The sequence below is a fragment of the Arenimonas maotaiensis genome (assembly GCF_014638745.1).
Classification (GTDB): domain Bacteria; phylum Pseudomonadota; class Gammaproteobacteria; order Xanthomonadales; family Xanthomonadaceae; genus Arenimonas; species Arenimonas maotaiensis.
The window spans coordinates 1-113,086 of record NZ_BMFO01000003.1 but is presented as its reverse complement, the minus strand read 5'-3'; the positions used below and the strand labels follow the sequence as shown (position 1 = coordinate 113,086).

The 113,086-nt window shown below is 66.1% G+C and carries 103 protein-coding genes and 1 tRNA gene (1 of these 104 cut by a window edge); 46 read left to right on the top strand and 58 right to left on the bottom strand.

Annotation, left to right across the window (positions count from 1 at the left end; all coding sequences use genetic code 11):
• The 7 genes from IEV56_RS07880 to dnaA form a co-directional block, all read right to left on the bottom strand.
• Positions 1-516 carry the 5' portion of a MotA/TolQ/ExbB proton channel family protein gene (locus tag IEV56_RS07880; protein WP_188449597.1) on the bottom strand. 237 nt of this gene lie to the left of the window's left edge, so 516 of the gene's 753 nt are visible here — the first part of the coding sequence; its start codon is at positions 514-516; its stop codon lies off the left edge, out of view.
• Between the two features lie 60 nt (positions 517-576).
• Positions 577-1,233 (bottom strand): energy transducer TonB, encoded by a 657-nt coding sequence (locus IEV56_RS07875; RefSeq protein ID WP_188449596.1) that lies wholly within the window; start codon positions 1,231-1,233, stop codon positions 577-579.
• Positions 1,234-1,337: 104 nt separating this feature from the next.
• Positions 1,338-2,690 (bottom strand): tetratricopeptide repeat protein, encoded by a 1,353-nt coding sequence (locus IEV56_RS07870; RefSeq protein ID WP_188449594.1) that lies wholly within the window; start codon positions 2,688-2,690, stop codon positions 1,338-1,340.
• Positions 2,691-2,793: 103 nt separating this feature from the next.
• On the bottom strand, positions 2,794-5,232 hold the full coding sequence (gene gyrB, locus IEV56_RS07865) for a DNA topoisomerase (ATP-hydrolyzing) subunit B (RefSeq protein ID WP_188449592.1): 2,439 nt from the start codon (positions 5,230-5,232) through the stop codon (positions 2,794-2,796).
• A gap of 102 nt (positions 5,233-5,334) precedes the next feature.
• A complete protein-coding gene (recF, locus tag IEV56_RS07860; RefSeq protein WP_188449590.1) occupies positions 5,335-6,426 on the bottom strand; it encodes a DNA replication/repair protein RecF in 1,092 nt (363 codons plus the stop codon).
• Positions 6,426-7,526, bottom strand: a complete 1,101-nt coding sequence (gene dnaN / locus IEV56_RS07855; protein WP_188449589.1) for a DNA polymerase III subunit beta — start codon at positions 7,524-7,526, stop codon at positions 6,426-6,428. The genes recF and dnaN overlap by 1 nt, the downstream gene beginning before the upstream one ends.
• A 211-nt stretch (positions 7,527-7,737) precedes the next feature.
• A complete protein-coding gene (gene dnaA, locus IEV56_RS07850; protein WP_188449587.1) occupies positions 7,738-9,054 on the bottom strand; it encodes a chromosomal replication initiator protein DnaA in 1,317 nt (438 codons plus the stop codon).
• A gap of 150 nt (positions 9,055-9,204) precedes the next feature.
• On the opposite strand from dnaA, the gene rpmH reads away from it, so the two are divergent.
• The 4 genes from rpmH (at position 9,205) to mnmE (ending at position 12,878) form a co-directional block, all read left to right on the top strand.
• The gene (gene rpmH / locus IEV56_RS07845; RefSeq protein WP_188449585.1) at positions 9,205-9,345 is read left to right on the top strand and encodes a 50S ribosomal protein L34; all 141 of its coding nucleotides are present in this window, start codon (positions 9,205-9,207) and stop codon (positions 9,343-9,345) included.
• A gap of 28 nt (positions 9,346-9,373) precedes the next feature.
• Complete coding sequence (rnpA, locus tag IEV56_RS07840; RefSeq protein WP_268235758.1) at positions 9,374-9,733, top strand: ribonuclease P protein component; 360 nt, start codon at positions 9,374-9,376, stop codon at positions 9,731-9,733.
• A 72-nt stretch (positions 9,734-9,805) separates the two neighbouring features.
• The gene (yidC, locus tag IEV56_RS07835) at positions 9,806-11,524 is read left to right on the top strand and encodes a membrane protein insertase YidC (protein WP_188449581.1); all 1,719 of its coding nucleotides are present in this window, start codon (positions 9,806-9,808) and stop codon (positions 11,522-11,524) included.
• A 13-nt stretch (positions 11,525-11,537) separates the two neighbouring features.
• Positions 11,538-12,878 carry a tRNA uridine-5-carboxymethylaminomethyl(34) synthesis GTPase MnmE gene (mnmE, locus tag IEV56_RS07830; protein WP_188449579.1) on the top strand — a complete coding sequence of 447 codons (1,341 nt, stop codon included), beginning with the start codon at positions 11,538-11,540 and terminating at the stop codon, positions 12,876-12,878.
• Between the two features lie 12 nt (positions 12,879-12,890).
• On the opposite strand, the gene IEV56_RS07825 is transcribed toward mnmE, so the two are convergent.
• Positions 12,891-13,439 (bottom strand): galactosyltransferase-related protein, encoded by a 549-nt coding sequence (locus IEV56_RS07825; RefSeq protein WP_188449577.1) that lies wholly within the window; start codon positions 13,437-13,439, stop codon positions 12,891-12,893.
• A 307-nt stretch (positions 13,440-13,746) separates the two neighbouring features.
• Here IEV56_RS07825 and IEV56_RS07820 point away from each other — a divergent pair, with 307 nt between their 5' ends.
• Both IEV56_RS07820 and IEV56_RS07815 read left to right on the top strand, forming a co-directional pair.
• The gene (locus IEV56_RS07820; protein ID WP_188449575.1) at positions 13,747-15,972 is read left to right on the top strand and encodes an NADP-dependent isocitrate dehydrogenase; all 2,226 of its coding nucleotides are present in this window, start codon (positions 13,747-13,749) and stop codon (positions 15,970-15,972) included.
• Between the two features lie 119 nt (positions 15,973-16,091).
• Positions 16,092-17,030: a class I SAM-dependent methyltransferase gene (locus tag IEV56_RS07815; RefSeq protein ID WP_188449573.1), complete on the top strand. Its 939-nt coding sequence runs from the start codon at positions 16,092-16,094 to the stop codon at positions 17,028-17,030.
• Here IEV56_RS07815 and IEV56_RS07810 read toward each other — a convergent pair.
• The gene (locus tag IEV56_RS07810; protein WP_188449571.1) at positions 17,027-18,784 is read right to left on the bottom strand and encodes an ABC transporter ATP-binding protein; all 1,758 of its coding nucleotides are present in this window, start codon (positions 18,782-18,784) and stop codon (positions 17,027-17,029) included. The genes IEV56_RS07815 and IEV56_RS07810 overlap by 4 nt on opposite strands.
• A gap of 31 nt (positions 18,785-18,815) precedes the next feature.
• Between IEV56_RS07810 and IEV56_RS07805 the strand changes: the two genes are divergently transcribed.
• Complete coding sequence (locus IEV56_RS07805) at positions 18,816-19,361, top strand: pseudouridine synthase (protein WP_188449570.1); 546 nt, start codon at positions 18,816-18,818, stop codon at positions 19,359-19,361.
• Between the two features lie 36 nt (positions 19,362-19,397).
• On the opposite strand, the gene IEV56_RS07800 is transcribed toward IEV56_RS07805, so the two are convergent.
• On the bottom strand, positions 19,398-20,963 hold the full coding sequence (locus IEV56_RS07800; protein ID WP_188449568.1) for a serine hydrolase: 1,566 nt from the start codon (positions 20,961-20,963) through the stop codon (positions 19,398-19,400).
• A gap of 42 nt (positions 20,964-21,005) precedes the next feature.
• Positions 21,006-23,495 carry an ATP-dependent helicase HrpB gene (gene hrpB, locus IEV56_RS07795; RefSeq protein WP_188450000.1) on the bottom strand — a complete coding sequence of 830 codons (2,490 nt, stop codon included), beginning with the start codon at positions 23,493-23,495 and terminating at the stop codon, positions 21,006-21,008.
• A gap of 105 nt (positions 23,496-23,600) precedes the next feature.
• Here hrpB and IEV56_RS07790 point away from each other — a divergent pair, with 105 nt between their 5' ends.
• From IEV56_RS07790 to IEV56_RS07775, 4 genes are read left to right on the top strand one after another with little or no spacing between them, the layout of a single operon-like run.
• A complete protein-coding gene (locus IEV56_RS07790; RefSeq protein WP_188449566.1) occupies positions 23,601-24,398 on the top strand; it encodes a TatD family hydrolase in 798 nt (265 codons plus the stop codon).
• Positions 24,395-24,820 carry an alternative ribosome rescue aminoacyl-tRNA hydrolase ArfB gene (gene arfB / locus IEV56_RS07785; protein WP_188449564.1) on the top strand — a complete coding sequence of 142 codons (426 nt, stop codon included), beginning with the start codon at positions 24,395-24,397 and terminating at the stop codon, positions 24,818-24,820. Before IEV56_RS07790 ends, arfB begins: the two co-directional genes overlap by 4 nt.
• Positions 24,820-25,407, top strand: a complete 588-nt coding sequence (locus IEV56_RS07780; protein WP_188449562.1) for a 1-acyl-sn-glycerol-3-phosphate acyltransferase — start codon at positions 24,820-24,822, stop codon at positions 25,405-25,407. Before arfB ends, IEV56_RS07780 begins: the two co-directional genes overlap by 1 nt.
• A 28-nt stretch (positions 25,408-25,435) precedes the next feature.
• A complete protein-coding gene (locus IEV56_RS07775) occupies positions 25,436-25,594 on the top strand; it encodes a DUF4189 domain-containing protein (RefSeq protein ID WP_229730219.1) in 159 nt (52 codons plus the stop codon).
• A 488-nt stretch (positions 25,595-26,082) separates the two neighbouring features.
• Here the strand turns inward: IEV56_RS07775 and IEV56_RS07770 are convergent, their stop codons facing one another.
• The gene (locus tag IEV56_RS07770) at positions 26,083-26,586 is read right to left on the bottom strand and encodes a transposase (RefSeq protein WP_188449560.1); all 504 of its coding nucleotides are present in this window, start codon (positions 26,584-26,586) and stop codon (positions 26,083-26,085) included.
• 192 nt (positions 26,587-26,778) lie between these two features.
• Positions 26,779-27,015, bottom strand: a complete 237-nt coding sequence (locus IEV56_RS07765) for a DUF3297 family protein (RefSeq protein WP_188449559.1) — start codon at positions 27,013-27,015, stop codon at positions 26,779-26,781.
• Positions 27,016-27,100: 85 nt separating this feature from the next.
• Here IEV56_RS07765 and IEV56_RS07760 point away from each other — a divergent pair, with 85 nt between their 5' ends.
• A complete protein-coding gene (locus IEV56_RS07760; protein ID WP_188449557.1) occupies positions 27,101-28,117 on the top strand; it encodes a patatin-like phospholipase family protein in 1,017 nt (338 codons plus the stop codon).
• A gap of 1 nt (position 28,118) precedes the next feature.
• Here the strand turns inward: IEV56_RS07760 and IEV56_RS07755 are convergent, their stop codons facing one another.
• Positions 28,119-29,105, bottom strand: a complete 987-nt coding sequence (locus tag IEV56_RS07755) for a LysR family transcriptional regulator (RefSeq protein ID WP_188449555.1) — start codon at positions 29,103-29,105, stop codon at positions 28,119-28,121.
• Between the two features lie 112 nt (positions 29,106-29,217).
• On the opposite strand from IEV56_RS07755, the gene aceB reads away from it, so the two are divergent.
• Together aceB and aceA are read left to right on the top strand one after the other, a co-directional pair.
• Positions 29,218-30,807: a malate synthase A gene (aceB, locus tag IEV56_RS07750; RefSeq protein ID WP_188449553.1), complete on the top strand. Its 1,590-nt coding sequence runs from the start codon at positions 29,218-29,220 to the stop codon at positions 30,805-30,807.
• Between the two features lie 16 nt (positions 30,808-30,823).
• On the top strand, positions 30,824-32,113 hold the full coding sequence (aceA, locus tag IEV56_RS07745; protein WP_188449551.1) for an isocitrate lyase: 1,290 nt from the start codon (positions 30,824-30,826) through the stop codon (positions 32,111-32,113).
• A gap of 57 nt (positions 32,114-32,170) precedes the next feature.
• Here aceA and IEV56_RS07740 read toward each other — a convergent pair whose 3' ends face one another.
• The 4 genes from IEV56_RS07740 to IEV56_RS07725 all read right to left on the bottom strand — a co-directional run bounded on the left by IEV56_RS07740 (position 32,171) and on the right by IEV56_RS07725 (position 35,669).
• The gene (locus IEV56_RS07740; protein ID WP_188449549.1) at positions 32,171-34,450 is read right to left on the bottom strand and encodes a TonB-dependent receptor plug domain-containing protein; all 2,280 of its coding nucleotides are present in this window, start codon (positions 34,448-34,450) and stop codon (positions 32,171-32,173) included.
• 61 nt (positions 34,451-34,511) lie between these two features.
• Positions 34,512-34,856, bottom strand: a complete 345-nt coding sequence (locus IEV56_RS07735) for a DUF2946 domain-containing protein (protein WP_188449547.1) — start codon at positions 34,854-34,856, stop codon at positions 34,512-34,514.
• Positions 34,857-34,968: 112 nt separating this feature from the next.
• Positions 34,969-35,283 (bottom strand): rhodanese-like domain-containing protein, encoded by a 315-nt coding sequence (locus IEV56_RS07730; RefSeq protein ID WP_188449545.1) that lies wholly within the window; start codon positions 35,281-35,283, stop codon positions 34,969-34,971.
• A gap of 32 nt (positions 35,284-35,315) precedes the next feature.
• Entirely contained in the window at positions 35,316-35,669 is a 354-nt protein-coding gene (locus IEV56_RS07725) for an ArsR/SmtB family transcription factor (RefSeq protein ID WP_188449543.1), read from the bottom strand.
• A 94-nt stretch (positions 35,670-35,763) separates the two neighbouring features.
• Between IEV56_RS07725 and IEV56_RS07720 the strand changes: the two genes are divergently transcribed.
• Genes IEV56_RS07720 through IEV56_RS07705 form a run of 4 tightly spaced genes read left to right on the top strand, consistent with a single transcriptional unit; the run spans position 35,764 to position 41,593 of the window.
• The gene (locus IEV56_RS07720) at positions 35,764-37,035 is read left to right on the top strand and encodes an NAD(P)/FAD-dependent oxidoreductase (protein WP_188449541.1); all 1,272 of its coding nucleotides are present in this window, start codon (positions 35,764-35,766) and stop codon (positions 37,033-37,035) included.
• A gap of 53 nt (positions 37,036-37,088) precedes the next feature.
• The gene (locus IEV56_RS07715; protein ID WP_188449539.1) at positions 37,089-37,292 is read left to right on the top strand and encodes a YgaP family membrane protein; all 204 of its coding nucleotides are present in this window, start codon (positions 37,089-37,091) and stop codon (positions 37,290-37,292) included.
• Positions 37,293-37,323: 31 nt separating this feature from the next.
• Positions 37,324-38,388 carry an efflux RND transporter periplasmic adaptor subunit gene (locus IEV56_RS07710; RefSeq protein WP_188449537.1) on the top strand — a complete coding sequence of 355 codons (1,065 nt, stop codon included), beginning with the start codon at positions 37,324-37,326 and terminating at the stop codon, positions 38,386-38,388.
• A 1-nt stretch (position 38,389) separates the two neighbouring features.
• Entirely contained in the window at positions 38,390-41,593 is a 3,204-nt protein-coding gene (locus IEV56_RS07705; protein WP_188449535.1) for an efflux RND transporter permease subunit, read from the top strand.
• Between the two features lie 91 nt (positions 41,594-41,684).
• Here the strand turns inward: IEV56_RS07705 and IEV56_RS07700 are convergent, their stop codons facing one another.
• Positions 41,685-43,208 carry a YifB family Mg chelatase-like AAA ATPase gene (locus IEV56_RS07700; RefSeq protein WP_188449533.1) on the bottom strand — a complete coding sequence of 508 codons (1,524 nt, stop codon included), beginning with the start codon at positions 43,206-43,208 and terminating at the stop codon, positions 41,685-41,687.
• A gap of 18 nt (positions 43,209-43,226) precedes the next feature.
• On the bottom strand, positions 43,227-43,490 hold the full coding sequence (gene ubiK / locus IEV56_RS07695; protein WP_188449531.1) for a ubiquinone biosynthesis accessory factor UbiK: 264 nt from the start codon (positions 43,488-43,490) through the stop codon (positions 43,227-43,229).
• Positions 43,491-43,649: 159 nt separating this feature from the next.
• Here ubiK and glnK point away from each other — a divergent pair, with 159 nt between their 5' ends.
• Entirely contained in the window at positions 43,650-43,988 is a 339-nt protein-coding gene (gene glnK / locus IEV56_RS07690) for a P-II family nitrogen regulator (RefSeq protein ID WP_188449529.1), read from the top strand.
• Between the two features lie 108 nt (positions 43,989-44,096).
• Here the strand turns inward: glnK and hemF are convergent, their stop codons facing one another.
• Entirely contained in the window at positions 44,097-44,996 is a 900-nt protein-coding gene (gene hemF / locus IEV56_RS07685) for an oxygen-dependent coproporphyrinogen oxidase (RefSeq protein WP_188449527.1), read from the bottom strand.
• Between hemF and IEV56_RS07680 the strand changes: the two genes are divergently transcribed.
• Entirely contained in the window at positions 44,995-45,948 is a 954-nt protein-coding gene (locus IEV56_RS07680) for a chorismate transformation FkbO/Hyg5 family protein (protein ID WP_188449525.1), read from the top strand. The two genes, hemF and IEV56_RS07680, sit on opposite strands and share 2 nt — an antisense overlap.
• A 24-nt stretch (positions 45,949-45,972) precedes the next feature.
• On the opposite strand, the gene IEV56_RS07675 is transcribed toward IEV56_RS07680, so the two are convergent.
• On the bottom strand, positions 45,973-47,913 hold the full coding sequence (locus tag IEV56_RS07675) for a putative bifunctional diguanylate cyclase/phosphodiesterase (protein ID WP_188449522.1): 1,941 nt from the start codon (positions 47,911-47,913) through the stop codon (positions 45,973-45,975).
• Between the two features lie 166 nt (positions 47,914-48,079).
• Entirely contained in the window at positions 48,080-50,425 is a 2,346-nt protein-coding gene (locus IEV56_RS07670; protein WP_188449520.1) for a S9 family peptidase, read from the bottom strand.
• 100 nt (positions 50,426-50,525) lie between these two features.
• Between IEV56_RS07670 and IEV56_RS07665 the strand changes: the two genes are divergently transcribed.
• Both IEV56_RS07665 and IEV56_RS07660 read left to right on the top strand, forming a co-directional pair.
• On the top strand, positions 50,526-50,795 hold the full coding sequence (locus IEV56_RS07665; RefSeq protein ID WP_188449518.1) for a YcgL domain-containing protein: 270 nt from the start codon (positions 50,526-50,528) through the stop codon (positions 50,793-50,795).
• A complete protein-coding gene (locus IEV56_RS07660; protein ID WP_188449516.1) occupies positions 50,788-53,877 on the top strand; it encodes an ankyrin repeat domain-containing protein in 3,090 nt (1,029 codons plus the stop codon). The genes IEV56_RS07665 and IEV56_RS07660 overlap by 8 nt, the downstream gene beginning before the upstream one ends.
• Here IEV56_RS07660 and IEV56_RS07655 read toward each other — a convergent pair.
• Complete coding sequence (locus IEV56_RS07655) at positions 53,868-55,661, bottom strand: monovalent cation:proton antiporter-2 (CPA2) family protein (RefSeq protein ID WP_188449514.1); 1,794 nt, start codon at positions 55,659-55,661, stop codon at positions 53,868-53,870. The two genes, IEV56_RS07660 and IEV56_RS07655, sit on opposite strands and share 10 nt — an antisense overlap.
• A 131-nt stretch (positions 55,662-55,792) precedes the next feature.
• Between IEV56_RS07655 and IEV56_RS07650 the strand changes: the two genes are divergently transcribed.
• Positions 55,793-56,590: a hypothetical protein gene (locus IEV56_RS07650; RefSeq protein ID WP_188449512.1), complete on the top strand. Its 798-nt coding sequence runs from the start codon at positions 55,793-55,795 to the stop codon at positions 56,588-56,590.
• Between the two features lie 61 nt (positions 56,591-56,651).
• On the opposite strand, the gene IEV56_RS07645 is transcribed toward IEV56_RS07650, so the two are convergent.
• The 4 genes from IEV56_RS07645 to trxA all read right to left on the bottom strand — a co-directional run bounded on the left by IEV56_RS07645 (position 56,652) and on the right by trxA (position 61,379).
• A complete protein-coding gene (locus tag IEV56_RS07645) occupies positions 56,652-58,517 on the bottom strand; it encodes a beta-propeller domain-containing protein (protein WP_188449510.1) in 1,866 nt (621 codons plus the stop codon).
• A 131-nt stretch (positions 58,518-58,648) separates the two neighbouring features.
• Positions 58,649-59,197, bottom strand: coding sequence for a TIGR00645 family protein (locus IEV56_RS07640; protein ID WP_188449508.1), 549 nt, complete (start codon positions 59,195-59,197; stop codon positions 58,649-58,651).
• A gap of 25 nt (positions 59,198-59,222) precedes the next feature.
• Positions 59,223-60,905: a transcription termination factor Rho gene (rho, locus tag IEV56_RS07635; protein WP_229730218.1), complete on the bottom strand. Its 1,683-nt coding sequence runs from the start codon at positions 60,903-60,905 to the stop codon at positions 59,223-59,225.
• A 147-nt stretch (positions 60,906-61,052) separates the two neighbouring features.
• Entirely contained in the window at positions 61,053-61,379 is a 327-nt protein-coding gene (gene trxA, locus IEV56_RS07630; RefSeq protein WP_188449504.1) for a thioredoxin TrxA, read from the bottom strand.
• A 163-nt stretch (positions 61,380-61,542) separates the two neighbouring features.
• Between trxA and rhlB the strand changes: the two genes are divergently transcribed.
• The 6 genes from rhlB to rpoH all read left to right on the top strand — a co-directional run bounded on the left by rhlB (position 61,543) and on the right by rpoH (position 67,298).
• Positions 61,543-63,165: an ATP-dependent RNA helicase RhlB gene (gene rhlB, locus IEV56_RS07625; RefSeq protein ID WP_188449502.1), complete on the top strand. Its 1,623-nt coding sequence runs from the start codon at positions 61,543-61,545 to the stop codon at positions 63,163-63,165.
• A 39-nt stretch (positions 63,166-63,204) separates the two neighbouring features.
• Positions 63,205-63,894: a cell division ATP-binding protein FtsE gene (locus IEV56_RS07620; protein WP_188449500.1), complete on the top strand. Its 690-nt coding sequence runs from the start codon at positions 63,205-63,207 to the stop codon at positions 63,892-63,894.
• Positions 63,887-64,813 (top strand): cell division protein FtsX, encoded by a 927-nt coding sequence (locus IEV56_RS10625; RefSeq protein ID WP_229730217.1) that lies wholly within the window; start codon positions 63,887-63,889, stop codon positions 64,811-64,813. Before IEV56_RS07620 ends, IEV56_RS10625 begins: the two co-directional genes overlap by 8 nt.
• Entirely contained in the window at positions 64,810-65,634 is an 825-nt protein-coding gene (locus tag IEV56_RS10620; RefSeq protein WP_268235757.1) for a response regulator, read from the top strand. The genes IEV56_RS10625 and IEV56_RS10620 overlap by 4 nt, the downstream gene beginning before the upstream one ends.
• A complete protein-coding gene (gene ung / locus IEV56_RS07610; protein WP_188449495.1) occupies positions 65,631-66,311 on the top strand; it encodes a uracil-DNA glycosylase in 681 nt (226 codons plus the stop codon). The genes IEV56_RS10620 and ung overlap by 4 nt, the downstream gene beginning before the upstream one ends.
• 108 nt (positions 66,312-66,419) lie before the next feature.
• Positions 66,420-67,298 (top strand): RNA polymerase sigma factor RpoH, encoded by an 879-nt coding sequence (gene rpoH / locus IEV56_RS07605; protein WP_188449493.1) that lies wholly within the window; start codon positions 66,420-66,422, stop codon positions 67,296-67,298.
• A gap of 13 nt (positions 67,299-67,311) precedes the next feature.
• Here rpoH and IEV56_RS07600 read toward each other — a convergent pair whose 3' ends face one another.
• Positions 67,312-67,902, bottom strand: coding sequence for a hypothetical protein (locus IEV56_RS07600; protein ID WP_188449491.1), 591 nt, complete (start codon positions 67,900-67,902; stop codon positions 67,312-67,314).
• 207 nt (positions 67,903-68,109) lie between these two features.
• The gene (locus IEV56_RS07595; protein WP_188449489.1) at positions 68,110-68,706 is read right to left on the bottom strand and encodes a response regulator transcription factor; all 597 of its coding nucleotides are present in this window, start codon (positions 68,704-68,706) and stop codon (positions 68,110-68,112) included.
• A 103-nt stretch (positions 68,707-68,809) separates the two neighbouring features.
• On the opposite strand from IEV56_RS07595, the gene IEV56_RS07590 reads away from it, so the two are divergent.
• Together IEV56_RS07590 and IEV56_RS07585 are read left to right on the top strand one after the other, a co-directional pair.
• The gene (locus IEV56_RS07590; RefSeq protein WP_188449487.1) at positions 68,810-70,375 is read left to right on the top strand and encodes a sensor histidine kinase; all 1,566 of its coding nucleotides are present in this window, start codon (positions 68,810-68,812) and stop codon (positions 70,373-70,375) included.
• Entirely contained in the window at positions 70,372-71,589 is a 1,218-nt protein-coding gene (locus tag IEV56_RS07585) for an RCC1 domain-containing protein (protein ID WP_188449485.1), read from the top strand. Before IEV56_RS07590 ends, IEV56_RS07585 begins: the two co-directional genes overlap by 4 nt.
• Here the strand turns inward: IEV56_RS07585 and IEV56_RS07580 are convergent.
• Positions 71,586-71,828 carry a hypothetical protein gene (locus IEV56_RS07580; protein WP_188449482.1) on the bottom strand — a complete coding sequence of 81 codons (243 nt, stop codon included), beginning with the start codon at positions 71,826-71,828 and terminating at the stop codon, positions 71,586-71,588. The two genes, IEV56_RS07585 and IEV56_RS07580, sit on opposite strands and share 4 nt — an antisense overlap.
• A gap of 111 nt (positions 71,829-71,939) precedes the next feature.
• The gene (locus tag IEV56_RS07575) at positions 71,940-72,545 is read right to left on the bottom strand and encodes a response regulator transcription factor (protein WP_188449480.1); all 606 of its coding nucleotides are present in this window, start codon (positions 72,543-72,545) and stop codon (positions 71,940-71,942) included.
• A gap of 111 nt (positions 72,546-72,656) precedes the next feature.
• Between IEV56_RS07575 and IEV56_RS07570 the strand changes: the two genes are divergently transcribed.
• The 3 genes from IEV56_RS07570 (at position 72,657) to IEV56_RS07560 (ending at position 75,151) form a co-directional block, all read left to right on the top strand.
• On the top strand, positions 72,657-74,228 hold the full coding sequence (locus tag IEV56_RS07570) for a histidine kinase (protein WP_188449478.1): 1,572 nt from the start codon (positions 72,657-72,659) through the stop codon (positions 74,226-74,228).
• A 33-nt stretch (positions 74,229-74,261) separates the two neighbouring features.
• Positions 74,262-74,338, top strand: a tRNA-Arg gene (locus IEV56_RS07565).
• Between the two features lie 9 nt (positions 74,339-74,347).
• Positions 74,348-75,151, top strand: coding sequence for a D-hexose-6-phosphate mutarotase (locus tag IEV56_RS07560; protein ID WP_188449476.1), 804 nt, complete (start codon positions 74,348-74,350; stop codon positions 75,149-75,151).
• 12 nt (positions 75,152-75,163) lie between these two features.
• Here the strand turns inward: IEV56_RS07560 and IEV56_RS07555 are convergent, their stop codons facing one another.
• The 6 genes from IEV56_RS07555 to IEV56_RS07530 all read right to left on the bottom strand — a co-directional run bounded on the left by IEV56_RS07555 (position 75,164) and on the right by IEV56_RS07530 (position 79,845).
• A complete protein-coding gene (locus IEV56_RS07555; RefSeq protein WP_188449474.1) occupies positions 75,164-75,598 on the bottom strand; it encodes a hypothetical protein in 435 nt (144 codons plus the stop codon).
• A gap of 64 nt (positions 75,599-75,662) precedes the next feature.
• Complete coding sequence (locus tag IEV56_RS07550; protein WP_188449472.1) at positions 75,663-76,415, bottom strand: pyridoxine 5'-phosphate synthase; 753 nt, start codon at positions 76,413-76,415, stop codon at positions 75,663-75,665.
• The gene (locus IEV56_RS07545; RefSeq protein ID WP_188449470.1) at positions 76,412-76,678 is read right to left on the bottom strand and encodes a hypothetical protein; all 267 of its coding nucleotides are present in this window, start codon (positions 76,676-76,678) and stop codon (positions 76,412-76,414) included. The genes IEV56_RS07550 and IEV56_RS07545 overlap by 4 nt, the downstream gene beginning before the upstream one ends.
• A gap of 26 nt (positions 76,679-76,704) precedes the next feature.
• A complete protein-coding gene (gene cls, locus IEV56_RS07540; RefSeq protein WP_188449468.1) occupies positions 76,705-78,138 on the bottom strand; it encodes a cardiolipin synthase in 1,434 nt (477 codons plus the stop codon).
• A gap of 1 nt (position 78,139) precedes the next feature.
• The gene (locus tag IEV56_RS07535) at positions 78,140-78,835 is read right to left on the bottom strand and encodes a 2OG-Fe(II) oxygenase (protein ID WP_188449466.1); all 696 of its coding nucleotides are present in this window, start codon (positions 78,833-78,835) and stop codon (positions 78,140-78,142) included.
• Positions 78,832-79,845, bottom strand: a complete 1,014-nt coding sequence (locus tag IEV56_RS07530) for a class 1 fructose-bisphosphatase (RefSeq protein WP_188449464.1) — start codon at positions 79,843-79,845, stop codon at positions 78,832-78,834. The genes IEV56_RS07535 and IEV56_RS07530 overlap by 4 nt, the downstream gene beginning before the upstream one ends.
• A 61-nt stretch (positions 79,846-79,906) precedes the next feature.
• Between IEV56_RS07530 and IEV56_RS07525 the strand changes: the two genes are divergently transcribed.
• Positions 79,907-81,142 carry an MgtC/SapB family protein gene (locus IEV56_RS07525; protein WP_188449461.1) on the top strand — a complete coding sequence of 412 codons (1,236 nt, stop codon included), beginning with the start codon at positions 79,907-79,909 and terminating at the stop codon, positions 81,140-81,142.
• A gap of 127 nt (positions 81,143-81,269) precedes the next feature.
• Positions 81,270-82,841, top strand: a complete 1,572-nt coding sequence (locus IEV56_RS07520; RefSeq protein WP_188449459.1) for a GGDEF domain-containing protein — start codon at positions 81,270-81,272, stop codon at positions 82,839-82,841.
• A gap of 24 nt (positions 82,842-82,865) precedes the next feature.
• On the opposite strand, the gene phhA is transcribed toward IEV56_RS07520, so the two are convergent.
• The 3 genes from phhA to IEV56_RS07505 all read right to left on the bottom strand — a co-directional run bounded on the left by phhA (position 82,866) and on the right by IEV56_RS07505 (position 85,639).
• Entirely contained in the window at positions 82,866-83,753 is an 888-nt protein-coding gene (phhA, locus tag IEV56_RS07515) for a phenylalanine 4-monooxygenase (protein WP_188449457.1), read from the bottom strand.
• Positions 83,754-83,817: 64 nt separating this feature from the next.
• A complete protein-coding gene (locus IEV56_RS07510) occupies positions 83,818-84,585 on the bottom strand; it encodes a rhomboid family intramembrane serine protease (protein WP_188449455.1) in 768 nt (255 codons plus the stop codon).
• Between the two features lie 70 nt (positions 84,586-84,655).
• Positions 84,656-85,639: a TerC family protein gene (locus IEV56_RS07505; RefSeq protein WP_188449448.1), complete on the bottom strand. Its 984-nt coding sequence runs from the start codon at positions 85,637-85,639 to the stop codon at positions 84,656-84,658.
• A gap of 194 nt (positions 85,640-85,833) precedes the next feature.
• Here IEV56_RS07505 and IEV56_RS07500 point away from each other — a divergent pair, with 194 nt between their 5' ends.
• The 6 genes from IEV56_RS07500 to folE all read left to right on the top strand — a co-directional run bounded on the left by IEV56_RS07500 (position 85,834) and on the right by folE (position 91,278).
• Entirely contained in the window at positions 85,834-86,187 is a 354-nt protein-coding gene (locus IEV56_RS07500; protein WP_188449446.1) for a hypothetical protein, read from the top strand.
• A 16-nt stretch (positions 86,188-86,203) separates the two neighbouring features.
• The gene (locus tag IEV56_RS07495; protein ID WP_229730216.1) at positions 86,204-86,908 is read left to right on the top strand and encodes a response regulator; all 705 of its coding nucleotides are present in this window, start codon (positions 86,204-86,206) and stop codon (positions 86,906-86,908) included.
• Positions 86,909-87,155: 247 nt separating this feature from the next.
• Positions 87,156-88,328, top strand: a complete 1,173-nt coding sequence (locus IEV56_RS07490; protein WP_188449442.1) for a class I SAM-dependent rRNA methyltransferase — start codon at positions 87,156-87,158, stop codon at positions 88,326-88,328.
• A gap of 5 nt (positions 88,329-88,333) precedes the next feature.
• Complete coding sequence (locus tag IEV56_RS07485) at positions 88,334-89,389, top strand: L,D-transpeptidase (RefSeq protein WP_188449440.1); 1,056 nt, start codon at positions 88,334-88,336, stop codon at positions 89,387-89,389.
• 9 nt (positions 89,390-89,398) lie between these two features.
• The gene (locus IEV56_RS07480) at positions 89,399-90,664 is read left to right on the top strand and encodes an MFS transporter (protein WP_188449438.1); all 1,266 of its coding nucleotides are present in this window, start codon (positions 89,399-89,401) and stop codon (positions 90,662-90,664) included.
• Between the two features lie 14 nt (positions 90,665-90,678).
• Positions 90,679-91,278: a GTP cyclohydrolase I FolE gene (folE, locus tag IEV56_RS07475; RefSeq protein WP_188449436.1), complete on the top strand. Its 600-nt coding sequence runs from the start codon at positions 90,679-90,681 to the stop codon at positions 91,276-91,278.
• Positions 91,279-91,808: 530 nt separating this feature from the next.
• Here the strand turns inward: folE and IEV56_RS07470 are convergent.
• The 3 genes from IEV56_RS07470 to cueR form a co-directional block, all read right to left on the bottom strand.
• A complete protein-coding gene (locus IEV56_RS07470) occupies positions 91,809-94,733 on the bottom strand; it encodes a bifunctional diguanylate cyclase/phosphodiesterase (RefSeq protein WP_188449434.1) in 2,925 nt (974 codons plus the stop codon).
• A 113-nt stretch (positions 94,734-94,846) separates the two neighbouring features.
• Positions 94,847-98,359: an indolepyruvate ferredoxin oxidoreductase family protein gene (locus IEV56_RS07465; RefSeq protein ID WP_188449433.1), complete on the bottom strand. Its 3,513-nt coding sequence runs from the start codon at positions 98,357-98,359 to the stop codon at positions 94,847-94,849.
• A 139-nt stretch (positions 98,360-98,498) separates the two neighbouring features.
• Positions 98,499-98,909 carry a Cu(I)-responsive transcriptional regulator gene (gene cueR, locus IEV56_RS07460; protein WP_188449431.1) on the bottom strand — a complete coding sequence of 137 codons (411 nt, stop codon included), beginning with the start codon at positions 98,907-98,909 and terminating at the stop codon, positions 98,499-98,501.
• A 187-nt stretch (positions 98,910-99,096) separates the two neighbouring features.
• Between cueR and IEV56_RS07455 the strand changes: the two genes are divergently transcribed.
• Positions 99,097-99,321 (top strand): heavy-metal-associated domain-containing protein, encoded by a 225-nt coding sequence (locus tag IEV56_RS07455; protein WP_188449429.1) that lies wholly within the window; start codon positions 99,097-99,099, stop codon positions 99,319-99,321.
• Positions 99,318-101,501, top strand: a complete 2,184-nt coding sequence (locus IEV56_RS07450) for a heavy metal translocating P-type ATPase (RefSeq protein ID WP_308419395.1) — start codon at positions 99,318-99,320, stop codon at positions 101,499-101,501. Before IEV56_RS07455 ends, IEV56_RS07450 begins: the two co-directional genes overlap by 4 nt.
• A gap of 6 nt (positions 101,502-101,507) precedes the next feature.
• On the opposite strand, the gene IEV56_RS07445 is transcribed toward IEV56_RS07450, so the two are convergent.
• The 4 genes from IEV56_RS07445 to IEV56_RS07430 are packed head-to-tail and all read right to left on the bottom strand — an operon-like array spanning position 101,508 to position 103,653.
• Positions 101,508-102,131: a DUF2238 domain-containing protein gene (locus IEV56_RS07445; protein ID WP_188449427.1), complete on the bottom strand. Its 624-nt coding sequence runs from the start codon at positions 102,129-102,131 to the stop codon at positions 101,508-101,510.
• Positions 102,124-102,678 carry a DUF7010 family protein gene (locus IEV56_RS07440; protein ID WP_188449425.1) on the bottom strand — a complete coding sequence of 185 codons (555 nt, stop codon included), beginning with the start codon at positions 102,676-102,678 and terminating at the stop codon, positions 102,124-102,126. The genes IEV56_RS07445 and IEV56_RS07440 overlap by 8 nt, the downstream gene beginning before the upstream one ends.
• Before the next feature lie 51 nt (positions 102,679-102,729).
• A complete protein-coding gene (locus tag IEV56_RS07435) occupies positions 102,730-103,005 on the bottom strand; it encodes a GIY-YIG nuclease family protein (RefSeq protein WP_188449423.1) in 276 nt (91 codons plus the stop codon).
• A 3-nt stretch (positions 103,006-103,008) separates the two neighbouring features.
• On the bottom strand, positions 103,009-103,653 hold the full coding sequence (locus tag IEV56_RS07430) for a TIGR02466 family protein (protein WP_188449421.1): 645 nt from the start codon (positions 103,651-103,653) through the stop codon (positions 103,009-103,011).
• A gap of 112 nt (positions 103,654-103,765) precedes the next feature.
• Here IEV56_RS07430 and ggt point away from each other — a divergent pair, with 112 nt between their 5' ends.
• Both ggt and IEV56_RS07420 read left to right on the top strand, forming a co-directional pair.
• Positions 103,766-105,472 carry a gamma-glutamyltransferase gene (gene ggt, locus IEV56_RS07425; RefSeq protein ID WP_188449419.1) on the top strand — a complete coding sequence of 569 codons (1,707 nt, stop codon included), beginning with the start codon at positions 103,766-103,768 and terminating at the stop codon, positions 105,470-105,472.
• Positions 105,473-105,485: 13 nt separating this feature from the next.
• Complete coding sequence (locus IEV56_RS07420; protein ID WP_188449417.1) at positions 105,486-106,187, top strand: 2OG-Fe(II) oxygenase; 702 nt, start codon at positions 105,486-105,488, stop codon at positions 106,185-106,187.
• Positions 106,188-106,190: 3 nt separating this feature from the next.
• Here IEV56_RS07420 and IEV56_RS07415 read toward each other — a convergent pair whose 3' ends face one another.
• From IEV56_RS07415 to IEV56_RS07370, 10 genes are all read right to left on the bottom strand, one after another.
• A complete protein-coding gene (locus tag IEV56_RS07415) occupies positions 106,191-106,667 on the bottom strand; it encodes a GNAT family N-acetyltransferase (RefSeq protein WP_188449415.1) in 477 nt (158 codons plus the stop codon).
• A 53-nt stretch (positions 106,668-106,720) separates the two neighbouring features.
• Complete coding sequence (locus IEV56_RS07410) at positions 106,721-108,238, bottom strand: FAD-binding domain-containing protein (RefSeq protein WP_188449413.1); 1,518 nt, start codon at positions 108,236-108,238, stop codon at positions 106,721-106,723.
• 49 nt (positions 108,239-108,287) lie between these two features.
• Positions 108,288-108,710, bottom strand: coding sequence for a hypothetical protein (locus IEV56_RS07405; RefSeq protein WP_188449411.1), 423 nt, complete (start codon positions 108,708-108,710; stop codon positions 108,288-108,290).
• Between the two features lie 73 nt (positions 108,711-108,783).
• Entirely contained in the window at positions 108,784-109,245 is a 462-nt protein-coding gene (locus IEV56_RS07400) for a hypothetical protein (protein ID WP_188449409.1), read from the bottom strand.
• A 101-nt stretch (positions 109,246-109,346) separates the two neighbouring features.
• Positions 109,347-109,748, bottom strand: a complete 402-nt coding sequence (locus IEV56_RS07395) for a GFA family protein (protein WP_188449407.1) — start codon at positions 109,746-109,748, stop codon at positions 109,347-109,349.
• A gap of 62 nt (positions 109,749-109,810) precedes the next feature.
• Complete coding sequence (locus IEV56_RS07390) at positions 109,811-110,218, bottom strand: GFA family protein (protein WP_188449405.1); 408 nt, start codon at positions 110,216-110,218, stop codon at positions 109,811-109,813.
• A gap of 30 nt (positions 110,219-110,248) precedes the next feature.
• Positions 110,249-110,650, bottom strand: coding sequence for a hypothetical protein (locus IEV56_RS07385; RefSeq protein ID WP_188449403.1), 402 nt, complete (start codon positions 110,648-110,650; stop codon positions 110,249-110,251).
• 70 nt (positions 110,651-110,720) lie between these two features.
• Entirely contained in the window at positions 110,721-111,983 is a 1,263-nt protein-coding gene (locus tag IEV56_RS07380) for a serine hydrolase domain-containing protein (RefSeq protein WP_229730215.1), read from the bottom strand.
• 84 nt (positions 111,984-112,067) lie between these two features.
• Positions 112,068-112,430, bottom strand: a complete 363-nt coding sequence (locus IEV56_RS07375) for a hypothetical protein (protein ID WP_188449401.1) — start codon at positions 112,428-112,430, stop codon at positions 112,068-112,070.
• 90 nt (positions 112,431-112,520) lie between these two features.
• Positions 112,521-112,943, bottom strand: a complete 423-nt coding sequence (locus tag IEV56_RS07370) for a hypothetical protein (RefSeq protein ID WP_188449399.1) — start codon at positions 112,941-112,943, stop codon at positions 112,521-112,523.
• Positions 112,944-113,086: the final 143 nt, after the last annotated feature.

Genomic DNA, 113,086 nt, shown 5'->3' with positions numbered 1-113,086 from the left:
GCCCCACACGGTGCCGAGCAGGCCGACGAACGGCGCGGTGGCGCCGACGGTGGCGAGCCAGGTCAGGCCGTTTTCGAGGTTGGCGCTTTCACGGGTCACGGCCTGGCGCAGGGCGCGGTCGACGAACTCGGATTTGCTCAGGCTCTGGGCCAGGGCGTTGCCTTCCTGGTGCGAAGCGGCTTCGATCGAATCCAGGGCGATTTTCGAGAACGGCTCGCTGGCTTTCTGCTCTTCCAGGAACTGGCGGGCTTCCTTGGCGTTCTTGATCGACCAGAAGGTGTCGACGACACGGTCGGCGTTGGAGCTGATGCGGTTGTTGTTGATGGCGTTGACCACGGTGTACCACCAGGAACCGATCGACATGACGATCAGGGTGACGAACACCACCCAGCCGACCACGTCGAAGTTCTGCACCATGTGGCTGAAACCCATCTGCTGCAGGGCTTCAGCGTTGTTGGACGAGCCGCCCGCAGCGGGAGCGGCGGCAGTAGCGGTTAAGATGAGGTCCTGCAACATAAGGAATACCTTTTAAGTTAGTTAAAGAAGAAGTGAAACGTTACGACAGCCAAATTGCGGTTACAGCGTGAAATCCACGGTGACCAGCGCGGAACCGCCCACGTTCTGGCCGTTTTTCTTGCCCGGATTGATCTTCCATTTGCGCACGCCGGCGACGGCGGCGCGGTCCAGGTCACGGTTGCGGCTGGATTTGTACACCGACGCGTCGGTCACGGTGCCGTTGGCGTCGTAGGTGACCTGCACGATGACGGTACCGGTGACGCCGGCGCGCAGGGCGGCAGGCGGGTACTTGACCGGGAACTGGGCGCGGGTCGAAGCGTCGACGTCACCGCCGCCGAAATCGGCCGGCGGCGAAGCGGGCGGAGCCGGCGGCGAAGGCGGCGGAGCCGGGGTGTCCATCGGACCCGGGGTATCGTAGGTGACGGTCTCTTCCGGCGGCGGCGGCACATTTTTCTGCGGCGTGGTCTGGATGATCTGCTTCTTGAGCTCCTTCGGCGGTTCCGGCGGCGGCGGCGGCGGCGGCGGCGGCGGCGGCGGCGGTTCCGAGAAGGACACCATGGTCACCGTCTCCTCGCCTTTTTTGGAGTCGGGAGCGGAAACGGGGGCCATCAGCATCATGAAGATCAACACGTGCACGGCGATGGCGGCGGAGTTCGCCGTCACCCGGGGCCAGCTGATCTTGTTCTGCTGCTCGTATTTTGATTTCAAATCCGTCATGTGGCGGCGGCTCTGCTAATAGTGTGTTCAATGGCGCTGTTGCGCCGCGACCCGCATTCGCGGGAACCTAGGAGTTTACAACAGGAATCCGGTGGTGCAAAGTGCTAGTTAGCACCCGCCTGCTTCAGGCGTTTCTTCGCTTCCGCCTGGCTTTCCGGGTATTTCGCGGCCTCGCGCAACGCGGAAATCATCGCAGCGCGGTCATCCAGGCCGAATTCGGATTCGGCCTCGGCGATGATGAGGTAGGCGTCGCCCTTGTTTTCGACGCCTTTGCTTAACGCCAGCTGAGCGGCCGATTTCGACTTCGCGTATTCGCTCTCCTCGCCCAGGACGCGGGCCAGCAGAAGATCCTGCTCGCCGTTCTTGGACAGGGCCGCGCCCTTGCCCCAGGCGCCGATGGCGCCGTTGGCGTCGCCGCTGTAATAATAGGACTGGCCGAGGATGTTGTAGACCGCGGCATCGGGCTTGATCACGCCTTTGGCGATGCCCTCATTGATGATTTTGATCGCCTGCGCCTCCTTGCCTTCCAGGTAGGAGTAGGACACGTAGCCCGCTTCGTATTCCGCGAGGGTCGAAATCTGGCCCTTGGCATACAGCGCGTCGAACGCGGCGGCGGCCTTTTCGTACTGCTTGGCATTGGCGTACACCAGCAGCTGCTTCGATGCGGCGCCCGGGTCGCCGGAAGCGGCTGCGGATTTCGCCACTTCATCCGCGAGACGGTCGGCATCCGCCTTCCGGCCGGATTTGTTGTACGCGTCCATCAGCATGACCGCGATGTTGGCGTCGGCGCCCTTGTCGATGGCATACGCTTTTTCCAGCTGCCCGATGGCTTCCGGATATTTGGCCAGACGGTAATAGGCGTTGCCCTTGTTCTTCAGCAGATTCAGGTCGTCGGCGACCCCGGTTTCGGTGCTGAAGCGCTCGAGATAGGTGACGGCCTCTTCGTAGCGCTTCTCGGCGACCAGCATCTGGCCGAGTATCAGCATCAATGCGTAATGGGTGTTGTTGTTGAGACCGCCGAGATCGACCGCCTGCTTGGCGTACTGGATCGGCTTCAGGTAATTGTCCTGGCGCTGGCGCAGATAGGCCTGCGCAATCTGGTTAGCGGCTTCGGACTTTTCGTTGACGCTGGCATCGGGGTGGTTCAACACCGCTTCACCGGCGGCAATCAGCACGGCGGCATCGGTACCGTTGGAAGCCTTGACCAGGACATCCCATTCCTTCTTGATTTTGGTCTTGGGCATTTCGGGTGTGACGCGCGTGGCATTGGGATACTTCTCCACCACGGCCGCCGCCGCATTAGCCTGCTGTTCGCAATCAATCGGCTTGCCGTCGGTGGTATAGCACTTTTCGGCTCTCAGACGGTCGCGGGCGCCGCCGGATTGGGCGGATGCCTGGGCGGACAACAGCAAAGCCGTACCGAACAGCGCGGCGCCGAGTATTTTTTGCGTCTTCATGAGGGAGTCCTAAAGCGATAAACCGGAGGGATAGAGTAATTCCTCCACGGTTTTCGCTCAAGCCCCGCTTTACCGGGCGGGGCTTGGGCCATTCAGCAACCCGTCACACGTCGAGATTGCCGACCTTCAACGCGTTTTCCTCGATGAAATCGCGGCGCGGTTCGACCAGCTCGCCCATCAGGGTCGAGAAGATCTGGTCGGCGGCCACGGCGTCTTCGATCTTGACCCGTAGCAGGCGCCGGGTTTCCGGATTGACCGTGGTTTCCCACAGCTGTTCGGGATTCATTTCACCCAAGCCCTTGAAGCGTTGGATGGTGCGGCCGCGCTTGGCCTCTTCCAGCAACCAGGCCTGCGCTTCGATGAACCGCGACACCGCCGTGTTCTTGCCGCCGCGTTGGACCAGTGCGCCGTCCTGGATCAGGCCGTGCAGCACCTGGGCCACTTCGGTGACCTGGCGCAGTTCGCCGTGCACCAGTTGGCCGGCGGCCACCGTCTGGATGACCTGCAGGCCGTTGTGCTGCTTTTCGATGACCAGCGCACCCTGCTGTTCGTCGCCGGCGGCCTGCACGCTGACCGCATAGCGCGGCTTGCCGGCGCCGCGGCCGTTGAGCTTGCCCTCGAGGTCGGCCAACCAAGGTGCCAAGGCTTGGGGTTGCCGGAAATCCTCGAGCGTCAGCGGGCGGCTGTCCATCATCGCCTCGAGCACATCGGTGTCGATGCGGTAGGCGAAGCGGGCCATCACGTCCTGCGCGGCGACCACCTGCAGCATCAGCTTTTCCAGGGCTTCGCCGCGGATGGCGGGCGCGCCGGCGGCCGGCACCAGTTCGGCGTTGTCGACCGCATTGCTGATCAGGTAGGCGTTCAGCGCCGGCACGTCCTTCAGGTACAGCTCGTTCTTGCCCTGCTTGATCTTGAACAGCGGCGGCAGGCCGATGTAGACGTGGCCGCGCTCCAGCAGCTCCGGCATCTGCCGGTAGAAGAAGGTCAGCAGCAGGGTGCGGATGTGCGAGCCGTCGACGTCGGCGTCGGTCATGATGATGATGCGGTGGTAACGCAGCTTGTCGGGGTTGTACTCTTCCTTGCCGATGCCGGTGCCGAGCGCGGTGATCAGCGTGCCGACTTCGGCGCTGGACAGCATGCGGTCGAAGCGGGCGCGCTCGACATTGAGGATCTTGCCGCGGAGCGGCAACACCGCCTGGTTCTTGCGGTTGCGGCCCTGCTTGGCGGAACCGCCGGCCGAGTCGCCCTCGACGATGAACAGTTCCGACAGCGCCGGATCCTTCTCCTGGCAATCGGCCAGTTTGCCGGGCAGGCCGGCGATGTCCAGCGCGCCTTTACGGCGGGTCAGGTCGCGCGCTTTGCGCGCCGCTTCACGGGCGCGGGCGGCATCGACGATCTTGCCGGCGATGACTTTCGCCTCGTTCGGGTTCTCCTGCAGGAACTCTTCGAGCTTCTGGCCGATGACGGCTTCCACCGCCGGACGCACTTCCGAGCTGACCAGTTTTTCCTTGGTCTGCGAGGAGAAGCTCGGATCGGGCACCTTCACCGACAGCACGGCGATCATGCCTTCGCGCATGTCGTCGCCGGTCAGTGCGATCTTGGCTTGCTTTGCGATGCCGTTCTGTTCAATGTAGTTGCCGATGGTGCGCGTGAGCGCGGCGCGGAAGCCGATCAGATGCGTGCCGCCGTCCTTCTGCGGGATATTGTTGGTGAAGCAGAACATGGTTTCCTGATAGGAATCGGTCCACTGCAGGGCGACGTCGACCACGATGCCGTCCTTCTCGCCGATGGCGGCGATGACCTTGCCGTGCAAGGGCGTCTTCAGTTGCGCCAGGTGCTGCACGAAGCTGGCGATGCCGCCTTCGTACTGGAACAGGTCGCGCTTGCCTTCACCGCGCTCGTCGACCAGCTCGATGCGCACGCCGGAGTTCAGGAAGCTGAGCTCGCGCAGGCGCTTGGCCAGGATGTCGTAGTGGAATTCGATGTCGGTGAAGATTTCCGGACTCGGCAGGAAGCGCAGCGTGGTGCCGCGCTTGCCGGAATCGGCGACTTTCTTCAGCGGATACTTGGGTTCGCCCAACGCGTATTCCTGCTGGAAATGGCCGCCGTCACGCCAGATGTCGAGCCACAGCGAGGACGACAGCGCATTGACCACCGACACGCCCACGCCGTGCAAGCCGCCGGAGACCTTGTAGCTGTTGTCGTCGAACTTGCCGCCGGCGTGCAGCACGGTCAGGATGACCTCGGCTGCGGACACGCCTTCTTCCTTATGGATATCGACCGGAATGCCACGGCCGTTGTCGGAGACCGAACAGGAACCGTCGTTGTGCAAGGTAACGGTGACGGTGTCGCAATGACCGGCCAGAGCCTCGTCGATGGCGTTGTCGACCACTTCGAACACCATGTGGTGCAAACCGGTGCCGTCATGGACGTCGCCGATGTACATGCCCGGCCGTTTGCGCACGGCTTCCAGGCCACGGAGGACGGTAATCCGGCTGGAATCGTAGGTCGATTCCGGCGCTGCGCGTTCTTGTTCGGTCATACGCTGTCTGGGTTCCCGGTTGTTTCAATAAATCATTGATTTATTGAGAATATTTTGGGTAAATAAAGCACTCTTCATTATACACCAAGTGGCCAGCAAGTCCTATTCACCCGCGGGCGTCTGGATTTGCCCATGTTCCACGTGGAACAGTTTCGCGCGCGGAAACCGCTCCTGATAAACGGGCAGCGATTCCGTACCGCTGATCCAGATTTGCGCCTGGCTTTCCGCCAACCACGTGAGCACCTGGCTGAAGTGAGCTTGATCCAGCTCCGACGCCAAATCATCGAAACACAGAATCGGCCAAAAGCCCTTTTTAGCGACGAAATCTTCGGTCTGCGCCAACAAGGCCGCCAAGGCCAAGAGCTTGGCTTGGCCCCGGGAGAAATGGCCTTGGTGTAGGCGGCCATCCAAGCTGGGTTGCCAGTCGGCACGGTGTGGGCCGACGCCACAGAAGCCACTTTGGATGTCGCGGTCCCGATTCAGGCGCAAGGCATCCAACAGGCTCATCTGTTGCTCCCGCCAACCGGCACTGTAGCTCAGGCTCAAATCGCCGCATTCGGGGAGAAACCGGCTCAGGATGCGCTGCATCACAGGTTCCAGGGTTTTCAGATAGAGTTTACGTAAGTGGTGCAGGGAATCTCCGGCTTCGGCGAACTCCTGATCCCAGGACGCCAGTTCCTGCGTGCCGGGCTGAGTTTTGAGCAGGGCATTGCGCTGTTTCAGCGCCCGATTGAACCGACGCCAAACGGGATGGAATTCTGGTTCCACGTGGAACAACGCCCAATCCACGAAACGCCGCCGTACCTCAGAGGCCCCAATAATCAGTTCATGGCTACCCGGGTCGAAACTCAGCACCGGGAATTGCTCGCAGAAGCGGCCGAGATTATCGACATCCGCGCCATTCATCCGGGCCTGCCAATCGGAACCGGTATGCTGGATGCCGGCCTGTTGCGCCATGCCGGTATCGGTCAGCCACCGGGTCTGAATCCGAAGTTGTCCCGCACCTTGCCGAATCAGACCATCACGGATCCGGCCGCGGAAGCTGCGGCCATAACCCAGGATATGGATGGCCTCGAGGATGGAGGTCTTGCCTGCACCATTGGCACCCAGTAAAAGATTAACGCCCGAAACGGGCGTTAAATCAAACTCCTGAAAACACCGCAGGTCGAACGCCTGCAACCGGATCAGCTGCATCAGAGGCGCAACGGCATGACCACATGGCGGCTACGCTCGTGACTGGCCTCACGCACGAGGGCCGATGAATTGCCGTCGCGCAGCTTGATCAGCACGCTCTCTTCGCGCAACGCCGACAGGGCCTCGAGCAGGTAATTGACGTTGAAGCCGATGCTGATGCCGTCAATCACGGATTCGATTTCGATCTCTTCCTGGGCTTCTTCCTGTTCCGGGTTGTGCGCCACGATATTGAGCACGCCCGGATGGATGTCGAGTTTCACACCTTTGAATTTTTCGTTGGACAGGATGGCGGCGCGTTGCAAGGCGTTGCGGAACAGGTCGCGGTTGACCTTCACTTCCTTGTCGGCACCGATCGGAATCACCGCCTCGTAGTCCGGGAACTTGCCTTCGATCAGCTTGGTGCTGAAGGTGACATCGCTGCGGCTGATGCGCAGGTGGTTGTTGCCCACTTCCAGCTCGATGTCGCCTTCGCCGTCTTCCAGCAGACGCTGCAGTTCCAGCACGCCTTTGCGCGGCATGATGATCTGCTTGCGACCGTCGATGCCTTCATTCAGTTCGGTTTCGCACAGCGCCAAGCGATGGCCGTCGGTGGAAACGCAACGCAGGGTTTTGCCTTTCAAATCGAACAGCAGGCCGTTCAGGTAATAACGCACGTCCTGTTGCGCCATGGCGAACGCCGTACGTTCGATCAATTCCTTCAACGCCGCTTCCGGCACGCGGATGCGCTCGATGATGGCGAGCTGGTCGTTCTCCGGGAAATCCCGCGCCGGCAAGGTCGCCAGGGTGTAACGGCTTTTGCCGGCCTGGATGGTGGCTTTGTCGCCGCTATGGCTGAGCGTGATCTTGCTGCCGTCGGGCAGGGCACGCACGATGTCGAACAGTTTGCGGGCGGGAATGGTGACTTCACCGTCCTGGCCGTCATCGACCGAATTGCGGGCGGTCAGCTCCACTTCCAGGTCCGTGCCTTTCAGCGACAGTTGGCCGTTTTCGACATGAACCAACAGGTTGCTCAGCACCGGCAGCGTTTGCCTGCGCTCGACGACGTTGACGACTTGTTGCAGGGGCTTCAGAAACGCTTCGCGGGAGAGGCTAAAACGCATAGGAGGATTTCCAATAACTAAAGTTAATTATTAAAACGTGGTGGTGGTAGTGTCGCACAAACCGTGGGATAACCCTATTAACCATTTGATTTTATTTGATTTATTTCGTCTTCAAAGCGGCCGGAAAGTCGCTGCGAGGGTTGTGCGGCAATTGTGGATAACTTCGGCCGCTCGGTTTCAACCACACATTATCCACAATTTACCCCACGCGTCATTCGGTCAACTTACGTACTAATTTATCCCAATCTTCGCGGATTTTCCCATCCGATTCGCGCAAGCCCTGGATGACCCGGCAACCGTGCAACACGGTCGTGTGGTCCCGTCCGCCGAACGCCTCGCCGATTTCCGGCAGGCTGTGTTCGGTCAACTCCTTGGCCAGCGCCATCGCCACCTGCCGCGGCCGCGCCAATGAACGCGTACGGCGTTGCGACAGCAAATCGGTCAACTTCAGCTGGTAGTAGTCTGCCACGGTTTTCTGGATGTTGCTCAAGGAGATCACCGAAGCCTGCGCGCGCATCAGGTCGCGCAGGGTTTCCTGGGCGAAATCCAGGGTGATGGCGTTGCCGGTGAAGTTGGCGCGGGCCGCCAGAGTGTTGAGCGCGCCTTCCAGATCGCGCACGCTGGAATGCAGGCGTTTGGCGATCTGCCAGGCCACATCGGTCGGCAACGCGATGCCGCGCCGTTGCGCCTTGTCCATCAGGATGGTGGCGCGGGTCTCGTCGTCCGGCGGTTCCAGCACCACCGACAGGCCCCAGCCCAGGCGCGACTTCAGCCGCGGCTCCAGGTTCTCGACCTCGCGCGGGTAGCGGTCGCAGGTCAGGATGATCTGCTGCTTGCCGTCCACCAGGGTATTGAAGGTGTGGAAGAACTCCTCTTGGGTGGTGTTCTTGCCGGCGAAGAACTGGATGTCGTCGATCAGCAGCGCGTCGACCTGCTGGAACTGCTTCTTGAACTGCGCCATGTTCTTGTCGGTCAGCGCCTTGATCATGGCGTTGAAGAACTGCTCGGAACGCATGTACAGCACGCGCATGCCGGGGTTGTGGGCGCGCATGTAGTTGCCGGCGGCGTACATCAGATGGGTCTTGCCCAGGCCGGTGCTGCCGTACAGCAGCAGCGGGTTGTAGGCCTTGCCGGGATTCTTGGCGACCTGCAAGGCCATGGCGTGGCCCATCTGGTTGCATTTGCCGACCACGAAGTTGTCGAAGGTGTAGTGCGGATCGACGTTGCCCTGGAATTCGGCGGCCGCGGCCGCCGCTTTTTTGGCCGCGGGCTTGGCCGCCGGCGCGGATTTCTGGTGCGAACCGACGGCAATCTTCACCGCCAGCGGGCCGCCGGCGAAGTGCCGCGCCAGCTCCTCGATCCGGGGCAGATACTGGCTCTGGACCTGTTCGACCACGAATGCGTTCGGCGCGTACAGATGCAGTTCGTCGCTGTTCCGGCTGGCGTGCAGGGGCTTCAACCAAGTGTGTACGTCCTCGGCGGGAAATTCCTGCTCCAGACGCGCCAGACATTGCGGCCAAACGTTCATTCGGGTGGGGTTCTTCTGTGGATAACTCAAGCGGCTGACCAGTCTAGCCTGTTGCCACGCGTTCTGCCAAGCGCCAATCGACTTGACGGCAGACGATTGAACCCGTTATACTTTCGGGTTCACTACACCCCATTTTATCGAGGTGCCGCCATGGCTACCAAACGTACCTACCAACCCAGCAACCTGAAACGCAAGCGTGACCACGGCTTCCGTGCCCGCATGAAGACCGCCGACGGCCGCAAGGTCCTGGCCCGTCGCCGCGCCAAAGGCCGCGCCCGCCTCTGCGTCTGACCCCGGGCGGCTCCGTGCCGCCTCGGCTATGATCGGTCCTTCGACGCATAGCTATCCGAAATCCGCACGCTTGCGTGCCGCGCCCGAGTTCCAAGCCGTCTTCCAAGGCGGTTTGAAGCACTCGGGCGTATTTTTTCGCCTGCATTTCCTGCCGAATCCCGCCGGCCGTCCGCGTCTGGGCATGGCCGTGCCGAAAAAAGCGGTGCCGCTGTCGGTGGCGCGCAACCGCATCAAGCGCGTCTGCCGCGAACGCTTCCGCCTTGCCGCCGTCCTGCCGTCCGGCGACTACGTGCTGGTGGCGCAACGCCGTGCCGCCACCGCCGACAACAGCCAATTGCGCGCCGAGCTGACCCGCCTGCTCGCCGCCACCGCGCCTTCCGGCGTTTGAAAACGGCGCAAGCGCCCCAAACACAGTAAAATTGCCGTCTTGCCTTTTGGGCCCGTTGCGAAAAATCCTCCAATGAACCAAACCCGCACCTTCCTGTTCATCGCTTGGCTGGCCGTGGCCTTCCTGCTGTTCCAACAATGGCAAAGCCCGGCTCCGGCGCAAGCGCCGCAAGCCGCGGCGCCGGCTGCCCCAATCGCTCCGGGTGTCACCGGCGATGCCGGCTCATCGCTGCCGAGCCTCCCGGCCGCCGCGACCGGCGCCTTGCCGGCGTTGCCCGGCGCCGCCACTGCCATCTCGCCGGCGCAGACCGTGGAAATCGTCACCGATACCTACCGGCTGACCGTGGACCTGAAGGGCGTCACCCTGCTGCGTTCGGAACTGCTGACCTATCCGAAGGAAAAGAAAGCCGGTAGCCCGAACGTGCTGCTGCTGAACGACGATCCGGCCGCGTATTTCGTGGCGCAATCGGGCTGGCTGACCAAAACCGGCCAGGCGCCGACGCATGACGCCGTGTTCCGCACCGCCGACGGCAAGTCGCGTTATGTGCTCGCCGCCGGCCAAGACGAACTGTCGGTGCCGTTCGTCTGGCAGGACGGCAACGGCCTGACCCTGACCAAGACCTTGGTGCTGCGTCGCGGCGAGTTCGCCATCCGCCAACGCCAGGAAATCCGCAACGCCGGCAGCGCGCCGTGGTCGGGTTACGCCTACGAGCAACTCAAGCGCTTGGCGCCGCCGCCGCCGCCGAAGCACGCCGGCCTGACCAATCCGGACTCCTTCAGCTTCGTCGGTTCGGCCTGGTACAGCGCCGCCGACAAATTCGAGAAAGTGAAGTTCGCCGATTACCTCGATGACGGCGTGCTGCAAAGCCCGAACAAGGCGGTCGCCGACGGCTGGTTCGGCATGCTGCAGCACCATTTCGTCTCGGTCTGGGTGCCGGCCAAAGGCGACACGCAGACCTTCAGCACCGCCACCGAAGGCAACCCAGCCAATCCGTATTACCTGATCCGCGGCGTGTCCGGCGAAAGCACGGTGGCGCCGGGCGCGGCGCTCAGCCGCGAGGACGTGCTGTGGGCCGGCCCGAAGGCGCAGAAGACCATGGCCGCCGTGCATCCGACGCTCGACCTGAGCGTGGACTACGGCATCCTGAGCTTCCTGGCGCAGCCGCTGTTCTGGCTGTTGTCCGTGCTGCACGGCCTGCTCGGCAACTGGGGCTGGGCCATCATCGCCATCGTCATCGTGCTCAAGCTGCTGCTGTTCCCGCTGTCGGCCAAGCAGTACCAGAGCATGGCGCGCATGCGCGCCATCCAGCCGCGCATCGAGGCGCTGAAGGAACGCTACGGCGACGACCGTCAGAAGTTCGCCATGGCGCAGATGGACCTGTACAAGAAAGAGAAGATCAATCCGGCCGCCGGCTGCCTGCCGATGCTCATTCCGATTCCGATCTTCCTCGCGCTGTACTGGGTGCTGGTGGAATCCGTCGAACTGCGCCAGGCGCCGTGGATCGGCTGGGTGCAGAACCTGACCGACGCCGATCCGTACTTCATCCTGCCGGTGCTGAACCTGGTGATCATGTTCCTGACCCAGAAGCTGACCCCGACCCCGGGCATGGATCCGCTGCAGAAGAAGATGATGACCTTCATGCCGCTGATCTTCGGCGTGATGATGGCGTTCTTCCCCGCCGGTCTGGTGCTGTACTGGGTCACCAACGGCCTGCTCGGCCTGGCCCAGCAGTGGTGGATGACCAAGAAGTACGGCAGCCACACGCACCACCACGCCGCGCCCGCGAAATAAGCCGGACGCGCGGATGACGGCCGCCGACACCATCGCCGCGCTCGCCACCGCCTTCGGTTCGGCGGGCGTCGGCATCGTGCGGGTGTCCGGCCCGCAGGCGCGCGCCATCGGCGAAACCTTGGCCGGCCAGGCGCTGAAACCGCGCCACGCGCTGCACGCGCATCTGCGCGACGCCGCCGGCGAGGTGCTGGATGACGCCGTGGTGCTGTATTTCCAGGCACCGCATTCCTATACCGGCGAAGACGTGCTGGAATTGCAGGCGCACGGCAACCCGGCGCTGTTGAACGCCATCCTGCGCGAATGCCGGCGCTTGGGCGCGCGCGACGCCCGCCCGGGCGAATTCACCGAACGCGCCTTCCTCAACGACAAGCTCGACCTGGCCCAGGCCGAAGCGGTGGCCGACCTGATCTCGGCGCAATCCGAAGCCGCCGCCCGCGCCGCCCGGCGTTCGCTTGACGGCGTGTTCTCGCAGCGTTGCGAGGCCGTGGCCGAACAGCTGGTGCACGCGCGCGTGTACGTGGAAGCGGCACTGGATTTCCCGGACGAAGAAATCGATTTCCTGGCAGCGCCGGAAATCCGAAACCTGCTGGACCGCTGCCATGCCGATCTGGCGCGACTGCGCGCGGAAGCCGAACAGGGCAAACGCCTGATGGACGGCCTGCATGTGGTCATCGTCGGCGCGCCCAACGCTGGCAAATCCTCGCTGTTGAATGCCTTGGCCGGCAGCGACCGCGCCATCGTCACCGAGATCGCCGGCACCACCCGCGACGTGCTGCGCGAGACCGTGCAGGTCGACGGCCTGTGGCTGACCTTGGTGGACACCGCCGGCCTGCGCGAGACCGAGGACCGCGTGGAGAACGAAGGCATCCGCCGCGCCCGCGGCGAACTCGATAAAGCCGACTTGATCCTGGCGGTGCTGGACGACAGCCAACCCGGCCACAACGCCTTGGCCGATGAACTGCGCGTCGCCAGCGGCAGCGTGCTCTGGCTGCACAACAAAGCCGACTTGTCCGGCCATGCCATCGCGCGCGAAACCCGCGACGACGGCGTGCACCTGTGGCTTTCGGCCAAGCACGGCGACGGTTTGGCGGCGCTGAAACAGGAATTGGCGCGCGCCGCCGGTCTGGGCGAGGCCGGCACCGGCGCGTTCAGCGCCCGCGCCCGTCATCTGGAGGCGCTGGATCTGGCCGCGGCGCATCTGGAACAGGCCATGGGTCTATGCAATCAGGCCCAAGCCGAACTGGCGGCCGAAGAACTGCGCCTGGCGCACGATGCCGTCGGATCGATCACCGGCACCATGGACGCCGACGCCCTGCTCGGCCGGATCTTCGGTAGTTTCTGCATCGGCAAATAGCCGGCAACGGCTCTAGGATTCCTGCGCCAGATCCATGGTCAGGGTCAGTTCCGCTCTGGTCGACAACCGGTAGGGCGGCGGCAGCCACCAAGCGTCCTTCAGGCTGAGGCGGATACTCGGAAACGGTTTTCCGGCATCGCCGCTCCATTGCATCACCGCCAATCCGACCATCCGCTGCAGTTCACGGCGCGCCGGCAACGGCAGTTCGGTGCGGATGCCGCGAAAGGCCATGACCTGCAGCTTCGCCGTCCGATAGAACATGTTGATGATGTGCTGCAGGTCTTTGTGTTTGAGGGCGTGGAACGCCAGCCGTTCACCGTCGCCGTGCGAAATGGGATCGACCATCTCCGCCGGATAATGCTGCATGCTCAGCCCGGCCAGCAGCAGACGCTCGTACAGGTCGTCGTCTTCGCCGCCCCAGCCGGTGAACAGCTCGTCGTAGCCTTCGATGGCGTTGAACGCCCGGCGCGGATACACCACGGTGCCGTACGCCTCCGGATCGCGTTTGCCGTCGACCGGCGCCTGCCGGTAGAAGCGCCGTTCGCGGACGTTGCCGCGCATCCACGGCGACCTGCGGGAAATTCGCCTCGACCCAGTCGCCGCTGCCGTGCGGACAGCCGTAATCGACCACCACGATCTCATCCGGCGCCTCGGCCACGATCAACGGCAAGGTCTGCTGCAAATGGTGCAGACGGCCTTTGCAGGTGGTCACGAACGCGAATTCGGGCATCGATGCGGGGTCTTTGTGGGTCGTCAAGCCATCATAGTACATCGCTGCGGATGCCCGGTATGGCAGTGCCGGGCATTTCCCAAAGGCCCCGAAATCACCGACAATAAGCCACTTCCGTACACCCGAGACGAGCGTTCCATGTCCGATACCCCGAAAATCCTCTATACCCTGACCGACGAAGCCCCGTTCCTGGCGACCCAGTCGCTGCTGCCGATCGTCGAGGCGTTCACCGCCACCGCCGGCATCCGCGTGGAAACCCGCGACATCTCGTTGGCGGCCCGCATCCTGGCCCAGTTTCCCGAGCGCCTGCGCGCCGACCAGAAAGCGGCCGATGACCTGGCCGAGCTCGGCCAGTTGGCCACCACGCCGGAAGCCAACATCATCAAACTGCCGAACATCAGCGCCTCGGTGCCGCAGCTGAAGGCCGCCATCGCCGAACTGCAAGCGCAGGGCTATGCGCTGCCGGATTATCCGGAAGAGCCGCGCGACGACGCCGAGAAAGAGATCAAAGCGCGCTATGGCCGCGCCATGGGCAGCGCGGTCAATCCGGTACTGCGTGAAGGCAATTCCGATCGCCGCGCGCCGGCCTCGGTGAAGGCCTACGCCCGCAAGCATCCGCACCGCATGGGCAAATGGACGGCGGATTCCAAATCGCACGTGGCGCATATGGACGCCGGCGATTTCTACGGCAGCGAACAGTCGGCGGTGATTGCCCAGGCCGGCAGCCTGCGCATCGAGTTCGCCGGCGATGACGGCGTGGTCAGCGTGCTCAAGCCGGCGGTCAAGGTCGGTGCCGGCGAAGTGGTCGATGCCGCGGTGATGGGCGCCGCCGCCCTGTCGGCGTTCATCGACGCGCAGATCATGGATGCCAAGGCCCGTGGCGTGCTGTTCTCGCTGCACCTGAAGGCGACCATGATGAAGGTCTCCGACCCGATCATGTTCGGCATCGCGGTCAAGCGCTTCTACGCGCCGGTGCTGGACAAGCACGCGGCCGCGCTGGAGGCCGCCGGTTTCGACGCCAATAACGGCATCGGCGATCTGTACGCCCGTCTGCCGGCCTTGGACGCCGGCGTGCGCGAAGCCATTGAAGCCGACATCGCCGCCCTGTACGCCGAGCGCCCGGCCTTGGCCATGGTCAATTCCGACAAAGGCATCACCAACCTGCACGTGCCGTCGGACGTCATCGTCGACGCCTCGATGCCGGCCATGATCCGCGACAGCGGCGGCATGTGGAACGCCGAGGGCAAGCTGCAGGACGCCAAGGCCATCATCCCGGACCGCTGCTACGCCGGCATCTACCAAGCGGTGATCGACGACTGCAAGGCGCACGGCGCGTTCGACCCGGCGACCATGGGCAGCGTGCCGAACGTCGGCCTGATGGCGCAGAAGGCCGAGGAATACGGCAGCCACGACAAGACCTTCCGCATCGCCGCCGCCGGCAGCGTGCGCGTGGTCGACGAAGCCGGCAACGTGCTGATGCAGCATGCCGTGCAGGCCGGCGACATCTGGCGCATGTGCCAGACCAAGGACGCGCCGATCCGCGATTGGGTCAAGCTGGCGGTCAACCGCGCGCGCCTGAGCAACACGCCGGCCGTGTTCTGGCTGGACCCGCAGCGCGCGCACGACCGCAACCTGATCGCCAAGGTCGAACGGTACCTGAAGGACCACGACACCGCCGGTCTGGACATCCGCATCCTGTCGCCGGTGGAAGCCATGCAGCTGTCGCTCCAGCGCATCCGCGCCGGCCAGGACACCATCTCGGTGACCGGCAACGTGCTGCGCGATTACCTGACCGACCTGTTCCCGATCATGGAGCTGGGCACCAGCGCCAAGATGCTGTCGATCGTGCCGCTGATGGCCGGCGGCGGCCTGTTCGAGACCGGCGCCGGTGGCAGCGCGCCCAAGCACGTGCAGCAGTTCGTCGAGGAGAACTACTTGCGCTGGGATTCGCTCGGCGAATTCCTGGCGCTGGCCGCCTCGCTTGAACACCTGGCCGACACCACCGGCAACGCCCGCGCCAAGGTGCTGGCCGACGCGCTGGACGCCGCCAACGCCACGTTCCTGGACACCGACAAGTCGCCGTCGCGCAAGGTCGGCGGCATCGACAACCGCGGCAGCCATTTCTACCTGGCTATGTACTGGGCCCTAGCTCTGGCGGCGCAGGACGCCGACGCCGGCCTGAAAGCGCGCTTCGCGCCGTTGGCCGCGGCCTTGACCGCGAACGAGGAAAAAATCGTGGCCGAGCAGATCGCGGTGCAGGGGCAGCCGGTCGATATCGGCGGCTATTACCACCCGGATGCCGCCAAGCTGGCCGCCGCCATGCGCCCGAGCGCCACCTTCAACGCCGCCTTGGCCGCGCTGTAAATCCGTTTCCCATTGCGGATGGAAACCCCGGCTTCGGCCGGGGTTTTTCTTTGCCATGGCTCTACCCCGGCTTCACGGCGATGCAGTAGACTTAAGCCAATCCACAGGGGAACCGATACATGAAACAGTATGCCATCGCATTCGCCGCCGCCGGTCTATTGGCCTCGGCTTGTGCCATCGCCCAAGAGCACGACCATTCAGCGCCGGCAGCCGCTGCCGCCAAGCCGGACGGCATGACGATGCAACATGACGGCAAAGCCGGCATGCGCGGCAAAGGCATGACGATGAGCGCCGAACAGATGCAGGCGCATCATCTACAGATGCTGCAGTCGACCATCGACGGCGCCTGGCGCAGCGACGCCAACAAGGCGCGCGACGCCTATCGCCATCCGCTGGGCACGCTGGCGTTCTTCGGCGTCACGCCGCACAGCAAGGTGGTGGAAGTGTGGCCGGGCGGCGGTTGGTATGCCGATATCCTGGTGCCGTATGTCACGCACCACGGCACCTACACCGGCGCCGTGAACGATCCGGCCAAGATGGCCAGCGAGCGTTCGCGCGATTATTACGCCAAGCAGAACCAGGCGCTGCGCGACAAGTTCGCGGCCAACCCCGAGGTGTTCGGCAAAGCCCAACTGCAGGAATTCGATCCGGCCGCGCCGGTGCTGGGCAAGCCCGGCTCCGCCGATGTGGTGCTGACGTTCCGCAACGTGCACAACTGGCGCATGTCGAACCAGGCCGAGGGCATGTTCAAGGCCTTCTTCGCGGTGCTGAAGAAGGGCGGCACCCTGGGCGTGGTGGAACACCGCGCCGACAAGGACGTGCCGGCCGATGACAAATCCGGTTACGTGTCCGAAGCGCAGGTGATCGCGCTGGCCAAGCAGGCCGGATTCGAATTCGCCGGCCGCAGCGAGATCAACGCCAACGCCAACGACAGCAAGGATTATCCGGACGGCGTTTGGACCCTGCCGCCGACCTACCGGCTGGGCGACAAGGATCGTGCCAAGTATGCCGCCATTGGCGAAAGCGACCGCATGACCCTGCGTTTCGTGAAGCCTTAAACCGCTTCGCCGGTCTGCAGCCGCCAAAGCGCCGCGTAAGCGGCGTTTTGTTTGAGCAGATCCTCGTGCGTGCCGGATTCCACGATGCGGCCGTGTTCCATCACATGGATGCAGTCGGCGAAACGCACGGTCGACAGCCGGTGCGCCACGATCAGGCACGCGCGGCTGTGGTTGAGTTTGGCCAGCGAGCGCTGGATCGCCGCTTCGGTTTCGTTGTCCACCGCCGAGGTCGCCTCGTCCAGGATCAGCAGCGCCGGATCGCGGTACAGCGCGCGCGCCAGCGCGACGCGCTGGCGTTGCCCGCCGGACAGCAGACCGCCGCGTTCGCCGACCGGACTGTCGTAACCAGCCGGCAACACCGAGATGAAGCCATGCGCTTCCGCGGCCTTGGCCGCCGCAATCACCCGCGGCAGGTCAGGCATCTGGCCATAGGCGATGTTCTCGGCCACGCTGCCGTCGGTCAGGAACGGCTCCTGCGCCACGTAACCGATGCGCGCGCGCAAGGCGGCACGATCGAGTTCGCGCAAGTCGACGCCGTCGAACGCGATGCGTCCGGCATCGGGCTGCAGGAAGCCGAGCGCCAGTTTGATCAAGGTGCTCTTGCCGCTGCCGGTGCCGCCGACCAGGGCCACGGTTTGTCCGGCCGGTACGTCCAGGCTGACGCCGTGCAGTACCGGCTGGCCATCGTAGGCGAAGCGCACCTGCTCGATGCGCAGCTCGCCGCGCGCCGGCAGCACCCCGGGATGCGTGCCGTTGGCCGGTGGTTCGGTCTGCAACAGGTCCATCACCCGGTTCACCGAGGCCATCGCGCGCTGGTACAGGTCGGTCATGTCGGCCAGGCGCGTCATCGGCCACAGCAGGCGTTGGGTCAGGTACACCAGCGCCGAATAGCTGCCGACGCCGAGCTGCTTCTGCAGCACCAGATGGCCGCCGTACAGCAGGGTCATCACGAACCCGGCCAGGATCGCCATGCGGATCACCGGCGTGATTGCCGCCGCGAAGCGGATGGCGTCGGCGTTGCGGGCGCGGTAGGCGTCGCTGGCGGCGCGCAGATGCTCGGCTTCGAAATCCTCGGCGGTGTAGGCCTGGATGGTGCTCATGCCGTGCAGGTTATTGGCCAGTCGGTTGGAGACCCCGGCCGCCGCCTCGCGCGCCGCGGCATAGCGCGGGTACAGGCGCTTCTGGAACCAGAACGCGCCGGCCAGGATCAACGGCACCGGCAGCAGCGCCAACACCGCGGTACTGGCGGTCAGGGTGAAGAACACCGCGCCGACCAGCAGGGACGACACGAACACCTGGATCAGGTCGTTGGCGCCGGTGTTGAGGAAGCGCTCGATCTGGTTGACGTCCTCGTTCATCACCGCCATCAGCCGGCCGGAACGCTCGCGGCCGACGAAATCCGGCGGCAGTTTCTGCACATGCGCGTAAGCGGCTTGGCGCAGGTCGTGCTGCAGGTTCTGCGCGAGGTTGCGCCAGGTCAGCGCATGCAGGTATTCGAACAGCGATTCGCAGACCCAGACCACGACGGTGAGCACGACTAGCAGCCAGAGTTGCTGCATCGGATCGGCGATGCCGAAGCGCGACAGGAACGAATCGCGCTGGTTGACCACCACATCGACCGCGACGCCGATCAATATCTCGGGCAGCACGTCGAAGAACTTGTTCAGCACCGAGAATGCCACGCCGCGGCGGATGCGGGCGCGGTACGGCCCGGCGAACACGCGCAGGCGGCGCAGGGGATGCGTGGCGGTCATGGCGGCCTTGGGATTGGTTTACACTGGGCTTATGTTAATCGCTTTCAACAAGCCGTACGGCGTGCTGACGCAATTCACCGACCGCAGCGAGCCGCCGCGTCCGACCCTGGCCGGCTTCGGCCTGCCGGCCGGCGTGTACGCCGCCGGCCGCTTGGACGCCGATTCCGAAGGCCTGTTGCTGCTGTCCGATGACGGCGCGCGCATCGCGCAGATCTCCTCGCCGAAATTCAAATGGCCGAAGACCTATCTGGTGCAGGTGGAAGGCGTACCCGAGGAGGCGCAGATGGCGCAACTGCGCGCCGGCATCACGCTGAACGACGGACCGACCTTGCCGGCGCAGGCGCATATCCTCGCCAACGCACCGGATTGGCTATGGCCGCGCGATCCGCCGGTGCGCTTCCGGAAACGTGTGCCGGACGGCTGGATCGAGCTCACCATCAAGGAAGGCCGCAACCGGCAGGTGCGGCGCATGTGCGCCGCCGTCGGTTTGCCGTGTCTGAGGCTGGTGCGCATTTCGGTCGGGCCGCACCGTCTGGAGGGCCTGCCGCCCGGACACTGGCGGCAGGAGCCGGGTTGACCGGAAAACCCGCGATGCGCGGGTTTTCCCGGCGGCTCAGGGCTTGGCCACGCGCGTGAATTCCAGCGCGTCGCTGCTGTCGTCGAACAGCCGCAGGGCCGCGATGCCGCCGTCGGCGCCAACGCGGAAAATCACCGGATTCCAGCCGTAGCGGCCGTCGCCCAGCTTCACCCGGAAGCTGTCGTAATGCCAATGCTGCAGGATGCCGGCATTGTCCGGCAACGGGCCCATGGCCAGATGCAGTACGTTACCGGTACGGGTAATGGTGACATCGCCATAGACCGGATGCCGGTAGGTGCCGGCGTATGCCGCCAGCGCATGCGAGGGTTTGGTGCCGCGCACACGCGCCGCGTCCTGTTTGGCCTGCGCGGCCTTGGCGTCGGCGTGCATCCCGCCGTACAGCGCCAGCAGCTCTTTGCTCCAATCGCGTGCCGGCGCGCCGGTGTAGGCGTCGAACAGTTTCCACATCAGCGCGTGCCGGAATTCGGCATGGTCCAGGTTGCCGAACACGTACACGCCCAGGTTTTCTTCCGGCATCAGGCCGATGATGGCGGTGCGGCCGTCCATCGAGCCGGTGTGCATGGCCACGAAGCGGCCGAGGTAATCCTGCTGGAACCAGCCCAGGCCGTAGCTCGTCCAGTGCGGTCGGGTCAATTTGGCGGTCGGATAGAACTCGCCGGCCGGCACCATCGCCTGCGGTTTCAGCAGTTCGCGGAAATTGGCCGTCGACACCAGACGCGTACCGCCCATGCAGCCGTCGCCGAGCATGAACGTCAGCCATTTCGCGGTGTCCGCGGCGCTCGACCAGGCGGCGCCAGCGGCCGGCACCGCATCCACCGGCGATTCGGCGATGACCTGGAGCTTGCCGTCGATCTCGAAATGCGCCGCCGAGACGTTGCCGTCGCGGGCCGCCTGCATGCGCGCCAAGGTCGGATACGAGCGCGTCATGGCCAAGGGCTTCAGGATGCGTGTATCGACGAAATCCGCCCAGGACATGCCGGATGCCGTGCCGATCACTTCCCCGGCCACTTGGTACATCACGTTCTGGTAGGCGAAGCCGCCGCGCAACGGATACGACAGCGGCAGGCCGCGCAGGCGCGCGATGATTTCGCGCGCGTCGAAGTCGCCGCGCGCCCAGAGCAGATCGGTGTTACCCAACCCGCTGTTGTGGGTCAACAGGTCGCGCACGCGCAGGTCGCGGGTCACGTACGGATCCGAGAGCGCGAAGCCGGGCAGGTGCGTGGTCACCGGATCGTCCCAGCCGAGCTTGCCTTCGTCCACCAGCATCGCCAACGCCAGCGCGGTCATCGCCTTGGTGGTCGACATCATGCCGAACAGGGTGTCGCCGTCGACTGCGCCGCCGTCTTGCAGCGAGCGCGTGCCGAAGCCCTTCACGTACACCGGGCGGCCGTCTTTCACCACCGCCACCGAGACCCCAGGCAGTTTCCAGTCGCGCAGTCCTTGCTGGATGTAGGCGTCGAGTGCAACCGTGTCGACTGTTGTTGCGACAAAGGGCGCCGGCGGCGCCGGGCAGGTTTCGGATGGTGCGGCCGATGCGCTCGCCGCGCACAGACCCAGACAGAAGACGATGTGTCGTATCATGGCATTCCCCGGCGCGGCCGGCATGACCGCTCCGTCAGCCTATCAGGTTCCCCGAGGCTTGGCGCGGTGCGTGGCCGGGGCATTCCAGGGGTCGTCCGGCCAGGGATGGCGCGGATAACGGCCTTTCATTTCCTTCTTGACCTCGGCATAGGTGCTGTTCCAGAAGTTGCGCAGGTCCTGGGTGATCTGCAGCGGCTTGCCGCCGGGCGAGAGCAGATGCAGCATCACGGTCACCCGGCCGTCGGCCACCTTCGGCGATTTGGCTAGGCCGAACAGCTCCTGCAGTTTCACCGCCAGCACCGGCGGGCCGTCTTCGTCGTAGCTCAGTGTGCGCTCCAGGCCGGACGGTACGGTCAGAGCGGCCGGCGCCAGGCGGTCGACCTGCCGGCGCGTGTTCCAATCAAAAAGCGCGTACAACGCCTCGCCCAAATCGCCGGTATCCAAGGCGTCCAAGCGCGATTTGCCGCGCAGCGCCGGCTTCAGCCAGGTTTCCAAGCCGTCGAGCAATGCCGCATCGCCGCAATCGGGCAAGCCCAGTTCCGGCATGGCGCGCCGCAGGAACCCGACGCGCGCGCGGAACTGCGCCGCTTTGCCGCTCCACGGCAGAACGGAAAGTCCTTTCTGCCGCACCACCGCGCACAGTGCCGCGGCCGCGAGTTCCGGATCGACCTTGCCCAAGGATTGGCTGGACAGCACGATCTGCGCGAAGCGCTTTTCGCGCCGCGACAGCAGGGCGTTGCGCGTCTCGTCCCAGCGCACCACGTCGTCCTCGCGGAAGCGCTCCGGGAAATCATCGCGCAGCCGGTGTTCGTCGATCGGCGCCGCGCGCAACACCAGGGCCTCCTTGGCCTCGAAACGCAGTTCGCTGGCGCACAGCCAGGGCTCGCCGTACAGGCTGCTTTCCGGGTGCAGGCGGGCCATGCGGCCGCTGGCCAGCTGGTAGCGCAGCGGTTCACTGTCGTGCTGCTTGGCGATGCGGTCCGGAAACGCGTGCAGCAATACGTCGCCGAGCGCATGCGCCGGTACCGAAGCCGGCGGTTTGGCCTCGCAGCGCACCCGCCGCCGCCACTGCGCGGCGGTCAGGTCGAGTTGTTTCAGTGCCGCCGCGTTGGCGCCCGGCACCGATCTGCGCGCGCGGAAATCGGCCAACGCCTGCCAGCGCGCCTGCCAATCGTCGCGCCGCGCGCCCAGCAGCGGATCGCGGGCTTCGATCAGCGCGGCCAGATCGCAGGCCAAGGCTTTTTCCTGTTCATCGTGCACGGCCAATAGCATCGCGGCCAGGCGCGGATGCGTGCCCAGCCCCAGCATGCGCTTGCCCAGCGGCGTGATGCGGCCGCTGTCATCGAGCGCGCCCAAGGACTGCAACAGATCGCGGCCGGCCTGCAGCGCGCCGCTCGGCGGCGCGTCCACGAACGGCAGATCCATGCTGCCCCAGGCCGCCAGTTCCAGCGCCAGGGCGCCCAGTTCGCTGTGTTGGATTTCGGCGCGGCGCATCGGTTCCAGCCGCTGCGAGGCCGGCCATAGCCGGTAACACCAACCGCTGCTGACGCGTCCGGCGCGCCCGGCGCGTTGGTCGGCCGAGGCCTGCGAAATCGCGGTGACTTCCAGCCGGCTGAAACCGGAGTTCGGGTCGAAGCGCGGTTCGCGCGCCAGACCGGAATCGATGACCACGCGCACGCCCGGCAGGGTGACGCTGGATTCGGCCACGTTGCTAGCCAACACCACGCGGCGTACGCCCTCGGGTGCCGGCTCCAGCGCGCGCGTCTGCTGCTCGATGGGCAAATCGCCGTGCAGCGGCAGGATTTCGAGCGCTGCTCCGGCCAATGCCGCCAGGGCGTCCTGCAGGGCATTGATCTCGCGCCGGCCGGGCAGGAACACCAGCACGTCGCCCGGGTGCTGTTGCAGCGCCTGCTCGACGGCGCGCTTGGCCTGGAAATTGAGCACCTCGTCCTTACGGGCCGCGAAATGCGCGATCTCGACCGGAAAGCTGCGGCCTTCGCTGCTCAACCGCGGCGCGTCCAGTTGCGCGGCCAAGCGTTCGCCATCGAGCGTGGCCGACATCACCAGGATGCGCAGGTCCGGCCGCAGCTGGCGTTGGATGTCGAGCGCCAAGGCCAAGCCCAGATCGCCGGCCAGATGGCGTTCGTGGAATTCGTCGAACACGATCGCGCCCACGTCTTCCAGTAGCGGGTCGTCCTGGATGCGTCGGGTCAGCAGGCCTTCGGTCAGCACCTCGATGCGGGTCGCGGCCGAGACCTTGGACTCGAAGCGGATACGGTAGCCGACCGTTTCGCCCACGGCCTCGTCCAGTTGCCGGGCCATGAAGCCGGCGGCCGCGCGCGCGGCCACCCGCCGCGGTTCCAGCATCAGGATCTTGCGGCCTTGCAGCCAGCCGGCCGTGCGCAGGGCCAGCGGCACCTGGGTGGTCTTGCCGGCGCCGGGCGGCGCCTCCAGCACCAGCCGGGCGTGGCCATCGAGCGCGGACAGGATATCCGGCAGCAGGGATTGGATCGGAAAATCGGGCATGACGATATTGTAGGGGCGAACCTTGTGTTCGCCCATGAATTCCCGCGCATGACGTAGGGGCGCTGCCTGCTGCGCCCCAACAGGCGGCCTCCACAACGGTACAATACCGCCATGCAATTGATCGACATCGGCGTCAACCTCGGCCACGAAAGCTTCGACCACGACCTGGACGCGGTGCTCGCGCGCGCCCGCGCGGCCGGCGTGGCGCAGATGGTGGTCACCGGCGCCTCGCGCGCCGGCTCGCCGAAAGCGCTGGAACTGGCCCAGGCGCATCCGGGCTTCCTGTATGCCACCGCCGGCGTGCATCCGCACCATGCGGTGGAGGTGACCGACGAGTGCCTGGCCGAGTTGCGCGCCCTGCATGCGCATCCGCAGGTGGTGGCGGTGGGCGAGTGCGGTCTGGATTACTTCCGCGATTTCGCGCCGCGTCCGGCCCAGCGCCGCGCCTTCGAGCGCCAGCTGGAACTGGCTGCGGAATCCGGCAAGCCGCTGTTCCTGCATCAACGCGACGCCCACGCCGACTTCATGGGCGTGATGAAGGAATTCGAGGGCCGCATCGGCCCGGCCGTGGTGCATTGCTTCACCGGCACGCGCGAAGAGCTGTTCGATTACCTCGACGCCGATTACCACATCGGCATCACCGGCTGGCTGTGCGACGAACGCCGCGGCCTGCATCTGCGCGAGATCGTCAAGAACATCCCGGCCGACCGGCTGATGGTGGAGACCGATGCGCCCTATCTGCTGCCGCGCAGCGTGCGGCCGATGCCGTCGCACCGTCGCAACGAGCCGGTGTACCTGCGCCACATCGTCGAGGAGCTGGCGCGCGACCGCGGCGAGACGCCCGAACGCACCGCCGCCGCCAGCACCGCCACCGCCCGCGCGTTCTTCGGTCTGTCGGAGCCGGCATGATCGCGGTCAGCGAACGCATCGCCATCCCGGAGCATGAGCTGATCGAGCGCGCCATCCGTTCCAGCGGCCCCGGCGGCCAGAACGTCAACAAGGTGTCCACCGCCATCGAGCTGCGCTTCTTCATCTGGGGCTCGTCGGCCTTGCCGGACGAGGTCAAGCAGCGCCTGGCGAAAAAGCGCGACCAGCGCATCACCGAAGCCGGCGAGATCATCATCCAGGCGCAACGCTTCCGCAGCCAGGAACAGAACCGCGAGGACGCCCGCGCGCGCCTGGCGGCGCTGGTACGCACCGCGCTCGAGCCGCCGAAGCCGCGCGTGGCCACCAAACCGACCCGTTCCTCGCAGCGCAAGCGCTTGGAAACCAAGCGCCTGCATGGCACACTCAAGCAGGATCGAAGCAAACGCCACCTGAGCGACGAGTAATGCCGACCGTACTGCCCCTGCCCGAGCGCGCCCCGCGCGCCAACACCCCGAAGTGGCTGAAAGCCGCCGCCACCAAAACACTGGATCTGGCCGGCTGGAAAATGGCCGGCGAATGGCCGGATCTCAGCAAGATGGTCATCATCGGCGCGCCGCATTCCTCGGCCTGGGACGCCATCTGGGGTCTGCTGGCGAAGGTGGCGATGGACCTGCACATCTTCTACATGGGCAAGCAGGAGGCCTTCGTCTGGCCGCTGGGGCCGCTGATGAAATGGTTGGGCGGCATTCCGGTCAACCGCGCCGCGCCCGGCGGCATCGCCGACCAGGTGGCCAAGCAGATGATCGCCGCCGAGCGCATGTGGTTCGTGCTGGCGCCGGAAGGCACCCGCAAGCCGGTCACGCAGTGGAAGACCGGTTTCTGGAAGATCGCCAAGAAGGCCGGCGTGCCGGTGTTGTGCGTGTATTTCGATTACGCCAACAAGACCATCGGCACCGGTCCGTTGATCGAATTGAGCGACGACATGGACGCCGACATCGCCAAAATCCGCGCCTGGTACGTGCCGATCAAGGGCAAGCACCGGGGGGTTTGAGCAAGTCGGCGGCACCGACTGCCAGGCGATGGTGTGGTTCGAAACTTGTGGGGCCTATGCCGAATCCAAAAAATATTTCGGCATCGGCTGGGGCGCTGACCGCGAAGCGGCCGCGCGCAAGGCGCTGGATACCTGCAGCGTCAAGAGTTGCAAGATCCTGGTGGCGGTCTGTGAAGGCGATAAATAAGCGCGCCCTCCGCGCTCCATGAGATGCTTGCCGCACGACCGCAACCACGCCCCCTTAACGGGACGTAGCCGTTGCCCGACTCTGCGTTAGCCCCGATCGTCATCGACTAGGAATTTTTCCAATTGACCGGACTCGTCCCCGAGGCCAGGATAGGCGCCAGCTGTTCGGCTCCGATTCCGCGTCATTCAAGGAAATCCACCGGCGATGCACCGATTCGTCATCAGTACCCGCACACAGTTCAACGACGAGCACGAAGTCCATAACATCACTATCGGGTGCCCTTATATGCCGCCGGAGTCGCACCGCCTCGACCTGGGCGCGCATCCGCATTGCCAAAGCGCCCTGGCCGAAGCCCGCCGCAATTGGCCTCCGCGGCGGATCAACGGCTGCCGCTGGTGCGCGCGGGAATGCCACAGCCGTTGAATTTTCTTGCACGTGCAAATGAGCCTTGATGCGCTTACCGAGTGGCATTTCCGATCGCATCAAGCCTACGTGAATCCGTCCTCGGCCGAATGCCGTCGCCTTGGGTTATCGCGGATATACCGGCGTGTGGCCTGCAATTCGGCATCGTCGCGAATGATCCGTTCCCAATAATTCCGTTGCCATAGCGGCCTGCCGGCGCGCCCGAGTAGCCGGTTCACGGCAATCGCCGAACAGGATTTGAACCGGCGCAGGAGGATTCCGATCGTAGGGGCGCTGCTTGCCGCGCCCCATGAATCCGGGTGTTCAACCCGCAAAATGCCATGAATGTGGTCAGGCATAAGTATGAATTCATCCAAAGCCACATGCGGGAACCATGTCGGGATTTCATGCCATATCGATTGCACCAGGCGTCCGGCATCGCTTGCATGCATTTTCCCAGCCGAAACCCGCCCGAAGAGCGGCTCGCGCTCTTCCATGCAGACGGTGATGAAATACACGCCCGGCAGGCGGTAATCATGGCCGCGAAGGCGGATGCTGCGGCGATGATGGATTTCGGGTTGATAGGCCATGCGCCACGATGACGCGTGTGGTCGTGGGCGGATGTCGGATTATTCGGTTTATGGCGTAGGGGCGCTGCTTGCTGCGCCTCGTGGATTCCGGTGATTCGATGGTGCGTGGCCGCGGCCTGTGGATTCAATCGACTTTGCCGGCGCAAAAGGGCGCAGCAAGCAGCGCCCCTACATCAAATGACGGTTCAGGATTCAGGTGAGATACCAGACTTCCACCGGGCCGGTGTGCTTGAAGGTCATGGCGTTGCCGCGGCGGTCGAGCGACTTGCCGACCGGCAGGCGGATCCAACCCTCCGACACGCAGTATTCGGCCACGTTGGTGTACTCCACGCCCTTGAAGCGCACGCCGATGCCGCGTTCCAGGGCGGCTTCGTCGAAGTAGGGGCTGCGGCGGTCGAGCGCCAGGCGGTCGGGCGGGGTGTCGGACATGGCTTCGGTGTTCCGGATGAATGAGGCCTATATTTTAGCCGCGCGGCCCGGCCTTGGCGAATCGGGCCTGGGCTACACTAAGGCCATGATTGCTCATGCTTCCCGATTGCTGCCGCTCGGCGCCTGCCTGTTGGCCGTCGCCTTGCTCGCCGCCTGCACGCCCACGCGCCCGAGCGCGCCGGAGGCGCCGGCCGTCGTCGCCAAACCCATGCCGCCGCCGAAGCCGCGCATCGGCCTGGCCTTGGGCGGCGGCGCCGCCAAGGGCTTCGCGCACATCGGCGTGATCAAGATGCTGGAAGCCAACGGCTTCGAACCGGTGGTGGTGTCCGGCACCAGCGCCGGCAGCGTGGTCGGCGCGCTGTACGCCAGCGGCATGGATCCGTTCCGTCTGCAAAGCCAGGCGGTGGCCTTGGACCAAGCCGAAATCCGCGACATCAGCCTGTTCTCCGGCGGCCTGATCAAAGGCCAGAAGCTGCAGGATTACGTCAACGCCGGTGTCGGCGGCAAGCCGCTGGAGCGCATGCGCAAACCGCTGGCGGTGGTCGCCACGCAGTTGGAGACCGGCAAGCGCACCGTGTTCACCCGCGGCAACACCGGCCAGGCGGTGCGCGCCTCCAGCAGCATCCCCGGCGTGTTCGAGCCGGTGCCGATCGGCAAATTCACCTATGTCGACGGCGGCGTGGTCAGCCCGGTGCCGGTGGATGCCGCGCGCGGCCTCGGCGCCGATCTGGTGATCGCGGTCGACATCTCGACCAAGGCCACCGGCGCCAAGCCGGACGGCATGCTCGGCATCGTCAACCAGTCCATCGCCATCATGGGCCAACGGCTCGGCGAACAGGAGCTGGCGCGCGCCGATGTCATCATCCGGCCGCGTGTCGGCGATATCGGTCCGGCCGACTTCGAACAGCGCCAGCGTGCCATCCTGGAGGGCGAAAAAGCCGCGTTGGCGGCCTTGCCGCAGATCCGCGCCAAGGTGGCGCAATGGCAGCAGGCGCGCATGGCCGAACGCCAGCGCGCCGTCAAACCCGCGCCGGAGCCGGTGTGCGAGGCGAGCAAACTGGAGCGCGCCCTGGGCCGCAGCCCGAATTGCAAAGGCGATTGATTCAGCGCTCGGAGTGACCGCTTTCGAAATAGCTGCGGCTGGGGATGGTGCCCGGTTTCACCAGTTCCGCGAACGCCTGCGCCGCCGGCGACAGCAGTTTGCCTTTGCGCATCACCACGCCGTAACTGCGCGAGGGGAAATATTCCTTCATGTTGCGCATCACCAGACGCTCGTTGTCGGCCTCGCTCAGGCAGATGCCGGTCACGATCGAGATGCCCAGGCCCATCGCTACGTATTGCTTGATCACTTCCCAGCCGCCGACCTCCAACGCCACGGTGTAGGGCACGCGGTTCTTCTGGAACACCAGATCGACCAGACGCCAGGTGCTGAGGCGCTTGGGCGGCAGGATCAGGCCGTAGGGCGAGAGATCGGCCAGCTTGATGCTGTCTTTCTTGGCCAGCGGGTGGTCCTTGGCCATGATCAGCATCGGGTCGAAGCTGTAGGCCGGGTTGTAGATCAAATCGCTCGGTACGTCCAACACCGAGCCCACGGCCAGGTCGCAGCCATCGTTGCGGAGCAGGCCGAGGCCATCCTGGCCGGTCACGTTGTGCAGAAAAAGCTGTACTTTAGGGTGTTTTTCGCGGAATTTGGACACGATTTCCGGAAGTAAGTACAAAATCGTCGAACTCCCGGCGGCGATGTGCAGTTCCGCGGTTTCCTGGTTGCCGACCTTTTCCTGGAAGTCCTTATCGATCCGGTCTAGGCCCTCCACCAGCGGCCGCGCCAGCTCATACAGGGCCGTGCCTTCCTGGGTCAGGGTCCAGCGGCGGCCGAAGCGCTCGAACAGCCGGGTGCCGAATTCACGTTCCAGCGCCTGCAGTTGCAAGGTCACCGCCGGTTGGCTCAAAAACAGCGATTCAGCCGCCCGCGATACCGAACCCAGTCGCGCGGTTTGGCAGAAAGCGCGCAACGGTTTGAGGCGGTCGGCTTTGTAATAAAAGCGCGGCTGAGCATTTTTTTTGGCGGGTTTGCTCGGCGTCTTGGCCATGATTATCCTACCTTTTGGTATTTGTATAATCTTGGTTAATAGTATTTATTGAAATATTTGCTTTGTCAAATAATCAATCGAGGGTCTAGGGTTTCAACAAAGGAGCCCTGCCATGTCCCTCGCCCAAAAACAGCCCGAACCGGATTTCTCCGACCTCCGCCACGCGCCCTTGCCCGTGGCCGGCGATAGCGCCGTGCTGAATGCCGATGCCCTCGCGTTCCTGCGCGACCTGCATCACCGCTTCGAGCCAGGCCGGCAGGCGCTGCTGCGCCAGCGCCAACAGGACAAGGGCCGGCTGCCCGCCTTCGCCGAGGATACCGCAAATCTGCGCGCCGACGACTGGCGCGCCGCGCCGGTGCCGGACATCCTGCGCGACCGGCGGGTGGAAATCACCGGCCCGGTCGACGCCAAGACCGTCATCAACGCGTTGAATTCTGGCGCCAACGTGTTCATGGCCGACTTCGAGGACTCGACCGCGCCGACCTGGGCCAATGTGCTGTCCGGCCAGCGCGTGCTGCAGGCGGCGGTGCGCGGCGAGCTGCGTTGGCGGCAAACTGCCGATGCGCCGGAATACGCGCTCGAGCCGGCGCATGCCGCGTTGCTGATGGTGCGTCCGCGCGGCCTGCATCTGGACGAGAAGCATGTCGAAATCGACGGCGTGCGGCTGTCGGCGACCCTGTTCGACCTCGGTCTGTTCGCCTATCACAATGCCCGCATCCTGGCCGAACGCGGCCGCGGCCCGTTCCTGTACATCCCGAAACTGCAGTCGGCCGCCGAAGCGCAATGGATCGAGTCGGTGCTGGCGCATCTGGAATCGGCGCTCGGCCTGCCGGCCGGGCAATGCAAGGTCACCGTGCTGATCGAGACCCTGCCGGCGGCGTTCGCCATGGACGAAATCATCCACGCCCTGCGCCAACGCATCGTCGGCCTGAACTGCGGGCGCTGGGATTACATCTTCTCGGCTATCAAGACCTTGCACAGCCAACCGGGCTTCATGCTGCCGGAGCGCGGCCAGATCGCGATGACCCGGCATTTCCTGCACAGCTATGCCACGCGCCTGGTGCAGACCTGCCACCGGCGTGGCATCCTGGCCATGGGCGGCATGGCGGCGCAGATTCCCAACAAGCGCGACGCCGCCGCCAACGAGACGGCGCTGGCCAAGGTGCGTGCCGACAAACAACGCGAAGCCGGGCTCGGCCACGACGGTACGTGGGTCGCGCATCCGGGCCTGATTCCGGTGGCGCGCGCGGTGTTCGACGCCGCATTCGAGGGCTCGAACCAGCTCGAGGTGATGCCGGACGGCGACGTCGCCGCCGCCGACCTGTTGAAGCCCTGCCATGGCAGCATCACGCCGGAGGGTTTCAACGACACCGTGGAAGTCTGCGTACGCTATCTGGCGGCCTGGCTGTCGGGCACCGGCTGCGTGGCCATCCACGGCCTGATGGAAGACGCCGCCACCGCCGAGATCTGCCGCAGCCAACTCTGGCTGTGGCTGCACAAGAAAAACCTGCATCTGAGCGACGGCACCCTGCTGTGCTGGGGCCTGTTCGACGCCGCGTTGTTGGCGCTGCCGGGCCGCCTGCAACGCGAAGCGGTGCTCGGCCACGACAAGGTCGGCGAAGCCATCGCCCTGCTCGAAACCCTGGTGCGTTCGCCCGAACTCGCCGATTTCCTCACCCTGCCCGCCTACGAATCCCTTTGACCCCAGGAGCCACGCCATGAACACCCAGACCCTCAGCACCGAACAACTCGAACAGCATTGGCGGACCGACGCCCGCTGGACCGGCATCACCCGCGGCTACACCGCCGCCGAGGTGGTTCGCCTGCGCGGCACCGTGCCGGTTGAACATTCGCTGGCGCGCCGCGGCGCCGAGAAGCTGTGGGCATCGTTGAATACCGAAGATTTCGTCAACGCGCTCGGCGCGTTGACCGGCAACCAGGCCATGCAGCAGGTGAAGGCCGGGCTGAAGGCGATTTACCTCAGCGGCTGGCAGGTGGCGGCCGACGCCAATCTGGCCGGCGAAATGTATCCCGACCAGTCGCTGTATCCGGCCAACTCGGTGCCGCAGGTGGTCAAGCGCATCAACAACACCCTGCTGCGCGCCGACCAGTTGCATCACGCCGAAGGCAACGACGGCATCGATTGGCTGCAGCCGATCGTGGCCGACGCCGAAGCCGGTTTCGGCGGCGTATTGAACGCGTTCGAGCTGATGAAGGCGATGATCGAAGCCGGCGCTGCCGGCGTGCACTTCGAGGATCAGTTGGCCTCGGTGAAGAAGTGCGGACACATGGGCGGCAAGGTGCTGGTGCCCACGCAAGAGGCGGTGCAGAAGCTGATCGCCGCGCGTCTGGCCGCCGACGTGATGGGCGTGCCGACCCTGCTGGTGGCGCGCACCGACGCCGAAGCCGCCGATCTGATCACCTCCGACATCGACGACAACGACAAGCCGTTCTGCACCGGCGAACGTACGGTGGAAGGCTTCTTCAAGACCAAGCCGGGCATCGACCAGGCCATATCGCGCGGTCTGGCCTACGCGCCGTACGCCGATCTGGTGTGGTGCGAGACCGGCAAGCCGGATCTGGAATTCGCGCGCAAGTTCGCCGAGGCGATCCACGCCAAATTCCCGGGCAAACTGCTGGCCTACAACTGTTCGCCGAGCTTCAACTGGAAGAAGAACCTGGACGACGCCACCATCGCCAAATTCCAGAAGGAACTGGGCGCCATGGGATACAAGTTCCAGTTCATCACCTTGGCCGGTTTCCACAGCCTGAACTACGGCATGTTCGATCTGGCGCACGGCTACGCGCGCCGCCAGATGAGCGCGTTCGTGGAACTGCAGGAGCGCGAGTTCGCCGCCGCCGAGCGCGGCTTCACCGCAGTCAAGCATCAGCGCGAAGTGGGCACCGGTTATTTCGACACGGTGACCCAGACCATCCAGGCCGGCACCAGCTCGACCACCGCGCTGAAAGGTTCGACCGAAGAAGAGCAGTTCACCGCCGCGGCCTGATTGACGCTGCAGGCAACGGAAACGGGATGGCTTGCGCCATCCCGTTTTTGTTCCCGATCAGAAGCGCCAGCTGAAGCCCGCGTACAGCGAGCGGCCTTTGCCCGGTACCGCCACGCCCCAGGGCACATCAGCGGCCGACATGGTCTTGCCTTGGCCCAGGTACGCGCCGCCGAGCGGATGCGCGTAGAAGCGGTCGAACAGGTTGTCGACACCGAGATCGACACGCAGGCTGCCATGTTCATAGCCGCCGCGCAGATGCCATAACCCGTAGCCCGCCGTGCGCAGTTCATTGCGCGTGGCTGATACGTCGGTCTTGGCGTCCACCAGTTCGGCTTCCAGCGTCTGTGTCCAACGGCCCTGTCGGCGCTGCAACGCCAGCTTGGCGTTCATCGGCATCTGGTTGTACAGGCCGTCATTGGTGTCGCGGTTTTCGGCGTGCGCCGCGCTCATCACTGCGCGCAGCCGATATTCGCCGAAACGCGTCGAGCGTGTCAGCGGCAGTTCGGCTTGGGCGTCGATGCCCGTCAGCCGCGCCTGCGCGTTGACGAAACGCAGATAGACGAATCCGCTCTCGCGGCTCAGGTTCTGCGCCGTGCAGGACATGCCGTACGGCGTGGCCGACATGCAGCGTTCGGCGTCGATGTAATTATCGACATGCGTCAGGTACGGTGTCAGCGTCAGCTGCCAGCCGTCTTCGCCGGCGCCTTGCCAGCGCGCGCTCACGCTGGCCGTGTGCGCGGTTTCCGGCCGCAACGCCAGGTTGCCGACATAGCCGTTGCCGTCGCCGGCCAGGTTGACCATGCGCATCGCCATGCCGTGCGCGGACCAGGCGTAGCGTTCATACAGATTGGGCGAACGGGTCTTGCGCGCCAAGCCGAACTCCACGCTGTGCGCCGATGACGGCGTGAAGCGCGCCAAGGCGGTCAGGTCGAGGTTGGCGTCCAGGCGTTCGCGTTCGGCGGCGTTGAAAGCGGCGGCATCGATCGGGCTGAACAGGCCGTTGTAGGCCTGCACCGGGCCGGCGTCCATGCGCACGTTCTCGCGGCGCAGGCCGAATTGCGTCAGCCAGCGCACGTTCCACGCCGTTTCCCACTCGGCGAATGCGGCCAAGCGATCGCGCCGGCCGTTGCGGATGTTCCAGAACGTATCCGGCCACATCATCTTGCCGGATGGCAGCCAGTAGTCGTCCAACCGGTAGTGCTGCCATTCGGCGCCGGCGCGTAGCACGCTGCGTCCCGAAGCCGCGACGTCTGCCTTCAGCGCTAGCCCGGTGTTGCGGCCTTTGGTGTCCATCGGCATGCCGGCCGCCACGCAGCCCGGCGCGGTGCCGCAGATCGTACCCGGCACGCCGTCCGGCGGGCCATACCAGAACAGCTTGTCGTCGCCGAACTGCATGGCGTGCCGCGTGCGCTCCCGGTAGGCGCGTGCCGCCAGCGTGCCCCAGCCGAAGCGGCCGTCATAGCCCAGATTGAGTCGTTCGCTGTCGTTGCGGGTCATGTCCATGCGCTGGTTCGGGAAGCCCTGCAGCGGAATGTCCTGCACGGCGTACTCCAGGCTCAGGCGCTGGTCGTCGAAGCGTACGGCCAGTCCGATGCGGTGATTGACGCTGCGGTACGCGCTGGAGCCGACGGTTTCGCCATCCAGCATATCCCGCCCGGCGGCCGCCGCACCGGTCGGCTTGAACGCCGCGCCGGCGCGGTAGTTGCCGGCATCCGCGAACGCGCTCTGGTAGCGGAATGCCAGCCGTTCGCCGGCCAGATTCAGCGCCGCATCGGCGCCGAAGGCCTCGCCGTTGCTGCGGTAGCGCAGGCCGAGTTCGCCGGTCTGCAACACGCCTTCACCGGGCTCGGCGAATCGCGGCGCTTCGGAGCTGACCGCGATGGTGCCGCCGATGCTGTCGCCGCCGAGGCTGACCGGCGTAATACCGGCGAACACCGCCACCTCACCGACTTGGCTCGGCGCGATGTAGGACAGCGGCGGGTTCATGTGGTTGCCGCAGGCCGAGACCAGATCCATGCCGTCGATCTTGATGCGCACGCGGTCATCGCCCAGGCCGCGCAGGCTGGGCAGGGCCGAGACGCCGCCTGCGCCCTGCAGGGCGATGCCGGCGAATCCGTCGAGCAACGCCGCGCTGTCGTCGCTGCGTGCGGTACCGGCCGCGAGCGTATCCGCATCAGGGAGGTTGCCGGCCTGCGGCAGAGGCGTCGGCCGTTGACCGTGTACCTGCACGGCGTCCAGCGTTTCCGCCGGCTTGGTGGAGGGAATCACGCCGTTAACGGCGTGAGCGGGCAAACACAGGGCGGCGGCCACGGCCGCCGCCAATGGGGAGATGCGCATAGGGATTCCTGAAATCGAAAAATGACGGCCGCCATCTCGATGGCGGCGACGGAGGCGGATTTCAGGCAGTGGGCGGACCGCGCGAGCCTAAGCTTGATTGCGGCGTGCGCGATGAAGTCGGCGCACGATAGGCAATCGCTGGCCGGGAATCATCGGGATGGACCAAAGCCGCAACCGGCAAGGGCGGCGGCGGTGCAGTGCCGGTCGACAGCGGACAGTAACCGCAGTCGGCATCGGCATGATGTGACGGATCGGCCGGCGTTTGTGCTTCATCGGCGGCCAGAGCCACCCAACGCAGGCCCTCGCTGGTGCACAGCTCGACCCAGCCGTTGGATTCGCCCGCGTGCGCGAGCAGACGGCTGATGCCCGGCGCGCAGGCCAACAACAGCGCCGTGAAAAGCGCCATGGCACGGATCAGGGGCATCGGTTTGCGCAAGCGGTTCACGGTGGACAGTCTAGTCCGTGACATCACCAATCGGCTTGATCGTACTCAAGCCGGCCGGTCGAGGGGTTTCGGTTCAGCGCGTCGGCAGGCCGGCGGCTTCCCAGGCCAGCATGCCGCCGTCGACGTTGATGGCGTTGTCGCCCAGGCCGCCGCAGGCCATGCCGCTACGGCCGCCGCTGCGGCAGATCACCAGCAGATCGGATTGGTCGGGATCGACGCCGAGGTTGCGGTAGGCGTCCTTGCCGAGTTTCTGGATCAGCGACAACGGCACGTTGACCGCGCCCGGCGCCGATACCGCGCGGAATTCCTCGATTTCACGGACATCGACCAGCACCGCGCCGGTTTTTACGCGTTCGGCGGCTTCGTTGACGGAGACGGATTTGGACATGGCGAACAACCTCTTGAAGATGGAGAACATGTTCATGAACCGCAGAGCGACGCCGGTTCGGCATCGATGCCGACCGGGCAATAGATATCGTGCAAGGTCTGGATGATCCGGTGCACCGGCCCCTCGGCCACGCGGTAGAACACGGCCTGCGACTGCTTGCGGGTATCGACCAAGCCTTTCTCGCGCAATACCGCCAGATGCTGCGACAGCGCCGATTGGCTGACCTGCACCTGTTCATTGATCTGCGACACGTTGCGTTCGCCTTCGATCAGCAGGCACAGGATGCGCAGCCGTTGCGGATTGGCGAGGGCTTTCAGCAGGTCGGCGGCGGCATCGGCTTGGGCGGCCATGGCGTCGCCGGCGAAAGTGGGGTTTAGAGTGTTCATCGGAGGCATTTTACAATAAGCTTGACTAAATTAGCAATATCTAATTATCATGCCTTTAATTCAAACGGCCGGACACGGCGGAGAGGGACAGCAAATGAAGCGGATCATCGTGATGGGTGCCGGCTTGGCCGGCATGAGCGCCGCCTATGAACTGCGTCACAAATTGGGCGACGGCGCGGAAATCACCGTATTCGGTGACGGTCCACGCTTCAGCTTCACCCCCTCCAACCCGTGGCTGGCGGTCGGCTGGCGCCAGCCGGACCAGATTACCCTGGACGCCAACGAGCATCTGGCCAAGAAGAACATCCGTTTCGTGCCGCGCCGCATCGAGCGCATCGACGCCGCGGCAAAGACCGTGGCCACCGGCCAAGGCGATGTGCACGAATATGACTACCTGCTGATCTGCACCGGCCCGCGCCTGGCCTTCGAAGAAGTGGCCGGCACCGGTCCGCACGACGGCTTCACCCAGTCGGTGTGCACCACACCGCACGCGGCCCTGGCCTGGGAGCGTTACCAGGAATTCCTGAAGAATCCGGGTCCGATCGTGATCGGCGCGGTGCAGGGCGCCAGCTGCTTCGGTCCGGCCTATGAATTCATCATGATCCTCGACGCCGACTTGCGCAAACGCAAGCTGCGCGACAAGGTTCCGATGACCTTCGTGTCCAGCGAACCCTATATCGGCCACATGGGCCTGGGCGGCGTGGGCGATTCCAAGGGCCTGATGGAAAGCGAGATGCGCCAACGCCACATCAAGTGGCTGGTCAACGCCAAGGTCGCCGGTGTCGAAGCCGGTGTGATGCACGTCAGCGAATGCGACGACGCCGGTGCCGAGAAGAAGACGCACGACGTGCCGTTCAAGTTCGCCATGCTGCTGCCGGCGTTCAAGGGCGTCGATGCCGTGGCCGCGGTCGAGGGCCTGTGCAACCCGCGCGGCTTCGTGCTGACCGACAAGCACATGCGCTCCACCAAGTACCCCGAGATCTTCGCGGCCGGCGTTTGCGTCGCCATCCCGCCGGTGGAGGCAACCCCGGTGGCGACCGGCGCGCCGAAGACCGGCTTCATGATCGAATCGATGGTGACCACCATCGTCGAGAACATCGCCGCCGAACTGGCCGGCAAGCCGGCCGATTTCGAAGGCACCTGGAACGCGGTCTGCCTGGCCGACATGGGCGACACCGGCGCCGCGTTCGTGGCGCTGCCGCAGATCCCGCCGCGCAACGTGACCTGGACCAAGATGGGCAAGTGGGTGCATTACGCCAAAATCGCGTTCGAGAAGTACTTCCTGTACAAGATGCGCAACGGCACCTCCGAGCCGATCTACGAAAAGCACGTGCTGAGCGCGCTCGGCATCGAACGCCTGAAATGAATCCGATCCGCAACCGATACCTCAATCCGTAACCAACCGAAAGGAGTTTTGCCATGAATCTCGACCGTGCCGTGATGGCTTTCGCCGGTGTCATGATCCTGATCAGCCTGCTGCTGACCCACTATGTGCACCCCAACTTCGTCTGGTTCACCGTGTTCATCGGTCTGAACCTGTTCCAGGCCAGCCTGACCGGCTTCTGTCCGGCCGCGTGGCTGTTCAAGCTGTTCGGCGTGCCTGCCGGCAGCCACTTCAAGTAATCCACCCCATCCGCACGAGCCGCCATCCGACATGAAGAACACCGTACTTGCCCTGGCCCTGAGCGCCGCCCTTGCCGCCTGTTCCGCCCCGCCGCCGAGTGCGCCGGGCATGGATTTGAAGGCCATCGCCGCGGTCACCCCGCAGGCCGCCTCGAGTGATGCCGGCAGCCGTTGGGACGGCGTCATCGAAGCAGCGCAGCAGGCCGATCTGACCGCGCAGACCGCCGGCCGGGTGGCCTCGGTTGCGGTCGATGTGAATGACCGGGTCGCGGCCGGACAGGTGTTGCTGCGGCTGACCGGCGTGGAGCAACGTGCCGGCGCCGAGGCCGCGCGCGCGCAGGCGGCGGCGGCCCGTGCGCAGGCGGTGGAGGCGGAAGCGACGTATCGCCGCTTCGCCGGCTTGGCGCAACAGCAGTATGTGTCGGAACAGCAGCTCGACCAGGCCTTGGCGGCGCGCAATGCCGCGCAGGCCGCGGCTCGCGCCGCCGAAGCGAACGTGGCGCAGGCCATGCAACAGGCTGATTACACCCAGGTGCGCGCGCCGTACGCCGGCGTGGTGGCGCAACGACTGGTGGAGCCGGGCGAAAGCGTATCGCCCGGCCAGCCGCTGCTGCGGGTGTTCAACCCGGGTCGTTTCCGCATCCAGGTGCAGGTGCCGCAGGGCGTGGCGGCGGCGCTGCGCGCCGCGCCGCAGGCCGACATCACCTTGGCCGACGGCCGCGTGTTGGCCGCCTCGGAAGTGATCGTGTATCCCGGCGCCGATGCCGATGCGCACAGCGTGACCGTGCGCGTGCAGCTGCCGGCCGATGCCGGCGCGCTGATGCCCGGTCAGGTCGCCTCGGTGCGGTTCCCGGCCGGCGGCGCCGGTGCCGGCGCGGTCTGGCTGCCGCAGAGCGCGCTCTGGCAGCGCGGTGAATTGACCGGCGTGTATGTGCTGGGCAAAGACCGCCTGCTGCTGCGTCAGGTGCGCGTCGGCGAACGCCGCGGCGACCGGGTCGAAGTGCTGTCCGGCTTGGCGAAGGGCGAACGCGTGGCCGCCGATCCGGTGCGCGCCGCGCAGGCGCTGGCCGAATTCCGCGCCGCACAGGAGCGCTGAGATGGCGGATACCGGCAAACTCGGCATCTCCGGCCGGCTGGCCGCGCGCTTCCAGGACAATCCGCTGACCCCGATCCTGGCCATCCTCGGCCTGCTGCTCGGCCTGGTGGCGGTGCTGGTGACGCCGCAGGAGGAAGAGCCGCAGATCGACGTGACCATGGCCAACGTGTTCGTGCCGTTCCCCGGCGCCGATGCGCGCCAGGTCGAACAGCTGGTCAGTTTCCCGCTCGAAAAGAAATTATCCGAGATCGAAGGCGTCAAGCACGTGTATTCGATCTCGCGTCCGGGCATGGCGCTGCTTACCGTCGAATACACCGTCGGCGTCGAACGCCAGCCGGCCATCGTGCGCCTGTACAACCAGGTGTATTCCAACCAGGACTGGATGCCGCCCGGCGTCGGTGTCGGCCAGCCGCTGGTGAAGCCGAAGGGCATCGACGACGTGCCGGTGATGGCGCTCACGCTGTGGAGCGACGATCCGGCCGTGGACGGCCAGGCCTTGGCGCAGGTCGCGCATAGTCTGGAAACCGAACTCAAGCGTGTGCCCGGCACCCGCGACGTGTACACCCTCGGCGCCTACAACCAAGCGGTCACCGTCGAGCTCGATCCGGGGCGGTTGGCCGCCTACGGGCTGTCGGTGCATGAAGTCGCGCAGGCGTTGCAGGCCAGCAACCAAGCGCGCCATGCCGGCGACCGCGTCGGCGCCGATGGCGCCACGCCGGTGCAGGCCGGCCGCTTCCTGGCCGATAACGCCGAAGTCACCGAGTTGGTCATCGGCCTGTCCGGCGATAAGCCCGTGCGACTGTCGGACGTCGCCCGCATCGGCCAAGGCCTCGAGCCGCCGACGCAATTGGTGTGGCACGGCGCACCGGCCGGCCGCGCCGGCCCGGCCACCGGCCGTGCGCCGGCGGTCACCGTGGCCATCGCCAAGAAACCCGGCAGCAACGCCGCCGACATCACCGCTACTGTGCGCGAACGCCTAGACGGCCTGCGCGCGCAGGTGATTCCCGACGGCGTGCAGGTCGAGATCACCCGCGACTACGGGCAGTCCGCCGCCGATAAAGCCGCCAAGCTGATCCAGAAGCTGATCTTCGCCACGCTCTCGGTGGTGCTGCTGGTGCTGTTCGCACTCGGCCGGCGCGAAGCGGTGGTGGTCGGCAGTGCGGTCATCCTCACGCTCGCCATCACCCTGTTCGCGTCCTGGGCGATGGGCTTCACGCTCAACCGGGTGTCGCTGTTCGCGCTGATCTTCTCGATCGGCATCCTGGTCGACGACGCCATCGTGGTGGTGGAGAACATCCACCGGCACCGCGCGCTCGGCGGCAAGAGCCTGCGCGAGGCCATTCCGCTGGCGGTCGACGAAGTCGGCGCGCCGACCATCCTGGCCACCTTCACCGTCATCGCGGCGCTGCTGCCGATGGCCTTCGTGTCCGGTCTGATGGGCCCGTACATGCGTCCGATCCCGATCAACGCCTCGGTCGGCATGCTGATTTCGCTGCTGATCGCGCTGGTGGTGACGCCGTGGTTGAGCCTGAAGCTGCTGGCGCACGGCGCGCACGCGCACGGCGAAGACAAGCCCTCGAAACTGCAGTCCGTGGCCGAATCGGTGATGGGCCGTTTCATCGTCGGCCCGCAGGCCGCGAACAAGCGCCGGATGCTGTGGTTGGCCATCGCCGTGCTGTTGGCGCTGTCGGCCGGCTTGGCGGTGGTCAAGCTGGTGGTGCTGAAGATGTTGCCGAACGACAACAAGTCCGAGATCCAGCTGGTGGTCGACATGCCGGAAGGCAGCACGCTGGAGCAGACCAACGCCCTGCTCGGCGAGCTGGCGGTGCAGGTCGACAAGTTGCCGGAAGTGTTGAATTACCAAGCCTATGCCGGTACCTCGGCGCCGGTCACCTTCAACGGCTTGGTGCGCCAGTACTTCCTGCGCCAAGGTCCGCTGGTCGGCGATCTGCAGATCAACCTGGCCGACAAGCACGAACGTTCGCGCAAGAGCCACGACATCGCCTTGGCGCTGCGCCCGACCTTGCAGGCCGCGGCGGCCAAGTACGGCGCGTCGCTGAAGGTGGTGGAAGTGCCGCCCGGTCCGCCGGTGATGGCGCCGCTGGTGGCCGAGATCTACGGCCCGGATTACGCGCGTAGCCGCGCCATCGCCACGCAACTGCAGCAGCGCATGCGCGACACCGAGGGCGTGGTCGACATCGACAGCACGGTGGAAGCCGCCGGCGCGCAACGCGAACAGCTGATCATCGACCAGGCCCGCGCCGCGCGTCTGGGCGTCAGCCGTGAAGCCGTCACCCAGACCCTGCTGGCCGCGGTCGACGGTGCCGATGTGAGCTACCTGCAGGACGGCCGTTCGCGTTATCCGAAAGCCATCCGCTTGCGCCTGCCGGCTTCGGCCCAGGCTGATATGGCGCGCATCCTGCAGTTGGGCGTGAAGTCCTCCTCCGGCCGCGTCATCGCGCTGTCGGAGCTGGTGCAGGTGCGCACCCTGCCGTGGGACGGCGCCATCCACCACAAGGACCTGCTGCCGGTGGTGTACGTCACCGCCGATGAGGCCGGCGAGTTCGACAGCCCGCTGTACGGCATGTTCGACGTGGTCGGTCAGCTGGCCGACCTGCCGGACGGCCCGGACCGCCTGCGCCAGTATTTCATCTCGCAGCCCGAAAGCGAGGCCGCCTATGCGGTGAAGTGGGACGGCGAGTGGCAGATCACCTACGAGACCTTCCGCGACATGGGACTGGCCTATGCCGCCGGCCTGCTGTTGATCTACCTGCTGATCGTGGCGCAGTTCAAGAACTACCTGGTGCCGCTGATCATCATGGCGCCGATTCCGCTGACCGTGATCGGCGTGATGCCCGGCCACGCCCTGCTCGGCGCGCAGTTCACCGCCACTTCGATGATCGGCATGATCGCGCTGGCCGGCATCATCGTGCGCAACTCGATCCTGCTGGTCGACTTCATCAACCAGTCGCTGGCCGAGGGCAAGGAGCTGGGTGCGGCGGTGATCGAATCGGTGGCGGTGCGTGCCAAGCCGATCGCCTTGACCGGACTGGCGGCGATGCTGGGCGCGTTCTTCATCCTCGACGATCCGATCTTCAACGGCCTGGCCATCGCGCTGATCTTCGGCATCCTGGTCAGTACGGTGTTGACCCTGGTGGTGATTCCGCTGCTGTATTACGTGTATCTGCGGCGGCGCGAGGCCTAGGGCTCCCCTCGACAGGCTCGGGGAGCGGTTTACGGAATACCGGAAGGTCGTTGAGCTTGTCGAAACGACCGTTGAACATGTCGGCCGTGAACTAACTCCGCCGTTTCGGCAAGGCCAAGGCGCGATCCAACTGCCGGTACTGGATGGCTTCCGACAGATGCGGCAGGCCGATATCGGCGCTGCCGGCCAGATCGGCGATGGTGCGGGCCACGCGCAGGATGCGGAAGGTGGCGCGCGCCGACAGCTGAAGCGTGGCCATCGCTTTGTCCAACAAGTCCTGCCCGGCATCGCCGAGCTGGCAATGCGCTTTCAGGTCGCCCTGCGGCAGGTGCGCGTTGCATACGCCTTGTCGCCCGATCTGCTGGTGCCGCGCCCGCACCACGCGTTCGCGGATGTCGGCGCTGGCTTCGCCCAGCGGCGCGTTCAGATGCAGTTCCTCATGGCTGAGCCGGGTCATCGCCAGATGGATGTCGATGCGGTCGAGCAACGGCCCGGACAGTTTGCCGCGGTAGCGCTCGATGGCGTCCGGTGTGCAACGGCAGCGGCCGGAGGCGTCGCCGTACCAGCCGCAGGGGCAGGGGTTCATCGCCGCCACCAATTGGAAGCGGGCCGGGAATTCGGCGCTGTGCGCCGCGCGCGAAATGCTGACGGTGCCGGACTCCAGCGGTTGGCGCAGCACTTCCAGGCTCTTGCGGTCCCACTCGGCCAGTTCGTCCAGGAACAGCACGCCTTGGTGCGCCAAGGAAATCTCGCCGGGTTTGGGTTGCGTGCCGCCGCCGGCCAAGGCCGCGGCGCTGGCGGTGTGATGCGGGCTGCGGAACGGCCGTTGCCGGAAGCGGGTCAGGTCCAGGCCTTTGCCGGATACCGAGGCGATGGCGGCGGCTTCCATCGCCTCGTCGTCGGAGGCCGGCGGCAGGATGCCGGGCAGACGCGAGGCCAACAAGGTCTTGCCGCAACCGGGAGAACCGATCAGCAACAGGTGGTGGCCGCCGGCGGCCGCCACTTCCAAGGCCCGGCGCGCGCTGTGTTGGCCGCGCACGTCGGCCATGTCCGGCATCGGCGCCTCGATGAACTCCAGTTGCGCCGCCGCGTTCGGCAACAGGCGGTCGCCCCGCAGGTGGTGCACCACCTCCATCAGCGTGCGCGCCGTATAGATGTGTTCGGAGCGCGCCAGCCCGGCTTCCGCGGCATTGCCGAGCGGCACGATCATGCGCCGGCCGGCCTGCTTGGCCGCCAACGCCGCCGGCAGCACGCCGTCCACCGCGCGCAGTTCGCCGGTCAGCGCCAGTTCGCCGATGAACTCGTACTCGTCCAACGCGCGGGCGTCGATGGCGCCGTTGGCGGCCAGGATGCCGAGCGCCAAGGGCAGGTCGAAGCGGCCGCCGTCCTTGGGCAGGTCGGCCGGCGCCAGGTTGACGGTGATGCGGCGGTTGGGGAATTCCAGTTGTGCGCAGGAAATGGCGGCGCGCACGCGGTCGCGGCTTTCGCGTACTGCCGCTTCCGGCAGACCGACCATGTTGAGGACGGGCAACCCGGCCGCGAGATAGACTTCCACGCGCACAGCCGGGGCCTGCACGCCGGATCGGGCCCGGCTGTGGACCAGTGCTAGGGACATCGGGAACCTCGGCGGGGTTTATTCGGCGGCGTCTTGCGCGCGCAGGCGGGCTTCCAGCTGTTCGACGGTGCGCTCCAGCGCGTCCATCTTCTCGCGCGTGCGCAGCAGCACGGCGCGTTGCACGTCGAATTCCTCGCGGGTGACCAGTTCGAGCTTGGACAGGCTCATCTGCAGGGTGGCCTTGATGTTCTGTTCCAGGTCTTCCCGTGCCTGTTGCATGCCGGGCGGCACCAGGTTGCTGAGGCGGCGGGCCAAATCGTCGATGGCGGCGAGGTCGATCATGGGTCGTGCTCCATTGGGGTTTGGCTCAGTCTGCCGGCGCGGCCGGGCCGGGTCTGTCGGAACCGGTTCCGGCGCGCTCCGGTATTTTCCTATAATTCCGTCCGAAAGCCCACCGCCGCGGCGATTTTCGCTATTCTGGGGGCGGACAAGGAGACGCATATGAAAATGGTGATGGCCGTCATCAAGCCGTTCAAGCTCGACGACGTGCGCGAGGCGCTGAGCGAGGTCGGCGTGACCGGCGTGACGGTGACGGAAGTGAAGGGTTTCGGCCGCCAGAAAGGCCATACCGAACTGTACCGCGGCGCCGAGTACGTGGTCGACTTCCTGCCCAAGATCAAACTCGAGGTCGCGGTCGGCGACGACCAGCTCGACCGCGTGGTGGAGGCCATCCAGACCTCGGCCAACAGCGGCAAGATCGGCGACGGCAAGATTTTCGTGTACGAACTCGAACGCGTGGTGCGCATCCGCACCGGCGAGCTGGATGGGGATGCGTTGTAAAAAGATTCGAAACACACCGCGTGCCCGTTCTGGGCAGACACGCAGATCTGCCACTACGTCATTGCAATCCGTTCGATACCGGAAATCGGGCGAATACGAGGTTCGCCCCTACAACCACTCCCGCGGCACCAGATAGTCATTGAGTTTCGCCTCGGCGCTGCCAGCTTCCGGCGCGTATTGGTATTCGAAGCGCACGCGTGGCGGCAGGCTCATCAGGATGCTTTCGGTGCGGCCGCCGCTCTGCAGGCCGAACAGGGTGCCGCGGTCCCATACTAAATTGAATTCCACGTAGCGGCCGCGCCGGTACAGCTGGAACTCGCGTTCGCGTTCGCCATACGGCGTGTTTTTTCGGCGCTCCACAATCGGAACATAGGCATCGAGGTAGCCGTCGCCGACCGCGCGCAGGTACTCGAAGCTCTTGTCGAAGCCGTCGGCGTTCAGGTCGTCGAAGAACAGGCCGCCCACGCCACGGGTCTCGTTGCGGTGCTTGAGGAAGAAGTAGCGGTCGCACCAGGCCTTGTGCTCGGCGTAGCGCGTCGGCCCGAACGGCGCGCACAGGTCGCGCGCCACGGTATGCCAGTGGCGGACGTCGTCGTCGAACGGATAGAACGGGGTCAGGTCGAAACCGCCGCCGAACCACCAGATCGGCTCGCGGCCTTCGGGCGTGGCTTGGAAGAAGCGCACGTTGGCGTGCGAGGTCGGCACGTACGGGTTTTCCGGATGGATTACCAAGGATACGCCGACCGCTTTCCAGGGCGCGCCGGCCAATTCCGGCCGATGCGCGGTAGCCGAAGCCGGCAGGGTAGTTCCGGACACTTCCGAATAGCCGACGCCGGCCTGCTCGAACACCGCGCCGGCCTTCAGCACGCGCGAACGGCCGCCGCCGCCTTCGGCGCGTTGCCAGGTGTCCTCGGCGAAACAGCCGGTTCCGTCGGCGCGTTCCAGCGCCGCGCAGATGCGGTCCTGCAGGGATTTCAGATAGGTGCTGACGGTATCGAAGGCGTCCATGGCGGTTCCGGGCATCGCAAAACGCCATGATACCGCGCCGGCCGCGCTTATAATAAGCGCGATGCATTCCGACCCGATCCTGCCCGACATCCGCTTCGCCGCCGACACCGCCGCCGAGCACCGCTTCGCCTTCGCCGGTGAAGACGCCGTGCCGTGTCGATATCTGGCCGGCAACGCCGATCCCGAAGCCTGGCGGGTCGGTCCGGATTTCCGTTTCATCGCGTTGCGCGCCGGCGAGACCGGCGATTTGGTGGCCGATACCCGCCGCCTTTATACCGGTCTATTGGCGCAGGTGCGCGGTTCCAGCCATCCGTATCTGATCCGCATCTGGAATTATTTCGCCGACATCAACCGCGGCGACGAGGATGCCGAACGCTACCGGCAGTTCTGCGTCGGCCGGGCGCAGGCGGTGGACGCCGAGTTCAACGATCCGCCGCCGGCGGCGACCGCCATCGGTTCGCCGCGCGACGACGGCCTGCGGGTCATCGCCCTGTGTTCGAACCGCCCTGCCGTGGCGCTGGAGAATCCGCGCCAGACGCCGGCTTGGCAGTATCCACGCCAGTACGGCCGCGTGTCGCCGGGCTTCTCGCGCGGCGCCGTGCTGAACGCCGGTTCGGCTGCGCCGGTGCTGCTCGCGTCCGGCACCGCCAGCATCGTCGGCCATGCCTCGGTACACATCGGCGACACCGCCGAACAGTGCCGCGAGAGCCTGCGCAACCTGCAGGCCCTGCTCGACGAAGGCGAGCGCCGCTGCGGCGCCCGCTTCCGCTTCGCCGACTGCCGCGCCCTGCGGGTGTACGTGCGCGATCCTGCCGAGATCGATACGGTGCGCGCCGTGTTCGAAACCGGCGGTATCCCGCCGCGGCACATCGTCTACCTGCACGGCGACGTCTGCCGCCGCGAGTTGGCGGTGGAGCTGGAAGGCGTGTTTCCCGCCGATTGCTCTGGATGAAAAAGGCGCCCTGAGGCGCCTTTTTCACGCGATGGCCTGCTGGCCGGCGTCGAAGAGTTCCGGGATTCGTCCGGCCGGCACCGGCCTCGAGAACAGGTAGCCTTGGCCGTAATTGCAGCCGGCCCATATCAATGCGTCGCGCTGTTTCTCGGCTTCAATGCCTTCGGCGACCACCTTCATGCCCAGCTCATGGCCGAGCCGGATGACGTAGCCGCATAGGGCCATCTTGCGTTCGGAAGCGTCGATTTCGTCGATCAGCGACTTGTCGATCTTCAGGATGTCGAGCGGCAGGGTCTCCAGCTGCAGCAGATTCGAGAAGCCGGTTCCGAAGTCGTCCAGCGCGACGTGAAAGCCGCGCCCGCGCACCTCGGTAAGGAACTCCAAGGCGTCTTCGCCGGCCTCGAACAGGCTGCTTTCGGTGATCTCGAAAATCAGGTTGCCGGTATTTCGGTCAAAGCCGTTCAGACGCCTGAAAAACAGTTCCTGGTTGGCGATGCTGTGGTGCAGGTAGGCGGCCGGAATGTTGACCGCGACATCCAGCCGCATCCCATATTCCGCATGCCACTTTTTCATCTGGGCGTTGACGGTGTTCATTACCCACGCGGTAATCTCCACCAGCTGCTCGGAATCCAAAAGGGGAATGAACTGATTCGGCGGCACGCGGCCCAGTTCGGGGTGGTTCCAGCGGATCAGCGCCTCGACCTTGTGGAAACGGTCCAAGCCTAGGTCGAACACCGGCTGGTATTCCAGCTCGAATTGATCCATCGCGATGGCGGCCTCGATTCCGGAAATGATTTTCAGGCGGTTACGTATCGATGCGTGTATAGAAGCATCGTAAATTAGGACATGATTGGTATCGTTAAACTCCGCCGTATGCGCCGCAGTTTCCGCCTGCCGATGCAGCTCCTCGGCGTGGCCGCCGCTGGTCGGCCAGATGCTGACGCCGATGAATGGATTGCAGGGGATGCTGTGCTTGTGCAGCTGGATCGGCTGCCCCAGGTTTTTCAGGATCCCCGTCAGGCGCAGATCGTCATAGTGGTCGCCGATGTCCTCCAGCCTGAGCGATATCAGGAAGTCGGAATAGCTGGTGCGGGCGACTATGCCGTCGCTGCCGGCGATGCGCCAGAAGCGTTGGGACAGGATCTTCAACAGGGTCTTGCGCTCGCATTCGTCCAGCACCGATTTCGAGACTTCCAGGCCCTTGAGTTTCACGCACAGCACGGCATGGCGTACGCCTGCCGGCGCGTTGGCGAGCCGGCTGTTGAGCGCTTCGTTGAAGCCGGTGGCGTTCAGCAGGCCGGATCCGGGATCGGTCTGCAATGCCGTTTCGAGCTCGTTGTGGCTGTCCTTGAGCATTCGGTCCATTCGGGTGACCAGCGACGACAGCTGGTCGGACACCTTGAGCGAACTGATGTACGACCGCGTCACCTGGCGCGTGAGCACCTGCATCATCAGGACGATGACGAGGCTGCTCAGCATCACCCGGGCGGATACCGCTCCGCTCACCGAGCCATCGAGGAGCATGGCACCGACGGACACGATGCCGGACAGAAACGACATCGCCAACGCCCGTTTGGCGCTGAAGAACAGGTGGAACATGACCGCCACCGCCGGAAGCAGAAGGGTCGGCATCGCGCCGTTGATGAGTATCGAGGCCATGTAGCAACAGAACAGAAGCGCCGAAACCAGCACCTTCACCCGTTGGCTGAGGCGCCTGACGAACACGATCATGTACAGGGCGGACACGACGATGGCCGATCCGATCAGGATCGAGGCGGCCGGATTCCGCAATCCGCCACCCACCGTTTCGTGACCGACCAGAAGCACCACGCCGGCAATCGTCAGCACCAGTCCGACCACCATCATCGCCCAGCCGAGCGACTTGGCCGGCAGCTGGCTGCGGTCGGCATTGGTTTGCTCCAGATCGCGCAGCATGCGTTCGGAGCGCGACAGAATGCCGGCCACGTCCAATTCCGGACGCCGGCTGTTGTTGATGGGTTGATTCATGCCGCCACTATCGCAGAGTACGCGGTAACAATGGGTAACAGCCGAGCACATTGGTGTAACCCTGTGTAACAACCGCGCGCATGAGAAAAGGCGCCTTGCGGCGCCTTTTCCTGACTGATTCCCGTTACGGTTTCAGGTTCTGCTCGAACAGCTCGAAGATGCGCCGGTACTGGTCGTACCAGCTTTCCGGCTGCACGTAACCGTGCCGCTCCAGCGGATACGATGCGAAGCTCCAGTTCGGCTTCTTCAGCTCGATCAGGCGTTGCGACAGGCGCACGGAATCCTGATAGAACACGTTGTCGTCCATCATGCCGTGGCTGATCAGCAGCGCGCCCCTCAGGTTCTGCGCGTACTCGATCGGCGAGGATTTGCGGTAGGCCTCCGGATCGACGTCCGGCGTGTTCAGGATGTTGGCGGTGTACTCGTGGTTGTAGGTGGTCCAGTCGGTGACCGGGCGCAGCGCGGCGCCGGCCTTGAAGGTCTCGGGAGCGCGGAACAGCGCCATGAAGCTCATGAAGCCGCCGTAGCTGCCGCCGTAGATGCCGACGTTGGCCTTGTCGCCCTGGTGTCTTTCCACCAGGTAATCGACCCCGTCCAGGTAATCCTCCAGTTCCGGGTGGCCCATCTGCCGGTAGATGGCGGTGCGCCAGTCACGGCCGTAGCCTTCCGAGGCGCGGTAGTCCATGTCGAGCACGATGTAGCCGTTCTGCACCAGCAGGTTGTGGAACATCTGTTCGCGGAAGTAGTTTGGGTAGCGCGCGCTGACGTTCTGCAGGTAGCCGGCGCCGTGCACGAACAGCGCGATCGGATATTTCTTTCCGGCTTCCGCGTTCTTCGGACGGTACAGCTTGGCCCAGATCACGCCGGCGCCGTGTTTGGACGGCACCTGCACGTATTCCGGTTCGATCCATTCACGCGCCTTGAATTCGGCGCTGCGGGTGTCGGTCAGGCGGCGGGTGTCGCCGCTGGCGGCATCGACCACCGCCAGCTGCGCCGGCGTGTAGCTGGCCGAATGGCGCACGGCCAGACGCGTGCCGTCCGGCGACAGGCTGAAGTCCTCGACGCCGTCCAGCGCGGTCACTTCGCGCAGGCCGGAGCCGTCGCGGTTGACCCGGCAGACCTCGTAATCGCCCGGCCAGGCGCGGTTGCACAGGAAATAGGCCTGGCTGCCGTCGGCGTTCCATTGCACCGAGCTGGCTTCGTAGTTGCCGGCGGTCAGCGCTTTGGCGGTCTTGCCGTCGCCGAGATACAGATGGCTGTAGCCGCTCTGTTCGGACAGGAACCAGAAGCGGTTGTCGGGCAGGAAGCCGAATTCGTTGAAGCTCCAGTTGATCCAGGCCGGGTCGGTCAGGCGGTGGCGCACCTGCAGCGTGCCGGCGGCGAAGTCGACGCCGACCAGCCAGCGGTCCTTGTTGTCGACCGCGCGCAGCATCAACGCCACCTGCGAGCCGTCGTCGCTCCACACCGCCGGTACATCGGCGCGTACCGCGCGGTTGCCTTTCAGCGCTTCCAGCTTCTGCGCCTTGCGCAGGTCGGCCAGCGGGTCGGTCTTGATGCCGGGCAGAGCGGAAACGTCCAGTTCGCGCACGGAGCGGGCGGCCACGTCCACCAGCCAGACTTTGTGGGGCAGCGGCGGATTGCGGCCGACGCGCGTGCGCACGTCCTCGAACTCCTCGAAGCCGCTTTCGGTCACGTACAGCGGCATCTTGCCGGTGCGGCCTTCGTCGGCGCCTTTCTCGGCGGTCACCACCAGCGCGTAGCGGCCGTCCGGCGACAGCGAACTCGCTTCGACCGTCACCTTGTTGCCGAGATACACCGGCAACGCGGCGCCGCTGCCGTCGCCGGTGCGCCGCGCCTCGCGGTCGGCCTTCAGCGCCTCGCGTTCGGCCTTCTGGCGCGCCAGCGTGGCGATCAGGCGCAGTTCGTGCGCGGTGGCGGCGTTGGCCGGCGGCGCCTTGTCCGGATCGTTCTCGGTCTTCAGCTGCAGCACCGGTTCGATCAGGCCGTTGGTGTTCCAGGCGAACCAGTCGTTGCCGCGACGGAACAGCACGCGCCGGGCGTCACTGGCGAACATCGCGGCCGATTCGTTCTCGGCGCTGCGGGTCAGCTGCTGCAGCCTGCCGGTGCCGAGCTCGCGCAGGAACACGTCACCCTGGCGCACGAACACCGCGCGCCGGCGTTCGCGGTCGAAGCGCTGCGCGGCTTCGTCGACGTCGGCCCAGGCACTCTGGTCCACGCGTTCGCCCGCGCCGCCGGCCGGATCGATGCGGAACATGCCGCGCACCGGACTGCCGGCCAGCTTCTGGCGGTACAGGACGCTACGCGAGTCGGCGCTCCACCAAGCCGATTCCACCGGCGTGCCGATCCAGTCCGGATGGGCCATCGCCTGGTCGAGCGTGATCGGGGTTTGCGCGGACGCGGACGCCGCCAACAGGGCGGCCGAAAGCAGAAGCGGAAGACGTGCGGACATGCGGGATTCCTCGACGGTAAACCCCCATAGCCTAACAACAAATAGGCCTTTCCTGAAACGGCGATGTGGGTGACAATGACGCAAAGGCCTTGGACCGCGTATGCCCGTGTTCGTCTACAAATCCCTGCGCAAACCGGATACCTACCTGTATGTGCCGGCACGTGACGCTTTCGGAGCCGTGCCCGAGGCGGTGCAAGCACCCTTGAAACCCTGGCAGTTCGTGCTTGAATTCGAGTTGACGACCGGCCGCCGCCTGGCCCGGGTCGATGCCGCCGTGCTCGCGCGCAATCTGGCCGAACGCGGCTTCCATCTGCAATTCCCCCCCACCGTGCTCGATCCGCTGGTGGCCGGAGGCGTCGGCGATGGTTGAGTTCCTGTTCGCGGCCGCGCAGCTGGCGTTGCTGCAGGCCGTGTTGGCCGAGCTGGCGAAGGCCGTCGTGCGCCGCGGCCGTTGGCGCCTGTTGGATTCCGTGCAGTCCTTCGGCGCCGTCGCCGCCGCCTGGTTCGTGCTGCAGCTCGCCGTCGGCGGTCTGTTGCTTTGGCCGATCCGCGCCGTGCAGCAGACCCAGAGCCTGTGGTCGGCGCTGACGTTGGCGCTGGCCGCCGGCTTATTGGTGATTGGCCTGCAGCGCGTTTGGCCGAATTGGGCGCAGTGGCAGCGCGATTGGCGCCAAGGTTGGCCCGCGCTCGATTCCAGCGGTGCGGCATTCCGTTTCTGGTCTTCGGCCCTGGCCGGCGGCGTGTTGTTGGCCTTGGCCGCGCCGGCGGTGCTGCAGGCGGCCGGCTGGGCGTTCTGGGCCGCCGATTTCCGTCTGTGGCTGTGCGCGTACGTGGTGCTTGCCGCGCTCTGGCATGGCGTCGCCTCGGCCTTGCCCTTGCCGCGCTTGGCCGAAACGCCAGCATCCGCCCCGACAACCGGCCGCGCCACGCCGGTGTTGGCCTTGGATCCCGATCTGCGCCTGTTGCAGGCGGTGCACGACGGTCAGGTCGATATCGCGCTGGACGCGCTCGAGCAAGGCGCCAATCCCCATCAACTGCCGGCCGGCGGCGCCAAGGACCAGCGTAGCCTGATGATGATCGCCGCGACCTTGGGAGACTTGCGTCTGCTGCGCGGACTGATTGCGCACGGGGTCGACGTCAACGCCTTCCACGGCGGCTTGAACGCCCTGCTCAGCGCCACCCGCGACAGCTGGCACGGCCGGCCGGAAGCGGTGACCATGCTGCTGGCCAACGGCGCCCGTACCGAGGTCGTCGACCGCGACGGCAACACGCCGTTGCACCACGCCATGCGCAGCACCGATGCCGCGGTCGCGGCGCTGCTGCTGGACGCCGGCGCCGACATCGAGGCGGTCAACCGCGACGGCTTCACGCCGCTGGCCCTGGCCTGCCAGGCCGCCAACTGGCGCGTGGCGCGCTACATGCTGGAGCGCAAGGCCAAGACCGATCCGGCCGACGCACAGCCGGTGATCATCGCCGCCGCCGGTGCCGAAGACGACGAGATCGGCATCCGGCTGCTGCACAAGCACAAGGCCAAGATCGACGCCCGTGGCAGCGGCGGCCGCACGGCGCTGATGGTCGCGGCCGAAGCCGGTCTGGTCGAGGTGGTCGCGGTGCTGCTCGAACTCGGCGCGCAGATCAACCTGCAGGACGATGCCGGCTTGAGCGCCCACATGCTGGCCGCCAAGGCCGGCGAAGTCGACGTGTTGAAGCGTCTGCAGCAATCGCCGCGGCTCAACGCGCAGGCGACCGACCAGGATGGCAAGACCGCGCTCGATCACGCCCTGGCCAACGGCCGTTGGTCGGCGGTGGCCTGCATCGATCCCGATTACGCGCTGCCCGAGCACCTGGCGCGCGAGCCCGAACGCGAGCACCGGGTGACCGGCAGCCAGCAGTTGTTCCATGTGCTGTCCGACGCCGATTTCGCCGCCGCCGCCGATCTGCTGCAGGCCGGCTTGGCGCCGGGCGGCCCGGAGCTGGCCGAGCTGTACTTCCTGTTCTGCCAGCAGGATCGCCGCGACGTGCTGGCCTGGCTGCGCCGCCAGGGCGCGCATCTGTTCAGCCGCGACGCGCATGGCCGCGACGTCTACCGCCGCCTGTTGCAGGGTGCACAGAATCCGTCCACGTTGCTGTCGCATTGTCTGGCCGCAGGCGAGACGGTCAGCGGTAACGGTACGTTGGCGGCCTATCTGGATTGCTGCCTGCACAACGATTTCGGCCGCCGCGCCGATGAGCAGTTCGCCTTGCAGTTGCTGGCCCAGGGCGCCGATGCCTTCGCCGCGGCCGAAGGCGGCATGGCGCCGCCGCTGGTCACCGCCGTGCGCCTGGGTTGGCAACGCCTGTGCGATGCGCTGTTGGCGCTCGGCGCCGACGCCAATGCGCCGGATGCGGCCGGATTGACCGCCCTGCATTTCGCCGCGCAATCGGGCAATACCGGTTTGTTGAAGACGCTGCTCGCGGCCGGTGCCGATGCCGAGCGCCGGGCCGGCGACGGCCAGACGCCGCTCGGCTCGGCTCTGATCAATGCCCACGCCGAGGCCGCGCGTTGGCTGTCTTGGCCGCGCTGGCCGCTGCCCGGCCGCCGTCTGCACGGCGGCGACCTGTCGGCCGCGGCCGCCGCCGGCGACCACGATGCCGTCGCCAGGTTGCTTGCGCTCGGCGTGCCGGTCGACGGCGTCGATGCCAAGGGTTCGACCGCGTTGATCCACGCCTGTGGCCAAGGCCGGCTGGATACCGTGGCCCTGTTGCTGGCCAACGGCGCCGACGCCGGCAAGCCCGCGCGCGGCGGCGTGACGCCGTTGTGGGCCGCACTCAGCCAGATGCACGGCGAAGTCCTGCGCGCGTTGCTGGCGCACGGCATCGAAGTCAACCAGGCCGTCGCCGGATTCCCGCCCTTGAACCTGGCCTGCGTCGGCGGCGATCCCGAACCGGTCGCCCTGTTGCTGGAGCACGGCGCCGACATCGGCGCCGTCGACGGCCAAGGCCAAAACGCCCTGCACGCCTGCTGCGGATATCTGGCGTCGGAACGCGCGCGGCTGGAGTCGGTGGTGTTGGTCGACAGCCTGATCCGCGCCGGCGCCGCGGTCGATGCCGTCGACAAATACGGCCAGACGCCGATGCATCTGCTGTGCGGCGCCGGCCTGCAGAAGGGCCAGACGCTGAAGGAGGATCTGGCGCTGTCGGCGCTGGATCGCCTGCTACAGGCATCACCGGCGGTGGACGCCCCGGACGCGCGCGGTTTCACCCCGCTGCACCATGCCGCCGCCCGCGGCTACGGCCGTCTGGTCGGCCGTCTGCTGGCTGCCGGCGCCGACCGCAGCCGGCGCGACAACCTCGGCCGCAGCGCTTACGATTTCGCGGTGATGGGCGGCTTTTCGGAAACCGCGAACCTGTTGCAGGACCGCCCCGAGCGCGTCGACATCGCCAGCCTGCTGGTCAAGAAAGATCAGGGCTGAGCGCCGTCGCGGTTCTTGCGGTCGGCGTCGAACAGCGCTTCCAGCTCCCGATAGGCCTCTTCGGTGCTGGCCACCAGGGCGGCTTCGTTGTCATGCACCAGATACTGTTCGGCCAGTATGTGCTCGTCGTGCTCCAGGAACAGCTTGGCCGAGCGTTCGGCCTCGTCCTGCGGCATGCCCAGGCCGATGAACGCCATCTTGCCGATTTCCACGCTCGAGTACAGGGTCTCGCGGATGGCGGCCACGTTCAGGTCCATCAGCCGGAAGGCGTGCTGGCGGTTGCGCGCGCGCGCGATCACCCGCAGGTGCGGGAAATGCCGCCGCGCCAGACGCGCGATCTTCAGGTTCACTTCCGGATTGTCGGCGGCGATGATCAGCAGTTCGGCCTGCGCCACATGCGCCGACCGCAGCACCTCCAGCCGGCTCGGATCGCCGAAGTAGATCATGCTGCCGAATTTGCGCGACATCGCGACCTGGTCGACGCTGCTTTCCAGCGCGATGAACGGGATGCGGCGCGCGCTCAGCATGCGTCCCACGATCTGGCCCATGCGGCCGAAGCCGGCGATGACCACGCGCGGATGCGAATCCTCGATGGCGTCATATGCCGGTTCCGCCGCCTCCGGCTCCGGGTTGCGCTTGAACAGCGCCTGCAAACCGATCAGGATGAACGGGGTCAAGGCGATGCTGATGCCGACCACGGCCACCAGACGGTCGCGCCAGACGGTTTCGATCAGGCCGTATTTGACCGAATCGGCGAACACCACGAAGGCGAATTCGCCGCCGAGCGCCATGCTGCCGGCCAGCAGCAGCGCCTGCCGCCTGCCGATGCCGGCCTGCCGCAGGCCGAGCGCGTACAGCACCAGCGCTTTGATCGCCAATAAGGCGGCGACGCCGCCCAGGATCAGCCCGGGCTCGCCGGCGATCACCGGCAGATTGATGGTCATACCGACCGAGATGAAGAACAGGCCGAGCAGCAGGCCCTTGAACGGATCGACCTGCGCTTCGATCTCGTGCCGGAATTCCGAATCGGCGGTCAGCACGCCCGCCAGGAACGCGCCGAGACCCATCGACAGCCCGACCGAGTGCAGCAGCCAACCGGTGCCGATCACCAGCAGCAGCGCGGTGGCGGTGAAGATCTCGCGCATCTGGGTCCAGGCCACGGCACGGAACAGCCGGCGCATGGCGAATCGGCCCAGCAACACCACCAGCAACAGCACGCCGATTGCTTCCAGCACCATCGTGCCGGTGAAGCCGCCGCCGCTGGCGCGGCTTTGGCCGAGCAGGGGAATCGCCGCCAGCAGGGGAATCGCCACGATGTCCTGGAACAGCAGGATGCCGAACGCCGATTTGCCGTGCGGCTCCGCCAGCTCCTTGCGTTCAGCGAGCAGCTGCAGCACCACGGCGGTCGAGGACAGCGCCAGGCCGACGGCCAGGATCAGCGCGCTCTGCCAGGACAGGTCGAACAGGCGCAATACGGCGAACAGGCCCAGCGCACTCAAGCCCACCTGCAGGCTGCCGGCCACGAAAATCCGCTGCCGCATCTGCCAGAGTTTGGTCGGCGACAGTTCCAGGCCGATCACGAACAGCATCATCATCACGCCGAATTCGGAGATGGTCAGCATGCTTTCCGGACTGGAGATCACCCGCAACCCGAACGGCCCCAGCACCAGCCCGACGAACAGGTAGCCCAACACCGCGCTCAGCCCCAGGCGGCGGAACAGCGGCACCGCCAGCACCGAGGCCAACAGGAACCACAGCAGGTCGATCAGGCCGGAATGCGCCATTCAGTATTCTCCGCCGCATCCGGCGGCCGGTTCCAGTATAAACGCCGCCGCCATTTCTGCTAAAGTGAAATCGCGCGACGGCCCGCCGGACCGCGCACCATAACGAGAACGAAAATCCAGGGGAAAACACGATGCAGACGTCCATCCGGAGAGCGGCTTTCGGCCTGTTGCTGACCGCCGTCACCGCCGCCGCCTCGGCCCAGACCGAATACAGCCGCCGCGTCACCGGCAGCATGGAGGTTTCCGCCGCCGGCCAGGTGCTGACCTATACCATGCAACCCGCCGGCGCGCCGGCCATCGACCAAAGCCTCGGCAATCTGGTCGAGTCCTGGCGCTTCAATCCGCCGTCCGGCGGCAAGACGCTCCGGGTCGAGTTCAGCCTGACCCTGATGCGCCCCAGCCTGGAAGAGCGCACCTACACGCTCAAACGCGTCGAATTCTTCCCGCAGGGCGTGCAGCCCGCGGCCCGCGGCGCCGGCCCGGACGAGCAGGCCTATTGCCGGCAAGCCGATGCCGCCCCGCGCGGCGACGTCATCTGCCCGGCCATATTGCCCGCCGACCCGGCCTTGGCCGCCATGCCGATTAGCGCCGAGGCCTACATCGCCCTGCGCAAGACCGATTCCGGCGCCGAGGCGGTGCTCGAAAGTCTGTACCTGTACGGTCCGCAGAACGGCAAGTTGCTGAACCGCGCCCTGAACCTCGGCAAGCAGCAGTTCGCGCCGGCGGCGTTGGCTTGGGCCAACAAGAACGCCTTGGCGCTGCTGCAGGGCCGCGATCATTTCCTGACCCGCGTCGAGTTCGTGCAGGCCAACAACACGTTGCCCTGGCGCCGCCAGGAGAAAGTACAGGCCGATGCGGCCGACTGGCTGACCGACGCCGTGCGCGCCAAGACCGTGTATGTGAGCCAAGGCGGGTTGGAGTTGCAGTAGATCCGGGATGCGATCCGCACAAATGAAAAACCCCGCGGATGCGGGGTTTTTCATTTCAGGCTCAGCGGCCGTTGCCGCGTGGCGAGTAGTCCACCCGTCGCCGTTCGGTCACCGCGCCGTCAATGATGCGGCCTTCGACCAGTTCATAGCCCATCAGCGCATACACGCGTTCGCCGACGAAGATCGGGCGCGCGTTGCCGTACCAATCCACGCAGCTGGCGCGGCAGCCGTCGTCCAGTCGGCCTTGCGGCGAGGCCGCCAGCTGGCCGAGGTCGCCCAGCCGCAGGTCGCGGTTGCGCAGGTATTTCACCGCCGCGCCGCCGCGGCCGTCGCCGCCGGTCAGCATCGGCAGGCCGAGGATGCCTTCGCGCACGCCCTTGGGCTGGTAGAAGAAACCGTGCGTGCGGCTTTCGCTCTGCGCGGCGTTGCGTTCGATGTAACCGGTCATCGCGGTCGCGGTGCCGTCCAGGCGGATCGAGGAGAACACCAGGTCACCGCCGCGGTTGCCGACGATCAGCGCATCGCCGCCCAGGGCTTCGATGCGTTCGCTGCGATGGCCGAGGTCGAGCGCCACCGGTTGGCCCGTGCGGGCGTACGCCACCGCATACGCCGGCGCGTCGCTATACGGGTTGCCGTACAGCAGCCAATCGCCGACGAAGCGGTTCTGCAGGCTCCAGCCGCCCACGCCCGGCAACGGCCGGTAGTGTTCCGGCGCGGAGCTCGCCTGGGCGCCGCCGAACAGGCGCAACGGCGCGCGGAACAGGGCGATCGGGCCGGTCTTGCCGTCCGAGCGCCACATGCCTTCGCCGCCGGCATCGCGGCCGACCAATACGTTGATGTGGCCGTCGCGTTCCAGGAACGACATCTGGTCGATCGGCGCACCGGCCACGCGCAAGGCCTGCGGTTCGCCGCCGCCCAGCGGCATGCGCAGCAATGCGCTATCGCCGATCGGTGCGCCGCGCCAACGCGGCGTGCGAACCGGCGCCAACCAGACATAGACGGTATCGGCCGCGACATAGAACACCCGGCCGCTGCTGCCGAGCACGGCGGTGGCGCGGCAGTCGAGCTCGGCGCCGTCGCGGATGTCGCAGACCGTCACCGTATGCAGGGTGGCGTCGTAGGCTTGCAGTTCCTGGCCGGAACCGTAGATGCGGGTCGCCGGCAGGATGCGTTTGAATTCGCCGCCGCCGTCGCGCCAATGCCGTACCGCCGGCAGCATCGGTGCATCGCCCATTACGCCCAGACGCATCGGCGAGTAGAACACCAGCTGTTTGCCGACCAATCGGCTGGCGTAATTGCGCGAGGAATAATAATCGTTGCTGCGCAGATGATAGGTGTTGCGGTAGCTGAGCCGGCCGGCGTCGTCGACATGGAACAGGCCGACTTCGGTGCCGCCGCGCGCGTAGCTGTAGCCGATCACCAGCACGGTGCGGCCGCTGATCAGCATCTCGTCGTACCAGGCGCCGCCCGGATCGATGCCGGGGCCGAAGGCGTCGATGCTGTCGACGGGGCGCAATTCGTCGGGGCCGGCCTTGATGGTGAACAGGCGGCCGCGGCGCAGCACGATCAGATAGTCGCCGAGCTTCTTGACGATGCCGCCCTCCTCGACGCCGGCGGTCTGCACGTTGGTGATGGCGTCGCTTGCCGGTGCCGCGGCTTCCGCGGCGGCCGGCGGAGCCGGCGGTGGCGGCGGTGGCGGGCTCATCGGGGCCGGATAGATCATTTGGCCCTGTTTGGCGCGTTCGCGCCGCCACTTGCGCTCCTGTTCGGCCTGCCGCTTCTGCTCGGCCTTGCGTACCTTGGCCAGATAGTCCTGGAAGGCGGCCTCGTTGGCGAACGGCGTCAGGTGGCTCGGGGTTTCCTTGGCCTGTGCGCCGGCGGCGACGGACAGGGCGAGCAGGACGGACAGCAGACGGAGTCGGGTCATGGGCGGGCTCATGGATGCGGGTGGCCCATGATTAGCATTGATTTCCGCGGCAGGCAACGCTTTTCCGGCGGAACCGGTCAGCCGGCGTTAATCGCCCCGATGAAAAAACCCCGCCGGAGCGGGGTTTGGCTTCAGTGCTTCTTGGTGGCCGTCGCGCCCATCAACTTGTCGGTGTAGGCGATGCCGATGGCCGACAGGATGAAGATGACGTGGATGATGGTCTGCCACATCACGCCGGCTTCGGTATAGGTCGAGCCCGGCCCGCCGAGGTTGCCGATGGCGATGAAGGTCTTCAGCAGGTGGATCGAGCTGATGCCGATGATGGCCATTGCCAGCTTCACCTTCAGCACGCTGGCGTTGACGTGGCTCAGCCATTCCGGCTGGTCCGGATGGCCCTGCAGGTTCAGGCGCGAGACGAAGGTCTCGTAGCCGCCGACGATCACCATCACCAACAGGTTGGAGATCATCACCACGTCGATCAGGCCCAGCACCAGCAGCATGATGTCCTGCTCGCTCAAGCTGGTGGCGCCGTGCACCAGGTGGATCAGCTCCTTGATGAACAGCACCACGTACACGCCTTGGGCCACAATCAGGCCGAGGTACAGCGGCAGCTGCAGCCAGCGCGAGCTGAAGATCAGCGCCTGCAGCGCGTTCAGGCGGGGGGCTTGGTTCGGGGTCATCGTATACGTATCTCCGTTTTCCGCATCAGCCGCGTTTCATCGCGCTGAAGAATTCGTCGTTGGATTTGGTGGTCTTCATCTTGTCGAGCATGAACTCCATCGCGGCGATCTCGTCCATCGGGTGGATGAGCTTGCGCAGGATCCAGATCTTCTGCAGCATGTCCGGATCGATCAGCAGATCCTCGCGGCGGGTGCCCGAACGGTTGATGTTGATCGCCGGGAACACGCGCTTCTCGGCGATGCGGCGGTCCAGATGGACCTCCGAGTTGCCGGTGCCCTTGAATTCCTCGTAGATCACCTCGTCCATCTTCGAGCCGGTGTCGATTAGCGCGGTGGCGATGATGGTCAGCGAGCCGCCTTCCTCGACGTTGCGCGCGGCGCCGAAGAAGCGCTTGGGGCGGTGCAGGGCGTTGGCGTCGACGCCGCCCGACAGCACCTTGCCGGAGCTCGGCACCACCATGTTGTAGGCGCGCGCCAGACGGGTGATCGAGTCGAGCATGATCACCACGTCCTTCTTGTGCTCGACCAGGCGCTTGGCGCGCTCGATCACCATTTCGGCGACCTGCACGTGGCGCGCGGCCGGCTCGTCGAAGGTCGAAGAGATGACTTCGCCGCGCACGGTGCGCTGCATCTCGGTCACTTCCTCGGGGCGCTCGTCGATCAGCAGCACGATCAGGTGGACTTCCGGGTGGTTGTTGATGATGGCCTGCGCGATGTTCTGCATCATCATGGTCTTGCCGGCCTTCGGCGGCGACACGATCAGCGCGCGCTGGCCTTTGCCCTGCGGCGCCATCAGGTCCATGATCCGGCCGGTGATGTCCTCGGTCGAGCCGTTGCCGCGCTCGAGCACGAACCGGCGGCGCGGGAACAGCGGCGTCAGGTTCTCGAACAGCACCTTGTTCTTGGAGTGTTCCAGCGGCTCGCCGTTGATGGTATCGAGCACGTTCAGCGCCACGTAGCGCTCGCCGTCCTTCGGGTTGCGGATGCGGCCGGTGATGTGGTCGCCGGTGCGCAGGTTGAAGCGGCGGATCTGGCTCGGCGAGATGTACACGTCGTCCGGGCCGGCCAGGTAGCTGGCATCGGCCGAGCGCAGGAAGCCGTAACCGTCCGGCAGGATCTCCAGCACGCCTTCGGCGGCGACGCCGGCCGGATGGCGGGTCAGCACCTTCAGCAATTGGAAGGTCACGTCCTGGCGGCGCATGCGCGCCACGCCTTCGTGCAGGTTGAGCTGCTCGGCCATCTCCAGCAGCTTATGCATCGGCATGCGCTTGAGTTCGGTCAACGAGTAGTTCGGGAAGTCCGGCGGCAGCTGCGGCGGTTGGTAGGCCTGACGCGGTTCGCCCTCGCCCTCGTCGCCGCCTTGGCGGTCGTTGCGGTGCTGGAAGCGGTCGCGGTTGCGCTCGTTGCGGTGCTGGAAACGGTCGCGGCGGTTGTTGTGCTGATGGCCGTGGCGCGGGCGCTGTTCCTGGCCGCCTTGCGGCTGGCCTTCACCGTCCTGGCCGGCTGGGGCTTCGCCTTGCGCGTTCGGCGCCGGGGTCCGCTCGGCCGCTTCCGCGCGTTCGGCGCGCTGCGGCGCGGCCGGCTCCGGATCGACGTGCACGACCACTTCGGCCGGCGCGTCGGCGGCGGGCTTGGCGGTTTTGCTCAGGCGGGGTTTACGGACTTTCTTGGCGACGGCGTCGCCGCTTTCGTTTTCGGATTCTGACACAGGGGATTCCTCGCGAGTGCGAGCGGGAGAGAAGGGGATGGGGATGCGTAAAGCCGGGGCGCGGAACGCGCGTTCGGCATTAAAGTAGCACTTAAGCCCTTGCGGGGCAAGCATCCGGCGGCTTTGCGCCGCCGGACGTTCAGGCAATCAGATGTTGGAATCGACGAACGCGGCCAATTGCGCCTTGCCGACGGCGCCGACCTGGGTGGCCTGGACCTTGCCGTCCTTGAACAGCATCAGGGTCGGAATGCCGCGCACGGCGAACTGGCGCGGGGTGCCGGGGTTGTGGTCGATGTTGATCTTGACCACCTTGACCTTGCCGGCGTGGCTGTCGGCGAGCTCGTCGACCAGCGGGCCGATCATCTTGCAGGGGCCGCACCACTCGGCCCAGAAGTCGACCAGGACCGGGGTGGATGACTTCAGGACGTCGGCGTCGAAGCTGGCGTCGGTGACGTGGTGGACTTTATCGCTCACGAAATACTCCTTGAAAATGGCGCGGAACCGTGCGGGTACGGGCTTTAGGGTAGAATGGGGGCGCTGAAACGAAAATCCATCCCGAAATCGCCCGAATATCCTGCGCAGTGTGCGCCGAGCGGGGGCGTATTGCAAGCGGCCGAGGCGCCGCGGAATCCCAAAAATGACAGATAAAGCACTGACCGATATACCTTTTTCGAATTTCGACATCACCCCCGTGCTGCTCCAGGGCCTCGAGTCCGCCGGCTTCTCGCGTTGCACCCCCATCCAGGCCCTGACCCTGCCGATCGCCCTCGCCGGGCGCGACGTCGCCGGCCAGGCCCAGACCGGTACCGGCAAGACCCTGGCCTTCCTGGTGGCGTTGATCAACCGCCTGCTGACCCGTCCTGCCCTAGCCGAGCGCAAGCCCGAGGACCCCCGCGCGCTGATCCTGGCGCCGACCCGCGAACTGGCCATCCAGATCCACAAGGACGCGGTGAAGTTCGGTTCCGACCTGGGCCTGCGCTTCGCCCTGGTCTACGGCGGCGTCGATTACGACAAGCAGCGCGAACTGCTGCAGCAGGGCGTCGACGTGATCATCGCCACCCCGGGCCGCCTGATCGACTACGTCAAGCAGCACAAGGTCGTGTCCCTGCACGCCTGCGAGATCTGCGTGCTCGACGAGGCCGACCGCATGTTCGACCTGGGCTTCATCAAGGACATCCGCTTCCTGCTGCGGCGCATGCCGATCCGTACCGAGCGCCAGACCCTGCTGTTCTCGGCCACGCTCAGCCAGCGCGTGCTGGAGCTGGCCTACGAGCACATGAACGATCCCGAGAAGCTCGTGGTCGAGACCGAGTTCATCACCGCCGCCAAGGTGCGCCAGGTGGTCTACTTCCCGGCCGACGAAGAGAAGATCCCGCTGCTGATCGGCCTGCTGACCCGCAGCGAGGGCCACCGCACCATGGTGTTCGTGAACACCAAGGTCTGGGTCGAGCGCGTGGCCAAGGCGCTCGAGCGCGCCGGCTTCCGCGTCGGCGTGCTCTCGGGCGACGTGCCGCAGAAGAAGCGCGAAACGCTTCTCGCCCGCTTCCAGAAGGGCCAGCTCGACATCCTGGTGGCCACCGACGTGGCCGCCCGCGGCCTGCACATCGACGGGGTCTCGCACGTCTACAATTACGACCTGCCGTTCGATGCCGAGGACTACGTGCACCGCATCGGCCGCACCGCGCGCCTGGGCGCCGAGGGCGACGCGATCAGCTTCGCCTGCGAACGCTACGCCATGTCGTTGCCCGACATCGAGTCCTACATCGAGCAGAAGCTGCCGGTGGCGCAGATCGAGAAGGAGCTGCTGGTGCCGGTGCCGCGCGCGCCGCGTGAGCGCGTTGCCGGCGAAGACGAGGGCGAAAGCGTCAGCGCCATCTTCCGCGAGGCCCGCGAGGCCAAGGCCGCCGAAGACGAGCGCCGCGGCGGCAAGTCCGGTTCCGGCCGCGGCGGACGCAGCGGCGAGCGCCCGCGTGGCGACCGGCCCCGTTCCGACCGCCCACGCGCCGATAAGCCACGTTCCGATAAGCCGCGCGGCGAAAACCCCCGCGGCGAACGCCCCGAATCGGCCATGCCGGCCGATGCCGGCGTGCCCGCCGCCGAATCCGCGCGCAAACCGCGCCGCCGCCGGCGCAAGCCGATCGACACCGCGGCGCCGGCCACCGCCGCGCCGGCCGTCACGCCGCATGAAAAACCCTCGGTGCTGCGTCGTCTGGGCGCGCGTATCAAATCGCTGTTCACCCCCTCGAATCCGACGCGGTAATACGGCACACTAGGGGGGAGTTCTTTCAGGGAAGGCGTGATGACTCTTCTGCGCTTCGACGGCGTCGGCAAAACCTATCCGGGCGGCCACCGGGCCCTGGACGATCTGAGTTTTTCCGTGCAGGCCGGCGAGATGGTGTTCATCACCGGCCACTCCGGCGCCGGCAAGAGCACGCTGCTGAAGCTGGCGCACCTGTCCGAGCGGCCCAGCGCCGGTTCGGTCTGGTTCGACGGCAAGAACCTCGAACGCGTGCGCGGCAAGCAGGTCGCGCTGCACCGCCGCCGGCTCGGCGTGGTGCATCAGGACCACTGCCTGCTGCTTGACCGCACCGTGGCCGACAACGTCGCCCTGCCGCTGCTGATCGCCGGCTTGGCGCCGGCCGAAATCCAACGTCGGGTCCGGCATGCGCTCGACAGCCTCGGCTTGGCCGAACGCGCCGGCCACCGTTCCACCGACATTTCCACCGGCGAGCAACAGCGCGTCGGCATCGCCCGCGCCATGGCCCTGCAGCCGGCCCTGTTGCTGGCCGACGAACCGACCGGCAATCTCGATCCGTCCTTGGCGGCCGACATCATGAACCAGCTGGTCGGCCTGTGCCGGCAGGGCACGGCGGTGGTCATCGCCAGCCACGACCTGGCCTTGGTGAAGCGCATGAAGAAGCGCGTGCTGGTCATCGACAAAGGCCGGCTGATGGACGACATCTCGCCCGAGGAGTTGGCCGATGAGTGAGTCCTACTCCCGCTTCGCCGCCTGGCGCGCGCAGCACGCCGCCGCGTTCGCCGCCAGCTTCGGCCGGCTGGCCCGCCGGCCGTTCTCCAGCGGCCTGTCGCTCGGGGTGATGGCCATCGCCTTGGCGTTGCCGCTGGCGCTGGCGTGGTCCTTGCTGCAGATGGAACAACTCGCGTCGCGGGTGCAGGCCTCGCGCGCCATCCATGTGTTCCTGTTGCCGGACGCCGCCGTGGCGCAGGCCGAGCGCCTGGCCGACGGCCTGCGCACCGATGCCGCGGTCGCCGCCGTGCGGGTCAAGACCCCGGAGCAGGGCCTGAAGGAATTCCGCGCCAGCAGCGAACTGGCCAACGCGGTGTCGATTTTGGGCGAAAATCCGTTGCCGCCGGTGCTGGTGGTGGAGCCGGCCGACGGCGACGAGCGCGCGCTGGTGGCGCGCCTGCAGCAGCTGCCGGATGTCGAGTTCGTGCAGCATGACGGCGTCTGGCAACGCCGCCTGCAGGCATGGCTCGGTTTCGGTTCGCGCTTGTTGATCCTGCTCGGCGCGGTGTTCGCGCTCGGCGCGGTGCTGGCCGTGGCCAACAACATCCGCCTCGACATCGCCACGCGCGAAACCGAAATCGCCGTGCTGCAGCAGCTCGGAGCCAGCGACGGCTACATCCGCCGTCCGTTCCTGTACGCCGGCGGCCTGTTGGGCCTGTCGGCCGGCGTGTTGGCCTTGGCCATCCTGATCGCCGCCGCGGCCTATATCCAGCCCAGCCTGCTCGCGCTGATCGGCAGTTACGGCAGCGGCTTCCGCTTCGCGCCGGTACCGCTCTGGTCGCCGGCCGCGGTGGTCGCCGGCGCCGTCGGACTCGGCGTGCTTGGCGCGTATCTGGCGGTCGGCCACTATCTGCGCCTGACCCGCCCGGTGGATCTGTGAGCGCGCTGGCGTTCCTGCCGCTCGACCTGCAACATCCCCACCTGGTGGTGGTGGACGGCTCCAAGCTGGTACGCAAGGTGCTGCTCGGCCTGATGGCCAAGACCTTGCCGGACGCCGTGGTCACCGAATGCGAGAGCGGCGAACAGGCCAAGACGGTGCTGGTTTCGCAGCCGGTGCATTTGCTGGTCACCGCCCTGGTGCTGCCGGACATGGACGGCGACGAATTGGCGCGTTTCGCGCGCGAGCAGAGCACGCAATCGTATTTCCCGGTCATCGCGGTGTCGGGCGATGTGCAGTCGCGTCTGGAACAGCGCAGCCTGAGCCCGCACGTCACCGACTATTTCGACAAGACCTGGGGCATGGACGCGCTGGCCGCGTTCGTCAAAGGCTATCTGGCGCCCGATGAGGAAGTCAGCGGCGAGGTGCTGTACGTCGAGGACAGCAAGGTCGTCGCCGCCGCCACGTCGCGCATGATGAAGAAGCACGGCCTCGGCGTGCGACATGCGGTCTGCGTCGAGGATGCGGTCGCCCTGCTCGATCACGGCGACGGCCTGCCCGACATCATCCTGAGCGACGTCTACCTGAAAGGCGATCTGACCGGCATGGACCTGTTGCGCATCGTGCGCGAGGAGCGTGGCCTGGGCAAGAACCGCCTGCCGATCGTGGTGATGACCGGCGACGCCGACCCGGCCAACCAGAGCCAGCTGATCCAGCTCGGCGCCAACGACCTGGTGCAGAAACCGATCGAAGAGCGCCTGCTGATCACCAAACTGCTGTTCCAGCTGCGCATGGGCCGCCGGAACCGCCAGCGCGGCGCATGAGCGTCGACGGTCGCTTGTCCGACTCCTGGCAGCCGCATCTCGGCGGCCTCTTGGCGTCCGAGCCAATGCAGGCCTTGGCCGCGTTCCTGCGCGCCGAGAAGGCCAAGGGCAAAGCGGTCTATCCGCCCGGTCCGCTCATCTTCAACGCCTTCAACCACACCCCGTTCGAGGCGGTGCGGGTGGTCATCCTCGGCCAGGATCCGTACCACGGCCCGGGCCAGGCACATGGCCTGAGTTTCTCGGTGCCGGACGGCGTGCCGCCGCCGCCCTCGCTGCAGAACATCTTCAAGGAACAGGCGCGCGATCTGGGCTTGCCGATGCCGGCCACCGGCAACCTCACGCCTTGGGCCGACCGCGGCGTACTGCTGCTCAATGCCGTGTTGACCGTGGAAGCCGGCAAAGCCGGCTCGCATCAAGGCAAGGGCTGGGAAGAATTCACCGACGCCGCCATCCGGGCGCTGTCGGACCGCCGTGAAGGACTGGTGTTCATGCTCTGGGGCGCCTACGCCCAGGCCAAGGGCGTCAAAATCGATCGCAACCGCCACTGCATCCTGCGCGCGCCGCATCCCTCGCCGCTGTCGGCGCACCGGGGCTTTCTGGGCTGTGGCCATTTTTCCGCCGCCAACCGCTACTTGCAGGGCCGCGGCCAGCCGGCGATAGATTGGCGTATTCCATAATTCATTGATTTATAATTGAATATTTCTTGTTCCAGGTCATCAAAGCCGATCTCGGGGAACTTTCCGGGCCGATTAGCACTCTAATCGCTAGAGTGCTAGACTAAACCCATGAACGAGAACGCCATGACCAGCCAAGCCCTGATCAGCCACAATCTGCCGATTCCCAGCGCCCTCGGTTCCTTGGACGCCTACATCAACGCGGTCAGCCGCGTGCCGGTGCTGTCGGTCGAGGACGAGCAGAAGCTGGCGCGCGCCTACCGCGACAACGACGACCTCGACGCCGCCCGCCATCTGGTGATGGCGCACCTGCGCTTCGTGGTGCACGTGGCCCGCGGCTACCAAGGTTACGGCCTGGGCATGGGCGATCTGATCCAGGAAGGCAACATCGGCCTGATGAAGGCGGTCAAGCGCTTCGACCCCGACCAGGGCGTGCGCCTGGTCAGCTTCGCCGTGCACTGGGTGCGCGCCGAGATGCACGAATTCATCCTGCGCAACTGGCGCATCGTGAAGGTGGCCACCACCAAGGCCCAGCGCAAGCTGTTCTTCAACCTGCGCAAATCGAAGAAGCGCCTGGGCTGGCTGAACGCCGCCGAAGTCTCGGCCGTGGCCAAGGACCTGAATGTGTCCGAACGCGAGGTGCTGGAGATGGAATCGCGCCTGTCCGGCCGCGATGTCGCCTTCGACGCGCCGGATGACGACGACGACGACCATGCGCCGCCGTCGCCGTCGGCCTATCTGGTCGCGGTCAATGCCGATCCGGCCGCCGCCTACGAGCGCGAGAGCCACGAAGACAGCCAGCTGGAGCTGTTGCGCGACGGTCTGGCCGGCCTCGATCCGCGTTCGCGCGAGATCCTGCAGAAGCGTTTCCTGGCCGAAAACAAGGCCACGCTGCACGAGTTGGCCGAGGAATACGGCGTCTCCGCCGAGCGCATCCGCCAGCTCGAGGCCAACGCGTTGAAGAAGATGAAGGCGCTCTTTGCTGCTTGATACAGCAGTTTGATTAATTAGTTACTTTATTTTTCAGTTCATTTAAATTATTTGACTCAAATATTTCCATTAAGCGCGCACGAATAATGTAAGTGTCTTTAATTTCGATATTGATTTTATGGGAAATTTGCTGGGCATTTTCACCATCTAAAAGCAATTTTAAAACTTGCGATTCTACATAATTAAGTGCTCGTCTTTTTTTGAAAACAGCTGATTTCAAGTCATTGTTAAGATAATAGTATCCGCAAAAGACACGATGTAACGCAGAGATCAATTTGTTATTGATTTGACTATATTCAACAAATCCAAAAACTCCAGCATCAAGCAATTTTTTAATAAACAGATTATTAATCTGGTCATAGATAATGACAGCCTTAAGATTGATGTTGCTGCTCAAAGTCTCTTTCAAAACTTGAAAATCCTTTTCAAGGAAAGAATCCGAATATGCTTCGAATAATAAAATATAATCGGAGGAATGTGAAAGCGAAAGCGATGAAAAGCAAGGGCTTTGATCCTCATGAATTATCGTGATTTCACGATTATTTGAAAGTATAGATTTTATTTCACATTTAAATTTTTCTGCAAAAATACATATCTTTATCATTTAAATTTAATCGAAAATAAATCGAATTTTGTTCGCTTTATTAATCGATTAATATTGGATTTTTTCTAGGTTCGGTTTAAATTAAGTAACAAAAAGTAACCCATGGTCGGCCGAGCGTATCCACCAGTTCGAGGCCAATTGGTTGAAGGAAATGAAGGCGCTGTTGGCGGCCTGATTCATCAAAAAGCCCCGTCAAGCGGGGCTTTTTCATATGCCCAGTTCGCGGGCCCGGCTTTGCAGCTCGAACACCGAGCGCGCTTTGAACTTCTGCAGCAGTTTGATGCGGTGCACGTACACCGTCTTGTCGGAGATGCCGAGTTTTTTGGCGACATCCTTCGGACTTAGTCCGGCGACCAGCAGTTCCAGCACCTCGCGCTCGCGCGGGGTGATGTGCGGGCTGTGGCTGTCGGCCGCCTTGCGCGCCTCGTCGCAGAAATAGGGCTGGCCGCGCTCCACCGCCTGCACGGCCGACAGCAGCTCCTGCGCGCCGCGGCCCTTGCTGACGTAGGCCGCGATGCCCTGGCGGATGGCCTGGCGCACCACGTTCGGCCCGGTGTGCATCGACAGCACGATGGTCCGGAAGCGTTCGGTGATGCGGGCCGGATGTTCCAGTATCGCGGTGAATTTGTAGTTGGCGAAATCCAGGTCGGTGATCAGGATGTCTGACCGGAGTTCGCCTATACGCCGGAACAGATCGTCCGGGTCGCCGAACTCCGCTTCGATCCGATGGCCTTCCTGTTCCAACAGGTATCGCAATCCATCGCGGACAATCGAGTGGTCTTCCAGTAGCGTAATGAGGCTCATCGCGCCATGATGCGGTAGACCTGCGAGTTTTGGTATTAGAAAAATTCTTATAGCCGATTCCATGCAGATGCTGGAATGTATTGATATGGAAAAAATCCGGGCCGTGACGGCCTCCCATCCGATCTGGCTTTGGCCGGCCCTGGCCCTCGCCAGCTTGCCGTTGTTCATGGCGCTGAACATCGAGGGCGTCTATGTCAGCGTGCTGTTCGGCCTGCGTGTCTATGCGGTATTCAACCTGCGGCCGGCGTATTACCCGGTCGTCGCGTTGCTGGAGCTGGCGCTGGTCGCGCTGAATCCGTACGAGCGCCTGTTTCCCTATGTCGGCGCCTTCAATCCGGAGACGCTGTTCGTGCATGGCGCGGGCGTTGCGGCAACCTATTCCTGCGCCTGGCTGTTGCGCGCGTACATCGACCGTATCGGCAGCCGGATCGAACGCGCACCGCTCGCGCTGGGCACGGTGCTGGCCGCCCTGTCGGCCGGTACCGGCGCCGCCGTCGTGCTCGCCGAATACCTGTCGGCCGGCGGCGAACCATCCTATCTGGTCAGCGCCGCTTTCGCGCGGCTCAACGTCTATGTCACCACGGCCCTGCTGTTCGGCATCTATGCGGTATTCGCGAGGGCGCGGCCGCGCGTCATTCCCGGGCGCGCGGCCGCCACCCTCGTCATGGCGCTGTTGCCGCTCGCGGTTCTGGCGCTGATGTACCGGCTGTTCGACCTGTCCGGAAACCTGTCGGTGGTCTTCCTGTTCCTGGTCCTGTTCCTGCTCGGTTCGGTGTATTTCTCGTTCCGTTACGGCCGGATGCCGGCCATCGCGGTCAGTTTCATGTGCATCGTGCTGTTTTCCGCGGCCCACAACGGCTGGTCGCTCAACACCTGGCATGCCAATGCCATGTACCTGCTGCTGTTCACCGTCAGCTGCCTGTTCACGGCCATCTACGCCGAGCGCATGCGCGCCTCGGAACGCAGCCTGCTGCAGTCGGCCCAGCGCGAAGGCAACCTGATCCGCAACCTGCAGGAGCTGGAGCTGTCGCTGGAGGCGCGCAACGCCGAATACGTGAACGGCATCATCCGCAGCCTGCACGACGACGTCGGCCAGGGCCTGGTCGCCGCCAACCTGTACATGCGCGTGCTTCAGGGTCGGACGCAGGATCCCGGCGCGCTGGAGGCGGCCGGCAAGGCTTCCGAAATGCTGGAGTACGCGGAAAAACGCATGCGCGCGGTACTGAACAAGCTGGCCGACGAGCACATCGATTTCGGCGCCATCCACGCCGAGCTGGCCGTCGGCCGCATCGCGATGCTGCTGAAGGCGTCGGGCATCGACTACCGGCTTCTGGTCAGCCCGCATTCGCCGGCCTGGCACGAGTTGGACGCCGTGCACTGGCGCTTCATCTACCGCTTCTGTCAGGAATCGGTGACCAATCTGCTGCGCCATAGCCGCGCCGGGCGTTGCCGCATCCAGCTGTTGGCCCGGCAAAACAGTGGTGGCAGCTATGTGGTGATTTCCATCAGCGACAGCGACACCGCGAATTACTACGATTTCCGCCGCGTCGATTCGATGGGCCTGAAGAACCTGATGGCGACCGGCGCCGATCTGGGCGGCCGCTTCCATCATTGCCTGTGTCCGGAATTCAAGAAGATGGCCTTCCATTTCCGGATGCCCGCCCGATGAAACGCGCGGCCATCCTGATTCTGGCGGCATTGGCCGTTTTTCTGGGGGTATTCCTGTCGGCTTGGCTTCACCGGCCGGATGGCGGCCGACCCGCGTCCGCCGCCACGTCGCATGCCATGCTCGAACCGGCCACCCGGTACCTCAACCCCGGTACCAACCATCTGTGCTACCGCAGCCGCGGCGGCGCCATGGTCTGCTGGGGCAACAATACCTGGGACCAGATCATCGCCGACCCGATCCTGGCCATTCCGCCGGCGCAGCGGGTACGTCTGTCACGCGCCTTCCGGATGCTTTCCGGCGGCAACGGCCATACCTGCGGTGTCGCCGACGATGCCCGTATCTGGTGTTGGGGCGATGCCAGCATGGGGCAGATGGGCGACGGCGGCTCCTATACCAACACCATCGTCAGGCCGCAGCCGGTGCCGGGCATCGGCAGGGCGGTACGCATCGCTTCCGGTTACGACGGCAGCTGCGCCCTGATCCGCGACGGCGCGGTGTATTGCTGGGGAACCGTCGGCCGCAGCAACAGCCGGCTGCGCTCGCGCGAGTTCAAGGTGCTGCGCACGCCGCAACGCATGCCGCTGCCGGAACCCGCCAGCCACTTGTCGTTCCGCGTCCATCATGGCTGCGCCGTCGGCGTTTCCGGCGCCGTGTATTGCTGGGGCTTCAATGCCAACGGCGCGTTGGGCGACGGCTCGACCATCGACCGGATGGCGCCGGTGAAAGTCCGCCATCTTCCGGAAAAAATCACCCGCGTGGCCGCTGGCTACATGCATACCTGCGCCATCGGCGCGAGCCGGCGGGTGTATTGCTGGGGCTGGAACGGCCAAGGCCAATTGGGCAACGGCCCGGAACACCCGTACGAGGACGACCGCCGCCTCCGGCCGGCGCGCGTGCCGGGGTTGGCCGATATCGTGCAGCTGGCCATCGCCAGCCATACCTGCGCCTTGGATTCCGGCGGCCGGGTGTCTTGCTGGGGTTACAACGAATTCGGCGGCGCGGGGCAGGACACCCGCCGCTATCCGGCGGTCACCCGTCCGCGGCCGGTGACCCTTCCGGAGCCGGCGCTGGAAATCGCGCCCAACGAGTGGAGCACCTGTGCGCTCGGCCGCAGCCTGAAAATCTACTGTTGGGGCAGCAACAAAGCCAAGCTGATCGGCGAAAAAAATCCGGACCGGCCTTGGGTTCCGGTTCCCGTCGCCCGGATCGACTAGCCCGGGCCCGCCACCGCGCCGCGCTCCGATACCTCGACACGGAAGCCCTGCGCACGCAGGGTGCGCGCCAGGATGGCGGTGTCGCTGCGCAGCCGTCCCGATGTGACCTCGGCCGGCTCCTTTTCACCCAAGCGGTCGATGAAGGCGGCGGCCCGTTCCGGTCCGAACAGCACCGCCAACGCCGATTTGACCATTTCCGGCCGCTCGGCCAGCTGCGGATGGTCGATGATCGAAACCACAAGGCTGGCGCGGGGTGCTATGACTGTTTCCGGAGGATGGACTATCCGGAATTCTAGAGATGCGCTGCGTCTGCGGATATAGGAACTTTTCTTAGGGTCTGCGGATGGCACTCAATCCAGCAGACCCAGGCGCACCGCCTTTTCCTGCAGGTCGGTCAGATCGCGCGCCTGCAGCTTCAGCATGATGTTGGCGCGATGGCCGTACATGGTCTTGTCGTTGATGCCCAGGCGCGCGGCGATGGTCTTGGCCGACAGCCCCTGCAGCAGGAGCTTGAGCGTATCGGACTCGCGCTGGGTCAGTTTCGGCGCGACCGAAGGCGCCGGCCGACGGATGTCGCTCGACACGTAGGTGTCGCCGGCCATGATGCGGCGCAGGGCCGAGACCAGTTCCTTGGCGGCGGCGGCCTTGGTCACATAACCGGCGGCGCCGAGCGACAGCGATTTGCCGACGAAGGCCGGACTGTCGTGCATGCTGAGCATCAGCACCTTGACCCCGATGCCGGCCTTGGCCAGGTTTTCGACCAGTGAAAAGCTGTTGCCCTCGGCCAGGCTGATGTCGACCACCAGCACGTCCGGGCCGAAGCGCTGCAGGTGGCTCAGGGCCTGGTTGACCGTTCCGCATTCGGCGCACACGGTCATGTCCGGCTCGTTCTCGAGCAGGCGTTTGATGCCTTCGCGGACGATGGCGTGGTCATCCAGGAGCACGATGCGGATCATGCCGCCTATGGTAGCGCGGCTTGCCGCGCGCCGCGCGGAAAATTCCGGTCACGGCCGTGCGCTTTCAGGCTAGACTGCGTGGCATCCCTTCGTTTTCCCGGCGTGAATCCGATGTCTGCCACCGCGCCCGCGGCGAGCTCCCGTCCGTTGCAAACCGCCATGGCCTGCCTGCTGTTGATGGCGGGTTATTGGCTCTGCCTGCAGATCGGCTTCCGCCATTGGTACGTCGGCGTCGGCGTGCTGTTCGCGGTGTTCTGGTCCAGGCCGGGCCGTGACTGGCCATGGTTTTGCGCCGCCGTCGCCGCGGCATGCCTGCTCGATGACGCCGGCGCCGCCGGCGGTATCGGGCCGCATCTGCCAAGCGCGGTCCTGGAGCCCTTGCCGGCGCTCCTCGGCGCGCTCCTCGCCCGCCGCATGGGCCTTGACGCCATGGTGAAGCCGGTGCGGATCCTCGACCTGCTGCTGGCCGCCGTCTTGACCGCCCTCTTGGTCATGCTGACGGATCTGCTTGGCGTCCGGCATCCGTCCGGCGATGACGTCCGTCACGCCGCCGCCGTCCAAACCCAAGCGCCTACGCTGCCGGCGCTGGCGCATTACGGCATCAACCATTTCATGGGCGCCTTCCTCGGCATCATCCTGATCATGCCCGGCATGTTGTGGTTGACCGGCTTGATGAACCGGCCCGGTACGGCGAAAATCCTGCGTGCCGGTTTGGTCTGGCTGCTGCCGATCGCGTTGCTGCTGTCGGTGCCGATGGCGCTCTTCGCCGGGCAGGGCGTCGATCGCTATCTGCGCCGATGCCTGCTGGTGCTGGTGGTGGTGTTTTCCTTCCGCCACGGCTGGCGCGGCACGGCGTTGTCGATGCTCCTGGTCAGCACGCTGATCGGCATCGACGACCATCTGCACGGCAGCGCCGATGATCCGGTGGTGCTGCAGCTGGTGATGGCGGTTATGGCCGCGATGGCGCTGCTGTTCGGCGCCAGCATCGACGAACTGCGGAGCAATGAAGCGGCGCTGCAGGCCGACAAGAACACGCTGCAGGAAGCCCTGTCGGCCCTGGCCGAATCGAGCCGGCGCAACATCGAGCTGGAGGAGCTGGAACGCAAGCGCATCGCGCACGAGCTGCACGACGAGCTCGGCCAGCTGCTGACCGCGATGCAGCTGCGGCTGGCGGAGTCCGCGGTCAACCCCGACATCGCCGCGCTCGAACGCCTGGGCGCGCGCATGCGCCAGTCCTTGGGTTCGGTGGTGAACGCGCTGAGTCCGAACGAGTTGAACCAGATCGGCCTGTACGAATCGCTGGTCTACGGCTCGCCGTCGCAGTTGTGCGAATTGGCCGGCATCCGCTACCAGGTCGAGCTGCAGGGCAACGGCATGCTGCTGAACGAATTGCAGCCGGCCACGGCGCTGGCGGCCTACCGTATCGTGCAGGAATCGGTCAACAACGCGGTCAAATACGCCCGTTGCCGGCGGGTCGGCGTGCGCCTGCGTGTCGGCCGGCGGGGCGTAAACCGCCGCGGCATCGTGCTGGTGCTGGATATCCGCGACGACGGCATCGGCGTGTACGAAACCGCGATCCGCGCCGGCTTCCACTCCATCCGCGATCGGGTTCTGGCCTTGGGCGGCGCGGTCCGCATCGCCAACTGCGGCGGCCTGCGCGTGCATGCCCTGTTGCGGCAGTAATCCCCCGGCCAATCTGCTAAAATGGAGCCTGTTGCGCCCGTAGCTCAGCCGGATAGAGTAGTGGCTTCCGAAGCCATTGGTCGGGGGTTCGAATCCCTCCGGGCGCGCCAATCTCCGCCATGACACCCGATACCCACACTCTGCATAACGCCTTCGGCACCGTTTCCGTGTCCGAATACGGCGGACAGGTGCTGTCCTGGCGCACAGCCGATGGCCGCGAGCGCCTGTATACCCCGCCGAACCCGATTCTACAGCCTGGCCGCGCCCTGCGCGGCGGCGTACCGGTCTGCTTTCCGCAGTTCTCCGGCCGCGGTAGCTTGCCCAAGCATGGCCTGGTGCGTACTTTGCCTTGGCGGTTGCGGGCGCGTACCGAATCGGCATTGATCCTCGCCATCGGCGATGACGACACCACCCGCGCGCTCTGGCCGCATGCGTTCGAGCTGGTGCAGACCGTGGTGCTGGATGCCGGCGGCCTGTCGATCGCCTTGGATGTCGGCAACCGCGGCGAAGCGCCGTTTGCCTTCACCGGTGCCTTGCATACCTATCTGCGTGTGCCGGAGGTGACCGCCTGCGCCGTGCATGGCCTGCAGGGCCGCGAATACGAAGACGCCGCCGACGGCAGCGCGTTCAAGCGGCTGGACGGCGCGCTGCGCGTGACCGATGAAGTCGACCGGGTATTCGCCGGCGCACCATCGCCCTTGCGCCTGGATTACGGCGACGGAACCGCGTTGGACATCGCGCAGGGCGGGTTCGCCGATACCGTGGTCTGGTGTCCGGGCCCGCAATTGGCCGCCGCGTTCACCGATATGCCGGCGGACGATTGGCGGCGGATGTTGTGCGTCGAGGCGGCGTCGGCCGTCGTGCCGGTCGCGGTGCCGGCCGGCGGTCATTGGCAGGGCTGGCAACGCCTGTCACCGGTCTGAATTCCGCGCCGGTCAGGGCGCCTTGAACGCCGCGTCGAACGCCGGTATGTCGAAGATGCAGTTGTTGCTGAGCCGCTCGCTGCCGACGATGCGGGCGTTCAATGCCGCTTCATCGTATCGTTTGTTGCCGGCCTGCGGCGATGCGGCCGGCGTCTCCGGCAACCATTCCAGCACGCGTCCGGTGCCGTAACGCAGCTGCAACAGCTCGCGCCAGGCCGCATGGCGGGCCAGAAAATCCTCGCGTGCGGCCAAGGCCTCGCGGTTTTTGGCGGCGTTGAGGCTGTCTTTGGGCAACAGTTCGGCCAAGGCCTTGCGGTCATCGCGGTTGGCCGATATCGCCCGCTCGCATTGCCGCAGCCACCGGATTTTTTCCTCGACCGCCGCCGGAATCGGCGGCGCGGCGCTGCCGGCGGATACGGTGAGCAGCAGGGCGGTCATGAGCGTCATCGCGGCAACTCCCGGATTTCGATGGCCCGAGAATAGGGCGCGCGGGGGTGCGCGGCAACGCGGCTCAGGCGCCGCGGCAGATGGCCAGATAATTCCGCATGGTGGCGTCGAGCCCGTCGTACAGGGCTTCGCCGATCAGCGCATGGCCGATGGAGACTTCCAGCACGTCCGGCACGCCGGCCAGGAAGGTAGCGAGATTGGCTTGGCTGAGGTCGTGTCCGGCATTGACGCCGATGCCCAGCGCCTGCGCCTGTTGCGCGGTATGCCGGCAATGCGCCAAGGCCTCGGCCGCATCGCCGGCCGCGAAGGCCTCGGCGTACGGGCCGGTGTACAGCTCGATGCGGTCGATGCCGAGCGCCTTGGCCGCGGCGAGATCCGTGGTGCCGGCATCCATGAATACCGAGACGCGCACGCCCCACTGCTTCAATTGCGCGACATAAGGCGCCAGCCGTCCGGCATCGGCGGCCAGGTCGAAACCGTGGTCGGAGGTGATCTGCCCGTCGCCATCGGGAACCAGGGTGGCCTGCGCTGGGCGCGTGCGCCGGATCAGTTCCATCAAGCCGGGATACTCGCCGCGCGCGGGCGCGAACGGATTGCCTTCGATGTTGTATTCGACGTCGCGTTGCCGGCACAGATCCGCCAGCGCATCGACGTCGTCGGGGCGGATATGGCGCTGGTCAGGGCGCGGATGCACGGTGATGCCATGCGCGCCGGCATCGATGGCGCAGGCCGCCGCGCGCAGCACCGAAGGCTCGTCGCCGCCGCGCGAGTTGCGCAGCACCGCGATCTTGTTGACGTTGACGCTGAGCGCGGTCATGCTTCGCCGCCGTCTTTTTCCGCGGCTTTGCGCGCCTTGGCCTGTTCGGCCTGCTCGCGCAGCTGGCGCAGCTCCTCGGCGCTGATGATGTGGCGTTCCGGCCGGCGTTGGCCTTCGACCTTGGTGCGGATCAGGTTCCATGCGCCCATCAGGCCGAACAGCGCGGTCATCAGCAGCAGGAAACCGACGCCGCCGACGCCCACTTCGGCGATGAAGGCGGCGACCAGACAGCCGAGGCTGAGCGCGAAATAGAGCAGGTACATGGCGGACTCCGGAGCGGTTGCGGCGATTATAGCAAGGGCGAAAACAGCCGCGCGAGCGCCTGCGCCAGACGCTTGGCCAGCGGCACCGGCGCCTTCGGGTCGAAGCGCGCGGAGGCGTTGAGGTAGCCGTACAGCACGCGCGCCAGCGCATCGGCGCTGCCGGCATGCTCGAGCAACAGCGACAGCTCGAAGTTCAGCCGGAAGCTGCGGTGGTCGAAATTCGAACTGCCGACGATCACCGTGCCGTCATCGACCAGCAGCGCCTTGGTATGCAACATGCGCGGGTATTCATACACGCGCACGCCGGCGTCGGTCAGGGCGTCGAAGTAGGAGCGCGCGGCCAAGGTGACCACCGCGTTGTCGCTGCGGCGCGGCACCACCAGCGCGGTATCCACGCCGCGCAGCGCGGCCGAGGTCAGCGCCATCAGCGCCGCTTCGCTCGGCACGAAATACGGGGTCACCAGCAGCACGCGTCTTTCGGCGCCGTTGATGGCCGCCACCTGCGCGCGGTGGATCGGCTCCCAGGGCGTGTCGGGGCCGGCCGCCAGCACCTGCGCCGGAATCGGACCGGCCGCTTCCGGCGGCGACGGGAAGTGCGCCGGGTCGGCCGGCACACTGCCGCCGGCATACAGCCAATCCGAGACGAAGGCCAGCTGCAGCCAGCGCACGGCATCGCCTTCGATGCGCAGGTGCAGGTCGACGTAGGCGTCGGCGCGCAGCGCCTCGTTCTCCTCGTCGGTGATGTTGATGCCGCCGGTGAAGCCGGCGGTGCCGTCGACCACCACGATCTTGCGGTGCGAGCGGATGTTGATCTGCGGCCGCCAGATGTGCTTGAAGCGGAACGGATGGAAGAACAGCACCTGCGCCCCGGCTGCCCTGAGCGGAGTCAGAAACGCGTCGTCGATCCGTTTCGAGCCGAGCCGGTCAAGCAGCAGGCGCACGGCCACGCCACGCGCGGCGGCGCGCGTCAGCGCGTCGCGGATGCGCATGCCCGTGCGGTCCGGCTCGAAGATGTAGTACTCGAGGTGGATGTGGTGCGCCGCGCCGTCGATTGCGGCTTCCAGCGCGGCATAGGTGGCCGCGCCGTCGACCAGCCAATCGACGCGCTCGGCGCTGGCCGGCGCGAAGCCCGAGCTGGCCGCGTTCAGCCGCATCAGCGCGCTGGCCCCGGCCGCCGCCGCGTTTTGCCCCGGTGGCGACAGGCCGGCCTTGGCGCGGCTGCGTTTCAGGGTCTGGCGGCGGATGCGGGTCGGGCCCAGGAAGTGGTAGATCAGAAAGCCGACCACCGGCAGCAGCGCCAGCGACAGCAGCCAGCTCAGGGTCGCGATCGGTTCGCGTTTCTGCAGCAGGATCCAGCCGCCGAGCAGGGCGATGTACGCCAGCCACAGCGTGCCGAGCACGAACGAGAGGTTCGGCCAGATCGCCTGCAGATGCTGCCAGCCGGCGGCCAGGGCGTCCATGTCAGCGTCGGCCGTACAGGGTTTCCGCGCGCTGGAACAGGATCCAGCTGGTGCCGATGTATTTGGCGCCGCCGGTCGGCCGATTGCCGCGATGGGTGTGGGTGAAACCGGCCGGCGCGATCAGGAAACTGCCGGCGCGCGGCGCGATTTTCCGGTTCTGGTGCACGAATTCGGTTTCGCCGGCGCCGAAGCCGTCGTTCAGGTACACCGTCCACAGCAGCACGCGGTGCAGGCTGTCCTCGTCGCGCGGGTAATGCTCGCTGTGCCAGTACGGATAGCCGCCTTCATCCGCTTCGTAGCGTTGCAGGTTGACCGGACCGGGTCGGAACACCGCGCGCAGCAGCTCGGCCAGCGCGCGGTCGTCGAGCGCGCGGATATCGTCGTGGCCGTAGCGGGTGACCGTGCCGTCCGGCAACTGCCGCTGCAGCAGCAGCGGCGCGATCAGCGCGTACGGATATTCGCGCGCATAAGCCAACAGGGCGCGGAACATGGCGGTGTTCAGTTCCTTCTCGACCGCCAGCCAGTCCGCGTGCTGGTTGAGCTGGATGTCGCGGCTGTGCTTGAGTTCCGGCAGCACGCCACCGCCGACGCGGCCGGCCGTGGCCAGGCCGCTGGCATCGAAGCGCTCGGTGATCTCACGGCAGCGTTCCGGCGCCAGCAGGCCGGGATACACGCCGATGAAATCGCCGGCGGTCATGCCCGGGCGTCGTGCTCGCGATGGTGGCGTTCGGCCTGCGCCACCTCGTTCTTCGAGCCGAGGAACACCGGCACGCGCTGGTGGAGCGCTTCGGGCGTGACCTCCAGCATGCGGCCGCGGCCGGTGCTGCAGGCGCCGCCGGCCTGCTCGACGATGAAGGCCATCGGATTGGCCTCGTACATCAGGCGCAGGCGGCCGCCCTTGTCGCGGCATTTGGCGTCCACCGGATACATGAACACACCGCCGCGGGTCAGGATGCGGTGCACGTCGGCCACCATGCTGGCGACCCAGCGCATGTTGAAGTCCTTGCCGCGCGGGCCGGTTTTGCCGGCCAGCAGCTCGTCGATGTAGGCCTGCATCGGCGCTTCCCAGTGCCGTTGGTTCGACATGTTGATGGCGAATTCCTGGGTCTCTTCGGGAATGCGGATGTCGGCGCGGGTCAGGATGAAGCTGCCCTGTTCGCGGTCCAGGGTGAAGGCATGCGTGCCGCGGCCGAAACTCAGCACCAGCATGGTGCTCGGACCGTACACGCAATAGCCGGCGGCGACCTGTTCGGTGCCCGGCTGCAGGAAGTGTTCGTCGCGCGGCTCGGTCACGCCGTCCGGGCAGCGCAGCACCGAGAAGATGGTGCCGACCGAGACGTTGACGTCGATGTTGGAGCTGCCGTCCAGCGGATCGAACAGCAGCAGATAGTTGCCGCGCGGGTAGTTGTTCGGAATGGCGTGCGCGTGGTCCATCTCCTCCGAGGCCAGGCCGGCCAGGTGGCCGCCCCATTCGTTGGCCTCGAGCAGGATCTCGTTGCTGAGCACGTCCAGTTTCTTCTGCGCCTCGCCCTGCACGTTGCCGGTGCCGGCGTCGCCCAGCACGCCGCCGAGCGCGCCCTTGCCGACCGCGGTGGCGATGCTCTTGCAGGCGCGCGCCACCACTTCCAGCAGCAGACGCAGGTCGGCGTTGATATGGCCTTGATGCTGCGCCTCGATCAGATGGCGCGAGAGGGCGGTCGGTTTCATGCGCGAAATCTCCGGGGATTTGCCGTATTGTAATGCCTGATGGATCGCGGGCGGAGGCCTGATGGACGCTTTTTCCGATTATCCCCTGTTGCCGGCGCTGATGACCGCGCTCGGCGTCGGCCTGATGATCGGCACCGTGCGCGAGCGCGCGCATGCCGAGACCTTCGCCGGGGTGCGCACGCACGCCCTGACCGCGATGGCCGCGGTATTGGCCACCAGCCTGGGCATGGGCGCGTTCCTGATGCTGTTGGCGATGCTGGTGGCGCTGGTCGCGGTGGCGTATTGGCGCTCCTCGCAGCACGACCCCGGCCTGACCGGCGAGATCGCGCTGATGCTGAGCGCGCTGCTGGGTTCGCTGGCGGTCACCGATGCGGCGTTGGCGGCCGGCCTGGGCGCGTTGTGCGCGGGCCTGCTGTACGCCAAGACGCCGCTGCATCGTTTCACCAAAGAGGTGCTCAGCGAGCGCGAGGTGCACGACGGCATCGTGCTGCTGGCCAGCGCCCTGATCGTGCTGCCGCTGCTGCCGGATGCGGCCGTCGATCCGTACGGCGTGCTCAATCCGGCCAAGCTCTGGCGCCTGGTGGTGCTGGTGATGCTGGTCGGCGCCATCGCCCACATCGCGCTGCGCCTGGTCGGCAACCGCTGGGGTCTGCCGCTGGCCGGCTTCTTCTCGGGCTATGTGTCGTCCACCGCCGCCACGTTGAGCTCGGCGCAGCTGGCGCGCACCGCACCGGGCCTGACTTCGCCGGCGCTGGCCGCGGCGCTGCTGGCCAATGCCGCGTCGGTCAGCTTGTTCGTGCCGGTGTTGTTGGCCATGGCGCCGGAATACCTGCAGGCCATCCGTTTCGAGCTGGCGGCCGCGTTTTCCGCCCTGTTGCTGCTGAGCGCGTTCGGCCTGCGCGGCGCGCCGGCACAGGTTCCGGAGTCGCCGGTGGCGCAACGCCGCATGTTCCGCATCCGCCATGCCTTGGCGCTGGTCGCCGCCATCGCCCTGATTCTGCTGCTGAGCGCGGTGCTCAGCCGCGCGCTCGGCCCGGAGTGGGCGGTGGCGATGACCCTGTTCGCGGCCAGCGCCGAACTGCAGGCGTCTTTGGTCGGCATCGCCCAGCTGGTGCAATCCGGTGATCTGGACGGAACGCGCGGACACTGGGCTTTCCTCGGCGTGATGGCGGTCAGTGCTTCGGTCAAGACCGGCATCGCCTGGGCCTCCGGCGGCCGCGACTTCGGCCTGCGCTTCGGCGGCGCGATGGCGGTGATGCTGGCCGTGGTGGCGCTGACCGCCTGGCTTTCGGGCTGATTCCTATTCCAAAGCGCCTAGCCGCGACTTACAATGCAGCTACTTGTGGCATCCAAGCGCTGAGGGGGCGGGAATGGTCGACAAGCCTTCAGGCAAACCGGATGTCTCCGTGGTGATGTATCGGTTCATGCTGTACTTTCTGGCCAGCTTGGCCGTCTTTTTGGCGCTGGCCTGGCCGGCGTACCGAAAGAACGTGGAGTCGCGCGAACGCATCCTGGTCGAGCGCCTGCAGGGTTTCTCCGATGTCAACGAGCGCCTGATCCAACAGCGTTACCGCGAGCTGTACAGCGATATCCGCATGCAGGTGCTGGTGCCGAGCATCCGGCAGTACATGACGACCGGTAGCGCCGCCGACCGCGCCGAGGTCGAGGCCTTTTTGCTTAAGGCCGCCAAGACCTACCAGCACTACGATCAGATTCGCATCCTCGATTTGGAGGGTAACGAGCTGATTCGAATCAATCACCGGGGTGGCCGTACCCAATCGGTGCCGGCCGCCGAACTGCAGAACAAAAACGACCGCTACTACTTCAAAGAAGCCCTACGCTTGTCGCCGGGCGAGGTCTATGCCGCACCGCTGGACCTCAATATCGAAAACGGGCGCCTTGAACAGCCGCATCGGCCGACCCAGCGGCTGGCGATCAAGGTGACCGATAACGCCGGTATTCCGCGCGGCATCTTGGTGATGAACCATGATCCTAGCGAATTCCTCGCCGAATTCAAGACTTCGATGGGCCTGTACAAGCCGGTGCGCGGCATGCTGCTCAATTTTGGCGGCTATTGGGTCTCGGACGTCGAGCCCGATAACGAATGGGGTTGGATGTTGGGGCATCCCGAGCGTAGCCTGGCGGTACAGCAGCCGGATATATGGCACACGATGCGGACGCAGCCACGCGGCGAAATCCGTACCCATGACGGTCTTTACCTGTTCCGTCAGTTCGATCCCTTCCATGCCGCCATGGAATACGATAAAACCCAACTCAAAGACGGTACGCACAGCAGCCAATTCCACTGGCACGGCATCATGGCCGTTTACATGCCGGAAATCAGCTGGCGCCGTTACACCGTGTTGGCGCAACCGGGCGGTCAGATCGGGTTGGCGTTGATCGTATTGCTGCTGGCGGTGCTCAGCTGGATTCTGGCTCAACTGCAGGTGCAAAAGGCCGCGGCCCGTGCCGAGCGCGTGCGTCATGTGCGTGAAATGGAGCATCAGGCGCATACCGACGTACTGACCGGCGCCTTCAACCGCCGCCACTTCTACCTGTTCGGCGAACGCGAGCTGTCGCGCGCCCGCCGGATCGAGGATCCGCTGTCGCTGCTGATGCTCGACATCGACCACTTCAAGCGCATCAACGACGAGTACGGCCACGACATCGGTGACGAGGCCCTGAAGCTGCTGACCCGGACCTGCCTGCAGCAGCTTCGTCCGCACGACCTGTTCGCGCGCACCGGCGGCGAGGAGTTCGCCGCGCTGTTGCCGCATACCGGCATCGCCGACGCCGCGATGGTGGCCGAGCGCATCCGCCGCACGGTCGCCGGCCTGTCGTTGCCGCTCGCAAACGGCGGCGAGCTCGGCCTCACGGTGTCGATCGGCGTAGTGCAATGGCACGCCGGCGACGCCGACCTGGACGCGCTGTTCAAGCGCGCCGACCAGAAGCTGTATCAGGCCAAGGACGAGGGCCGCGACCGCGTCTGCGCCTGAGCCTGAGCCTGAGCCTGAGCTGCCTCAGATGTCGCCGTCGGCCAGCCAGCCCTCGCCGCTGCCGCGGTGGAACACCTGGTCGGTCGCCAGCACCGCGCCGGCCGGCACCGCGTCGCGGCCGGCGATGTCGGCGTAGATCGGGCCGAAATCGGCGAAGGTGGCGTCGAACAGCTGTCGGAAGCCGTCGATCACGAAGTAGGTCTTCTGGTAGGTGTCGATGCGGTAGCGGGTGTTCATCACCCGCTTCAGGTCGAAGCCGATGCGGTTGGGCGCCGGCGAGTTCAGGCTGTAGTCGCACTCGCCCTTCGAGCTCAGGATGCCGGCGCCGTAGATGCGCAGGCCCTCGGCGGTGTCGATCAGGCCGAACTCGACCGTGTACCAGTACAGCCGGGTCAGTTGCGCCAGCGCCTCCGGGCCGATGGCGTGCGCGCGCAGGCCGCCGCGGCCGTAGGCCTGCATGTAGTCGGCGAACACCGGATTCATCAGCAGCGGCACGTGGCCATACAAGTCGTGGAACAGGTCCGGCTCGGACAGGTAGTCGAGCTGCTCCGGTCGGCGGATCCACCAGGTCACCGGGAAGCGGCGGTTGGCCAGATGTTCGAAGAAATCCAGTTCCGGCAGCAGGCCTTCGACGCCGACCAGGGTCCAGCCGGTGGCGGCCTGCAGCACGGTGTTGAGTTCGCTGAACTTCGGGATGGCGGCGTCCGACATGCCCATCGCCGCGGTGGCGTCCAGGAATTCGCGGCAGGCCTGTTCGCCCAGCTGCGCCTGCTGGCGGCGGAACAGCGTGCGCCAGACGGCGTGGTCGGTCTCCGAATAGTTTTGCCACGGCTGTTCGACCACGGCGGTGGTGTAGACCGGAACCGAGCCTTTGTCGGTCTGCAGATGTTCAACGCGCTGGGGAGTGGTCATGGCGGTGCCTGGCGGTGCGGTTCCGGCATTTTACCGCGCCGGCCGGCCGTCGGCGTGATCCGGATCAAGACGGTGGCGGACGCCGGAACGGCAGGATCTTACCGCCTTCGGGCGGCGGCGGACGGTGCCAGAGCACCGGCACGTCGCGCGGTGCGGGCAGGTCGAGTTCGGCCTCCATCGCCGGCGTGTCTTGCTCCGGCTCCAGATCCCAGCTGTACAGGCGTTTCGGCGCGCGTTCGTCCAGCCCGGCGAAGGCCAAGCCGGTGATCAGGCCGAACACCGCGCCCGACAGGTGGTATTCCCAGGACACGCCCTGTTGCTGCGGCAGCACCGAGAACACCATGCCGCCGAAGAAGAACATCGCCAACAGCAGGCCGGTCAGCGCGCTGCGGTCGCGCCGGCGCAGGCCTTGGGCGATCAGGAAGAACATCAGGCCGACGGTGATGCCGCTGGCGCCGATGTGGTGGCCGCCCATACTGATGAACCAGGTGCCGAGGCCCGAACCGAGCCATACCACCGGCCAGGCGCGCAGGCTGGCGCGGGGATACAGGCTGCCGGCGATGCTGCCGAGCACCAGAATGGCGAACGCGTTCGCGCTCAGGTGGCCGAAGTCGCCATGCAGCAGCGGCGCGGTCAATACGCCGAGCAGGCCGTCCGCGCGCTGGGGCGCGATGGCCAGGGCTTGGGTGTCGAACAGGCGGTCTTGGGCGAAGAACACCGCGCCAAGCAGCGCCACCCAGGCCAGGGTCACGGTCAGCGCCCGGCTGAAGTTGGCGCGTAGCCGGCCCATATAGGCGGCTTGCTGGCTGGCGTACAGGGTTTCGGCGTCCATGATTTCCAAGATGGGGGCCGATGGACAAAGCGCAAGGCGGGCCGGCGATCCGGCCCGCCAAGGGCCGGGCTTAGTCCTTGAGCAGGTACTCTTCGCCGACCGCCGCTTTTCTGGGCTTGGGCTTGAACACCAGGCTGAACGCCATGGCCGAGGCGATCAGGGCCGCCACCACGCCGAGCGAGACGCCGACCGGAATCTTGTAGAAGTCCACGATCAGCATCTTCACGCCGATGAACATCAGCACCAGCGCCAGGCCGTAGGCCAGCAGGTGGAACTTCTCGGCCATGCCGGCCAGCAGGAAGTACAGCGCGCGCAGGCCCAGCACCGCGAACACGTTCGAGGTCAACACGATGAACGGGTCGGTGGTGATGGCGAAGATGGCCGGGATCGAGTCGACCGCGAAGATGACGTCGGTGAACGCCACCATCACCATCACCACGAACAGCGGCGTGTACTTCCTGATGCCGTCTTCGCGCAGGGTGAAGGCCTCGCCGGCGTATTGGCGGGTCAGCGGCAGGTGGTTGGTGATCCAGCGCAGCACCGGGTTCTTCTCCAGGTCCGGCTCCTGGCCGGCGGCCCACAGCATCTTGCCGCCGGTAACCAGCAGGAACAGGCCGAACAGGTACAGGATCCAGTGGAATTTCTGGATCAGCGCCGCGCCGACGAAGATCATCACGGCGCGCAGCACGATGGCGCCGAGCACGCCGTAGATCAGCACGCGCTGCTGCGAGGGCGCCGGCACCGCGAAGTAGCTGAAGATCATCAGGAACACGAAGATGTTGTCGACCGCCAGCGCCTTCTCGACCAGATAGCCGGTCAGGAACTCCAGACCGATGCGGTTGGCGTCCGGATTGCCGGATTCCTTGAGATACCACCACAGGCCGGCGTTGAACGCGGCGGCCAAGGCGATCCAGGCCAGGCTCCAGAGCAGGGCTTCGCGGGTGGAGACCTTGTGCGGGCCGTTGGCTTTCAGCACCAGCAAGTCGACGGCCAGGGCGATGATGACGAATACGATGAAGACCGCCCACATGGTGGGGGTGGCGATGCTTAACATGTCAGCTCCTTGGGTTGCCAAATGCATACGGGCCCCGGAAAACCGGGGCTTGGCGAAGGTCTTGCTGACAGGAATCTGCCTATCGAACCGGGGGCGTTGCAACCCCGTGCTGACGATGCGATAGCGGGAGCTACTCCCCTTCGCCGGCTATGATAGGGCAGTGCGGCCGGCTTGTCATCCGGCGGGAGTGGACGATGCGTGAAAATCCGATGGAAAACCGCGCGCCCGGCGCGGTGCTGGACATGGCCCGCGCCCGCGAGGCCTTCGGCGATGGCGAGGAAACGGCCGAAGGCCTGGCGCTGACCCGCAGCCTGCTCGCGCGCCTGTTGCCGGCCCTGCGCGGCCCTGCGCCGGATTGGGAGGCCCTGCATGCGATCCGCGGCTGCGCCGCACTGCTGTGTGACCCGGAAGCGGCTGCGCGTATGGCCGAGCAGGAACGGCATCTGCGCGCCGGTGGACTAGCCGGCGAGGGCTTCGCCGAGGTACTCTGTGCGCTGGATACGCTGCAGGACGAAATCGATGCCGTTCTGCGCAGCCGGGGGGGATAACCGGAGAATTATGAGAATGAAACAGGCGAGCGTACTGATTGTCGACGACAATGCCGAATTCGCCACGCTGCTCAAGCGCCATCTGGAGCGCGAGCACTACCATGTGCACGTCTGCGGTGACGGCGCCGAGGCCGAAACCGCCATCCTCGGGCTCGGCTGCGATGCGGTGATCCTCGACGCGCGCCTGCCGCACAAGGACGGTTTCGCCATCTGCCAGGCCGTGCGTTCGCGCTACGACGGCGTGATCATGATGCTGACCGGCATGGACGAGGACACCGACCGCATCCTCGGCTTGGAGCTGGGCGCCGACGAGTACCTGACCAAACCGGTGGCGCCGCCGGTGGTGGTGGCGCACCTGCGCGCGCACCTGCGCCGCGCGCAGAGCGGTGACAAGGCCGCGGCCAGCCGCCTGCAGCCCCTGCATTTCGGCAGCCTGCACATCGATCCCTCGGCGCGGCGCGCCACGCTCGACGGCGTCGCCATGCCGCTGACGTCCGCCGAATTCGACGCGCTCTGGCACCTGGCGGCCAACGCCGGCCGGCCGGTCAGCCGCGACATGCTGTTCGAGCTCCAGCGCGGCATCCGCCACGACGGCATCGACCGCTCGATCGACATGCTGATCGTGCGCCTGCGCAAGCGTCTGGGCGGCGCCGAGCTGGCGGCGCAGCGCATCAAGACCGTGCGCGGCAAGGGCTATCTGTTCAATCCCGACGCCTGGTAGGCCTCCGTTACACACGGTTACCACACATCTCCATGAACCTGCGTACAGTGGGTCCATGGCATCGCGCGCGGTGCCTCCAGTCCCCTACGTGGGGGGTGGCCGGCTAACTGAAAGCGGTCGGTCGTCCCCCACTGGTCTTTCCCCTGAGAACGTGAGGGGCGGTTGGCACCCCCCTAGCCGGCCCCCCTCACGGACTCTTTAGGCGCACCGCCGCCGGCCCCGCGCCGTTTGGGCTTACAATACGCCCATGAATTCCCAACAACTGCCCGTAGTGCGCCTGAAGATCGAGCGCAAGTCCAACCATCCCTGGATTTTCCAGAAAATGGTGGAAAAGCCCGAGGTCAAGCCGCGCCCCGGCAGCATCGTCGACATCGTCGACGCCACCGAGCACTGGGTCGGCCGCGGCTTCTACAACGGCCATTCGCGCATCGCCCTGCGGGTGCTGACCGAAGACTTCGAGGAAGCGGTCGACGAGGATTTCTTCCATCGCCGCATCGCCGAGGCGGTGTCGTTGCGCCGCGAGGTGCTGAAGCTCGACAGCGTCTCCGACGGCTGGCGCGTGGTGCATTCCGAAGGCGACGGCCTGTCCGGCCTGGTGGTGGACCGCTACGGCGACCTGCTGGTGGTCGAGTTCTTCTCGGCCGGCGCGTTCCGCCACCGCGAGTGGATCTACTCGGCACTGCGCGCGCAGTTCCCCGGCTGCCGGTTCTACGCCTTCGCCGAAGAGCACGTGCAGAAGCAGGAAAGCTTCGACTTCCGCGCGCCGGAGGCGCCCGAGCCGAGCGTGATCACCGAATACGGCCTGAAGTTCCGCGCCAGCCCCGGTTCGGGCCACAAGACCGGCTTCTTCGCCGACCAGCGCGACAACCGCGAATACCTGGCGCGTCTGTGCGAAGGCAAGACCGTGCTCGACATCTGCTGCAACTCCGGCGGCTTCGCGATCTACGCCAAGGCCCGCGGCGGCGCCTCCGAGGTCACCGGCATCGATCTCGACGAGGAGATCCTGGAGATCGCGCGCAAGAACGCCTACCTCAACGACGCCAAGGTCAAGTTCACCCAGTCCGACCTGTTCCCGTACCTGCGCGACGCCGCCGCCCGCGGCGACGAGTGGGACGTGGTGATCCTGGATCCGGCCAAGCTGACCCGCGACCGCGAGCAGGTCATTTCGGCGCTGAAGAAGTACAACGACATGAACAAGCTGGCGATGTCGGTGGTCAAGCCCGGCGGCATCCTGCTGACCTGCTCGTGCACCGGCCTGGTCGGCGAAGAGGAGTTCCTCGACATGATCCGCCGCGCCGCGTTCTTCGCCGGCCGCCAGGTGCAGATCCTGAAAGTGGCCGGCGCCGGCGCCGACCATCCGGTGATGGCGCATGTCAAGGAAAGCCGTTACCTGAAGGCCGTGTTCTGCCGGGTGTTCTGACCGCCATGCGCCGCATTCTGCTCGCCGCCATGCTGTCCGCCGTCTTCGGCAGCGCGCATGCGCAGGGCGCCAAGGAATCGCTGCCGGTCGGCACGCCGATCGAGGCGATTAAGCCCGGCGAGTGGATCTGGTACGCCGAGGCCGCGCCGGAAGGCCCGATGCTGCTGGTGGTCAGCATCGCGCAGCAGAAGGCCTACCTGTACCGCAACGGCGTGCGCGTCGGCGTCACCAGCGTCAGCACCGGCAAAAAGGGCCACGAAACGCCGACCGGCGTGTTCACCATCCTGCAGAAGAACAAGGACCACAAGTCCAACCTGTACGACGACGCGCCGATGCCTTACATGCAACGGCTGACCTGGGACGGCGTGGCCCTGCATAGCGGCCGCGATCCCGGCTACCCGGCTTCGCACGGCTGCATCCGCATGCCGGACGGCTTCGCCCGGCGCCTGTTCGCCGAGACCAGCCTGGGCATGACCGTGGTGGTGACGCGCGACGCCGAGGCGGTGCCGGAGAACGTGGTCGACCCGAAAGTGCTGGTGCAGCCCATGGACGCCAAGGGCCGTCCGGTGCAGGTGCCCAACCTGTCGCTGTTCGAGGCCTACCGCTGGCAGCCGGAGAAATCCGAGTTCGGCCCGATGACCGTGTTGGTCAGCACCAAGGACCAGCGTGTGATCGTGCTGCGCAACGGCATCGAGATCGGGCGCGCCAAGATCGGCATCGTCGGCGACGCGCCGTTCGGCAATCAGGCGTACGTGGTGCTGGACGGCGACGCCGGCACGCCCAGCCGGCTGGTGCCGGATCTGCCGGCGCTGAATTGGCTGGCGATTCCGCTGCCGGGCAGCGACGCCCCCGCCGGTTCGCCGGCCAAGGGCCTGGATTACGAGGCGGTGGCACGCATCGCATTGCCGGTCGATTTCGCCAAGCGGGTGTACCGCGAGCTCAAGCCCGGCAGCACCCTGCTGCTGACCGACGAACACCTGAGCCGCGCCAACGACGGCAAGGGCATGACCGTGCTGTCCGACGAGAGCGACGACAGCCACTTCGACGGACCGACCCGTTAAGGACGCCGGATGACCGATACCGCCACCGCCGCGCCGGCCCGCCGCGCGGCCCTGATCTTCGTGTTCTTCACCGTGCTGATCGACGTATTGGCCTTTGGCCTGATCATCCCGGTGCTGCCGAACCTGATCATGCACGTCGGCGGCTTCGATTTCGGGCGCGCCGCGATCGTGTCCGGCTGGTTCAGCCTGGCGTTCTCGGCCATCCAGTTCCTGGCCGCGCCGGTGCTGGGCGCGCTGTCCGACCGCTTCGGCCGGCGCCGGGTGATCCTGATCTCCTGTTTCGGGTTGGCGGTCGACTTCGCGTTCATGGCGCTGGCGCAGACCCTGCCGATGTTCTTCATCGGCCGCGTGGTCTCGGCGTTGACCTCGGCCAGTTTCAGCACCGCCAACGCCTACCTGGCCGACGTGACCCCGCCGGAAAAGCGCGCCGCCGCCTTCGGCCTGCTCGGCGCGGCGTTCGGCGTCGGCTTCGTCATCGGTCCGGCGCTGGGCGGCCTGCTCGGCGGCATCGACCTGCGCCTGCCGTTCTGGATCGCCTCCGGCCTGGCGATGCTCAATTTCCTGTATGGCCTGCTGGTGTTGCCGGAATCGCTTCCGCCGGAGAAACGCAGTCCGCGTTTCGACCTCCGCCGCGCCAACCCCGTCGGCGCGCTGCTGCTGTTGCGCCATTACCGCTCGGTGCTCGGCCTGCTCGGCGTGGTGCTGCTCAGCCAGTTCGCGCACTTCGTGCTGCCCAGCGTGTTCGTGCTGTACGGCGGTTACCGCTACGGCTGGAATCCGCAGCAGGTGGGCCTGGTGCTGGCCGGCGTGGGCGTGTGCAACGTGTTGGTGCAGGCCTTGCTGATCCGCCGCCTGGTGCCGAAGATCGGCGAACGCCGCGCGGCGCTGGTCGGCTTCGCCTGCGGCCTGCTCGGCTTCGCCTGGCTGGGTCTGGCGCCGAGCGGCCTGCTGACCTTGCCGGCGTTTCCGCTGATGGCGCTGTGGGGCCTGGCCGGCCCGTCGGTGCAGGCCATCATCACCCGCCAGGTGCACGCCGACGAACAGGGCCGCCTGCAGGGCGCGGTGGCCTCGATGAACAGCCTGGCCGGCATCGCCGCGCCGCTGCTGTTCACCCATCTGTTCGCGTTCGGCATCGCCGCGCACGGGCCGCTGCATCTGCCCGGCGCGCCGTTCCTGCTGGCCGCGCTGCTGCTGGGCGCCGCGCTCGTGGCGGTGTACCTGATCACCCTGTGGATGCGGCCTTCACGGCCGCAGGCGCATACTGAAACGACTTAACCGAGGAGCCAGCCATGGCCGCCAAGAAAACCGCCGCCAAAACGCCCGCCGTCAGCCAGGCCCAGGCCGAAGACGCCATCCGCCTGCTGCTGCGCTGGGCCGGCGACAACCCCGCGCGCGAAGGCCTGATCGATACGCCCAAGCGCGTGGCCAAGGCCTACAAGGAATGGTTCGGCGGCTACGCCATGAAGCCGGAGGACTACCTGAAGCGCACCTTCGAGGAAGTGGAAGGCTACGACGAGATGGTGATCCTGCGCGACATCGAGTTCGAATCGCACTGCGAGCACCACATGGCGCCGATCATCGGCGTGGCGCACGTGGGCTACATCCCGAACGGCCGTGTGGTCGGCATCAGCAAGCTGGCGCGGGTGGTGGAAGCCTACGCCAAGCGCCTGCAGGTGCAGGAGAAGATGACCGCGCAGATCGCCAACTGCATCCAGAACGTGCTCAAGCCCAAGGGCGTGGGCGTGGTAATCGTGGCCAAGCACGAGTGCATGACCACCCGCGGCGTGCACAAGACCGGCGTCAGCATGGTCACCAGCAAGCTGTTGGGCAGCTTCCGCGAGGACGCCCGCACCCGCGCCGAATTCCTGCAGTGCGTGGGCATCAAGTAAAGCGCCGCTGAGTCCGTCGTAACGAAAACGCCCCCGATCGGGGGGCGTTTTTGCGCTTGGACCCAAGAAATACTCTTATAGACCCGAGGCGATTGAGAGGATTAAATGACCTATTCATATCTCAATATCCGTTAGGTATAAGTAGGTTCGCTTATGAGCCCTGAAATGATTTTCGGAATCGTAGTGGTTGTATTTGTTGGTTTTTCAATCCTGACCAAGTTGATTCCGAAAAGAAAGCCGCCTCAAAAATCTTTTAAATGTGCACGATGCCGTTCTTTCTCCATGCACAGTGATCGGACATCAGAGGCATGGCGCAATGGAAAAACCAAATTTTTTTGTCAGTCTTGCCATATGAAATGGCTTCAAGACCGTCCTCGACATGAGCGTGAAAGCTATAGCAGTAATCGGGGTAAAGGCTCAGGATGTTTGGCGGTTATTGCACTGGTTATGTTTCTTCCGCTTTTTGCAGTATCAATCCGCCTAATGCATGGAGTTTAAATTTCATAGGGTGTGCTATAGCGCACCCTATTTCATTTCAGCCAGTGCGCCATCGGCGCCGGCCGCGCCAGCAGATAGCCCTGGCCCAGCCAGCAGCCCATGGCGGTGATCGCGTCGCGCTGGTATTCGGTTTCGATGCCCTCGGCGATGACTTCCATGCCCAGCGCGCGCGCCAGCTGCACCACCGCGGTCACCACCGCCGTGCTGTTGCCGCGGCCGTCGCGGTCCAGTTCGGTCACGAAGCTGCGGTCCAGCTTCAGTACCCGCAGCGGGAAGGTGTGCAGGTAGCTCAGCGAGGAATAGCCGGTGCCGAAGTCGTCGAGCGCGGCGTGCACGCCGTCGGCGGCCAGCTTCTCCAGCGTGGCGCGCACCAGCTCCGGCTGCTCCAGCAGCATGCCCTCGGTCACTTCCACCATCAGCTGCGAGCCGTTCAGGCCGTTGGCGCGCAGCAGCTCCATCAGCCGCTCGTGCAGGTCCGGCCGGCGCAGGTGGCGGGCCGAGACGTTGATGTTGATGTGGCCGCCGCCCGCGCACAGCACGGCGGCCTGCTTGCAGCTGAGCTCGAACATGCGCCAGTCGATGGCCTCGATCAGGCCGCATTCCTCGGCCACGCTCAGGAATTCGCCGGGGCCGAGCAGCCCGCGCGTGGGATGCTGCCAGCGCAGCAGCGCCTCGTAGCCGACCACGGCGCCGCTGTCGAGCCGTACGATCGGCTGGAAATACGGCAGGAACTGGTCCTCGGCCAGCGCCGTGCGCAGTTCGCTTTCCAGCAGCAGCACGTCCACCGCGCGTTTCTGCAGGCATTCGTCGAACAGCACCACGCGGTGGCGGCCGGTCTCCTTGGCGCGGTACAGCGCCATGTCGGCGTCGCGCAGCACCTCGTCGGCGGTGTGGTACTCGGCGTTGGACACGGCGATGCCGATGCTGATCGAGGGCTCCAGGGTCTTGCCGGCCACGCGCACCGGTTCGGCCACGGTCTTGATCACGCGTTCGGCCACGCGCACCGCGGTCGGCACGTCGATCTCCTCGAGCAGGATGCAGAACTCGTCGCCGGACAGGCGCGCGGCGATGTCCTGCGCGCGCAGGCAGACCAGCAGCCGGCGCGAGACCTCCTTCAGCACCTCGTCGCCGGACAGATGGCCCAGGCTGTCGTTGATGACCTTGAAGCGGTCGACGTCCAGGTACAGCAGCGCGAAACGGTGGCCGGGCTCGCGCTTCAGCCGCGCCAGCAGGCGTTCCAGCCGGTCGCGCAGGTAGCCGCGGTTGGGCAGTCCGGTCAGCGCGTCGTGCATCACCTGGTGCTTGAGCTGCTCCTGCATGCTTTCGCGCATGCGGATCTCCTCGCGCAGCTCGCGCGTGCGCTCCTCCACGCGCCGTTCCAGGTCGGCGTTGGCGCGCCGCAGCAGTTCGGCCTGGCGCCGGCGGTCCAGGCTGTTGGCGATCTGCGAGGCGACGAAGCCGAGCAGCTCCTGGTCGGCCGGCTCGTAGGCGGTGTCGGCGGTATAGCTCTGCACCACGATCAAGCCGATGACCTCCTCGCCGACGAACAGCGGCACGCCCAGCCAGTGCTCGGACGGCAGGCCATTGGCCACCGGCACCACCTCGCCGGAATCGATCAGGCCCTGCAGTTCGGTCTTGGTGCCGCGCAGCGGGTTCCGGCTGCGGATTACGTATTCGCTGAAGCCGCGGCCGAGCGGGCGCGTGCGCAGCGCTTCGCCGCCGGTTTCGTCCACGTAGTACGGGAATTCCAGCTGGGCGCCGTCCTCCGACAGCAGCGCGATGAAGAAATTGCGCGCGTCCACCAGCTCGCCGACCACGGCGTGCACGCGCCGGTAGAACGCGTCCTGGTCGATGTCGGCGCCGGCCAGCTGGGCGATCTGGAACAGCGCGGCCTGCAGCTTCTCGGCGCGCTCGCGCTCTTCGATCTCGTCGGTCAGCACCGCATTGGCCTGGGCCAGCTCGGCGGTGCGCACGCGCACGCGGTTCTCCAGCGCGTCTTTACTTTCCCTGCGTTCGAGCGCGGTCAGGATGTGGCTGCCGACGAATTCCAGCACCGCCCGGTCCTCTTCGGTGAAGCGCGTGCCGGGCTCGTAGCGCTGCACCACCAGACCGCCTTCGACCCGGCCTTCGCGCAGCATCGGCACGCCGAGCCAGTCGAAGCTGTCGGGCCCGATCACCTTCACCGGGCCTTCGATCTTGTGGCGCAGGTCCTCGCTGCTGCCCATCAGCGCGCGCCCGCCGTGCAGCAGGTGCCAGGTCAGGCTGTGTTCGACCGCCCGCATCGGGATCTCGAAATCCGGCGCCGGCGGGTCGTCGTCGACCGCGTCGACGTAGTACAGGAAACGGATCCAGCCGCTTTCCGGATAGTGCCGGACGATGAAGAAGTTCTCGGCGTACATCAGCGTGCCGACGATGGCGTGGATGCGGCGCAGCATGTCGGACATCGCCAGGTCGGCGCCGGCCAGGTCGGCGATGTCGAACAGCGCGCGCTGCAGGCGCTCGGAATGCTCCTGCCGGGTCAGCGCGGCCTGCAGCGATTCGAAGGCGTAGGCGTGCTCGAGCTGCCGGCCGGCGGCGTGCAGCAGCACGCTCAGTGGCACCAGGAACGCGGCGCGCTCGGCCGGTTCGCGCAAGGCCGCCCACAGCAGGGTCGGCCGCGTGCGGCTCAGGCTGACCACCAGTTCGCGGCCGTCGTCGCGGGCGGCCACGCCGGGCGGATCCGGCAGGGCCGTCAGCCAGTCCAATGCCGGCGGCGGGTCGTGGTCGTGGCAGGGCATGAAGCGCCCTTCGTCGTCGCGCACCAGCAGGCGCGCGGCGGCATACTGCCCGTTCTGCCGCACTTCGGCCGCCAGCAGCGTCAGGATGTCCTGTGAACTGCCGCATTCGGCCAACCGGACCAGTTTGTCCAACAGGACGGCGGCATGCTCGGCGGCGGGTTCCGGTGTGCGGTTCGACATCCCCTATGTCTCGTGCGTTGGCGGTCGGAAGTTTCGACTATAGCATTTTGCCCGGTCCCGAAACGGAAAAGCGCCCGGCAGGGCGCTTTCCGTACAGCGTGGGTGGGCGATGATCAGGCCAGCTTCGACAGCAGTTCCGTCCACTGCGCCTTGACCTTGGCGACGTGCCGTTCCTTGACGTGGCCGAAGCCGCGGATGTGCTCGGGCAGGCGCGCGAAGCGCACCGCGTCGGCATGGTTGGCCACGCTCAGCTTGACCAGCACCGCGCGCACGTCGCGCATGTAGTCGGCGATCAGCGCGCGTTCCATCCGGCGCTCTTCGGTCTTGCCGAACACGTCGAACGCGGTGCCGCGCAGGAACTTCAGGTGGCGCAGGCCGCGCACCAGCGGCAGCGCCCAGGCGCCGAACTCGCGCTTCAGCAGATGGCCGTCGGCGTCTTTTTTCGCGAACAGCGGCGGCGCCAGGTTCAGGTGCAGTTTGATGTCGCCCTCGAAGGTGTCTTCGATCTGCCTGCGGAACGCCGGGCTGCTGTACAGGCGCGCCACCTCGTACTCGTCCTTGTAGGCCATCAGCTTGAACAGGTACTTGGCCACGGCCTCGCTGACGCCGGTGTAGTCCGGCGTGTGCCTGGCCTCTTCGGCGCGCACCTCGGCCACGAAGTCGGTGTAGCGCCGGGCGTACGCCGCGTCCTGGTATTCGGTCAGGAACTTGGCGCGCAGCGCCACGGTGTCCTGCAACGAGCGGCTGAGCCTGCCTTCGCCGACGAACGCCAGTTCGGTGGCGGCGTGCGCGTCGTCCAGAAAATCGACGGCCTTGGCGCCGCCGCCGAAGCCCGCGGCGGCCTGCACCGCGGCCGGATCGTGCGCCGCCATGCGGCCCCAGGCGAAGGCCTTCTTGTTCATCTCCACCGCGGCGCCGTTGAGCTCGATGGCGCGCAGGATCGACTCCAGCGACAGCGGCACCAGACCCTGCTGCCAGGCGTAGCCGAGCATCAGCAGGTTGGTGGCGATGGCGTCGCCCATCAGCGCCAGTGCCAGCTCGGTGCCGGCCAGCTGCAGCGGCTCGCGGCCGTCGAGCGCGGTGCGCACCGCGGCCACGATGTCGTTGGCCGGGAACTGCATGTCCGGCTTGCGGGTGAAGGTGCCGGGCATGGCCTGGTAGTCGTTCAGCACCACATGGCTGCGCTCGGCGCGGATCTTGGACAGCGCCCAGTAGTCGTTGACCACCACCATGTCGCAACCCAGCACCAGGTCGGCCTCGCCGGCGGCGATGCGCACGGCGTGGATGTCTGAGGGGTCGCGTGCAATGCGCACGTGGGTGGTGACCGCGCCGCCCTTCTGCGCCAGACCGGTCTGGTCAAGCACGCTGCCGCCCTTGTTCTCCAGATGCGCGGCCATGCCGAGCAGGGCGCCGATGGTGACCACGCCGGTGCCGCCGATGCCGGTCACCAGGATGTTCCAGGGCTGTTCCAGGCCGGTCTTGAACACCGGATCGGGCAGGGCGTCAAAATCCATCGCGGCGTTCGGTTTGCGCTTCTTCAGCCCGCCGCCGGTGACGGTGACGAAGCTCGGGCAGAAGCCCTTGACGCAGCTGAAGTCCTTGTTGCAGTTGCTCTGGTCGATCTCGCGCTTGCGGCCGAATTCGGTCTCCAGCGGCAGGATCGAGACGCAGTTCGAGGCTTCGCCGCAGTCGCCGCAGCCTTCGCACACGGCCGGGTTGATCACCGTGCGCTTGGCCGGATCCGGCATCTTGCCGCGCTTGCGGCGGCGGCGCTTCTCGGCCGCGCAGGTCTGGTCGTAGATGATGACCGTGGTGCCCGGCGTTTCGCGCAGGCGCTTGGATACGCTGTCCAGTTCGTCGCGGTCGAAGAACTCGACGCCGTCCGGGAAGATCGAGCGGTCCGACCACTTCTCAATGTCGTCGCTCAGCACCACGATGGTCCGCACGCCTTCGCTGCGCACCTGCTTGGCGATGTCGGGCACGCTCAGCGTGCCGTCCACCGGCTGACCGCCGGTCATCGCCACCGCGTCGTTGTACAGGATCTTGTAGGTGATGTTGACCTTGGCCGCCACCGCCTGGCGGATGGCCAGGCTGCCGGAATGGAAATAGGTGCCGTCGCCCAGGTTCTGGAACACGTGCTTTTCATCGGTGAACGGCGCCTGGCCGCACCAGGTCACGCCTTCGCCGCCCATCTGGGTGAAGGTGTCGGTCTTGCGGTCCATCCAGGTCACCATGTAATGGCAGCCGATGCCGCCGAGCGCCCGCGAGCCCTCGATGACGGTGGTGGAGGTGTTGTGCGGGCAGCCCGAGCAGTAGTGCGCGGCGCGCGGGAACTCGGCGCGCGGCTGCGCCAGCTCCTTCTCCTTGGCGGCGAGGAAGGTCAGGCGGTCGTCGATGGCGTCGGAGCGGAAGAAGCGGCCCAAGCGCTTGGCGATCACCCGCGCGATGCGCGCCGGGGTCAGCTCGTGCGTGCTGGGCAGGATCCATTCGCCGGCTTCGTCGTACTTGCCGACCACGTGCGGACGCACGTCCCAGTTGAACATGTATTCCTTCATCTGCGATTCGATGAAGCTGCGCTTCTCCTCGACCACGATGATGTCCTCCAGGCCGCGCGCGAATTCGCGGATGCCGATCGGCTCCAGCGGCCAGGTCATGCCGACCTTGTACACGCGGATGCCGATTTCGGAAGCCATGGCGGCGTCGATGCCCAGGTTCTCCAGCGCCTGCAGCACGTCCAGGTAGCTCTTGCCGGTGGTGACGATGCCCAGGCGCGCCTTCGGCGAGTCGATCACCGTGCGGTCGATGCGGTTGGCGCGCGCGAACGCCTGCGCGGCGTCGACCGCGTACTGGTGCAGGCGCATCTCCTGGTCCAGCGGCGGATCCGGCCAGCGGATGTTCAGGCCGCCGGCCGGCATCGCGAAGTCGGTCGGGATGACGATGTCGAGCTGGTGCGGATCGACGTTGACCGAAGCCGAGGACTCCACCGTCTCGGCGATGGTCTTGAAGCCGACCCAGCGCCCGGTATAGCGGCTCATGGCCCAGCCGAGCAGGCCCATGTCGAGGATGTCCTGCACGCCGGCCGGGTTCAGCACCGGCATCATCGCCGACACGAACTCCAGCTCCGAGCCGTGCGGCAGCGTCGAGCTGCGGCAGGCGTGGTCGTCGGCGGCCAGCGCCAGCACGCCGCCCAGCGGCGAGGTGCCGGCGGCGTTGCCGTGCTTGAACACGTCGCCGCAGCGGTCCACGCCCGGGCCCTTGCCGTACCACATGGCGAACACGCCGTCGTACTTGGCGCCCTGGAACAGGTTGGTCTGCTGCGTGCCCCACACCATGGTCGCGCCCAGGTCTTCGTTCAGGCCGGGGGTGAACACCACATCCGAGGCCGCCAGATGCTTCTTGGCCTTCCACAGCTCCAGGTCGAAGCCGCCCAGCGGACTGCCGCGGTAGCCGGAGATGAAGCCGGCGGTGTGCTGGCCGGCGGCGCGGTCGCGCATCTGCTGCATCAGCGGCAGGCGCACCAAGGCCTGTACGCCGGACAGGTAGATGCGGCCCTGCTCGCGGCTGTATTTGTGGTCGAGGGTGTAATCCAGGTCGAGACTGGCGGTGTGCGGGGCGATCGGGGACATGGCAAAGCCGGTTGAGTAAAGACTCGAAATTATAACAGGCCGGCGCAGGCCAAGCCCCGCGCGGCTTTGCGCGCGGCCGGCTGTTAATGCCCGCGTTGCATGCCCGCCTTAAGGTATTTGCCGGATTAATACGTGACGCTCAGCTCCGGCGCGGCAGGGCATCCGGGTTCTGCAGTCCGTCCAAAATCGCGCAGTCGGGCGCGTCATCCCCGTGGCAGGCCTGCACCAGCGTCCGCAGGGCGTCCTGCATGGCCTGCAATTCGGCCAGTTTGCGGCCGATGTCGGCCAGGTGCTCCTCGGCCAGGCGCCGGACGTCGCAGCTCTTGCGGCCGCGGTTGTCGCGCAGGCCGAGCAGGCTGCCGATCCGGCTCAGGGAAAAGCCGAGCTCGCGCGATTGCCGGATGAAGCGCAGGGTGGCGATGTCCTGCGTGCCGTACAGCCGGTAACCGGCGACGCTGCGTCCGGCTTCCGGCAACAGGCCGATGCGCTCGTAGTGGCGTATCATCTTGGCCGATACGCCCGCGGCCTTGGCCGCTTGGCCGATGTTCATCGCGTGTCTCCGGTCGCCTTTCGGGCCTATGGTGCACCGGCCGGCGCCTGCGGTGTCAAGTCCGGCGTTGCTGAACGCTTCCGCACCGCGCCGGCGCGTCGGGAAAATCCCGCTTGACCTTGCCACGATGGCAAGGCCGATGATGCCGTGACGGCTATCCGGCCGGACGAGAAAGGAGGACAAAGCCATGATCACGCTCCGCGTGGAAGGCATGCACTGCGGCCGTTGCGTCGCCCGAATCAACCAGGCCGTCCATGAGTTGGACGCCGGGGCCGAGGTCCGCGTCGAGCTCGCCGCCGGCACCGTGTCGGTGGACGGTTCGCGCAATGCCGCCGAACTGTCCGCGGCACTGGCGCGCATCGGCTATCAGGCCCGGCCGGTCGTCCCGTCCTCGCCGGAGTCTGGCCCGTGAACGGCAAGCCATCGATTGATGCGGCGGTCACCACCTTGGCCGTGAGCGGCATGACCTGCGCCAGCTGCGTCGCGCATATCGAAAAAGCCCTGATGGCGGTGCCCGGCGTCACCTCGGTGAGCGTGAACCTGGCCACCGAAAAAGCCACGGTCACCGGCGCGGCCGGATCGGACGCGGCCTTGGTCGCGGCGGTGGTCGCGTCCGGCTACGGCGCGCAGCTCGAAACCCCGGCGCAAGCCCGCGGTGAAGCGCCGCCGCCGGCCGATTGGCGGCCCTGGGTTTTGGCCTCGCTGTTGTCCCTGCCGATGGTGGTGGCGATGCTGGTCGATCTGTCCGGCGGGCACCTGATGTTGCCGGGCCTGCTGCAGCTGGCCTTGGCCACGCCGGTGCAGTTCTGGCTGGGCGCGCGCTTCTACGTCGCCGGCTGGCGCGCGCTGCGGGCCGGTAGCGCCAACATGGACGTGCTGGTGGCATTGGGCACCAGCGCCGGTTACGGCCTGAGCGTGTATCAGCTGCTGGCCATGCCGGATGCCGCGCACCTGTATTTCGAAACCTCCGCGGCGGTGATCAGCCTGGTGCTGTTGGGCAAATGGCTGGAGGCGCGCGCCAAGCAACGCACCGGCGAGGCCATCCGCGCCTTGCATCGCCTGCGCCCGGAGACCGCGCGTCGGCGCCGTAACGGGCAGGACGAAGAGGTCGCCATCGAGGCCGTCGCCGTCGGCGATCAGGTGGTGGTCCGCCCCGGCGAACGCCTGCCGGTGGACGGCACGGTGCTGGAAGGCGACAGCCACGCCGACGAGTCCCTGCTCACCGGCGAAAGCCGGCCGGTGCCGAAAGCGCCCGGCGACAGGGTGACCGGCGGCGCCATCAACGCCGAAGGTCTGCTGCTGGTGCGCACCGACGCCGTTGGCGCCGAAACTGCGCTGGCCCGCATCATCCACCTGGTGGAAAGCGCGCAGGCGGCGAAAGCGCCGATCCAGAAGACCGTCGACCGCATCAGCGCCGTGTTCGTGCCGGCGGTGCTGGCGCTCGCCGTACTGACCTTCCTGGGCTGGTGGTGGCTCGCCGCCGACGTGACGCAGGCGGTGATCAACGCCGTGGCGGTGCTGGTCATCGCCTGCCCCTGCGCCTTGGGTCTGGCCACGCCGACCGCGCTCATCGCCGGCACCGGCGTCGCCGCCGGCCGCGGCATTTTGATCAAGGACGCCGAAGCGCTCGAACAGGCGCACCGCATCGGCGCGGTCGCCTTCGACAAGACCGGTACGCTGACCGAAGCCAGTTTCCGCCTCCTCGCGTTCGAAGCCGCCGCTGATAACGCGGATGCGGATGCGGCGATGCGCATCGCCGCGGCGCTGCAGGCCGGCAGCGAACACCCGCTGGCGCGCGCGCTGTTGCAGGCGGCGTCGGAACGCGGCGCGGCAGCCGGTCGTGCCGAGTCGGTGCAGGCCTTGCCCGGCCGCGGCCTCACCGGCTGCATCGACGGCCGGCGTTACTGGTTGGGCAGCGCACGGTTGATGCGCGAACAGGGCGTGCGCTTGCCGGACGCGCTGGCGCTGGCCGCGGAGCGGCATGCCGATGCCGGACGCACGGTCTCGTGGTTGGCCGAGGCCGACGGCAGTACGGCCCTGGCGCTGATGGCGTTCGGCGACCGTGTGCGGGATTCCGCGCCATCGGCCGTGGCCAAGCTGCGCGCGCTCGGCATCACCACGGTGATGATCACCGGCGACGGCCGCGGCGCCGCGCAGGCCGCCGCCGCCGAACTGGGCATCGACACGGTGCGCTACGAGGTGTTGCCGGCCGACAAAGCGGCGCAGATCGCGGCGCTGAAAGCGCAGGGCCACGTCGTGGCCATGGTCGGCGACGGCATCAACGACGCGCCGGCGCTGGCCTCGGCCGATGTCGGCATCGCGATGGGCTCGGGTACCGACGTGGCCATGCACGCCGCCGACATCACCCTGATGCGCGCCGATCCGGCGCTGGTGGCCGACGCCATCGACATCTCGCGCCGCACCTACCGCAAGATCCTGCAGAACCTGTTCTGGGCCTTCGCCTACAACGTCGTCGGCATTCCGTTGGCGGCGTTCGGCCTGCTCAGCCCGGTGGTGGCCGGCGCGGCGATGGCGTTCAGCAGCGTCAGCGTGGTCGGCAACGCCTTGCTGCTGAAACGCTGGAAGCCCTGAGTCCGCTCAGCCGCGTGGCAGGCGGGCCAACTGCCGGTCGTGCCACGCGGTCAGCGTCGCCAGCGCCGTCAACGCGCCGATGAAGGCGGTTAACATGTCGGACTGCGCGTCCCATTCATCGCCCTGCAGGCCGAGGAATTCGTCGGCGCTTTGGCCCATGGCCACCGCCGCCGCCCATTCCAGCAATTCGTAGCCGGCGCTGACCGTCATCACCACGCACACGCACAGGAACGCCAGCCAAGCGCGGCCGTTGACCACGCGGCGGCGCAGGAAGATCTCGCGCGCGGCCACGGCCGGCACCAGGCCTTGGAAGAAATGACCGATCTTGTCGTACGGGTTGCGCGCCAGCGTGAACGCATCCTGCAGCCAGTCGCCCAACGGCACGCGCGCGTAGGTGTAGGCGCCGCCGGCGATCAGCACCGCGCAATGCAGGAAGATCAGTGCGTACAGCAGCGGCGTCAGCGGGAAGCGCCGCGCGCTGGCCCACAGCACCGGCAACACGAGCATCACCGGCAGGGTTTCCATCACCCAGGTCGCGCGGTCGTACGGTTGCAGGCCGGAGATGGCCAGCAACAGCAGCGTCAGCACGCTGCCGATAGCCAGCAACCGGTGCGTGGCGGCCTCAGGCATTGGCCCGGCGCCAGCGCCGCTCCAGCACCGGAATGGTGAACAGGTAGCAGGCGATCACGATCAACGGCGCCACCACGTACTGCCGGTCCGGCCACAGGAACCAGCCCGCGCACAGGGCCGCCGTGCGCACGCCGGCATGCCACCAGCCGATCGGGTGCCGGATGATCCAGGACATCGGCACCCACATCAGGCCGGCCAGGATGCCGACGCCCATCGGCGCCGCGCGCGGCTCCAGGATGGCCAGCGGAATGACGATGGCGTAGACCAGGATGGCCTGCCCCATGCCGTGGAAGAACAGCGACTGGAACGCGTTCTTGGGGCGGCTCTTGTCGAGGAAGTCCTCGCCGGTCAGCTTCGACAGGCCCATGCCGACATAGGCGATGCAGCCGGTGCCGATGAACAGCGCCAGCATCGCCGACGGCGTCGGCAGCAGAAAGCCCGGTATCAGCAGCAGGGTCCAGACCAGCAGGCCGGCCAAGGGCATGGCCAGGAAGCGGTTACGGCTGAATTCGGCGCGTTGTTCGTCCAAGCTGCGTTCGGTGTGCATCGGCGTTCCCCATGGCGTATGCCGCATCCTGCCGTATCTTGTGGTGGCCGGTCAATCGGCGGCGAAGAACGCCGGCTTGCGCGCGCGCGGCAGTTTCTTCAGCGCCGCTTCGGCTTTCGAGGCGCTGGAGCGGTCCGGATAAGCGCGCGTGGCCACCAGCGCCAGTGGTGGATGCGCGCGGGTGAAGCGCGCGCCCTTGCCGTTGCGGTGCGCCTGCAGCCGGCGCGGCAGGTCGTTGCTGATGCCGGCGTAGTACACCGTGCTTTCGCCTCGGCGGCATTCCAGCAGATACAGCACCCAGGCGGCGTCAGATCGTGCGGCGGGCATGCCTCAGCGCAGGCTCATCGCGCAGTTGAAGGCCACGGTGATGCGCTCGCCCTCGCCGTAGAACGGCATCACCTGGTGTTGTACCCAGGACGGGAACAGCACCAGCTGGCCCGGTTGCAGGTCGAAGGCGTAGTTGCCGAGCTGGTAGGGGAACTGCTGCTGCGCGTTGCCGGCATCCAGGTACATCTGCGCGAACGGATTGATGAAGCTGAGCCGGCCGCTGTCGGTCTGGTCGGGGTCGTGTACGCCGGGGCTGATGCAGTACACGCCCGACCAGGACGCCATCGGATGGTTGTGCACGCCGAAGAAGCCGCCGCGCCGGGTGATGTGGAACCAGGCGTCGGTGACGATCTGCAGGCGTGCCATGCGCGCGGCGTCGTAGCCGTTGATCTCGGCCACCAGCCGCGCCAGGTTCGACAGGCAGAATTCGCGCAGGCGCGCGACCGGCGCGTCCGGCCAGGTGAACAGGTCGAAGTTGCTCTCGAACAGCTCCTTGTTGCGCGGCGTGTACGGATTCGGGTTGGCGAAGCGCGCACCCTGCGCCTCGCGCCGGATGAACAGCTCGCGCAGCTCGCGATTGAGGCCGTCGCAGTCCGGCAGACGCTCGAGCCCGAACGGGACGCTGAACAGCGGATTGATCTGGGCCATGGGTCACATTCGCGGGCGGGGATGTCCTCCATTCTGCCAAAAATCCGCGGATCCGTGCCGGCTTGGCGTACACTTCGGTGATTGCCCACCCGTACCCGCCGAGGATCGCTCCATGTCTGTCCTGCGTCTGTCCGCCGCCCTGCTCGCCGCCGTTTCCGCCCTGTCCGCCACTGCCGCCGACCGCGTCACCGGTGCCGGTTTCGCCACCCGCTCCGAGGTGATGGCGCCGCACGCGATGGCCGCGACCTCGCATCCGCTGGCGACCCAGATCGCGCTCGACGTGCTGAAGGACGGCGGCAGCGCGGTCGACGCCGCCATCGCCGCCAACGCCGCGCTCGGCCTGATGGAACCGACCGGCAACGGCATCGGCGGCGACCTGTTCGCCATCGTCTGGGATCCGAAAAGCAAGCGTCTGCACGGTTACAACGGCTCAGGCCGTTCGCCGAAGGCGCTGACCTTGGAGGAATTCGAACGCCGCGGCCTGAGCGATATCCCGGCGCACGGCCCGCTGCCGGTCACGGTGCCGGGTACGGTCGACGCCTGGTTCGCGCTGCACGCCAAATTCGGCCGCCGCAGCATGGCGCAGAACCTGGCGCCGGCGGTGGCCTACGCCCGCAACGGTCATCCGGTGCACGAGGTCATCGCCTATTACTGGGACCGCAGCGTGCCGACGCTGTCGAAGTGGCCGGGCTTCCGCGAACAATTCACCATGAACGGCCGCGCCCCGCGCAAGGGCGAGACCTGGCGCAACCCGAACCTGGCGCGCACCTTGGAGACCATCGGCCGCGAGGGCCGCGACGCGTTCTATAAAGGCGCCATCGCGCGTACCATCGACGCCTACTTCCGCGCCAACGACGGCTTCCTGCGCTACGAGGACCTGGCCGCGCACCGCGGCGAGTGGGTCTCCCCGGTCAGCACCAACTACCGCGGCTACGACGTCTGGGAACTGCCGCCGAACGGCCAGGGCATCGCCGCGTTGCAGATCCTGAACCTGCTGGAACCCTACGACCTGAAATCCTACGGCTTCGGTAGCCCCGAGCACGTGCACCTGTTCGCCGAAGCCAAGAAGCTGGCTTTCGCCGACCGCGCCGCGTCCTACGCCGATCCGGATTTCTACCGCACGCCGGTCGAGCGCCTGATTTCCAAGGAGTACGCGCGCGAGCGCGGCAAACTGATTTCGATGGACAAGGCGATGAAGGCGGCCGAACCCGGCATCATCCCCGAACTGAACGAGGGCGACACCATCTACCTGACCGTGGCCGACAAGGACGGCATGATGGTGTCGCTGATCCAATCCAACTACCGCGGCATGGGTAGCGGCATGGCCGCGCCGGGCCTGGGCTTCATCTTCCAAGACCGCGGCGAGCAGTTCGTGCTGAAGAAGGGCCACCCGAACAGCTTCGCGCCCGGCAAGCGTCCGTTCCACACCATCATCCCGGCTTTCGTCACCAAGGACGGCAAGCCCTGGCTCAGCTACGGCGTGATGGGCGGCGCCATGCAGCCGCAGGGCCACGCGCAGATCGTCATCAACCTGGTCGACTTCGGCATGAACCTGCAGGAAGCCGGCGACGCGCCGCGCATCCAGCACGACGGCAGCACCGATCCGGCCGGCCAGGCCACGGCCATGAGCGACGGCGGCGAGCTCGACCTGGAAACCGGCTTCCCGTATGCCACCGTGCGCGCGCTGATGCGCAAGGGTCACTCGGTGCGCTTCGCCGACGGTCCGTACGGCGGCTACCAGGCGATCATGGTCAATCCCCAGGGCGGCTACATCGGCGCCAGCGAAAGCCGCAAGGACGGCCAAGCCGCCGGCTACTGAGTTCCGAACGCCGATGATCAACGACGCCCTCGACCTGAACCGCCACCGCCAGCAGCTGGTGCAGCGCACGCGCGTGCAGATCCCCGATTTCCTGCAGCTTGATGCCGCCGAGGCCATCCACCGCTGCCTGCGCGAAGACACCCCGTGGGCCTTGGCCGAACGCTCGACCGGCACCTCGCGCACCGTCGACGCCGCCACCTACGCGGCGATGAGCGATGCCGAACGCCGGGCGCTGTTGGAAAAAGCCTATGTCGCCGCGCGCGACGGCTTCCAGTTCTCTTACGACAGCTACATGATCGTTCGTGCGGTGAAGGAAGGTTGGACGCCCAACCTGCTGCACGGCGTGCTGGAGTTCCTGAATTCGCCCGAATTCCTGGTGTTCGCGCGCCGGCTGACCGGCGAGCCGGGCATCAACACGGTGACCGCGCAGGGCACGCGCTACCGCGCCGGCCAGTTCCTGACCCGGCATGAGGACCAGGAGGTGAACGAGGGCCGCGTCTGCGCCTTCGTCATCAACCTGAGCAAGGACTGGGACAGCGACTGGGGCGGCCTGCTGCAGTTCCACGACCAACACAAACGCCTGGTCGACACCTTCGTGCCGTACTGGAACACGCTGTCGCTGTTCCGCGTGCCGCAGGCGCATACGGTCAGTCTGGTGTCGCCCTGGGCCGGCGCCGACCGCCTGGCGGTGACCGGCTGGTTCCTGGCGAAATAAACCTCAGCGCCCCGGACGCAGCATCTCGTGGTGCGGAATGCCGTCTTCCAGGTATTCTTCGCCGACCACCGCGAACCCCAAGCCGGTGTAGAAATCGAGCAGATACGACTGCGCGCTGATGCGGATGCCCTGGCCGGGGAACAGGCGCGCACAGCCGGCGATGCCTTCGCGCATCAGCGCCAAGCCCAAGCCGTGGCCGCGGAAACCGGGCGCGGTCAGCACCCGGCCGATCGACGGCTCGGCGTAGTACCGGCCTTCGTGCACCGATTTGCGGCCGGGATCGACCACGCGCAGATAGGCCGCCACCGCGCCGTCGACGGTGCCGATCAGATGCCAGGACGCCAAATCGAGTTCGTCGGCGTCCTGGTACGGGCAGTTCTGCTCGACCACGAACACGCGTTCGCGCGCGGCGATGACCGCGTGCCAATCCAGCGCGGTGAGTTCGGGCAGGCGCGCCCAGCGGAAGTCGAGTTGGCGCATGCGGCGCTCCGTGCGGGAAATCGTCGCTATAGGATACCGCCGCGCGGCCCGCGTCAGCCGAACAGGTCGCCTTGCGGTGCCGGTTTCTTCGCGGCCGGTCGGCGCATCGGCGCCTTCTTGCGGCTGCCGTGCTTGTCCAGTACCACGCGGCCGAGCTCGCGCGTCTGCAGGCGGTTGCGCCATTCGGTGTAGCGGCGTTTGGCCTCGCGCGCGGCGGATTCCGGTTCCACCGGCGGCCGCGGATAGTTGCCGTCCAACACCACGCCGTGGCGTTTCAGCGTGGCCGCGTCCAGCCGCCAAGGCGTGTGGATGGCGGCGGCCGGCAGGCCGCGCAGTTCCGGCAGCCAGGTGCGGATGAAGCCGCCGTCCGGATCCTGGTCCTGCGATTGCTTGACCGGATTGTAGATGCGCGGGATGTTGATGCCGGTGGTGCCGCTTTGCATCTGCACCTGCGGGTAGTGGATGCCCGGCTCGTAGTCGGTGAACAGCCGCGCCAGATGCTGCGCCACCGCCGGCCAATGCAGCCAGAACTGGTAGGCCGCCACCGACACCAGCATGGCGCGCATGCGGAAGTTGATCCAGCCGGTGGCCTGCAGCCGACGCATGCAGGCGTCCACGAACGGCAGGCCGGTGCGGCCCTCGGCCCAGGCGTTGAAGCGCGCGGCGTCGAATTCGGCCTCGCGCATGCCGTCGAAGCCGCGGTTCATGTTGCGGAATTCCAGTTCGGGCTCGGATTCGAACTTCTGGATGAAATGGCAGTGCCAGTGCAGGCGCGCCTCGAACGCGGTGAACGCCCGCAGGCGCGGCGTGCCGCGCGCCCGTTCGCGTTCCCAGGCGGTGCGTTGCAGCACCTCGCGCATCGACAGCGCGCCCACAGACAGCGGCACCGACAGCCGCGAGCAGGCCTGCGGCGCGGTGTTCGGGCTGCTCATCCGGTAGTGGTATTCCAGCCCGCGTTCGGCGAAGAAGCTGTCCAGGTATTTCAGGCCCAGCCGGCGGCCGCCGCGTTGCCGGTGCGTGCAGCCGTCGTCGGCCAGGCCCAGGTCGGCGGCGTCCGGCAGGGGGTCCGAGGCGCAGTCCGGCGCGGCGGCGATGCGCTCGGGCAGGGCTTGCACCGGCCGGTTCATATGCGCTTCCCACTGCGTCACCCAGCCGTCGCGGCGCTTCAGCCGGCGCACCACGCCGAACTGCGGAATCTCGGTCCAAGCGATGCCGTTAGCCTTTGCCCAGCCGGCGACGCGTAAATCGCGGGCATAGGTGAAGCCGTTGCCGGTCTCTTCGTGCGACCACAGCGCCGCGACGTCGAGCTCGCGGCGTAGCCGCTCGAGCACGGCCACCGCCTCGCCGCGACGGACGATCAACGGCAGGCCGAGTTCATGCAGGGCATCGCGCAGTTCCAGCAGCGATTCGCGCAACACCTGCCAGTGCCGGGCGCCGGCGTCCGCGCCGCGCCAGTAATCCGGTTCCACGATGTACAGCGGCAGCACCGGGCCGCGCCGCGCGGCCTCGCACAGCGGCAGGTGGTCGTGCGTGCGCAGATCGCGCTTGAACCAGACGAGTTGGACGGCCATGCGCGCCATCATCGGCCATGGCCGGTGGCGCGGGCGTGAACGCCGGCGGTTAGGCCAGCCAACCCTTGGCAGCCGCCCGGCGGGCGAGCGCCACCAGGCCGATGCCGACCAGCAGTACGATGGACTGCATCACCACCGCGGCCGGGCCGGCCAGGCGGGCGCCGTCGACCAGCAGGAACAAGCCGATGTCCTGCGCCACGATGCCGAGCAGCGACAGCCAAAGCAGGGCCTGCGCCCAGCGTTTGCCGAACAGCAGGCCGAGACAACCCAGTGCGCCGCCCAGCACCGCCGTGGCGGTGGCGGCCAGCGCCCAGGCCGGGCGCGCGGCATACAGCGCTTGCTGCGCCTCGGGCAGTTTGGCCAGATCGTCGGGCGTCAGCCGCAGGTCGGCCGCGAAGGCCAGGCACCCGAGCAGGTTCCAGAGCAGGGCAAGGACGGAAACGGCTTTGAACCACGTGGGCGATGCGTTCATGCAGACTCTCCTTCGATGGCGGGGTGGAATGTGCTATCCGGCGGCCGATGTCCGCATCCGGGTTCCGGCACGATCAACCCCGATTGTGCTCGCTGCAGGTGGAATCGTAGGTGGCGCGCGTCGAAGCGTTGTTGGCGGTCGACGGGCTGACGGTGGTGTGCCGGCCGGTCAGCCGGTTGCCGTTCGCGGTATACAGGGTGAATTCGTCCAGGCTGCGGTAATGCCAGAAATAGTCGCCCGGCAGCGCGTCCGAGGACACCCGCGTGTAGTTTTCGATATAGACCTTATAGGTGTTCTCGCCAAAGCGGTCGGTGCGTCCGGTCACGTCGTAGACTTGGGTGTAGGGCGTGCCGTCCAGCCAGACCGCGATGCCCATCTTGCCGGTGACGGTGTTGCCCGGCCCGAACGCGAATTGCACGAAATGGGCTTCGGCATGCGGCGTGTCCAAGCGGCAGCTGAACTGCCGGCTGCCCAGATACTCGAATCCGCTCTGCGCCTGCGCGGCGAACGCCGACGCCAGACCCGCGGCCGCCACGGCCGATATGAGAATTCCCCTGCGCATCGCATCCCCTTAATGAATCCGCGTCTTCGGCCAGTATAGCGACACATCGGGGACGGAGGTACCTCCGTCCCCATTCACGCATCCGGCCCGGCGTCCGGGAATTGCGGCAGCGTGTCGCCGATATGCAGCCAGCCGACCTTGCTCCGGCACCAGATATGGTACTGCGGCGCGACCGCGGAACTGTCGTCGAGCGAGCAGAGGGTGACATCGACCGTAGTCGCGTGCTGCTTCAACCTGAACGCCAATTGGGTGCCGCAGCGGGAACAGAACTCCCGTTGGTGGCTTTCGCTGGAATGGAAGATCGAGGCCTCGCCCTGCAGGTATTCGAATCCGCCGGCGGGCAATGTCAGCCAGGCCATAAGCGGCGCGCCGCTGGATTTTTGGCACAGCCGGCAATGGCAGAAACCGGCATCGACGAACGTACCGCTTAGCCGATACCGTATCGCCCCGCACAGGCAGCCGCCGTCACGGTCCATGGCGCGTTCCGGTCCGAAAATCCGGCGATGGAATCATGCACAGGCTCCTCTCGATGGTCGGCTCAGCCGGGCTTCGGCCGGTCGGCCGGGTGGTTCACGCCGTCGTTGGTCGGCACGTCGGGAATGGCCAGCGGGTTGATGCCCTCCAGGCAGCCGACGTTGTAGCCGTATTGCTGCGGATTCGAGCGCCGCTGGTGGTGGGTATAGATGCCGCAGCGCGCGCAGAAGTAGTGCTTGGCGGTGTGCGTGTTGAATCGGTACAGCGTCAGGTGTTCCTCGCCTTGTACGATGCGGATGCCGGCGAGCGGCACCGAAGCCACCACCGCGCCCTTGCGCCGGCAGATGGAACAGTCGCAGCGGCGCGGATCGACGATGCCGTCCGGCAGGTCCAGTTCCAGCACCACGGCGCCGCAATGGCAGGAAGCCCGGTGCTTGGGTTGAATCGTGACGCCGGCTACTTGCTTGATCATGCGGGTCTCCGTGCGCCTGCGCGCGGCGCGTTATCGGTTGAAATTGACGTTGATGAACAGCGGAAACGGCTTTTCGCCGTAGCCGACCGGGCGCGGCGCGCTGGTGCGCAACGCGTCGATCTTGCCGGCGTAGCAGCGGGCCGGGACGGTTTCCGGCCGCACCACCACGTTGCCGAATTGGCCGTCGGCCGCGATGTCGGCCACCAGTTGGAACGAGTCCTTGTCCAGGCCGCTTTGCCCGTAGCACTTGCCGATGAAGGACTCCAGCCGCTCGCCGTGTTCCTTGACCACCGCGCCGATGTACAGCACGCCGGTGGGCGAGTTCTCCTGCGCTTCGGCGGCGGCTACGCGCTCCGCGAACGAGGCGGGCGCCTGCGGCGGTTTCTGGCAGGCCGATAACAGCAGAATCACGGCGGCGAGTGCGTATTTCATGGTTCGGTCCTCGGGGCGGGTGGCGGTGCCACGGACGAGGCCAGTGTAAACCCAAACCCCCGCCGTTCGTTTACAGATCGTACGACAGCAAATCAACGCCGGTGGCTGCGCGCACCACGCGCCGGTACACGTAGCCGCCGCTGCCGCCGTTGGTCAGCACTACCAGCGCGCGCCGGCGCTTGGCATCGCCCACCGCGAAGTTCTTGAAGATGCCGCCGTTGCTGCCCGAGTGGTAGAACAGCGGGCCGTCGCGGGTCGGTTCCATGTTCCAGCCCAGGCCTTTTTCGGTCCAGCGGCCGGGCAGTTTGATCTGCGGCGTGAGCATGGCCTGCCGCGCGGAGTCGGAGATCTCCCAGGTCGCGCGCGGCCGGCGTTCGGTCATCAGCGCTAGGAAGCGGGCGTAGTCCTGCACCGTGGTGCGCAGGCTGGCGGCGGCGTTGGCCACGATGTCGCCCGGCCAGGTCACCAGCCCGGGCGGAGCCTTGGCCATCACCTGCGGTAGGGCGCGTTCGGCGTCCTCATATTTCCATGCCGACAGCGGTTTGCCCCAGGCATCGGCCACCTGCTGCGCCAGCGTCCATTGTTCGCGGAACATCTGCGGCGGCATGCCGTCGCCGGCTTGGTCGTGCGCGCGGTGGCCGTATACCGAGCGTGCCGCCAGGTCCGTGTTCCAGGTGTAGCTGCTGTCGGCCATGCCGGCCGGGCCGAACAGGTGTTCCTGCATGGCCTGATCCAGGCTTTGGCCGGTGATCGATTCCACCGCCAGCTGCAGCCAGAAGATGGCTTCGCCGGAGTAGTCGATGCGGGTGCCGGGCTTGACCGCCGGCACCAGCTTCTCGGTGGCCGGCTTGGCGCGCCAGTTCGGCAGGCCGGTGGTGTGGCGTAGCACGTCGCGCGCGGTGATCAACCCGATCCATTCATGCGCGGCCAGGTAATCGGGCCGGCGGTAGCGCACCAGCGGCCGGTCCAGGTCGATCCGGCCCAGGTCCGCCAGCCGCATCACCAGATAGGCGAACACCGGCTTGCTCAGCGAGGCATCCTCGAACACCGTGCGTTCGTCCACCGGCGCGCCGGTGAGCGCGTGGCGAACGCCGAAACCGCGGCTCCAGGCCAGCTTGCCGTCTTCCACCACCGCGATGCCCACGCCCGGCACCGCGAAGGCCTGCATGATGCGCGGCAGTTCGGCAAGAAACTCCTCGTCGGGAATCCACGGGCCATCCGCCGTTCGGCAGTCGGTGGCCGCGGCGCGGCCCCAGGGCAATGCGCTCAGCGCGCCCAGCGTGGCGGTGGAATGAATGAAGCGGCGGCGGGTTGGAATGGCTTGATTGGTCATTTCCGCATTAGACACGGAGACGGTTTGCGTGGCAAGGTTGGTCGAAAGTAAACTGCGCCACAAAATTGCTTTGGCTTGAGCGGATTATCGGGTTCCGACGAGTTTGTAGCGCACCAGGCACACATGCTTGCCCAGCTCGCTTGGCGCGATGGGCACAGCAAGCGACGTGCCGTAGGGTTCGCCGGTCTTCCGGCCGGTGGCGGCTTTGTAGCTGCCGCGGCGATAGCTGGATTGGCACTCGTCGTACTTGTTGCACACCTGAAGCTTGGCGCAGACGGTTGTGCCGGCTTTCTCGTAGATGAAGTATTTGGCTTCCGAATACGGCGGCCGCGGATACTGTTCCGTCCGGATGGTAATGCCTGAATTGCTTTCTTTGGCCGTGACTGCGGTGGCCGGCGCCAGTCCGGCAACGAAACATAAGGCAAGAAAAACGAGTCTACGCGTCATAAAATCACCTTGCGTATCGTTCGTGCCAAACGCCTGAGTTAAGCCGACCCGCGAAGCGGGTTCGGCTTGAATGAATTGTTAGGCCTCGGCCTATTTTCTGTTCTCGCCTGACGCATAAGTATGGAGAACCGTTATCTCAAAGCCGGTGCCACGCGACAACTCTGTGAAAAATGTCTCTAACGCCTGATCATCTGATGTGGTGTTATTTTCAGCCGCGACTTTGTTCACAAACAAAGTCCAGCCGCACTCAAGGTTGTGCGGAAATCGCGCGCGGCCATCGAGATCCACGTTGGGGTACAGGTCAAAGTACCAGCGGGGATGCTCTTTGAGGAATTGGTTGTAGTAGTGAGAGTAGCGCGGCTGTGGCTCAGTGCTATCGGGGTTGCGAATGCCGCGAGGAATGCTCTTGTACATCTTGCGGTAGCCGATACCGGCAAGAAACGTGTTGACGTTTCGAACCAGAATCTTCTCATCGTCCGACCGACACATGATCCCGTATTCACGAGCAAGCATGAAGCTACCTCCGAGGCCTAACGATTGAATTAAGCGGCTGCCGCCGCGAACAGGCTCAGAATACCAAGTAACGGGGCGGCTGTCCGCTTGGATGATTAGTTAGACCCCATCAGCGAGATTGTTACGGCTCAGGCGAAGCGATG

Bases quoted from the DNA above. Each gene is read 5' to 3' on its own strand.
- IEV56_RS07600 (WP_188449491.1), bottom strand. From the start codon at position 67,902: ATGATAAAGATATGTATTTTTGCAGAAAAATTTAAATGTGAAATAAAA.
- IEV56_RS07495 (WP_229730216.1), top strand. From the start codon at position 86,204: ATGAAACAGGCGAGCGTACTGATTGTCGACGACAATGCCGAATTCGCC.
- IEV56_RS07410 (WP_188449413.1), bottom strand. From the start codon at position 108,238: ATGGCCGTCCAACTCGTCTGGTTCAAGCGCGATCTGCGCACGCACGAC.
- IEV56_RS07560 (WP_188449476.1), top strand. From the start codon at position 74,348: ATGACACCCGATACCCACACTCTGCATAACGCCTTCGGCACCGTTTCC.
- IEV56_RS07655 (WP_188449514.1), bottom strand. From the start codon at position 55,661: ATGGCGCATTCCGGCCTGATCGACCTGCTGTGGTTCCTGTTGGCCTCG.
- ggt (WP_188449419.1), top strand. From the start codon at position 103,766: ATGTCTGTCCTGCGTCTGTCCGCCGCCCTGCTCGCCGCCGTTTCCGCC.
- aceB (WP_188449553.1), top strand. From the start codon at position 29,218: ATGTCCCTCGCCCAAAAACAGCCCGAACCGGATTTCTCCGACCTCCGC.
- IEV56_RS07395 (WP_188449407.1), bottom strand. From the start codon at position 109,748: ATGGACCGTGACGGCGGCTGCCTGTGCGGGGCGATACGGTATCGGCTA.
- IEV56_RS10625 (WP_229730217.1), top strand. From the start codon at position 63,887: ATGAGTGAGTCCTACTCCCGCTTCGCCGCCTGGCGCGCGCAGCACGCC.
- IEV56_RS07525 (WP_188449461.1), top strand. From the start codon at position 79,907: ATGGACGCTTTTTCCGATTATCCCCTGTTGCCGGCGCTGATGACCGCG.
- IEV56_RS07505 (WP_188449448.1), bottom strand. From the start codon at position 85,639: ATGTTAAGCATCGCCACCCCCACCATGTGGGCGGTCTTCATCGTATTC.
- IEV56_RS07480 (WP_188449438.1), top strand. From the start codon at position 89,399: ATGACCGATACCGCCACCGCCGCGCCGGCCCGCCGCGCGGCCCTGATC.
- IEV56_RS07375 (WP_188449401.1), bottom strand. From the start codon at position 112,430: ATGACGCGTAGACTCGTTTTTCTTGCCTTATGTTTCGTTGCCGGACTG.
- rhlB (WP_188449502.1), top strand. From the start codon at position 61,543: ATGACAGATAAAGCACTGACCGATATACCTTTTTCGAATTTCGACATC.
- IEV56_RS07455 (WP_188449429.1), top strand. From the start codon at position 99,097: ATGATCACGCTCCGCGTGGAAGGCATGCACTGCGGCCGTTGCGTCGCC.
- IEV56_RS07440 (WP_188449425.1), bottom strand. From the start codon at position 102,678: ATGCACACCGAACGCAGCTTGGACGAACAACGCGCCGAATTCAGCCGT.
- IEV56_RS07705 (WP_188449535.1), top strand. From the start codon at position 38,390: ATGGCGGATACCGGCAAACTCGGCATCTCCGGCCGGCTGGCCGCGCGC.
- IEV56_RS07380 (WP_229730215.1), bottom strand. From the start codon at position 111,983: ATGACCAATCAAGCCATTCCAACCCGCCGCCGCTTCATTCATTCCACC.
- folE (WP_188449436.1), top strand. From the start codon at position 90,679: ATGGCCGCCAAGAAAACCGCCGCCAAAACGCCCGCCGTCAGCCAGGCC.
- IEV56_RS07545 (WP_188449470.1), bottom strand. From the start codon at position 76,678: ATGTACCTGCTCTATTTCGCGCTCAGCCTCGGCTGTCTGGTCGCCGCC.
- rpmH (WP_188449585.1), top strand. From the start codon at position 9,205: ATGGCTACCAAACGTACCTACCAACCCAGCAACCTGAAACGCAAGCGT.
- IEV56_RS07720 (WP_188449541.1), top strand. From the start codon at position 35,764: ATGAAGCGGATCATCGTGATGGGTGCCGGCTTGGCCGGCATGAGCGCC.
- aceA (WP_188449551.1), top strand. From the start codon at position 30,824: ATGAACACCCAGACCCTCAGCACCGAACAACTCGAACAGCATTGGCGG.
- IEV56_RS07755 (WP_188449555.1), bottom strand. From the start codon at position 29,105: ATGGCCAAGACGCCGAGCAAACCCGCCAAAAAAAATGCTCAGCCGCGC.
- IEV56_RS07725 (WP_188449543.1), bottom strand. From the start codon at position 35,669: ATGAACACTCTAAACCCCACTTTCGCCGGCGACGCCATGGCCGCCCAA.
- IEV56_RS07445 (WP_188449427.1), bottom strand. From the start codon at position 102,131: ATGCCTGAGGCCGCCACGCACCGGTTGCTGGCTATCGGCAGCGTGCTG.
- IEV56_RS07390 (WP_188449405.1), bottom strand. From the start codon at position 110,218: ATGATCAAGCAAGTAGCCGGCGTCACGATTCAACCCAAGCACCGGGCT.
- IEV56_RS07770 (WP_188449560.1), bottom strand. From the start codon at position 26,586: ATGGCCTATCAACCCGAAATCCATCATCGCCGCAGCATCCGCCTTCGC.
- IEV56_RS07775 (WP_229730219.1), top strand. From the start codon at position 25,436: ATGGTGTGGTTCGAAACTTGTGGGGCCTATGCCGAATCCAAAAAATAT.
- IEV56_RS07700 (WP_188449533.1), bottom strand. From the start codon at position 43,208: ATGTCCCTAGCACTGGTCCACAGCCGGGCCCGATCCGGCGTGCAGGCC.
- glnK (WP_188449529.1), top strand. From the start codon at position 43,650: ATGAAAATGGTGATGGCCGTCATCAAGCCGTTCAAGCTCGACGACGTG.
- rnpA (WP_268235758.1), top strand. From the start codon at position 9,374: ATGATCGGTCCTTCGACGCATAGCTATCCGAAATCCGCACGCTTGCGT.
- IEV56_RS07470 (WP_188449434.1), bottom strand. From the start codon at position 94,733: ATGTCGAACCGCACACCGGAACCCGCCGCCGAGCATGCCGCCGTCCTG.
- IEV56_RS07550 (WP_188449472.1), bottom strand. From the start codon at position 76,415: ATGACCGCGCTCAGCGTCAACGTCAACAAGATCGCGGTGCTGCGCAAC.
- IEV56_RS07620 (WP_188449500.1), top strand. From the start codon at position 63,205: ATGACTCTTCTGCGCTTCGACGGCGTCGGCAAAACCTATCCGGGCGGC.
- IEV56_RS07815 (WP_188449573.1), top strand. From the start codon at position 16,092: ATGAAACAGTATGCCATCGCATTCGCCGCCGCCGGTCTATTGGCCTCG.
- IEV56_RS07430 (WP_188449421.1), bottom strand. From the start codon at position 103,653: ATGGCCCAGATCAATCCGCTGTTCAGCGTCCCGTTCGGGCTCGAGCGT.
- IEV56_RS07520 (WP_188449459.1), top strand. From the start codon at position 81,270: ATGCTGTACTTTCTGGCCAGCTTGGCCGTCTTTTTGGCGCTGGCCTGG.
- mnmE (WP_188449579.1), top strand. From the start codon at position 11,538: ATGACGGCCGCCGACACCATCGCCGCGCTCGCCACCGCCTTCGGTTCG.
- cueR (WP_188449431.1), bottom strand. From the start codon at position 98,909: ATGAACATCGGCCAAGCGGCCAAGGCCGCGGGCGTATCGGCCAAGATG.
- IEV56_RS07385 (WP_188449403.1), bottom strand. From the start codon at position 110,650: ATGAAATACGCACTCGCCGCCGTGATTCTGCTGTTATCGGCCTGCCAG.
- IEV56_RS07370 (WP_188449399.1), bottom strand. From the start codon at position 112,943: ATGCTTGCTCGTGAATACGGGATCATGTGTCGGTCGGACGATGAGAAG.
- yidC (WP_188449581.1), top strand. From the start codon at position 9,806: ATGAACCAAACCCGCACCTTCCTGTTCATCGCTTGGCTGGCCGTGGCC.
- IEV56_RS07575 (WP_188449480.1), bottom strand. From the start codon at position 72,545: ATGATCCGCATCGTGCTCCTGGATGACCACGCCATCGTCCGCGAAGGC.
- IEV56_RS07875 (WP_188449596.1), bottom strand. From the start codon at position 1,233: ATGACGGATTTGAAATCAAAATACGAGCAGCAGAACAAGATCAGCTGG.
- IEV56_RS07760 (WP_188449557.1), top strand. From the start codon at position 27,101: ATGATTGCTCATGCTTCCCGATTGCTGCCGCTCGGCGCCTGCCTGTTG.
- cls (WP_188449468.1), bottom strand. From the start codon at position 78,138: ATGGACGCCCTGGCCGCCGGCTGGCAGCATCTGCAGGCGATCTGGCCG.
- IEV56_RS07510 (WP_188449455.1), bottom strand. From the start codon at position 84,585: ATGGACGCCGAAACCCTGTACGCCAGCCAGCAAGCCGCCTATATGGGC.
- dnaN (WP_188449589.1), bottom strand. From the start codon at position 7,526: ATGCGTTTTAGCCTCTCCCGCGAAGCGTTTCTGAAGCCCCTGCAACAA.
- IEV56_RS07640 (WP_188449508.1), bottom strand. From the start codon at position 59,197: ATGACCCCGAACCAAGCCCCCCGCCTGAACGCGCTGCAGGCGCTGATC.
- IEV56_RS07535 (WP_188449466.1), bottom strand. From the start codon at position 78,835: ATGACCGCCGGCGATTTCATCGGCGTGTATCCCGGCCTGCTGGCGCCG.
- IEV56_RS07825 (WP_188449577.1), bottom strand. From the start codon at position 13,439: ATGCGCGGCAACGTCCGCGAACGGCGCTTCTACCGGCAGGCGCCGGTC.
- IEV56_RS07420 (WP_188449417.1), top strand. From the start codon at position 105,486: ATGATCAACGACGCCCTCGACCTGAACCGCCACCGCCAGCAGCTGGTG.
- IEV56_RS07405 (WP_188449411.1), bottom strand. From the start codon at position 108,710: ATGAACGCATCGCCCACGTGGTTCAAAGCCGTTTCCGTCCTTGCCCTG.
- IEV56_RS07465 (WP_188449433.1), bottom strand. From the start codon at position 98,359: ATGTCCCCGATCGCCCCGCACACCGCCAGTCTCGACCTGGATTACACC.
- IEV56_RS07670 (WP_188449520.1), bottom strand. From the start codon at position 50,425: ATGTCCGCACGTCTTCCGCTTCTGCTTTCGGCCGCCCTGTTGGCGGCG.
- IEV56_RS07660 (WP_188449516.1), top strand. From the start codon at position 50,788: ATGGTTGAGTTCCTGTTCGCGGCCGCGCAGCTGGCGTTGCTGCAGGCC.
- IEV56_RS07570 (WP_188449478.1), top strand. From the start codon at position 72,657: ATGTCTGCCACCGCGCCCGCGGCGAGCTCCCGTCCGTTGCAAACCGCC.
- IEV56_RS07805 (WP_188449570.1), top strand. From the start codon at position 18,816: ATGTTAATCGCTTTCAACAAGCCGTACGGCGTGCTGACGCAATTCACC.
- rpoH (WP_188449493.1), top strand. From the start codon at position 66,420: ATGAACGAGAACGCCATGACCAGCCAAGCCCTGATCAGCCACAATCTG.
- IEV56_RS07555 (WP_188449474.1), bottom strand. From the start codon at position 75,598: ATGACGCTCATGACCGCCCTGCTGCTCACCGTATCCGCCGGCAGCGCC.
- IEV56_RS07790 (WP_188449566.1), top strand. From the start codon at position 23,601: ATGCAATTGATCGACATCGGCGTCAACCTCGGCCACGAAAGCTTCGAC.
- IEV56_RS07780 (WP_188449562.1), top strand. From the start codon at position 24,820: ATGCCGACCGTACTGCCCCTGCCCGAGCGCGCCCCGCGCGCCAACACC.
- IEV56_RS07810 (WP_188449571.1), bottom strand. From the start codon at position 18,784: ATGACCGCCACGCATCCCCTGCGCCGCCTGCGCGTGTTCGCCGGGCCG.
- IEV56_RS07595 (WP_188449489.1), bottom strand. From the start codon at position 68,706: ATGAGCCTCATTACGCTACTGGAAGACCACTCGATTGTCCGCGATGGA.
- IEV56_RS07645 (WP_188449510.1), bottom strand. From the start codon at position 58,517: ATGACCCGACTCCGTCTGCTGTCCGTCCTGCTCGCCCTGTCCGTCGCC.
- IEV56_RS07710 (WP_188449537.1), top strand. From the start codon at position 37,324: ATGAAGAACACCGTACTTGCCCTGGCCCTGAGCGCCGCCCTTGCCGCC.
- IEV56_RS07715 (WP_188449539.1), top strand. From the start codon at position 37,089: ATGAATCTCGACCGTGCCGTGATGGCTTTCGCCGGTGTCATGATCCTG.
- gyrB (WP_188449592.1), bottom strand. From the start codon at position 5,232: ATGACCGAACAAGAACGCGCAGCGCCGGAATCGACCTACGATTCCAGC.
- recF (WP_188449590.1), bottom strand. From the start codon at position 6,426: ATGCAGCTGATCCGGTTGCAGGCGTTCGACCTGCGGTGTTTTCAGGAG.
- IEV56_RS07485 (WP_188449440.1), top strand. From the start codon at position 88,334: ATGCGCCGCATTCTGCTCGCCGCCATGCTGTCCGCCGTCTTCGGCAGC.
- IEV56_RS07650 (WP_188449512.1), top strand. From the start codon at position 55,793: ATGCAGACGTCCATCCGGAGAGCGGCTTTCGGCCTGTTGCTGACCGCC.
- IEV56_RS07680 (WP_188449525.1), top strand. From the start codon at position 44,995: ATGGCGGTTCCGGGCATCGCAAAACGCCATGATACCGCGCCGGCCGCG.
- IEV56_RS07435 (WP_188449423.1), bottom strand. From the start codon at position 103,005: ATGCCCGCCGCACGATCTGACGCCGCCTGGGTGCTGTATCTGCTGGAA.
- hemF (WP_188449527.1), bottom strand. From the start codon at position 44,996: ATGGACGCCTTCGATACCGTCAGCACCTATCTGAAATCCCTGCAGGAC.
- IEV56_RS07735 (WP_188449547.1), bottom strand. From the start codon at position 34,856: ATGGCGCTTTTCACGGCGCTGTTGTTGGCCTGCGCGCCGGGCATCAGC.
- IEV56_RS07490 (WP_188449442.1), top strand. From the start codon at position 87,156: ATGAATTCCCAACAACTGCCCGTAGTGCGCCTGAAGATCGAGCGCAAG.
- IEV56_RS07800 (WP_188449568.1), bottom strand. From the start codon at position 20,963: ATGATACGACACATCGTCTTCTGTCTGGGTCTGTGCGCGGCGAGCGCA.
- IEV56_RS07820 (WP_188449575.1), top strand. From the start codon at position 13,747: ATGTCCGATACCCCGAAAATCCTCTATACCCTGACCGACGAAGCCCCG.
- IEV56_RS07415 (WP_188449415.1), bottom strand. From the start codon at position 106,667: ATGCGCCAACTCGACTTCCGCTGGGCGCGCCTGCCCGAACTCACCGCG.
- IEV56_RS07740 (WP_188449549.1), bottom strand. From the start codon at position 34,450: ATGCGCATCTCCCCATTGGCGGCGGCCGTGGCCGCCGCCCTGTGTTTG.
- IEV56_RS07870 (WP_188449594.1), bottom strand. From the start codon at position 2,690: ATGAAGACGCAAAAAATACTCGGCGCCGCGCTGTTCGGTACGGCTTTG.
- dnaA (WP_188449587.1), bottom strand. From the start codon at position 9,054: ATGAACGTTTGGCCGCAATGTCTGGCGCGTCTGGAGCAGGAATTTCCC.
- ung (WP_188449495.1), top strand. From the start codon at position 65,631: ATGAGCGTCGACGGTCGCTTGTCCGACTCCTGGCAGCCGCATCTCGGC.
- IEV56_RS07500 (WP_188449446.1), top strand. From the start codon at position 85,834: ATGCGTGAAAATCCGATGGAAAACCGCGCGCCCGGCGCGGTGCTGGAC.
- phhA (WP_188449457.1), bottom strand. From the start codon at position 83,753: ATGACCACTCCCCAGCGCGTTGAACATCTGCAGACCGACAAAGGCTCG.
- IEV56_RS07730 (WP_188449545.1), bottom strand. From the start codon at position 35,283: ATGTCCAAATCCGTCTCCGTCAACGAAGCCGCCGAACGCGTAAAAACC.
- ubiK (WP_188449531.1), bottom strand. From the start codon at position 43,490: ATGATCGACCTCGCCGCCATCGACGATTTGGCCCGCCGCCTCAGCAAC.
- arfB (WP_188449564.1), top strand. From the start codon at position 24,395: ATGATCGCGGTCAGCGAACGCATCGCCATCCCGGAGCATGAGCTGATC.
- IEV56_RS07665 (WP_188449518.1), top strand. From the start codon at position 50,526: ATGCCCGTGTTCGTCTACAAATCCCTGCGCAAACCGGATACCTACCTG.
- IEV56_RS07585 (WP_188449485.1), top strand. From the start codon at position 70,372: ATGAAACGCGCGGCCATCCTGATTCTGGCGGCATTGGCCGTTTTTCTG.
- IEV56_RS07530 (WP_188449464.1), bottom strand. From the start codon at position 79,845: ATGAAACCGACCGCCCTCTCGCGCCATCTGATCGAGGCGCAGCATCAA.
- IEV56_RS07765 (WP_188449559.1), bottom strand. From the start codon at position 27,015: ATGTCCGACACCCCGCCCGACCGCCTGGCGCTCGACCGCCGCAGCCCC.